The 112,697-nt window shown below is 61.6% G+C and carries 102 protein-coding genes, 1 tRNA gene and 1 pseudogene (2 of these 104 running past the window's edge); 63 read left to right on the forward strand and 41 right to left on the reverse strand.

The genetic code is table 11. From position 1 onward, the window contains the following. The 3 genes from rsxB to metG form a co-directional block, all read right to left on the reverse strand. Positions 1-192: the start of an electron transport complex subunit RsxB gene (gene rsxB, locus Q8O96_RS07380; RefSeq protein WP_305948610.1), read on the reverse strand. Its footprint begins 1,014 nt before the window's first position; 192 of the gene's 1,206 nt are visible here — the first part of the coding sequence; it begins with the start codon at positions 190-192; the stop codon falls past the left edge of the window. Next, the gene (locus Q8O96_RS07385) at positions 189-770 is read right to left on the reverse strand and encodes an Rnf-Nqr domain containing protein (protein ID WP_305948611.1); all 582 of its coding nucleotides are present in this window, start codon (positions 768-770) and stop codon (positions 189-191) included. Before Q8O96_RS07385 ends, rsxB begins: the two co-directional genes overlap by 4 nt. 128 nt (positions 771-898) lie before the next feature. After that, positions 899-2,950 (reverse strand): methionine--tRNA ligase, encoded by a 2,052-nt coding sequence (metG, locus tag Q8O96_RS07390; protein WP_305948612.1) that lies wholly within the window; start codon positions 2,948-2,950, stop codon positions 899-901. 162 nt (positions 2,951-3,112) lie between these two features. Here metG and apbC point away from each other — a divergent pair, with 162 nt between their 5' ends. Continuing rightward, positions 3,113-4,207: an iron-sulfur cluster carrier protein ApbC gene (gene apbC, locus Q8O96_RS07395; RefSeq protein ID WP_305948613.1), complete on the forward strand. Its 1,095-nt coding sequence runs from the start codon at positions 3,113-3,115 to the stop codon at positions 4,205-4,207. Between the two features lie 75 nt (positions 4,208-4,282). Here the strand turns inward: apbC and Q8O96_RS07400 are convergent, their stop codons facing one another. After that, the gene (locus tag Q8O96_RS07400) at positions 4,283-5,041 is read right to left on the reverse strand and encodes an SDR family oxidoreductase (RefSeq protein WP_102860494.1); all 759 of its coding nucleotides are present in this window, start codon (positions 5,039-5,041) and stop codon (positions 4,283-4,285) included. 165 nt (positions 5,042-5,206) lie between these two features. On the opposite strand from Q8O96_RS07400, the gene Q8O96_RS07405 reads away from it, so the two are divergent. The 9 genes from Q8O96_RS07405 to Q8O96_RS07445 all read left to right on the forward strand — a co-directional run bounded on the left by Q8O96_RS07405 (position 5,207) and on the right by Q8O96_RS07445 (position 13,021). Further along, positions 5,207-5,938: a HugZ family protein gene (locus Q8O96_RS07405; protein WP_102860495.1), complete on the forward strand. Its 732-nt coding sequence runs from the start codon at positions 5,207-5,209 to the stop codon at positions 5,936-5,938. Positions 5,939-6,004: 66 nt separating this feature from the next. Next, on the forward strand, positions 6,005-6,481 hold the full coding sequence (locus Q8O96_RS07410) for an FxsA family protein (protein WP_011063094.1): 477 nt from the start codon (positions 6,005-6,007) through the stop codon (positions 6,479-6,481). A 250-nt stretch (positions 6,482-6,731) separates the two neighbouring features. Continuing rightward, positions 6,732-7,025: a co-chaperone GroES gene (locus tag Q8O96_RS07415; RefSeq protein WP_011063093.1), complete on the forward strand. Its 294-nt coding sequence runs from the start codon at positions 6,732-6,734 to the stop codon at positions 7,023-7,025. 49 nt (positions 7,026-7,074) lie between these two features. Then, a complete protein-coding gene (gene groL / locus Q8O96_RS07420; RefSeq protein ID WP_047288866.1) occupies positions 7,075-8,718 on the forward strand; it encodes a chaperonin GroEL in 1,644 nt (547 codons plus the stop codon). Positions 8,719-9,246: 528 nt separating this feature from the next. Beyond that, positions 9,247-9,930, forward strand: a complete 684-nt coding sequence (colR, locus tag Q8O96_RS07425) for a two-component system response regulator ColR (protein ID WP_102860496.1) — start codon at positions 9,247-9,249, stop codon at positions 9,928-9,930. Then, positions 9,920-11,200 (forward strand): HAMP domain-containing sensor histidine kinase, encoded by a 1,281-nt coding sequence (locus Q8O96_RS07430; RefSeq protein ID WP_115580782.1) that lies wholly within the window; start codon positions 9,920-9,922, stop codon positions 11,198-11,200. The genes colR and Q8O96_RS07430 overlap by 11 nt, the downstream gene beginning before the upstream one ends. A 198-nt stretch (positions 11,201-11,398) precedes the next feature. Next, complete coding sequence (locus tag Q8O96_RS07435; RefSeq protein WP_102860994.1) at positions 11,399-12,079, forward strand: class I SAM-dependent methyltransferase; 681 nt, start codon at positions 11,399-11,401, stop codon at positions 12,077-12,079. A 4-nt stretch (positions 12,080-12,083) separates the two neighbouring features. Further along, positions 12,084-12,794, forward strand: a complete 711-nt coding sequence (locus Q8O96_RS07440; protein WP_102860498.1) for a lipopolysaccharide kinase InaA family protein — start codon at positions 12,084-12,086, stop codon at positions 12,792-12,794. A 2-nt stretch (positions 12,795-12,796) separates the two neighbouring features. After that, positions 12,797-13,021, forward strand: a complete 225-nt coding sequence (locus tag Q8O96_RS07445) for a hypothetical protein (protein WP_102860499.1) — start codon at positions 12,797-12,799, stop codon at positions 13,019-13,021. 58 nt (positions 13,022-13,079) lie between these two features. Here Q8O96_RS07445 and Q8O96_RS07450 read toward each other — a convergent pair whose 3' ends face one another. The 10 genes from Q8O96_RS07450 to Q8O96_RS07495 all read right to left on the reverse strand — a co-directional run bounded on the left by Q8O96_RS07450 (position 13,080) and on the right by Q8O96_RS07495 (position 26,859). Next, positions 13,080-16,103: a multidrug efflux RND transporter permease subunit gene (locus Q8O96_RS07450; RefSeq protein WP_305948614.1), complete on the reverse strand. Its 3,024-nt coding sequence runs from the start codon at positions 16,101-16,103 to the stop codon at positions 13,080-13,082. Between the two features lie 13 nt (positions 16,104-16,116). Next, the gene (locus tag Q8O96_RS07455; protein WP_305948615.1) at positions 16,117-17,268 is read right to left on the reverse strand and encodes an efflux RND transporter periplasmic adaptor subunit; all 1,152 of its coding nucleotides are present in this window, start codon (positions 17,266-17,268) and stop codon (positions 16,117-16,119) included. Positions 17,269-17,392: 124 nt separating this feature from the next. Next, entirely contained in the window at positions 17,393-18,490 is a 1,098-nt protein-coding gene (locus Q8O96_RS07460) for a DUF1513 domain-containing protein (protein WP_102860995.1), read from the reverse strand. Between the two features lie 2 nt (positions 18,491-18,492). Further along, a complete protein-coding gene (locus tag Q8O96_RS07465) occupies positions 18,493-19,557 on the reverse strand; it encodes an imelysin family protein (protein WP_102860502.1) in 1,065 nt (354 codons plus the stop codon). Positions 19,558-19,601: 44 nt separating this feature from the next. Further along, positions 19,602-21,026: a di-heme oxidoredictase family protein gene (locus Q8O96_RS07470; RefSeq protein WP_102860503.1), complete on the reverse strand. Its 1,425-nt coding sequence runs from the start codon at positions 21,024-21,026 to the stop codon at positions 19,602-19,604. A gap of 189 nt (positions 21,027-21,215) precedes the next feature. After that, positions 21,216-22,556: an imelysin family protein gene (locus tag Q8O96_RS07475; protein WP_102860504.1), complete on the reverse strand. Its 1,341-nt coding sequence runs from the start codon at positions 22,554-22,556 to the stop codon at positions 21,216-21,218. A gap of 165 nt (positions 22,557-22,721) precedes the next feature. Continuing rightward, positions 22,722-24,773 carry a bifunctional diguanylate cyclase/phosphodiesterase gene (locus Q8O96_RS07480; RefSeq protein WP_102860505.1) on the reverse strand — a complete coding sequence of 684 codons (2,052 nt, stop codon included), beginning with the start codon at positions 24,771-24,773 and terminating at the stop codon, positions 22,722-22,724. A gap of 303 nt (positions 24,774-25,076) precedes the next feature. After that, positions 25,077-25,673 carry a superoxide dismutase gene (locus tag Q8O96_RS07485; RefSeq protein ID WP_011063080.1) on the reverse strand — a complete coding sequence of 199 codons (597 nt, stop codon included), beginning with the start codon at positions 25,671-25,673 and terminating at the stop codon, positions 25,077-25,079. A 176-nt stretch (positions 25,674-25,849) separates the two neighbouring features. Then, positions 25,850-26,452 carry a LysE/ArgO family amino acid transporter gene (locus Q8O96_RS07490; RefSeq protein WP_102860506.1) on the reverse strand — a complete coding sequence of 201 codons (603 nt, stop codon included), beginning with the start codon at positions 26,450-26,452 and terminating at the stop codon, positions 25,850-25,852. Between the two features lie 2 nt (positions 26,453-26,454). Further along, a complete protein-coding gene (locus Q8O96_RS07495) occupies positions 26,455-26,859 on the reverse strand; it encodes an ACT domain-containing protein (RefSeq protein WP_102860507.1) in 405 nt (134 codons plus the stop codon). 110 nt (positions 26,860-26,969) lie between these two features. Here Q8O96_RS07495 and Q8O96_RS07500 point away from each other — a divergent pair, with 110 nt between their 5' ends. The 4 genes from Q8O96_RS07500 (at position 26,970) to Q8O96_RS07515 (ending at position 30,872) form a co-directional block, all read left to right on the forward strand. Further along, a complete protein-coding gene (locus Q8O96_RS07500) occupies positions 26,970-27,869 on the forward strand; it encodes a LysR family transcriptional regulator ArgP (protein ID WP_110594895.1) in 900 nt (299 codons plus the stop codon). Positions 27,870-27,966: 97 nt separating this feature from the next. Next, positions 27,967-28,959 carry an NAD(P)-dependent oxidoreductase gene (locus Q8O96_RS07505; RefSeq protein ID WP_102860509.1) on the forward strand — a complete coding sequence of 331 codons (993 nt, stop codon included), beginning with the start codon at positions 27,967-27,969 and terminating at the stop codon, positions 28,957-28,959. Positions 28,960-29,065: 106 nt separating this feature from the next. After that, on the forward strand, positions 29,066-29,902 hold the full coding sequence (locus Q8O96_RS07510) for an ATPase (protein ID WP_305948616.1): 837 nt from the start codon (positions 29,066-29,068) through the stop codon (positions 29,900-29,902). 121 nt (positions 29,903-30,023) lie between these two features. Beyond that, positions 30,024-30,872 carry a cache domain-containing protein gene (locus Q8O96_RS07515; RefSeq protein ID WP_305948617.1) on the forward strand — a complete coding sequence of 283 codons (849 nt, stop codon included), beginning with the start codon at positions 30,024-30,026 and terminating at the stop codon, positions 30,870-30,872. A 32-nt stretch (positions 30,873-30,904) separates the two neighbouring features. Here Q8O96_RS07515 and Q8O96_RS07520 read toward each other — a convergent pair whose 3' ends face one another. Continuing rightward, entirely contained in the window at positions 30,905-32,422 is a 1,518-nt protein-coding gene (locus Q8O96_RS07520; protein ID WP_305948618.1) for an MDR family MFS transporter, read from the reverse strand. Positions 32,423-32,824: 402 nt separating this feature from the next. On the opposite strand from Q8O96_RS07520, the gene Q8O96_RS07525 reads away from it, so the two are divergent. Then, the gene (locus Q8O96_RS07525) at positions 32,825-33,739 is read left to right on the forward strand and encodes a helix-turn-helix domain-containing protein (RefSeq protein WP_115580775.1); all 915 of its coding nucleotides are present in this window, start codon (positions 32,825-32,827) and stop codon (positions 33,737-33,739) included. On the opposite strand, the gene Q8O96_RS07530 is transcribed toward Q8O96_RS07525, so the two are convergent. Both Q8O96_RS07530 and Q8O96_RS07535 read right to left on the reverse strand, forming a co-directional pair. Beyond that, positions 33,732-33,908: a hypothetical protein gene (locus Q8O96_RS07530; protein ID WP_162884084.1), complete on the reverse strand. Its 177-nt coding sequence runs from the start codon at positions 33,906-33,908 to the stop codon at positions 33,732-33,734. The genes Q8O96_RS07525 and Q8O96_RS07530 overlap by 8 nt on opposite strands. A gap of 125 nt (positions 33,909-34,033) precedes the next feature. Beyond that, the gene (locus Q8O96_RS07535; RefSeq protein ID WP_102860515.1) at positions 34,034-34,939 is read right to left on the reverse strand and encodes a LysR family transcriptional regulator; all 906 of its coding nucleotides are present in this window, start codon (positions 34,937-34,939) and stop codon (positions 34,034-34,036) included. Between the two features lie 114 nt (positions 34,940-35,053). Between Q8O96_RS07535 and Q8O96_RS07540 the strand changes: the two genes are divergently transcribed. Both Q8O96_RS07540 and Q8O96_RS07545 read left to right on the forward strand, forming a co-directional pair. Continuing rightward, a complete protein-coding gene (locus tag Q8O96_RS07540) occupies positions 35,054-35,938 on the forward strand; it encodes an MBL fold metallo-hydrolase (RefSeq protein ID WP_102880719.1) in 885 nt (294 codons plus the stop codon). Positions 35,939-36,007: 69 nt separating this feature from the next. Further along, the gene (locus Q8O96_RS07545; RefSeq protein ID WP_305948619.1) at positions 36,008-36,622 is read left to right on the forward strand and encodes an NAD(P)-dependent oxidoreductase; all 615 of its coding nucleotides are present in this window, start codon (positions 36,008-36,010) and stop codon (positions 36,620-36,622) included. 116 nt (positions 36,623-36,738) lie between these two features. On the opposite strand, the gene Q8O96_RS07550 is transcribed toward Q8O96_RS07545, so the two are convergent. After that, positions 36,739-37,620 (reverse strand): LysR substrate-binding domain-containing protein, encoded by an 882-nt coding sequence (locus Q8O96_RS07550; RefSeq protein ID WP_102860996.1) that lies wholly within the window; start codon positions 37,618-37,620, stop codon positions 36,739-36,741. Positions 37,621-37,773: 153 nt separating this feature from the next. Here Q8O96_RS07550 and Q8O96_RS07555 point away from each other — a divergent pair, with 153 nt between their 5' ends. Together Q8O96_RS07555 and Q8O96_RS07560 are read left to right on the forward strand one after the other, a co-directional pair. Then, the gene (locus tag Q8O96_RS07555) at positions 37,774-39,411 is read left to right on the forward strand and encodes a 5-guanidino-2-oxopentanoate decarboxylase (RefSeq protein WP_305948620.1); all 1,638 of its coding nucleotides are present in this window, start codon (positions 37,774-37,776) and stop codon (positions 39,409-39,411) included. Continuing rightward, positions 39,408-40,856, forward strand: coding sequence for an aldehyde dehydrogenase family protein (locus tag Q8O96_RS07560; protein ID WP_305948621.1), 1,449 nt, complete (start codon positions 39,408-39,410; stop codon positions 40,854-40,856). The genes Q8O96_RS07555 and Q8O96_RS07560 overlap by 4 nt, the downstream gene beginning before the upstream one ends. A 25-nt stretch (positions 40,857-40,881) precedes the next feature. On the opposite strand, the gene Q8O96_RS07565 is transcribed toward Q8O96_RS07560, so the two are convergent. Beyond that, complete coding sequence (locus tag Q8O96_RS07565) at positions 40,882-41,811, reverse strand: AraC family transcriptional regulator (protein WP_102860520.1); 930 nt, start codon at positions 41,809-41,811, stop codon at positions 40,882-40,884. Between the two features lie 328 nt (positions 41,812-42,139). Here Q8O96_RS07565 and Q8O96_RS07570 point away from each other — a divergent pair, with 328 nt between their 5' ends. Together Q8O96_RS07570 and Q8O96_RS07575 are read left to right on the forward strand one after the other, a co-directional pair. Beyond that, the gene (locus Q8O96_RS07570; RefSeq protein WP_060844457.1) at positions 42,140-42,505 is read left to right on the forward strand and encodes a putative quinol monooxygenase; all 366 of its coding nucleotides are present in this window, start codon (positions 42,140-42,142) and stop codon (positions 42,503-42,505) included. A 9-nt stretch (positions 42,506-42,514) separates the two neighbouring features. After that, entirely contained in the window at positions 42,515-42,787 is a 273-nt protein-coding gene (locus Q8O96_RS07575) for a hypothetical protein (RefSeq protein ID WP_060840761.1), read from the forward strand. Positions 42,788-42,796: 9 nt separating this feature from the next. Here the strand turns inward: Q8O96_RS07575 and Q8O96_RS07580 are convergent, their stop codons facing one another. Continuing rightward, on the reverse strand, positions 42,797-43,426 hold the full coding sequence (locus Q8O96_RS07580) for a flavin reductase family protein (protein ID WP_115580773.1): 630 nt from the start codon (positions 43,424-43,426) through the stop codon (positions 42,797-42,799). Between the two features lie 165 nt (positions 43,427-43,591). Then, a complete protein-coding gene (locus Q8O96_RS07585; RefSeq protein ID WP_305948622.1) occupies positions 43,592-43,927 on the reverse strand; it encodes a heme utilization protein in 336 nt (111 codons plus the stop codon). A 385-nt stretch (positions 43,928-44,312) separates the two neighbouring features. Between Q8O96_RS07585 and Q8O96_RS07590 the strand changes: the two genes are divergently transcribed. Then, entirely contained in the window at positions 44,313-45,068 is a 756-nt protein-coding gene (locus Q8O96_RS07590) for a hypothetical protein (RefSeq protein WP_305948623.1), read from the forward strand. A gap of 96 nt (positions 45,069-45,164) precedes the next feature. Here Q8O96_RS07590 and Q8O96_RS07595 read toward each other — a convergent pair whose 3' ends face one another. The 4 genes from Q8O96_RS07595 to Q8O96_RS07610 form a co-directional block, all read right to left on the reverse strand. Continuing rightward, positions 45,165-46,487 carry an MFS transporter gene (locus Q8O96_RS07595; RefSeq protein ID WP_047305837.1) on the reverse strand — a complete coding sequence of 441 codons (1,323 nt, stop codon included), beginning with the start codon at positions 46,485-46,487 and terminating at the stop codon, positions 45,165-45,167. Positions 46,488-46,773: 286 nt separating this feature from the next. Then, positions 46,774-48,108 (reverse strand): sigma-54 dependent transcriptional regulator, encoded by a 1,335-nt coding sequence (locus tag Q8O96_RS07600; protein WP_110651394.1) that lies wholly within the window; start codon positions 48,106-48,108, stop codon positions 46,774-46,776. Next, entirely contained in the window at positions 48,102-49,868 is a 1,767-nt protein-coding gene (locus tag Q8O96_RS07605) for an ATP-binding protein (RefSeq protein WP_102860525.1), read from the reverse strand. Before Q8O96_RS07605 ends, Q8O96_RS07600 begins: the two co-directional genes overlap by 7 nt. Positions 49,869-50,021: 153 nt before the next feature. Next, positions 50,022-51,545, reverse strand: a complete 1,524-nt coding sequence (locus Q8O96_RS07610) for a fumarate hydratase (RefSeq protein ID WP_305948624.1) — start codon at positions 51,543-51,545, stop codon at positions 50,022-50,024. Positions 51,546-51,882: 337 nt separating this feature from the next. Between Q8O96_RS07610 and Q8O96_RS07615 the strand changes: the two genes are divergently transcribed. The 3 genes from Q8O96_RS07615 to Q8O96_RS07625 are packed head-to-tail and all read left to right on the forward strand — an operon-like array spanning position 51,883 to position 54,698. Further along, positions 51,883-52,989 carry a diguanylate cyclase gene (locus Q8O96_RS07615; protein WP_102860527.1) on the forward strand — a complete coding sequence of 369 codons (1,107 nt, stop codon included), beginning with the start codon at positions 51,883-51,885 and terminating at the stop codon, positions 52,987-52,989. Next, positions 52,982-53,920, forward strand: coding sequence for an iron-sulfur-binding ferredoxin reductase (locus Q8O96_RS07620; RefSeq protein WP_305948625.1), 939 nt, complete (start codon positions 52,982-52,984; stop codon positions 53,918-53,920). The genes Q8O96_RS07615 and Q8O96_RS07620 overlap by 8 nt, the downstream gene beginning before the upstream one ends. Positions 53,921-53,948: 28 nt before the next feature. Continuing rightward, a complete protein-coding gene (locus Q8O96_RS07625) occupies positions 53,949-54,698 on the forward strand; it encodes an enoyl-CoA hydratase-related protein (protein WP_305948626.1) in 750 nt (249 codons plus the stop codon). A gap of 83 nt (positions 54,699-54,781) precedes the next feature. Here Q8O96_RS07625 and pyk read toward each other — a convergent pair whose 3' ends face one another. After that, positions 54,782-56,233, reverse strand: coding sequence for a pyruvate kinase (gene pyk / locus Q8O96_RS07630; protein WP_016963242.1), 1,452 nt, complete (start codon positions 56,231-56,233; stop codon positions 54,782-54,784). A gap of 157 nt (positions 56,234-56,390) precedes the next feature. On the opposite strand from pyk, the gene Q8O96_RS07635 reads away from it, so the two are divergent. Beyond that, the gene (locus tag Q8O96_RS07635) at positions 56,391-56,765 is read left to right on the forward strand and encodes a hypothetical protein (RefSeq protein WP_102860530.1); all 375 of its coding nucleotides are present in this window, start codon (positions 56,391-56,393) and stop codon (positions 56,763-56,765) included. A 219-nt stretch (positions 56,766-56,984) separates the two neighbouring features. Further along, positions 56,985-57,344: a PilZ domain-containing protein gene (locus tag Q8O96_RS07640; RefSeq protein ID WP_102860531.1), complete on the forward strand. Its 360-nt coding sequence runs from the start codon at positions 56,985-56,987 to the stop codon at positions 57,342-57,344. Positions 57,345-57,360: 16 nt separating this feature from the next. Here the strand turns inward: Q8O96_RS07640 and Q8O96_RS07645 are convergent, their stop codons facing one another. Genes Q8O96_RS07645 through Q8O96_RS07670 form a run of 6 tightly spaced genes read right to left on the reverse strand, consistent with a single transcriptional unit; the run spans position 57,361 to position 64,127 of the window. After that, positions 57,361-58,692: a DUF58 domain-containing protein gene (locus Q8O96_RS07645; RefSeq protein WP_102860532.1), complete on the reverse strand. Its 1,332-nt coding sequence runs from the start codon at positions 58,690-58,692 to the stop codon at positions 57,361-57,363. A 13-nt stretch (positions 58,693-58,705) separates the two neighbouring features. Then, the gene (locus Q8O96_RS07650) at positions 58,706-59,731 is read right to left on the reverse strand and encodes a MoxR family ATPase (protein ID WP_102860533.1); all 1,026 of its coding nucleotides are present in this window, start codon (positions 59,729-59,731) and stop codon (positions 58,706-58,708) included. Next, entirely contained in the window at positions 59,728-60,891 is a 1,164-nt protein-coding gene (locus tag Q8O96_RS07655; protein ID WP_305948627.1) for a DUF4350 domain-containing protein, read from the reverse strand. The genes Q8O96_RS07650 and Q8O96_RS07655 overlap by 4 nt, the downstream gene beginning before the upstream one ends. Next, a complete protein-coding gene (locus tag Q8O96_RS07660; RefSeq protein WP_305948628.1) occupies positions 60,888-62,438 on the reverse strand; it encodes a DUF4129 domain-containing protein in 1,551 nt (516 codons plus the stop codon). The genes Q8O96_RS07655 and Q8O96_RS07660 overlap by 4 nt, the downstream gene beginning before the upstream one ends. Continuing rightward, positions 62,425-63,405 (reverse strand): stage II sporulation protein M, encoded by a 981-nt coding sequence (locus Q8O96_RS07665; protein ID WP_102860536.1) that lies wholly within the window; start codon positions 63,403-63,405, stop codon positions 62,425-62,427. Before Q8O96_RS07665 ends, Q8O96_RS07660 begins: the two co-directional genes overlap by 14 nt. Further along, complete coding sequence (locus tag Q8O96_RS07670; protein ID WP_305948629.1) at positions 63,402-64,127, reverse strand: RDD family protein; 726 nt, start codon at positions 64,125-64,127, stop codon at positions 63,402-63,404. Before Q8O96_RS07670 ends, Q8O96_RS07665 begins: the two co-directional genes overlap by 4 nt. 185 nt (positions 64,128-64,312) lie before the next feature. On the opposite strand from Q8O96_RS07670, the gene sbcB reads away from it, so the two are divergent. Beyond that, on the forward strand, positions 64,313-65,740 hold the full coding sequence (gene sbcB / locus Q8O96_RS07675) for an exodeoxyribonuclease I (RefSeq protein WP_305948630.1): 1,428 nt from the start codon (positions 64,313-64,315) through the stop codon (positions 65,738-65,740). Positions 65,741-65,844: 104 nt separating this feature from the next. Here the strand turns inward: sbcB and mvaT are convergent, their stop codons facing one another. Beyond that, positions 65,845-66,219, reverse strand: coding sequence for a histone-like nucleoid-structuring protein MvaT (mvaT, locus tag Q8O96_RS07680; RefSeq protein WP_102860539.1), 375 nt, complete (start codon positions 66,217-66,219; stop codon positions 65,845-65,847). A 346-nt stretch (positions 66,220-66,565) separates the two neighbouring features. On the opposite strand from mvaT, the gene purU reads away from it, so the two are divergent. Both purU and Q8O96_RS07690 read left to right on the forward strand, forming a co-directional pair. Further along, complete coding sequence (gene purU, locus Q8O96_RS07685) at positions 66,566-67,414, forward strand: formyltetrahydrofolate deformylase (protein ID WP_102860540.1); 849 nt, start codon at positions 66,566-66,568, stop codon at positions 67,412-67,414. 68 nt (positions 67,415-67,482) lie between these two features. Beyond that, the gene (locus Q8O96_RS07690) at positions 67,483-67,653 is read left to right on the forward strand and encodes a hypothetical protein (RefSeq protein ID WP_207166443.1); all 171 of its coding nucleotides are present in this window, start codon (positions 67,483-67,485) and stop codon (positions 67,651-67,653) included. 95 nt (positions 67,654-67,748) lie between these two features. Here the strand turns inward: Q8O96_RS07690 and Q8O96_RS31200 are convergent, their stop codons facing one another. Together Q8O96_RS31200 and Q8O96_RS31205 are read right to left on the reverse strand one after the other, a co-directional pair. Beyond that, complete coding sequence (locus tag Q8O96_RS31200) at positions 67,749-68,513, reverse strand: methyl-accepting chemotaxis protein (RefSeq protein ID WP_371826169.1); 765 nt, start codon at positions 68,511-68,513, stop codon at positions 67,749-67,751. Positions 68,514-68,606: 93 nt separating this feature from the next. Then, positions 68,607-69,638: pseudogene (locus Q8O96_RS31205) on the reverse strand (cache domain-containing protein); the annotation flags it as partial. Positions 69,639-69,832: 194 nt separating this feature from the next. Between Q8O96_RS31205 and Q8O96_RS07700 the strand changes: the two are divergent. Then, a complete protein-coding gene (locus Q8O96_RS07700) occupies positions 69,833-71,320 on the forward strand; it encodes a helicase HerA-like domain-containing protein (RefSeq protein ID WP_102860542.1) in 1,488 nt (495 codons plus the stop codon). A gap of 15 nt (positions 71,321-71,335) precedes the next feature. On the opposite strand, the gene Q8O96_RS07705 is transcribed toward Q8O96_RS07700, so the two are convergent. Next, entirely contained in the window at positions 71,336-71,791 is a 456-nt protein-coding gene (locus tag Q8O96_RS07705) for a DUF721 domain-containing protein (RefSeq protein WP_102860543.1), read from the reverse strand. 322 nt (positions 71,792-72,113) lie between these two features. Here Q8O96_RS07705 and secA point away from each other — a divergent pair, with 322 nt between their 5' ends. The 3 genes from secA to Q8O96_RS07720 all read left to right on the forward strand — a co-directional run bounded on the left by secA (position 72,114) and on the right by Q8O96_RS07720 (position 77,256). Beyond that, entirely contained in the window at positions 72,114-74,855 is a 2,742-nt protein-coding gene (gene secA / locus Q8O96_RS07710; RefSeq protein WP_102860544.1) for a preprotein translocase subunit SecA, read from the forward strand. Between the two features lie 120 nt (positions 74,856-74,975). Further along, positions 74,976-76,193 carry a bifunctional glutamate N-acetyltransferase/amino-acid acetyltransferase ArgJ gene (gene argJ / locus Q8O96_RS07715; protein WP_305948631.1) on the forward strand — a complete coding sequence of 406 codons (1,218 nt, stop codon included), beginning with the start codon at positions 74,976-74,978 and terminating at the stop codon, positions 76,191-76,193. Positions 76,194-76,311: 118 nt separating this feature from the next. Further along, entirely contained in the window at positions 76,312-77,256 is a 945-nt protein-coding gene (locus tag Q8O96_RS07720) for a Nudix family hydrolase (protein ID WP_102860546.1), read from the forward strand. A gap of 110 nt (positions 77,257-77,366) precedes the next feature. Here Q8O96_RS07720 and Q8O96_RS07725 read toward each other — a convergent pair whose 3' ends face one another. From Q8O96_RS07725 to Q8O96_RS07735, 3 genes are read right to left on the reverse strand one after another with little or no spacing between them, the layout of a single operon-like run. After that, positions 77,367-77,948, reverse strand: a complete 582-nt coding sequence (locus Q8O96_RS07725) for a cob(I)yrinic acid a,c-diamide adenosyltransferase (RefSeq protein ID WP_250329545.1) — start codon at positions 77,946-77,948, stop codon at positions 77,367-77,369. 2 nt (positions 77,949-77,950) lie between these two features. Beyond that, positions 77,951-79,987 (reverse strand): ATP-binding protein, encoded by a 2,037-nt coding sequence (locus tag Q8O96_RS07730; RefSeq protein WP_102860548.1) that lies wholly within the window; start codon positions 79,985-79,987, stop codon positions 77,951-77,953. A 45-nt stretch (positions 79,988-80,032) separates the two neighbouring features. After that, positions 80,033-80,950: a putative 2-dehydropantoate 2-reductase gene (locus tag Q8O96_RS07735; protein WP_102860549.1), complete on the reverse strand. Its 918-nt coding sequence runs from the start codon at positions 80,948-80,950 to the stop codon at positions 80,033-80,035. A gap of 143 nt (positions 80,951-81,093) precedes the next feature. Between Q8O96_RS07735 and Q8O96_RS07740 the strand changes: the two genes are divergently transcribed. Together Q8O96_RS07740 and Q8O96_RS07745 are read left to right on the forward strand one after the other, a co-directional pair. Next, the gene (locus tag Q8O96_RS07740; protein WP_102860550.1) at positions 81,094-81,579 is read left to right on the forward strand and encodes a YajQ family cyclic di-GMP-binding protein; all 486 of its coding nucleotides are present in this window, start codon (positions 81,094-81,096) and stop codon (positions 81,577-81,579) included. A gap of 136 nt (positions 81,580-81,715) precedes the next feature. Further along, positions 81,716-82,555, forward strand: coding sequence for a mechanosensitive ion channel family protein (locus Q8O96_RS07745; RefSeq protein ID WP_102860551.1), 840 nt, complete (start codon positions 81,716-81,718; stop codon positions 82,553-82,555). A 278-nt stretch (positions 82,556-82,833) separates the two neighbouring features. Here Q8O96_RS07745 and Q8O96_RS07750 read toward each other — a convergent pair whose 3' ends face one another. After that, a complete protein-coding gene (locus Q8O96_RS07750) occupies positions 82,834-84,174 on the reverse strand; it encodes an OprD family porin (protein ID WP_102860552.1) in 1,341 nt (446 codons plus the stop codon). 930 nt (positions 84,175-85,104) lie between these two features. Between Q8O96_RS07750 and Q8O96_RS07755 the strand changes: the two genes are divergently transcribed. Beyond that, positions 85,105-85,530: an HIT domain-containing protein gene (locus Q8O96_RS07755; RefSeq protein WP_102860553.1), complete on the forward strand. Its 426-nt coding sequence runs from the start codon at positions 85,105-85,107 to the stop codon at positions 85,528-85,530. Positions 85,531-85,533: 3 nt separating this feature from the next. Then, positions 85,534-85,740 carry a SlyX family protein gene (locus Q8O96_RS07760; protein ID WP_102860554.1) on the forward strand — a complete coding sequence of 69 codons (207 nt, stop codon included), beginning with the start codon at positions 85,534-85,536 and terminating at the stop codon, positions 85,738-85,740. A 66-nt stretch (positions 85,741-85,806) separates the two neighbouring features. Here Q8O96_RS07760 and Q8O96_RS07765 read toward each other — a convergent pair whose 3' ends face one another. After that, positions 85,807-86,412 (reverse strand): cold-shock protein, encoded by a 606-nt coding sequence (locus Q8O96_RS07765; RefSeq protein WP_102860555.1) that lies wholly within the window; start codon positions 86,410-86,412, stop codon positions 85,807-85,809. Positions 86,413-86,876: 464 nt separating this feature from the next. Between Q8O96_RS07765 and Q8O96_RS07770 the strand changes: the two genes are divergently transcribed. From Q8O96_RS07770 to Q8O96_RS07890, 25 genes are all read left to right on the forward strand, one after another. Continuing rightward, positions 86,877-87,350 (forward strand): Dps family protein, encoded by a 474-nt coding sequence (locus Q8O96_RS07770; protein WP_011063023.1) that lies wholly within the window; start codon positions 86,877-86,879, stop codon positions 87,348-87,350. Between the two features lie 188 nt (positions 87,351-87,538). After that, a complete protein-coding gene (locus Q8O96_RS07775; protein WP_010457489.1) occupies positions 87,539-87,760 on the forward strand; it encodes an FmdB family zinc ribbon protein in 222 nt (73 codons plus the stop codon). A 95-nt stretch (positions 87,761-87,855) separates the two neighbouring features. After that, positions 87,856-89,631 carry an aspartate--tRNA ligase gene (aspS, locus tag Q8O96_RS07780; protein ID WP_011063022.1) on the forward strand — a complete coding sequence of 592 codons (1,776 nt, stop codon included), beginning with the start codon at positions 87,856-87,858 and terminating at the stop codon, positions 89,629-89,631. A 112-nt stretch (positions 89,632-89,743) separates the two neighbouring features. After that, positions 89,744-90,490, forward strand: a complete 747-nt coding sequence (locus tag Q8O96_RS07785; protein ID WP_102860556.1) for a YebC/PmpR family DNA-binding transcriptional regulator — start codon at positions 89,744-89,746, stop codon at positions 90,488-90,490. 129 nt (positions 90,491-90,619) lie between these two features. Further along, positions 90,620-91,144 (forward strand): crossover junction endodeoxyribonuclease RuvC, encoded by a 525-nt coding sequence (gene ruvC, locus Q8O96_RS07790; protein WP_016963215.1) that lies wholly within the window; start codon positions 90,620-90,622, stop codon positions 91,142-91,144. A 114-nt stretch (positions 91,145-91,258) separates the two neighbouring features. Further along, entirely contained in the window at positions 91,259-91,867 is a 609-nt protein-coding gene (gene ruvA / locus Q8O96_RS07795) for a Holliday junction branch migration protein RuvA (RefSeq protein WP_123726120.1), read from the forward strand. Beyond that, the gene (ruvB, locus tag Q8O96_RS07800; protein WP_011063018.1) at positions 91,868-92,926 is read left to right on the forward strand and encodes a Holliday junction branch migration DNA helicase RuvB; all 1,059 of its coding nucleotides are present in this window, start codon (positions 91,868-91,870) and stop codon (positions 92,924-92,926) included. It begins immediately after the preceding gene. A gap of 138 nt (positions 92,927-93,064) precedes the next feature. Next, complete coding sequence (ybgC, locus tag Q8O96_RS07805) at positions 93,065-93,532, forward strand: tol-pal system-associated acyl-CoA thioesterase (protein WP_102860558.1); 468 nt, start codon at positions 93,065-93,067, stop codon at positions 93,530-93,532. Then, positions 93,522-94,217: a protein TolQ gene (gene tolQ / locus Q8O96_RS07810; RefSeq protein WP_011063016.1), complete on the forward strand. Its 696-nt coding sequence runs from the start codon at positions 93,522-93,524 to the stop codon at positions 94,215-94,217. The genes ybgC and tolQ overlap by 11 nt, the downstream gene beginning before the upstream one ends. A 13-nt stretch (positions 94,218-94,230) precedes the next feature. After that, positions 94,231-94,683: a protein TolR gene (tolR, locus tag Q8O96_RS07815; RefSeq protein WP_011063015.1), complete on the forward strand. Its 453-nt coding sequence runs from the start codon at positions 94,231-94,233 to the stop codon at positions 94,681-94,683. Beyond that, positions 94,683-95,744 carry a cell envelope integrity protein TolA gene (gene tolA / locus Q8O96_RS07820; RefSeq protein ID WP_102860559.1) on the forward strand — a complete coding sequence of 354 codons (1,062 nt, stop codon included), beginning with the start codon at positions 94,683-94,685 and terminating at the stop codon, positions 95,742-95,744. The genes tolR and tolA overlap by 1 nt, the downstream gene beginning before the upstream one ends. A 17-nt stretch (positions 95,745-95,761) precedes the next feature. Then, positions 95,762-97,042 carry a Tol-Pal system beta propeller repeat protein TolB gene (gene tolB / locus Q8O96_RS07825; RefSeq protein ID WP_170001676.1) on the forward strand — a complete coding sequence of 427 codons (1,281 nt, stop codon included), beginning with the start codon at positions 95,762-95,764 and terminating at the stop codon, positions 97,040-97,042. Between the two features lie 53 nt (positions 97,043-97,095). Continuing rightward, entirely contained in the window at positions 97,096-97,593 is a 498-nt protein-coding gene (gene pal / locus Q8O96_RS07830) for a peptidoglycan-associated lipoprotein Pal (protein ID WP_003227510.1), read from the forward strand. Between the two features lie 6 nt (positions 97,594-97,599). Further along, complete coding sequence (ybgF, locus tag Q8O96_RS07835) at positions 97,600-98,421, forward strand: tol-pal system protein YbgF (RefSeq protein ID WP_207166439.1); 822 nt, start codon at positions 97,600-97,602, stop codon at positions 98,419-98,421. 167 nt (positions 98,422-98,588) lie between these two features. After that, positions 98,589-99,236 (forward strand): 7-carboxy-7-deazaguanine synthase QueE, encoded by a 648-nt coding sequence (queE, locus tag Q8O96_RS07840; protein WP_102860562.1) that lies wholly within the window; start codon positions 98,589-98,591, stop codon positions 99,234-99,236. Position 99,237: 1 nt separating this feature from the next. Continuing rightward, a complete protein-coding gene (gene queC / locus Q8O96_RS07845) occupies positions 99,238-99,939 on the forward strand; it encodes a 7-cyano-7-deazaguanine synthase QueC (RefSeq protein ID WP_102860563.1) in 702 nt (233 codons plus the stop codon). Between the two features lie 63 nt (positions 99,940-100,002). Next, positions 100,003-100,078: transfer RNA gene (locus Q8O96_RS07850), tRNA-Lys, on the forward strand. Positions 100,079-100,528: 450 nt separating this feature from the next. Further along, on the forward strand, positions 100,529-101,767 hold the full coding sequence (locus tag Q8O96_RS07855) for an aspartate aminotransferase family protein (protein ID WP_115580761.1): 1,239 nt from the start codon (positions 100,529-100,531) through the stop codon (positions 101,765-101,767). A 21-nt stretch (positions 101,768-101,788) separates the two neighbouring features. Then, positions 101,789-104,689: an AMP-binding protein gene (locus Q8O96_RS07860; protein WP_305948632.1), complete on the forward strand. Its 2,901-nt coding sequence runs from the start codon at positions 101,789-101,791 to the stop codon at positions 104,687-104,689. Then, entirely contained in the window at positions 104,670-105,605 is a 936-nt protein-coding gene (locus Q8O96_RS07865) for a DMT family transporter (protein WP_207166436.1), read from the forward strand. The genes Q8O96_RS07860 and Q8O96_RS07865 overlap by 20 nt, the downstream gene beginning before the upstream one ends. Next, positions 105,606-106,073 carry a GNAT family N-acetyltransferase gene (locus Q8O96_RS07870; RefSeq protein ID WP_102860567.1) on the forward strand — a complete coding sequence of 156 codons (468 nt, stop codon included), beginning with the start codon at positions 105,606-105,608 and terminating at the stop codon, positions 106,071-106,073. A gap of 113 nt (positions 106,074-106,186) precedes the next feature. After that, positions 106,187-107,395 carry a Coenzyme F420 hydrogenase/dehydrogenase, beta subunit C-terminal domain gene (locus Q8O96_RS07875; protein WP_243433818.1) on the forward strand — a complete coding sequence of 403 codons (1,209 nt, stop codon included), beginning with the start codon at positions 106,187-106,189 and terminating at the stop codon, positions 107,393-107,395. After that, positions 107,392-108,735 carry a 3-phosphoshikimate 1-carboxyvinyltransferase gene (locus tag Q8O96_RS07880; RefSeq protein WP_102860569.1) on the forward strand — a complete coding sequence of 448 codons (1,344 nt, stop codon included), beginning with the start codon at positions 107,392-107,394 and terminating at the stop codon, positions 108,733-108,735. The genes Q8O96_RS07875 and Q8O96_RS07880 overlap by 4 nt, the downstream gene beginning before the upstream one ends. Continuing rightward, positions 108,735-109,745, forward strand: a complete 1,011-nt coding sequence (locus Q8O96_RS07885) for a zinc-binding alcohol dehydrogenase (protein WP_305948633.1) — start codon at positions 108,735-108,737, stop codon at positions 109,743-109,745. Before Q8O96_RS07880 ends, Q8O96_RS07885 begins: the two co-directional genes overlap by 1 nt. Positions 109,746-109,749: 4 nt before the next feature. Continuing rightward, positions 109,750-112,697 carry the 5' portion of an AMP-binding protein gene (locus Q8O96_RS07890; protein ID WP_305948634.1) on the forward strand. 121 nt of this gene lie beyond the right edge of the window, so 2,948 of the gene's 3,069 nt are visible here — the first part of the coding sequence; its start codon is at positions 109,750-109,752; its stop codon lies beyond the right edge, outside the window.

The raw sequence follows: 112,697 nt of genomic DNA on the forward strand, positions 1-112,697 counted from the left end.
GCGATCCAGCTCCAGCACCGGTAGTTGCAGGAGTTGCGCCAGGCCGGCGATGGTTTCCTCGCCGCCGGGTGGACACTTGTTGATGGCCTCGCCGTTGGCGATGCCCTGGGCGTAGGGTTTGCATCCGGGGTGGCCGCACTTGCCGCACTGGGTCTGGGGCAGGAGGGCATCGATGCGTTGAATCAGACTCATGTTTTGATCAGTCCGTTGAAGCCGAAAAACGCTACTGCCAGCAGGCCGGCGCTGATCAGGTCGATCGGCATGCCGCGCCAGGGCAGGGGAATATCGTTGTTGGAGATACGCTGGCGCAGATCGCTGAACAGGCTCAGTACCAGCCAGAAGCCCAGTCCGGCCCCCAGGCTCATGGCGCTGAGGGTCGCCAGCCCGAGGTTTTCCCCAGTGGCGATCAGCAGCAGGCCGAGCGCACTGGCATTGCCCAGCAGTAGCGGCCAAAGGCCGTCGAATGGAACATTGGGCAAGGCCCGGGATAGCAACCGCAATAGCGGTTTGATCAGCAGCACGCTCAGGGGCAGCCAGAGAAACAACTGCAAGGATTCCAGCCCCCAAGGCAGCAGCGCACCACGATAAAGGACATGGCCGAGCACGCAGCTGACCAGCATCAGGACCGTGGTCGCCAGGCCCAGCGCGTGAATCCGCTGCCGAGTGCTATCGGCTGGGGCCTGCAGCAGCGGATCGACGCCCAGCGGCCACTGCAACACGAAGTTGTTGATCAGGGCGGTGCTGACAAGGGCGAGGAGGAAGTGGGTCATGGTTGGGCCGGTACGGGCAGGCGGTCTCTCAAGAGTAGGCAAACTCCGGCGCGGGCGCAGGGCCGCCAGATATGCAAATCCCCCCGTTGCGCCGGGCACAACGGGGGGACGGGGTCCAGCCTGCAGCCTTACTTGATCCGCTGGCCCGGCTTGGCGCCGCTGTCCGGGCTCAGCAGGTAGATCTCTTCACCGCCAGGGCCGGCGGCCATCACCATGCCCTCGGAGATGCCGAACTTCATTTTCCGCGGCTTGAGGTTGGCGATCATCATGGTCAGGCGACCATCGAGCTTGGACGGATCCGGGTAGGCGCTCTTGATTCCGGAGAACACGTTGCGCTGCTCATCACCGATATCCAGGGTCAGGCGCAGCAGCTTGTCGGCACCTTCCACGGCTTCGGCCTTGACGATCAAGGCGACGCGCAGGTCGATGGCGGCGAAGGTGTCGAAGTCGATTTCCGGCGACAGCGGATCCTTGGCCAGTTCGCCGTTGCCTGCTGGCGCGGCTGCGCCGGTGTCGGTCTGGCTGGCGGTCAGGTCTTCTTTCGAGGCGTCGGTCATGGCTTGTACTTTTACCGGGTCGATCCGCGTCATCAGCGGCTTGAATTCGTTGAGTTGATGGTTGGCCAGCAGGTGCAGGTGATCGTTCCAGGTCAGCGGTGCAACGTTGAGGAACGCCTCGGCATCGGCGGCCAGCAGCGGCAGCACCGGCTTGAGGAAAATCACCAGCTGGCGGAACAGGTTGATACCGGTAGCGCAGATGGCCTGCACCTCGGCTTGCTTGCCTTCCTGCTTGTTCAGCGACCATGGGGCCTTGTCGGCGATCCAGGCGTTGGCGCGGTCGGCCAGGGCCATGATTTCGCGCATGGCACGGGCAAAGTCGCGGGCTTCATAGGCGTCGGCGATGCTTGGCGCGGCAGCCAGGAAGGCCTCGGTCAGCTCGGGAGCGGCATTGCTGTCGACCATCAGCCCGGCATTGCCCTTGTGGATGAAGCCGGCGCAACGGCTGGCGATGTTCACCACCTTGCCCACCAGGTCGGAGTTGACCTTCTGTACGAAGTCTTCGAGGTTCAGGTCCAGGTCGTCTACGCCACGGCCCAGCTTGGAGGCGTAGTAGTAGCGCAAGTATTCCGGCGACAGGTGCTCCAGGTAGGTGCGGGCCTTGATGAAGGTGCCCCGGGACTTGGACATCTTCTGGCCATTGACCGTCAGGTAGCCGTGGACGTTGATGCCGCTCGGCTTGCGGTAGCCGGCGCCTTCGAGCATGGCGGGCCAGAACAGGGCGTGGAAGTTGACGATGTCCTTGCCGATGAAGTGGTACAGCTCGGCGGTGGAGTCCTTGCCCCAGAACGCGTCGAAATCCAGCTCAGGACGACGGGCGCAGAGGTTCTTGAAGCTGGCCATGTAGCCGATTGGCGCGTCCAGCCACACGTAGAAGTACTTGCCCGGCTCGTCCGGGATCTCGAAGCCGAAGTACGGCGCGTCGCGGGAGATGTCCCACTGCTGCAGGCCGGCATCCAGCCATTCGGCGATCTTGTTGGCCACGGCGTCTTGCAGGGTGCCGCTGCGGGTCCAGCTTTGCAGCATCTGCTGGAAGTCCGGCAGCTTGAAGAAGAAGTGCTGGGAATCCTTGAGCACCGGGGTGGCGCCGGAGATCGCCGACTTTGGATCTTTAAGGTCGGTCGGGGCGTAGGTGGCGCCGCATTTTTCGCAGTTGTCGCCGTACTGGTCCTCAGTGCCGCACTTCGGGCAGGTGCCCTTGATGAAACGGTCGGCCAGGAACATTTTCTTTTCCGGGTCGAAATACTGCGTGATGGAGCGCGTGGCGATGTGCCCGGCCTCCCGCAGCTTGAGGTAGATCTGGCTCGACAGCTCACGGTTTTCCTCGGCGTGGGTCGAGTGGAAGTTGTCGAAGTCCACCAGGAAGTCGGCAAAGTCGGCGCTGTGTTCGGCCTGGACGTTGGCGATCAGTTGCTCCGGGGTGATGCCTTCCTTTTCCGCGCGCAGCATGATGGCCGAGCCGTGTGCGTCGTCGGCGCAAACATAGATGCATTGGTTGCCGCGATGCTTCTGGAAGCGCACCCACATGTCGGTCTGGATGTACTCAAGCATGTGGCCAAGGTGGATGGAACCATTGGCATAGGGCAGGGCGCTGGTGACGAGGATCTTGCGTGGCTCGGACATGGGGCTCGGCTACTTGATGAAACGGAGGTCGGCCACTATAAAGCGCCGGCGCGGATTTTTCACCCTTCCGGGTACATTGTGCACAGCAAGCTTTCTCGCCACGAAGGAGTCGGCGGCGTAGGATAGCCGCCTGATTTTCCAGTCTTGTTATCGGAGTTGCCCATGAGCGCCGTCAATCGCGCAGCGGTGGAAGCCGTCCTTCGCCAATACACCGACCCTTACCTGAACCAGGACCCGGTCAGCGCCGGCTGCGTGCGCGACATCGACGTCCAGGGCGACCGGGTCACGGTCCGCATGGAACTGGGTTATGCCGCCGGCCTGTTCAAGAGCGGCTGGGCGCAGATGCTGCAACTGGCCATCGAGGGCCTGGACGGTGTGAGCTCGGCCAAGGTCGAGATCACCAGCGTGATCGCCGCGCACAAGGCCCAGGCGCAGATCCCGTGCCTGGCCAACGTCAAGAACGTGGTGGCGGTGGCGTCCGGCAAGGGCGGCGTGGGCAAGTCCACCACCGCGGCCAACCTGGCCCTGGCCCTGGCCCGGGAAGGCGCCAAGGTGGGGATTCTCGACGCTGATATCTATGGTCCGAGCCAGGGCATCATGTTCGGCATTGCCGAAGGCACCCGGCCGAAGATCAAGGACCAGAAGTGGTTCGTGCCCATCGAGTCCCATGGGGTCGAGGTCATGTCCATGGCTTTCCTCACCGACGACAACACGCCGATGGTCTGGCGCGGCCCGATGGTCTCCGGCGCCTTGCTGCAACTGGTGACCCAGACCGACTGGGGCAATCTCGATTACCTGGTGATCGACATGCCGCCGGGCACTGGCGATATCCAACTGACCCTGGCGCAGAAAGTCCCGGTGGCCGGTGCCGTGATCGTCACCACGCCGCAGGACCTGGCGTTGCTGGATGCGCGCAAGGGCGTGGAGATGTTCCGCAAGGTCAACATCCCGGTGCTGGGCGTGGTGGAGAACATGGCGGTGCACATCTGCTCGAACTGTGGCCATGCCGAGCATCTGTTTGGCGAAGGCGGTGGCGAGAAGCTGGCCAGTCAGTACGATGTTGAACTGCTGGCTTCGTTGCCGTTGTCGATGCTGATCCGCGAACAGGCCGATGGTGGCAAGCCGACGGTGATCGCCGAGCCTGAAAGCCAGATCGCCATGGTCTATCAGGAACTGGCGCGGCATGTCGGCGCGCGCATCGTGTTGCAGGAAGCCGTGGCGCCGGCGATGCCCAGCATCACTGTCAGCGATGACTGAATCGCCGCGCTTATAGGTGCCGGCACCCCCCAAGAAAAAGCCCGATGTGCAAACATCGGGCTTTTTCTTGGGGGCTCAGACTCGCAGGCCGCCGTCCATTTCCAGGATGCGTCCGGTGTAATAGTCGTTCTCGAAGATGTACGCCGCCGAGTGGGCGATCTCTTCCGGCTTGCCCATGCGTTTGAGGGGAATCCCCGAGGTCATCTTCTCGAGGGCTTCAGGCTTCATGCCCAAGGTCATCTCGGTTTCGATAAAGCCCGGGGCAATACCGGCCACGCGGATGCCATAGCGCGCCAGTTCCTTGGCCCAGGTCACGGTGGCCGCCGCGACCCCGGCCTTGGCCGCGGAATAGTTGGTCTGGCCGATATTGCCAGCGCGCGAGATTGACGAGATGTTGATGATCGCGCCGCTGTTGTTCAGCTCGATCATTTTCGCCGCCACTTCACGGGTGCAGAGGAATACCCCGGTCAGGTTGACGTCGATCACTGCCTGCCACTGGGCCAGGCTCATCTTGGTCATTTCGCCGTCCTTGACCTTGACCAGCAGGCCGTCGCGCAGGATCCCGGCATTGTTGATCAGGCCGTGGATGGCGCCGAAGTCCTCGGCGACCTGGGCCACCATATGGTTGACCTGTTCTTCATTGGCGACGTTGCACAGATAGGCTCGGGCTTCTACGCCATGGGCCTTGCAGGCCGCGACCGCCTGGTCGAGTTTTTCCTGGTTCAGGTCCACCAGGGCCAGCCGTGCGCCCTTGGCGGCGAAATACTCGGCCATGGAGCGGCCCAGACCTTGGCAACCGCCGGTGATAATGATTACTTTGTCAGTGAGTTGCATTCGCATGTCCCGCTAGCAGGTCTTGAGGGGTGGTCCTTTTGGGGGAACCTCGGCTGGCTGCCGGACCTGGCCTGGCTGCAGAAGAGAATTGCCCCGTTGGCGTAGCTGGAACAATGCTCCAGGCGCCCGTCCGTTTTCGACGGATTCTAAAGAAGGAGTCATAAAGTGAGCGTTGAAGCTGCCAAGAATGCACGAGAATTGCTGCTCAAGGAATACCGCGGCGTGTTGTCGACGCACTCCAAGGCCATGCCGGGTTTTCCCTTTGGGTCCGTAGTGCCTTATTGCCTGGATGCCGAGGGGCGACCGCTGATTCTTATCAGCCGCATTGCCCAGCACACCCACAATCTGCAGAAGGATTCCAAGTGTTCGCTGCTGGTGGGCGAGCGCGATGCCGACGACGTGCAAGCAGTGGGGCGCCTGACCTACCTGGCCGAAGCCGAGAAGCTTGAGGACCAGGACGCCATCGAGGCCGCCGCCGAGCGCTACTACCGCTACTTCCCGGAATCCCAGAACTACCATAAGGCCCATGACTTCGATTTCTGGGTGCTCAAGCCCGTGCGTCACCGCTATATCGGCGGTTTCGGCGCCATTCACTGGGTGGATCAAGTGGCCCTGGCCAACCCGTTCGCCGGCAAGGCCGAGCTGAGCATGGTGGAACATATGAACAGCGACCACGCCAAAGCTATTGCCCACTATGTGGAGTTGGCCGGACTGCCGCACAGCGAGCCCGCGCAACTGGCCGGAATCGACAGTGAAGGCATGCACCTGCGCATTGGCCAGGCTCTTTACTGGCTGCCATTTCCAAGCCTTTGCAATACGCCGACACAAGTGCGCGAAGCCCTGGTTTTTCTGGCCCACGCCGATCAATGGCCGAAAAATCCGGCACCGGGTGCTTGAATTCACGAATTGGCGACGTCATTTACGGTCTACTGGAAGGCATTCTTCCGCAGAGGAAACCATTTGATGCGCCCTTTTCTGTTGCTCTTTTTACTGTTCCCGGTGCTGGAGCTGTTCGTCTTCGTCAAGGTCAGCGCGGCCATCGGGTTTTTCCCGGCACTGCTGCTGATCATTCTCGGTTCGATGCTCGGTGTGCTGGTGTTGCGCGTGGCCGGTCTGGCCACGGCATTGCGTGCTCGTGAAAGCCTCAATCGCGGCGAGCTGCCGGCTCAGCAGATGCTCGAAGGGCTGATGCTGGCCCTGGGTGGCGGCCTGCTGATCCTGCCGGGGTTCATCAGCGATGTATTCGGCCTGCTGATGCTGCTCCCTATCAGTCGTCGTCTGCTGGCCAATAAAATGCGCCAGCGTGCCGAGGAGCAGGCCCTGCGCCAACGCGCCTTTGCCGATGACATGCGTGCGGCCCGTGGCGGCCCGGCGCCGCAACAGCCGTTGGGCCGTGAGCCCAATGTCATTGAAGGTGAGTTCGAGCACCGAGATTCTTGATAACTGGCCTCAAACACACGGCACCTTCGGGTGCCGTGTTCGTTTTAACCCGGGTGATGTAAAAAATTTCATCAGCCAGCCCTTGTAATAACCTTATGCGCCCTTATGTAACGGTCACCGCAAGGTTTCTGGTGCTGACACCAGACAGACTTCCGCGGCTCGCTCGCGAGCCGCACCCGGCAAAGCCGGATTTGCTAACCCGCCGGTATCGACACCGGCCGTTGAAAACCACAATTAGGAGAGATCGACAATGAAGCTTCGTCCTCTGCATGACCGCGTCGTCATCCGTCGCAGCGAAGAAGAATCGAAAACTGCTGGCGGCATCGTTCTGCCTGGTTCGGCTGCTGAAAAACCTAACCGTGGCGAAATCGTCGCTGTAGGTACCGGCCGTGTGCTGGACAACGGTGAAGTACGTGCGCTGGCCGTGAAAGTGGGTGACAAAGTGGTGTTTGGCCCGTACTCCGGCAGCAACACCGTGAAAGTCGATGGCGAAGATCTGCTGGTAATGGCTGAGAACGAGATTCTCGCCGTTATCGAAGGCTGATTTCCCACGTATTTCCCCGCTACTACACAGTATTTAAGGAATATCGATCATGGCTGCTAAAGAAGTTAAATTCGGCGATTCCGCCCGCAAGAAAATGCTCACTGGTGTCAACGTTCTGGCTGACGCAGTAAAAGCGACCCTGGGCCCGAAAGGCCGTAACGTGATCATCGAGAAGAGCTTCGGCGCTCCGACCATCACCAAGGACGGCGTTTCCGTAGCCAAAGAAATCGAGCTGAAAGATCGCTTCGAAAACATGGGCGCGCAGCTGGTCAAAGACGTTGCCTCCCGTGCCAACGATGACGCTGGCGACGGCACCACCACCGCCACCGTTCTGGCTCAGTCGATTGTCAACGAAGGCCTGAAAGCCGTCGCTGCCGGCATGAACCCGATGGACCTGAAGCGCGGTATCGACAAGGCCACCATCGCCATCGTCAAAGAGCTGAAAGGTCTGTCCAAGCCATGCGCTGACTCCAAAGCCATCGCTCAGGTCGGCACCATCTCCGCCAACTCCGACAACTCCATCGGCGACATCATTGCCGAAGCCATGGAAAAAGTCGGTAAAGAAGGCGTGATCACCGTTGAAGAAGGCTCGGGCCTGGAAAACGAACTGTCGGTTGTAGAAGGCATGCAGTTCGACCGTGGCTACCTGTCCCCTTACTTCATCAACAAGCCGGACACCATGGTCGCCGAACTCGACGGCCCGCTGATCCTGCTGGTGGACAAGAAGATCTCCAACATCCGCGAAATGCTGCCAGTGCTGGAAGCCGTTGCCAAAGCCGGCCGCCCACTGCTGATCGTGGCTGAAGACGTTGAAGGCGAAGCCCTGGCGACTCTGGTTGTGAACAACATGCGTGGCATCGTCAAAGTCGCTGCCGTCAAGGCACCGGGCTTCGGCGACCGTCGCAAGGCCATGCTGCAGGACATCGCCGTTCTGACCGGCGGTACCGTGATCTCCGAAGAGATCGGCCTGAGCCTGGAAAGCACCACCCTGGAGCACCTGGGTAACGCCAAGCGCGTGATCCTGTCCAAAGAAAACACCACCATCATCGACGGTGCTGGCGTTGAAGCGGACATCCAGGCTCGTGTGACCCAGATCCGTCAACAAGTGGCCGACACTTCGTCCGACTACGACCGTGAAAAACTGCAAGAGCGTCTGGCCAAGCTGTCCGGCGGCGTTGCAGTGATCAAGGTTGGCGCTGGCTCCGAAGTTGAAATGAAAGAGAAGAAAGCCCGCGTTGAAGACGCCCTGCACGCGACCCGTGCAGCCGTCGAAGAAGGCGTGGTACCTGGCGGTGGCGTAGCCCTGATCCGTGCTCTGCAAGGCATCAAGGACCTCAAAGGCGACAACGCCGATCAGGACGTGGGTATCGCTGTTCTGCGTCGCGCTATCGAAGCCCCACTGCGTCAGATCGTTGCCAACTCCGGCGACGAGCCAAGCGTGGTGGTGGACAAGGTCAAGCAGGGCGCTGGTAACTTCGGTTACAACGCTGCCACCAGCGAATACGGCGACATGATCGAAATGGGCATCCTGGACCCAACCAAGGTGACCCGTTCCGCGCTGCAAGCTGCATCGTCCATCGGCGGTCTGATCCTGACCACCGAAGCCGCTGTTGCTGAAATCGTGGAAGACAAGCCGGCCGCTGGCGGTATGCCAGACATGGGCGGCATGGGTGGCATGGGCGGCATGATGTAAGCCAGCCTTACCCCTGCACTGAAAAAGCCCCGCCGGTGAAAACCGGCGGGGCTTTTTTGCGCCTGAAATTGAGGGGCGCCTGTCGGTGCCGCCTCTGGCATGGACTGAGAATGGCCAGGCCCTTGCTGTCGAACAGTCCCAGGTGTTGGTGGTTGCCCACCAGGATCGCAGTGGCCGTGGGGTGTCTTGCAACAGCTCCAGGACGCTCGATTCGTCGTTCAGGTTCAACAACCCAACAGCGCTGGCACGGCGAACATCCATTGAGTTCTGGCCAATGAAACGCATTGGCTCTTTCTGCTCGGCGGGCAAGCCAGGAAGTGCTGTTCCTGTCTGTTTCTGGTCGGCAAACGGTCGGCAGTCTGGGCTTGCCCCTGTAGTCAGGTTGTGAGCCAGCGGTGAAAAATTTGTTAAGCCATTGAAGGGGGCAAAAGTGCCCCAGGATCGGTCAGACAAGGCTGGCGGCGAGTCGGACTTGGCCTTAAGCTGCGCGAGCCAAGACGGCCCTAACTGTGTGCGGAGAGAGTGCCGATGCGAATTCTACTGGTCGAAGACAACCGCGATATTCTCGCCAACCTGGCGGATTACTTGGGACTCAAGGGCTATACCGTGGACTGCGCCCAGGATGGTCTGTCGGGGTTGCACCTGGCTGCCACCGAGCATTACGACCTGATCGTGCTCGACATCATGCTGCCAGGGATCGACGGCTACACCCTGTGCAAGCGCCTGCGCGAAGATGCCCGGCGCGATACCCCAGTGATCATGCTCACGGCCCGCGACCAGTTGGATGACCGGCTTCAGGGCTTCAAGTCCGGGGCCGACGACTATCTGCTCAAGCCATTTGCCCTGTCCGAACTGGCCGCGAGGATCGAGGCGGTGATGCGCCGTGCCCAGGGCGGTGGTCGTCGAGCGCTGCAGGTCGGTGACCTCAGTTATGACCTCGATACCCTGGAAGTCACCCGCGAAGGGCGTCTGCTCAAGCTCAACCCGGTGGGCCTCAAGCTGCTGGCAGTGTTGATGCAGAAGAGCCCCCATGTGTTGCGCCGGGAAATCCTCGAAGAGGCCCTGTGGGGCGATGACTGTCCGGACAGTGACAGCCTGCGCAGCCATGTCCACCAACTGCGCCAGGTGATCGACAAGCCGTTCGCCAAGCCGTTGCTGCACACCGTGCACGGTGTCGGCTATCGGTTGGCCGAGGGCCGTGATGGAGTTTAAGCAGAGCCTTGCCCAGCGCATCATCATCGCCTTTGCCTTGATGAGCGCACTGGTGGCGGGGGCTTTCGCCATGGGCATCGTGGCGACCGTGCATCTGGTGGAGGAGAAACTCATCTCCGCCGGCCTTGGCGGCGATCTGCAACGCCTGTTGCTGATGGATAACGTTGCCGACTGGAATCACCGCCCCGAGCCCGACCAGCTGTTCTACTACAGTGGCGGGCGCGGCGACTTCGAGTTGCCCAAGGACCTGAGGCATCTGGACCCGGGCTTCCATGAAGTGTTTCGCGAGCAGCTGTCCTATCACGCCATGGTTGAAGTGGTGGATGGCCGGCGTTATGTGCTGCTGCAGGATCAGAGTGATTTTGAAGAGCGCGAGCGGGTGCTGTTCGCGGTGGTGCTGGTGGGCTTTGTCCTCAGCCTGGCGCTGGCGGTGTTCCTGGGTTGGGTCTTGGCGCGTAGGGTGATGGCACCGGTGGTTCGTCTGGCTCGCCAGGTCCGTCACCGCGATCAATTGCTGGGCCTGGCCCCGCCCCTGGCGCCGGATTATGCGGCGGATGAGGTGGGCGAGTTGGCGATCGCCTTCGATGCGACGCTGGGACGTCTGCGCCAGGCTTTGAGCCGTGAGCGCCTGTTCACCAGTGATGTCAGCCATGAACTGCGCACGCCGCTGATGGTCCTGGCCACGTCCTGCGAGCTGCTTCTGGAAAACCCTGGGCTTGATCCCCGTGGACGATCCCAGGTCGAACGTATTGCCCGGGCCTGCGAAGAAATGCGTGAGCTGGTGCAGACGTTCCTGATGCTGGCCCGGGCCCAGCGGGAAGATGCCAGTATGTCGCCGCAGCTGACGTTGACCCAGGTGGCCAATGACCTGATCGGAGTGTGGCGCGAATCCATCGAAGCCAAGGGTATCGAGCTGATCTTCGAGCCGGGGCAACCGGGTGAAACTCGCTACAACGCCACCTTCCTGCATGCGGTGATGGGCAACCTGTTGCGCAATGCCTTGCACTACACCGAACAGGGATTCATTCGCTTGAGCCTGGTGGCGGATGGATTTGTCGTCGAGGACAGCGGCGTGGGCATTCCCGAGGAAAAGCGCGAGGCGATGTTCCAGCCCTTTGTCCGTGGCGATGAAAAGCGCGGTGAGGGCCTGGGGCTGGGCTTGTCCCTGGTCCAGCGCATCTGCGAGAACCAGGGCTGGAGCGTCACTCTCAGTACCATGACCCCCAATGGCTGTCGTTTTCACGTTCAGCTCCCCCCTTCCAAGGCTTGAATACTCTTGCCATGCCCTGTTTTGCAGGGCCACTCGCTTGTCGATTTTTCTTCTGAAGTGGCCCCAGGCCATTGCCTGCTGCCTGTAAAACTCTGAAATATTTCATCGTTGGACGGTACGAAGTTTTCACAAGGGGATGACCTGTCGCTGACACGTCGCTGCCTAAGGTGGCGTCATCAGTTGCAGGAGACTTTGATGATGGCGACACCGATCAAGCTGGAATTTTCCGACAAGTACGATGCCCAACATGCGCAGCAATACCTGCTCAAGCACCAGCAAGGACTGGCGCGACAGTTGTCCCACAAGCGTGATGAACAATTGGCTCGCGCTGCGCTGGCCCTGGCGGGAGAGCCGGGCCTGGTGCTGGACCTGCCCTGTGGCGCGGGCCGTTTCTGGCCGCTGCTGACCGAAAAGGCCAATCGAGTCATTGTTGGCGCTGACAATTCAGCGGCTATGCTCAGCACCGCTACGGTGGCGCAACCGGCCGACGTGGTGAAACGGGTACGAGCCTTGCAGACGTCAGCGTTTGCCATCGATTTACCGGACAACGCTGTGGACTGCATTTTTTCCATGCGGTTGCTGCACCACATCGGCGAGGTCGAGCATCGGATGGCGCTGCTACGGGAGTTTCAGCGGGTCACCCGTGACAGCGTGATTATCTCGCTATGGGTCGATGGCAATTTCAAGGCCTGGAAGCGCAAGCGTATGGAGCGCAAGCGGCTGTCCGAAGGTGGGCAGGAGGGTTACCAGAATCGTTTCGTGTTACCGGCGGCTACGGTCGAAGAAGAGTTCAGGCAAGCCGGTTTTCGTGTCCAGGAGCATCTGGACTTCTTTCCGCTCTACGCCATGTGGCGAGTCTACGTATTACGCAAGAGGTAAGAGGATGGCTGTTGAATGTGCTTCGGAAATGGATGCCGTGCCCACAGATTGCTTCGAATACTTCTGGGACCAACAAGGTGAATGGGTCGAGCAACCCAATAAGCGTCGAGGCGGTGAGAGCGGCGTGCAGCGCCTGATCAGCGGCGGTCGTCTGCTCTATGCCAAGCGACAGATCGGGCATATTCATCGCAGTTTTCTGCATCCTTTTGGTCGTCCGACCGTCCTGCGTGAGCGTGATGCCCTGCAAAGCCTGCGTTCGCTGGATATAGAGGTGCCAGAACTGGTGTTCTGCGGCGCCCGGCGCGGCCCCGAGCACCAGTGGCAGGCCCTGCTGGTGACCGCTGCGCTCGACGGCTTCGTGGAAATCGATAACTGGTATGCCGCAGGTGAGCGTGAACGCCACGGCGAAGTTTTGCACGAACGAGTGTTGCAGACACTGGCGCAGACGCTGGCGCGCATGCACAAGGGCCGTTGGCAGCATGGCTGCCTGTATTCCAAACATGTTTTCGTGCGAGTAGATGGCGAGGGCGAGCAGGCCCAGGTGAGGATTGCATTGCTGGATTTCGAGAAGTGCCGCCAGCGCCTGAGCAGCCGCCGGGCCGCGGCCCACGACCTCAAGCAACTGCGCCGCCATTCGTCGTGGAATGACACCGACTGGCAAAAGCTCTACTACCTTTATAGAACGGTGTTTGGCAGCCCCATCAAAGGTTTATAGCTATGAAGCTAGAAATTGCACGAGGTTTGTTCCTGGCAGGAGCCTTGGCAGTTGCTTCCTTGGCCATGGTTGTCTGGGAGCAGCCGCGAACGCAGGTTCTCAGCGCCGCTCAGGGTGAACATTGCCCATTGCCACGGGTGGCCAAGAGCTCGGTGGCGGTCAAGCCGGATCATGAACTGCTGCTGTTCATGTTCGGCATGAGCCAGGCGTTGAAACCCCAGAGTTGAAGACCTGAAACTGCCACCTGAAGGCCTCGCATTGCGAGGCCTTTTGTTTGTCCCCGGCTCAGGCGTCAGGCTTGGCCAGCAGGGTGTAGATGCAGGGGAGGACGAAGAGGGTGAACAGGGTGCCGATGGACATGCCTGTGGCAATCACCGTGCCGATATCGAAGCGGCTGACTGCTCCGGCACCGCTGGCCAGGATCAGTGGCACCATGCCGAACACCATCGCCGCTGTGGTCATCAGCACTGGGCGCAGGCGAATGGACGCGGCTTGCTCCACCGCCTGTCGGGCGCTGAGTCCCTGGTCCCGGCGCAGTTGGTTGGCGAATTCGACGATCAGGATCCCATGCTTGCTGATCAGGCCGATCAGCGTCACCAGGCCGACCTGGGTGTAGATGTTCATGCTCGACCAGCCGAGAAACAGCGGGATCAGGGCGCCGCAGATCGATAGCGGCACGGTCACCAGAATCACCACCGGGTCGCGGAAGCTTTCGAACTGCGCCGCCAGTACCAGGAAAATGATCGCCAGGGCCAGGCCGAAGGTGACCCAGAGCGCGCTGCCTTCCTGGACGTACTGGCGGGCAGCGCTGGCATAGTCGAACGCATAGCCGGCGGGGGCCTCCTGCGTGGCGATCTGGCGCATGGTGTCGATGGCTTCGCCCATGCTGACCACGGGCACACCGGAAATGGTCGCGGCATTGAGTTGCTGGAACTGGTTCAACTGCCGAGGGCGGGCGCGGTCGCTGACTTTGATCAGGGTCGACAGCGGCAAGGCCTCCCCCTTGCTGTTCTTCACGTAGTAGTTGTTCAGCCAGTCAGGGTTGTCCCGATAGGCGCGCTCCACTTGGGCGATCACTTTATAGCTGCGGCCGTCGATGGTGAAACGGTTGATTTCCGCCTCGCCGAGCAAGGTCGCCAGCGTACCCCCCAGGTCCTGCATGGTAACGCCCATCTGCGCCGCCTTGGCCCGATCGATGTCGACCACTACCTCGGGCTTGTCGAAGGCCAGGTCAATGTCGACAAAGGCGAACTTCCCCGACTCCATGGCGCGTTTCTTTACCCGGTTGGCCACCTCCAACAGGGACTCGTAATCGTTGGGGGTGTTGATCACGAAGGCAAAGGGCAGGCCCTCGCCGGTGCCGGGCAAGGCTGGCAGGTTGAAACCGAAGACTTGCAGGCCGGCAATGCCTGCCAGTTTCTCCTGGACCTGAGGCAGGATTTGCATCTGGGTCTGTTGGCGCTGGTTCCAGGGCTTGAGCAGGAAGCCGCCGATCCCTGACTGCACTCCGTTGAAACCGTTGATCTGGAATGAGGAGTAGTACTCGGGGAACTCCTTGAAGATCGCCAGGAACTCATCGGTGTAGGCATTGAGGTACTCCAGGTTGGCCGGTTGCGGCGCCGTGGCCAGCATGAAAACAATGCCCTGGTCTTCGTCCGGTGCCAGCTCCGCCTTGGTGAACTTGAGCAGCAGGGGAATCAGGCACAGCACGATCAGTGCGAACACCAGTACGACGGGGCGGGTATCAAGGGTGCTGTGGAGCAGGCGCTGGTAGCGCTGCTTCAGGCTGTCGAAAATCCGGTCCAGGCGATGGGACAGGCCGCTGGGGTTTTCCTCGCGGCGCAGCAACAGTGCACACATCATCGGTGACAGGGTCAGGGCGACGATCCCGGAAATCACCACGGCCCCGGCCAGCGTCAGGGCGAACTCCTTGAACAGGGCCCCGGTGAGTCCCTGGAGAAAACCAATGGGGGCGTAAACCGCCGCCAGAGTGATGGTCATCGATACCACCGGCATGGCGATTTCCCGCGCTCCTTCGATGGCCGCGTCCAGGGGGGACTTGCCCTCTTCGATGTGCCGATGGATGTTCTCCACCACCACGATGGCGTCGTCCACCACCAGGCCAATGGCCAGGACCATGGCCAGCAAGGTCAGCAGGTTGATCGAGTAGCCCATCAACTGCATGAAGAACATCACGCCGATCATCGACAGTGGAATGGTCACCACCGGGATCACCACCGAACGCAAGGCGCCAAGAAACAGGAACACCACCACAATCACGATCAATACTGCCTCGAACAGGGTCTTGAGCACCTCGTCGATGGAGGCCTGGATAAACAGCGTGGCGTCATAGGCAATGTCTAACTTGAGGGTCGGGGGTAGTTGCGCTTCCAGTTCCGGGAGCAGCTTGCGCACCTCCTTGATCACGTCCAGAGGGTTGGCTCCGGGGGTGGCCTTGATGCCGATGTAGACCGAAGGGACGCCGCCGAAGGAGCTGATGGCGTTGTAGTTTTCCGCCCCCATTTCCACCCGCGCCACATCCTTGAGCAGGACCCGGCTGTCGCCATCGGTTTTCAACGGGATAGCGGCGAACGCCTCGGCGGATTTCAGTTCGGTGTTGGCATTGATACTGGTGACGACGTACTCGCCCTTGACCTCGCCGGCGGCGGACAGAAAATTGTATTGGCGCACGGCATTGCTCACGTCGCTGGCCGCCAGGCCATAGGCCGCCAGCTTCACCGGGTCCAGCCACAGGCGCATGGCAAACACCTGGTTACCGAGGATCTCCGCCTCGGCCATGCCCGGCAGGGTCGCCAGCTTGGGTTGGATCACGCGCGACAGGTAGTCGGTGATCTGTGGGTTGTTCAGTTGCGGGCTGGAGAAGCTGATGTACATCAGCACCGAGGCGTCGGCTGCTTCTTTGCTCAACACCGGGTCTTCGGCTTGCTGGGGCAGCTTGTTCTTGACCTCGTTGGCCTTGGCCAGCAGTTCGGTGAACAGGCGGTCGCTGTTAGAGCCGATCCGGGCGTAGATCGAGATCACCGAGAAGTTCTGCCGGCTCACCGAGGTCATGTAGTCGATGCCTTCGGCGCTAGCCAGGCTCTGCTGCATGGGTTGGGTGATATAGCCCTGGATGGTTTCGGCATTGGCCCCGGGGTAGGCGGTGGTCACCGTGATCAGGGCGTTCTCCATCTGCGGGTACTGGCGCAAGGGCAGCTTGCTCCAGGCCTGGAACCCCAACAGCACAATCAGCAGGCTGACCACGGTCGCGAGCACCGGGCGGCGAATGAACGGATCGGTAAAGGCCATGGGGATTCCTTGATCAGTCGGCGCGGGGCTGGCTGTTCGGCTGTTCCGGTTGCAGCTTGTCCGGAGTGATGCTGATGTCGGCGCCGTTATCCAGTTTGATCTGACCGGCACTGACCACCTGTTCGCCCTTTTTCACGCCCTTGTTGATCATCACCAGGCCGCCGCGATGCTCGCCCGTGTCGACGAAGCGCCGCTCGGCGACCAGCAGCGGCTGGCCCTTGGGGTCTTTCTCCAGGCTGCCGTCGGCGGCTTTCTTTTGCGTTACCACATACACCGAGTTGCCGTAGAGGGTGTAGGTGAGGGTGCTTTCCGGCACCACGACCTTGAGCTGCGGATCGGGGAGCAATACTTGCAGGTCGGCGAACATGCCTGGCAGCAAGCGGCCTCCGGGGTTGGCCAGGGTGGCGCGTACCAGCACGTTGCGGGTGCTGTTCTCGACCTTGGGGTTGATGGCGCTGATGCTGCCGGGGAACGACTCTCTGGGGAACGCCGCAACGCTGAGTTCCACGGTCTGTCCCAGGCGGATCTTGGGCACCGATTGTTCCGGGATGTAGAAGTCCACGTACAGGCTGCTCAGGTCCTGCAGGGTGGCGATCACCGTACCGCTGGCCAGGAAGTCGCCGATATCCACCTGGCGGATGCCGATTGTGCCGGCAAAGGGGGCGAGAATGCGTTTCTTGGCCAGGGAGGCCTTGAGCTGGTTGACCGTGGCCTTGTTTTTTTGCAGCTGTGCCGAGAGTCGGTCGTACTCGCCCTTGGAAATCGCCTGGCTGCCCACCAGTTGGCTGCCGCGTCCGAAATCCAGCTGGGCCAGGCCGAGGTCGGCCTGGGCGGTTTCCAGCAGGGCGCTTTCCACCGCGCTGTCCAGGGTCAGCAACGGCTGGCCGGCCTTGACCTGCTGCCCGGATTCGAACTGCAGGTCCTTGACCGTACCGGCGACTTCCAGGCTGAGGTTGACCCCTTGCAGGGCCTTGAGGCTGCCGACACTGGGCAGCCGGCTTTGCCAGGGGCGCTCGTCGGCGGTAATCACCGCCACGCTGATGGGCGGCTTGGGGGCCGAGTAGACCTGGACCATCTTGTAGATCGAAAACGCCTTGTAGCCGGCCAGCAACAGCACGACCAACAGGACCACACCCAGCATGATCAGCATGCGGCGACGCAGCATATTCCGCTTCCTTGGAAAGCCCGGTAAACAAGCCCGGTAGACATTACTCCGAGTCGCGTGCGGGTTCCAGATGAGCGTCCTGTCGTTCAGCGAAGCTCCCGGCGCCAAGGCCGGGGAGGTTTTTTCAGATCAGATGCAGATGGTTGTCCCAGAGCCCTGCGGGCAGATCCAGCGGCTTTGCCACAATCTGTGTCTGACGACAGTCGTAGAAGCGGCAACGGCCTTGTCCCGACGTCACCACGAAACCGTCGGCCACGGCGCCGACCCCGGCACAGTCTGGCAGGGGCGCATCGACCCGCACTGCGCCGCTGTCCAGGTCCCAGATGAAGAAACGGTTGCCCCGGGGGGCGGTCAGGGCCACCAGGCGCAGGTCGCTGTGCACCGCGACGCTGGCGGTGTAGTGCCCCATGGCTTGCAGCTGCTGTTCGGGCACCGGGAAGGCCGCGAAGGGCTGGCCCGGACGCTTGATTGCCAGGAGTTCCGAGGGCTCGTGGGCGGCGCCCATGAACTGCTGGCCGGTGACGATGGTGCCGTCGCTGGCGATGCCCATGTGGCGCACGCTGTTCATCTGCTGGGCCAGGGTTTCCTTGCTCAACAGGGTGCCGTCGCGCTGCATCAGCACCAGGCTGGGCTCCATGGCATCGAGGTTCATCTCCACCCGGCTCTCGGCTTCAGTGCGGATGCCGCCATTGGCTACCACCAGGGTTTCACCGTCGGGCATCCACGACACCTGGTGCGGGCCGATACCGTGGGTGGACAGCTCAGCGCTGTGCACCAGACGCTCGCCTTCGAAGCGATACACCCCGAGCAGGCCGCGGCCGGGGTCCCGGGTGTCGTTCTCGGTGGCGTACAACCACTGGCCATCCTTGTGGATCACCGCGTGACCGTAGAAGTGCCGGTCAGGTTGTGAGGTCACGGTCTGCAGCAGCGCGCCGTTGCGCAGGTCGATCAGGTAACTCTCGGTGCCCGGGCGCCGGGCCACGAACAGGGCGATCGGCAACTGCGGGTGATTGATGATGTCATGGCAACGCTGGCCGACCTGGGTGGCAAACACCTGTTTACCGTCCAGCTGATAACCGACGGCGTAATGCTTGCCGTCACCATCGTCCCTGGCCGAAAGCAGCAAGGGCTGTTTGCCCTTTTGCTTGAACAGCGTCCAGCCGCCCAAGGTCACCGCACTGAGCAGCAGGCTGCCCAGAACCAAAGCCTGACGTCGCAGCATCATCAGTCACCGTCGTTGGCGTTGAAGCCCAGTTGGATACCCAGCGCCTTGGCCAGTTCGCCTTCGTGCAGGCGGTGGACCACGTTGAGGCTGTCGTACAGATCATTGAGCTGCTGGCGCCCGGCGTCGTCACCGAGCATTTCGGTCAGCGAGCGCTGGGTGCTGGCGAAGAGTTTCAGCGAGGCGGCGTATGCAGCGTCGATCTTGTCGGCCAGGGGCTTCTGATCGGCTGGCAACAGGCCGCGCAGGCCCTTGTTGTCGACTCCGGCCCAGACCGTCTGAGCAGCGCTGAGGCTGGCCTCAAGGCCTTGCAGGGACGACTGGCTGCGCCAGGCGTCGGCCTGGAACGGCTGAGGAATGCCCTTGGTCTGGCGGCCCATCGGCGTGCCGAGCTTCTTCTTCAGGGTATCCAGGGCAGTGACCTGGACCCGCAGCAAATCAGCGATGGCTTCATGGGAGTCGGCGTAGCGCTGGTTGGGGAACTTGCTCATCTGGGCGAGCATGCCGTCGTTGGTATTCCAGCCCGCCAGGATTTCTTCCGCCAGTTGTTTCTGACGTTCACCGATGGCGGTCAACAGTGGGCAGTAGCGAGCTTTCTGTGCGCTGTCGGCCATGTCGATCTTGCTGTCGAACAGGATGTACTCGTAAGCCGACAGTCCTTGCACCACCACACTGGACTTGGCCAGGGCCGCGGCATCGATCTGCGCATTGGCGCTGACCAGTTGTTCGACCTGGCGGCCTACCAGGTTTTTCTTGTCCGGCCAGAACTGCACTTGCCAGGCGCGGTTGCCCTCGGCCAGCGGGCCGATCAGCAGCGGTTGCAGCTCGGCCCAGGCCTTTTGTGCGTGGAGGAAGTCGGCACGGGCAGTGTCCAGGCTTTCCTTGCCTTCGCAGAAGGCCAGGGCGCTGATGGCCAGTTGGCGGTCAGCGTCGACCCAACGGCTGTAGGTCGGCAGGATCACCTGCTTGGCGATAGCGGCCGAGGTCACGGCTTGTGGGTCCTGGGGCGAGCAGGCGCCCAGGGCGAGTGCGGCAAGGCTGGTGAACAGCAGTTTGGGGCGGAACATGTTCGGGCTCCCTTTGTTGTGGAGAAAGCAGATGAGACGAATGTTTATAGCGAATTCAAAAAGGCCAGCAGCGCGGCACGCTGCTCGGCATTGAAGGCGAGAACCTGTTGCTTCGCGCCCTCGGCTTCGCCGCCATGCCACAGCACCGCCTCCATCAGGTTGCGGGCGCGGCCGTCATGCAGGAACTGGGTGTGGCCACTGACGGTTTCCGTCAGGCCGATGCCCCACAGGGGCGCAGTGCGCCAGTCGCGGCCACTGGCCTTGAACTCAGTGCGGTGGTCCGCCAGGCCCTCCCCCATGTCGTGCAGCAGCAGGTCGCTGTAGGGGCGTATCACCTGATTGGCCAATTCGGGTTCGGCGGCGTTGGCCGCAGTGGTGAAGCTTGGGGTGTGGCAAGACTGGCAGCCGGCCTGGAAGAACAGGTTCTTGCCGGCCAGGACCTGGGGCGAATCGACATCGCGGCGCGCCGGTACCGCCAGGTTGCGAGTGTAGAACAGCACCAGGCGCAGGATGTTGTCGCTGACCTCCGGCTCACCGTCCGGACCATTGCCGTTGGGGGCCTGCTTGCAGGCGGTTTGCGCGTCGGTGCAGTCATCGAAGGGCCTCAGGCGGGTGGTCAGGCCCATATCACCAGAGAACGCGTGAACATTTTGTTGATTGAGGTTGGGTTGGCCGGCTTTCCAGCCAAAACGCCCGAGTACGGTCTTTTGCTGGGCGTCATCCCAGACCCAGTTGGGTCGTCCGGCAATGGCCTTATTGCCGGAAGCGGGCCGAGCGTTGGCCAGGATTGCCGCTTCGGGAATGGCCTCCAGCAACCCCAGGCCGATCATCGGCGGCGCCACTCGGGCGGAGAACTGCGTCTCGGGGTGCATTGGGCCGTAGCCCAGGTCCGTGATCTGCAGCCTGGGTTTGCGCAACTCCACCTGGGTGCCGTCCTTGAACCGTACGGGCAGCGGATCGTATTCGACCCGTACCCGGCCTTCGGGGGCGACTCCGGGAATCGCCATGTCTTGCAACTGGCCGCCATACACCGGTTCCGGCACCACGCCGACCTGCTCAATGACCTTGGCGTAGGCCGGGGTATCCGGAATCGACAGGCGCACCAGCATCGACACCGCGTTCAGCGCATCCGGCGCGGGCGGATGGCCGCGGCCGTCCTTGACGTGGCAGTTCTGGCAGGCATTGGTGTTGAACAGCGGGCCGAGGCCGTCACGGGCGGTGGTGGTGGAAGGGGCGATCACCCAGGGGTTGCGGAAAAAACTGTTGCCGACGCTGAAGTCCAGGCGTCGGGTCGGTGGCAGGTTGGCCGATGGCAGGGAGAAGGCATTGCGATCGGCCTTGTTGACCGTGGTCGCGCCGCCGGCCCGGGCTTCCCCTGGTTCGGCCTGGGTAAAGCGCGGAGCGTCATCGCAGGCACTCAGGCTCAAGGCCATGAGTAGAGCGGACCAGCGAAGCAGCGACGGGGGCATCGGACATCCTGCAAGACGAGCAAAACAAGGGCGCAAAGTCTAACAGGGCCGCCTGGATTGAATAAGAGGAATTATCGTTTGGTTTGATTCAGGACAAGCTTGCCGGGAAGCGTCCAGGCGCCTGAAACGGAGCGCCATGGGCACAAAAAAGGCGACCCGCAGGTCGCCTTTTGGCTGAAGCCGCGCTGATCAGAACTCGTGATCGGCGTTGTCCGGGTTCAGGTCGCTGATGCCCAGCTTGCCCGCAGCCTGTTCGATCGAGCCGGTCTGCTTGACCAGGGCGGCGATGGCGTCGCGCACGATCTGGTTGCCGGATTCGTTGCCCGCCGCGATCAGTTGGTCGTAGTGCTCACCCTTGTTGGCGTGGTCGACCATGACTTGGATCTTGGCTTCGGTGGCGGCCAGGTCGGCTTTCAGGGCGGCGTCGGCTGCCGGGTCGGCCTTGGCCACCAGGGACGACAGACTGGCGCCGGTCATCTTGCTGCCGTCGACACGGGTGTACTCGCCCAGATAGACGTTGCGGATGCCCTTGGCATCGTAGAAGTGCGAGTTGTGGGTGTTGTCGCTGAAGCAATCCTGCTCATCTTCAGGGGAGTTGGCTTCCAGGGATACCTTCATCCGCTCGCCCGCCAGTTCGCCCAGGGAAAGGCTGCCCATGCCGAACAGCATCTTGCGCAGGCCGGTCTCGGCCGGTTCGGCTTCCAGGGTGGCGCGGTAGTTGTCGGCCACATCCGGCTTCCAGTTGCCGACCATTTCTTCCAGGTCGTTGACCAGCAGTTGGGTCACGGCCTTCAGGTAGGCGCGACGACGCTCGTTGTGGCCGCCGGTGGCACCGGCACCTTCCAGGTAGTCGGAAGCAGGGCGGGCGCCGGCGCCAGGGCCGGTGCCGTTCAGGTCCTGGCCCCAGAGCAGGAATTCGATGGCGTGGTAGCCAGTGGCGACGTTGGCCTCGGCACCACCCAGCTCGTTCAGGCTGGCGAGGGTTTCCGGGGTGATGTCTTTCACGTCGACCTTGTCTTCGCCGACCTGGATCTGGGTGTTGGCGATGATGTTGGCGGTGGCGCCCGGGTTGCCCAGTGCGTGCTCGTAGCTCTTGTCGACGTAGTCGATCAGGCCTTCGTCCAATGGCCAGGCGTTCACCTGACCTTCCCAGTCATCGATGATGGTGTTGCCGAAGCGGAACACTTCGCTCTGCAGGTAAGGCACGCGAGCGGCAACCCAGGCAGCCTTGGCGGCTTTCAGGGTTTCGTCGTTGGGCTTGGCGAGGAAGGCATCGATGGCGGTTTGCAGGGTTTTCGCGGTGGATTCGGAGTCGCTGTAAACGGCGAATACCATGTCGGCGTAATGCGCGACTACAGCCTTGGCCGCGGCTTCGTCGACCTTGCCGGCAGCGTCAGTGGCTGGGGTGGCAGTGCTGGCGGCCGGGGTCGGCGCTTGAGCGGCGGCCTTGTCGTCTTTGCCTTCGCCGCAGCCGGCGAGGGAAATAGCGATGGCCAACAGACTGGCGGTAGCCAGAGGCATACGAATCATGGCGAACATCCTGCTTCGAGAGGGGGAGTGGACGGCGCTGGGGGGGCGCGCAAAACTGCAACATAATGCGAAAGATTTGCATTATGTGTAAAGGGTCGCGCTTGTAAATATTTCTTATTCAGAAGGGGACTGCGCCAGGTCAAGCCGGCCAGTGCTCTGTTTAGGTCAGAGGATCACCGCGTTGCTGCGCTGCGCCTGTTTCAGGTAGGCGCTCAACTCCCGCGCCGGCAGGGGTTTGCTGTAGTGATAGCCCTGACCTTCATGGCAGCCTTCGGAGATGATGTAAGCCTCCTGTTCGGCCGTTTCCACGCCCTCGGCGATCACCTGCATGCCCAGGCTTTTACCCAGCTGGATGATGGCGCGCACGATGGTCGCATCGTCGTCGTCATCCAGCAGATCCTGGACGAAGCTCTTGTCGATCTTGATCTTGTCCAGGGGCAGGCTTTTCAGGTAACTCAGGGACGAATAACCAGTGCCGAAATCGTCGATGGCGATCAGCGCTCCGGAGCGTCGCAGGCTCAGCAGATGCTGGGCGGCGGTGCTGATGTCTTCCATCAGGCCGGTTTCGGTGACTTCCAGTTCCAGGCTGCGCGGTGGCAGGCGGTAGATCTGCAGCAGGTTGTTGACCACCCGTGGCAGTTCGGCGTGGTGCAGTTGCACCGTGGACAGGTTGACCGCCATACGCAGGTCGCTGAAGCCCATGTCGTGCCATTCGCGCAGTTGACGGCAGGCCTGATCCAGGACCCATTCGCCGATGGCGATGATGGTGCCATTCTGCTCCGCCAGGGGAATGAACAGGTCCGGCGGCACCAGGCCGTGTTCCGGGTGTTGCCAGCGAATCAGCGCCTCGACTCCCACCACCCGGTGGTCGCGATAGCTGATCTGTGGCTGATAGACGAGGAAGAACTGCTCCCGGGTCAGGCCTTCACGCAGGTCCTTCTCCAACTCCCGGCGCCGACGCATTTCGCTGTCGACGCTGGCGATATAGAACTGATAGCGATTGCGTGACCGGCTCTTGGCCAGTGTCATGGTCTGTTCGGCTTTTTGCAGGAGTTTTTCCGTGCTGTCGCCGTCTTCCGGGAACAGGGTGATGCCGATGGTGGCGCGCAGGCGGATTTCCTGATGATCGAGGGCGAAGGTGGCCTCCAGGTCGTCGAGGATGCTTTGTGCCAGTTCTGCGGCTTCATAGGGTTGTTCGATATCGGCCTGGACCAGGGCGAACTGATCGCCACCCAGGCGAGCCAGGGCGCCGAGGCGGCCACTGTGGCCACGCAGGCGATCGGCCAGGGCCAGCAGCAGTTGGTCGCCGGTCTGGTAGCTGAACTGTTCGTTGATGCCCTTGAAGTCATCCAGGCCGACACACAGTACTGCCACCCGGCGTTGCAGGCGTCCGGCGTCCACCAGGATCTTGTCCAGTTGCTGCTGCAGTTGCTGACGGTTCGGCAGGCCGGTCAGGAAGTCGTACTGGGCCATGCGCAGCAGGCTGTTTTCCGCTTCGTGGCGCAAGTGGGTGTTGCGCTCGATGGAGGCCAGCAACTGGTTGGCGGTGATGATCCAGATTCCCAGTTCGTTTTTTTCGTGCCCCTTGAGCAGTGGCAGCTGGTGTTCGCTGGGGCGGTCGGGATTGATGGTAGTCAGGTGCTCGATGATTCGTGACAGCGGTTTGGTCAGCAACCAGTGATAGACCAGGTACAGCACCAGGGCCATGGCCAGGGCGCGCAGGACGCCGGAGATGAAGATGATCACCGAGTTGATGATGAAGCCCTGGCCGTAGGTCGCGGTGTCGAGGGTGATGCTCAGGTCGCCGTAATACTCGCTGTAGGGGCCGCGGCCCACCAACTGGGTGGTGAAGGTGCGTTCCTGGCCAAGAATCAGATCGGTGAGCCAGCGACTGGAAGAATGCTGCAGCTCGCGGGACTTTTCCGCGAGCATGGTTTCATTGGGGTGGCCAATGGAGGCCATGCGCACCGCATCATCCTGGAACAGGCCTTCAATGACTTGCATGCCCATTTCCCGGTCCAGGCTGTAGACCGCCTGTGTCGATGGGTCGCGAAACATGTCGAGAATGCGCTGGGCGTCGTTAGCTACCGCCTGCCGAGTCTTGTAGGCATCGAAGACGATCTGGGCACAGCTCAGGACTACGCCCACTATGAGTGCCGACAGCAGCACAACCCGGAGCAACTTCACCGACAAGCTGTTTTTGAGTTCCAGCTTCAAAGGGCTATTCCTTGTTCCGTGCGCGTAGCGTCAAGTTGCCATGAGTATTGGCAATCCCGTGTTGGCCGTCAAAGTGACATTAAGGCCGAGAACAGGACGTCTGCGGGCCAGGCCCGGGTGATCAGATTCAGGATTGCTATTGCTGTGGATAGTGTGTCGGTAGCGACGCCTTGCAACTTGAGGGGCGGCGTTGATTTTTACATCAGATGAATCTTAGCGTCTCGGCTGGGCGGGACAAGATGCCGGCTTTGTCAGAGGCAAAAAAAACCCGGCCAGGCCGGGTTTTTTGCACTGCAAACGGACTTAAGCGACGAAGTTCTTGCCTTCGAACTGCTCAGCCACGAATTTCCAGTTGACCAGGTTCCAGAACGCTTCGACGTATTTAGGACGAACGTTGCGGTAGTCGATGTAGTAGGCGTGTTCCCAGACGTCGCAGGTCAGCAGCGGAGTGTCGCCGCTGGTCAGCGGGTTGCCGGCGCCGATGGTGCTGGCCAGGGCCAGGGAACCGTCAGCCTTCTTCACCAGCCAGCCCCAGCCGGAACCGAAGGTGCCAACGGAAGTCTTGGTGAATTCTTCTTTGAACTTGTCGAACGAACCGAAGGCTGCGTTGATGGCCTCGGCCAGAGCTCCAGTAGGTTGGCCGCCGGCGTTTGGCGCCAGGCAGTTCCAGTAGAAAGTGTGGTTCCAGACCTGGGCTGCGTTGTTGAAGATGCCGCCCGAAGAGGTTTTGACGATCTCTTCCAGAGTCTTGCCTTCGAACTCGGTGCCTGGCACCAGGTTGTTCAGGTTCACGACGTAGGTGTTGTGGTGCTTGTCGTGGTGGTATTCCAGGGTTTCCTTGGAAATGTGCGGCTGCAGGGCGTCGTGTGCATAGGGCAGCGGCGGCAATTCGAAAGCCATGATGATTCTCCTAATCAGGTCAGTTGCGGTGAGCGCAAGGCCGATCACGGGCGGCCAGACAAGCGCCGGGGAGTTTGTACTCTTTGCGGCGCAGGGTTCGGATCATAGCACCGGGGGTGCGGCTTAACCACGCAACAACTGTGTGGGATAGAGGTTCCAGAGCCTTTTGGAATAAGTCACGCAGCGCTGATCAGCTGGAACGCCACGCTGAACATCATCACCGCCACCAGCAGGTCGAGCATCCTCCAGGTACTGGGGCGAGCCAGCCACGGAGCCAGCCAGGCGGCGCCCAGGGCCAGGGTGAAGAACCACAGCAACGAAGCGCTGGCGGCCCCCACCACGTAAGCGCCGGGCTCGGTTTGTTGCGCCCCCAGTGAACCGATCAGCAGCACGGTATCCAGGTAGACGTGGGGGTTGAGCAGGGTGACCGCCAGGGCACTGAGCATGACAGCCCGCAGCGAACGCACGGTCTGGCCTTCGCCCTGTTGCAGGCTTTGTTTCGAGCAGGCCCGGCGCAGGGCCTGGGCGCCGTACCAGATCAGGAACGCCGCGCCGCCCCAGCGCGCCACGGCCAGCAGCATCGGGCTCTGGGTCAGGATGGTGGCCAGGCCGAACACCCCGGCCGCCACCAACAGGGCATCGCAGGTCACGCACAGTGCCGCCACCGGCAAGTGGTGTTCACGGCGCAGGCTCTGAGCCAGGACGAAGGCGTTTTGCGTGCCGATGGCCATGATCAGGCCGGCGGCCACCAAGAGACCGTTTACATAGCTTTGCCACATGACTACTGCTCCTCGCCGGCGGCCAGTTTTTGCAGAACCTGCATGGCTCGCCGGGCATCCGCCTGACCGACAAACAGGTGGTCGTGGTAGTAGCCGGCGATCACGTTGCAACTGATTCCGGCCTGGCCCAGGGCGCCAGCGAAGGCCGCTGTCAGGCCCACGGCTTCAAGGGCCGAATGCACGTTGAGGGTGATCCAGGCCGCCACGTAATCGAAGGCCAGACCCAGGCGCTCGGCCTGTTGGCGCGGGAGGATAACCGTCAGTCCCTCGCGTTCGCGAAAGCTGCCCAGCACTTCGCAGTCCTGCAGCAGGCTGGGGTCAGTGAGGGAACAGAACACGTACTCGCCGTCGTTGAGCTGTGGGCTCATGCTGCGTAGCAGGGTAGCGAGGGAGGTTTCACCAGCCATGAACAAAATCCTTGAGCGAAGAAGCATTACAGAGGCTTTACGCTGGCTATTTTCTCGCTCCAGGCGGTATAAGAAAAACCAATAGTGCTGATCACTCATTAGGAAAAATGATGTTCGACTACAAGTTGCTCTCTGCCCTGGCCGCGGTGATCGAACAGGCAGGATTCGAACGGGCGGCCCAGGTGCTGGGATTGTCGCAGTCGGCCATTTCCCAGCGCATCAAGCTACTGGAGGCCCGGGTCGGGCAGCCGGTGCTGGTGCGGGTGACGCCACCTTCGCCCACGGAAATCGGGCGCCGCCTGCTCAACCATGTGCAGCAGGTACGCCTTCTGGAGCGGGACCTGCAAAGCCTGGTGCCGGCCCTGGACGAAGAAGGCTTGCCGGAGCGCCTGCGTATTGCCCTCAACGCCGACAGCCTGGCCACCTGGTGGGCTGAAGCGGTGGCTGACTTTTGCGCTGAACATCACTTGCTCCTGGACCTGGTGGTGGAGGACCAGACGGTGGGCCTCAAGCGCATGCGTGCCGGCGAAGTGGCGGCTTGTGTCTGCGCCAGCGAGCGTCCGGTGGCCGGGGCCCGCAGCCTGCTGCTGGGGGCCATGCGTTACCGCGCCCTGGCCAGCCCGGCGTTCATCGCCCGGCATTTTCCCCAGGGCGTGCGCGCCGAGCAGTTGGCTCGGACCCCGGCGTTGGTGTTCGGCCCCGACGATTTCCTGCAGCATCGCTATTTGGCGTCCCTGGGGGTCGATGGCGGTTTCGAACATCATTTGTGCCCATCTTCCGAGGGCTTCATCCGTCTTGCCGAAGCTGGGCTGGGCTGGGGGCTGGTGCCCGAACTGCAGGTTCGCGAGCAACTGCAGCGAGGCTTGCTGGTGGAGCTTTTACCGGATAAACCCATCGATGTGCCGCTGTACTGGCATCATTGGCGCAACGGCGGACAATTGCTGGGCTTGTTGACCGAGCACCTGGCACGTTTATCCGCACAATGGCTGGTGCCTTGGGAGCAGCCATAAGCGTCAAGCGACAAGCTGCCAGTGCACAGCTTGCGCTTCGACTTTCAATGCGCGGCTTGTAGTTCGTAGCTCGTCACTGCTTTGTTTAGGAATATTCATGAAAATTCTGGTTACCGGCGCAAGCGGCTTCATCGGCGGGCGCTTTGCTCGTTTTGCCCTTGAGCAGGGCCTGGAGGTCCGGGTCAACGGCCGTCGCGCCGAAGCGGTGGATCATCTGGTGCGCCGTGGCGCCGAGTTCGTCCAGGGCGATTTGAACGATGCGGGCCTGGTGCGCGAACTCTGTCGCGATGTCGATACCGTGGTGCATTGCGCCGGTGCGGTGGGCTTGTGGGGGCGTTATCAGGATTTCCATCAGGGCAACGTGCTGGTCACTGAGAATGTGGTCGAAGCCTGCCTCAAGCAACGGGTCCGGCGCCTGGTGCATCTGTCCTCGCCGTCGATCTATTTCGATGGCCGTGATCACCTGGGGCTGACCGAAGAGCAAGTGCCCAAGCGTTTCAAGCACCCCTACGCAGCCACCAAGTACCTGGCCGAGCAGAAGGTTTTCGGTGCCCAGGAGTTCGGGCTGGAGGTCATTGCGTTGCGGCCGCGTTTTGTCACCGGTGCCGGCGACATGAGTATCTTCCCGCGGTTGTTGAAGATGCAGCGCAAAGGTCGCCTGGCCATCATCGGCAACGGCCTGAACAAGGTCGACTTCACCAGTGTGCACAACCTCAACGAGGCCCTGTTCAGCAGCCTGCACGCCAGTGGCTCGGCCCTGGGCAAGGTCTACAACATTAGCAACGGTGCGCCGGTGCCGCTGTGGGACGTGGTCAACTATGTGATGCGCCAGATGCAGGTGCCGCAAGTCACCCGCTATCGCTCTTTTGGCCTGGCCTATAGCGTGGCGGCGCTCAACGAGGGGCTCTGCAAGCTCTGGCCCGGCCGTCCTGAACCGACCTTGTCGCGCTTGGGGATGCAGGTCATGAACAAGGACTTCACCCTGGATATCAGCCGGGCCCGGCATTACCTCGGCTATGAGCCCAAGGTCAGCTTGTGGGCCGCTCTGGATGAGTTCTGCAGTTGGTGGAAGGCTCAGGACATAAGCTGAAATCAAAGACTGAACCCGGTTTGCCCGGGCCGGTCCATTGGCCGGGTGAATTAGCGGTTTATACTCGCCGCATTCAGCCATCACCGCGGTTCACAAAGGTTGCCCCATGCGTAACGATGCACACGATGACTTCGATGACGTTCCAAGTCTGCGCGCCGATCCCCTCGATGACGATGTCTTTCCTACCACCAGCGCTGCCCGTGAGCGCACCACCGTGCATTCGCGCAGCGCTCCGGTGGCCAAGGTCAAGGGGCCCAGTACCGGACCATTGTGGGCATTGGTGGGGGCGTTGTTCTTTGCCTTCATCGGTCTTGCCTGGTGGAGCTTCCAGCAGATTTCGCTGATGGAGCAGCAACTGGTGGCGACCCAGGAAAGCTTCGCCAGGATCAGTGAAGAGGCCGCTGGCCGTCTGCAGGACATCTCCGGCAAGGTAGTGGCCAGCCAGACCAATGTCACCACTGACAGCGAAGCCTTGAAGCTGCAGATCAAACAGTTGGAAAGCCGGCTGCAGGATCAGAGCCGACAACAGCAGGGCGTGGCCGGGCAGGCGACTGACCTGGACAAGCGCCTGGCGCAGATGACAGCCCAGACTGCCGAGCAGCAGGCGGCCAACGTGCAGTTGCAGGCCCAGGTGAAAGCCTTGAGCGCTGAACTGGCGAGCCTCAAAGGCGTCCAGGCGGACGCCGGCAAGCTCGATAGCCAGCTCAAGAGCTTGAATGCCGACCTTGCCGCATTGAAAAAACAGGGCAACCCGAGCGCTGCCATCGAGCGACTGGAGCAGGAGCTGGTGGTACTCAAGAGTGGGCAGGACAATCGTCCCGCTGCCCAGAGCGGAGCCAGCACCGCCGAGTTCGATGCGTTCCGTGGCCAGGTCACCCGCAACATCAATACCCTGCAAAGCCAGATCCAGAACCTGCAGCAGCAGATCAATACCCGTCCTTGAGTGGTCAGGCCCTCCCCGCGCACGGCGTGGGAGGGCTGTTCGGCCAAAGTGTGCTGAATGTTCACCCATATTGTGCAGCCGTCTACGCTCTTCAAACGTCATCAGGAACGAGGAGCGAGCGATGAGGCTGTTGCAGAAAAATACCTGGCTGGGATGGTTGTTATTGCTGTGCATGGGTTCGTTGCATGCGGCGGTACCGGCGGCCGATGACGGTGTGGCGGCCCGGGCGCTGCTGGAAAAAGCCCTGCGCTATTACCACGACCAGGGTGACAAGGCGTTTGCGGCCTTCAGCCGCCAGGGTGAGTTTGTCGACCGTGATCGTTATGTGTTCGTGGTGGACACCCGGGGCGTGATGCTGGCCAGCGGCGGTCCTTCGTCGGCATTGATTGGCCGAGATGTTTCCGAAGTCCTGGGGCCGGATCTGCGCAAGGCGTTCAAGGACGCCCTGAAGATTCCCGAGGCCAATGGCATCCAGCAAGCCGAATACCGCTGGCAGAACTGGGCCGACGGCAAGATCGAACGCAAGCATGTGTACTTCCAGCGTATCGGCGAACGCATCCTGGCGGTGGGGTATTACCTGCCTCGGGCCTCGGCCGAGCAGGCCAAGGCGCTGCTGGATCGAGCGGCCTCGGCCTTGGGCGGCGATCAGCCGGGTACGCTCAAAGCCATCAATGACTTGCGTGGCGGGTTTCTCGAAGACGATCTGTATGTGTTCGTGGTGGACCTCGACAGCCACCGCTATCTGGCCCATGGCACCAACCTGCGCCTGCTCAATACCGATTTTGGCAAGATCAAGGACCCAGAGGGCAAGCCGGTTGGGGAGCCGATCCTGGCGCTCATGGCAGGCCAGGATCAGGGGGAATACGAGTACCGCTGGAAGAACCCGGTGACGGGCAAGGTCGAGGACAAGCATGCCTACTTGCGCAAGGTCGGAAAGCTGCTGGTTGCCGTGGGGTACTACAGCCCTTGAATCCTGAGCGCTGGCCCCTGCCAGCATCAGGATCAATGCGCCTTGTCTTCACGGCCCCGTAACAGGCGATTGGGCATGGCAATCGCCGCCGCCAGCCCCAGCAGGGAAACCGCGGCACTGACCAGCAGCAGGTGCTGGAAGGTCAGCAGCAACTCGTTGCGCAATGCGTCGCGCGCGGGGCCAGGCGCGGCGTTCAGGCCTTGCAGCAAGGCATTGCCGGAATGCCCCTCGCTCATCAGCCCTGTGCCACTCAGATGCGCCAGGCTGGAATCCTGCAACAAGGCCAGCAGCAAGGCCGACATCAGCGCCACCCCCACCGCGCCGCCCAGGGCGCGAAACAGGTTGGTGGTGCTGGTGGCGACACCGATATCCCGTTGCTCCACCGAGTTCTGGGTGCCCACCAGGGAGGTAGGGAACTGCATGCCGCCGGCGATCCCGCAGAGCAACATGAACAGGCTGCTCAGCAGGACCTCCTGGGGCGGCACCAGGGCTATGCCGAGAATCGACACCGGCATCAATAGCGCGCCGCCCAGGATCATCGGCTTGTAGCGTCCGGTCACCGAGGTCAGGCGTCCGGCGCAATAAGCGCCCATGGGCAGGCCCATGGCCAAGGGCAGCAGGTGCAGGGCGGCACTGTCAGCCCCGGCCCCGGTGATGCTTTGGAAACGCAAGGGCATCAGCACGATCAGCGAGATGGCCTGGAAACTGGTGAAGAAAATCGTGCACCAGCACAGCAGCGCATTGCGATTGGCAAACAGGTGCATCGGCAGCAGGGGCTCCCGGGCCCGACGCTCATGCCAGACGAACAGGGCCAGGACGATGCAGCCGATAGCCAGCAGGTCGAGCACTTCGGCGCTGCGCCAGGAGTGGCCCTGGCCCACTTGGGTGATGCCCAGCAGCAGGGCGCTCAGGCCGATGATCAGCAACACAGTGCCGAGGTAGTCGATGATCGGCTTGCGCTGGGGCACCGGCAGCCCTACCAGGGTGCGGTGTGCCACCCACCAGGCACCCAGTCCCAGGGGCAGGTTGACCAGGAATACCCAGCGCCACGACAGAAACTCGGTCATGTAGCCGCCCAGCACCGGGCCGGCGACACTGGCCACCGCGTACATGCTGCTGAAGTAGCCCTGATAGCGGCCGCGCTCCCTGGGCGGGACTATGTCGCCGATGATGGCCTGGCTCACCGAGATCATGCCGCCGGCGCCGATGCCCTGAAAGATCCGCGCCAGCACCAGTTGTTCCATGTTCTGCGCCAGGCCGCAGAACAGCGAGGCCAGGGTGAACAATCCCATGCCGAACAGCATCAGCCGACGCCGGCCATACAGATCGCCGAGCTTGCCGTAGATCGGCACTGCCACGGTCATCGCCACCATGTAGCCGGAGATGACCCAGGCCAGCAGGCTGACATCCTTGAACTGAGCGGAAATGGCCGGCATGGAGACCGCGACGATGGTCTGGTCCAGGGCGCCGAGAAAGATCGCCAGCATCAGGGCGATCAGCACGCTGCGGATGGCCGGTTTGGGCGGGCCAGGCTGTTGGAGGTGAGTCACGAAAAAACCTGCAGGCAGTGATTGATCCGTAGCGGCAAGGCTGGCGGGAATGGGCGTCAGTGTACTCGATAGGGTGCTATCGGATAGCGCTACAAGGAAGAGCACGGCGTTTTTTCATGAAGGTTTTCAAGGGGGGAGGTTGTGCCAAAGCGCCTTGGATTCACCGCTCTCGAAAAGCTTTGTGGCACTTGGTGTTGATGTGTAATGGGACGCATTCTGTATAGTGTGCGCTCGGTGCCGGCTCCCTGAATCCTGGCTGTACGAGTGTTTATTTGTGTTGCCGGTGCTTGCGTTTTTCCTGGCTGAACCCGTCAATGGGTCGATGAAATCTGGCGGTTACCTGAGCTTTTTTTCAGCGGTGCAATTCTCCCCCCCTGTTACTCTGAGGCCTGGACTGTAGTGATGAACAAGCCTGCCCTTGCTGCCATTCCCGTGTTCAAACTCTATGGCGAAAGCCTGGAGTGGCCCACCCCGGATTTGCTCCATTGCGAGTCCATCAGTCAACGCAGCCGTGAGCACCAGTGGGAAATAAAACCCCATCGGCATGCCGACCTCGGCCAATTGCTGTTTGTCTTCCGAGGGCAGGCCGAACTGGAGGTCGAAGGCCTGCGGACTTTGTTGAACGAACCGATGATCCAGGTGTTGCCGCCGTTATCGGTCCATGGCTTTCGATTTTCCGAGGATGTCGAAGGTTATGTCGTGACTCTGGCGGCGCCGCTGTTGAGCCATTTGCAAGCTCAGTTGGGGCGTTCGGAAAATACCCTGGCCACGTCTTGCAGCTACCCGGCCCGGGAGGATGCGCAGTACCTGAACGGTTTGTTCAGTGCCTTGCAGAATGAGTATCAAGGGCAGCAGCCGGCTCGGGAAATGCTCATGCACGCCCTGGTGAGCATGATTGTGGTCTGGATTGGTCGTCAGGCACTGCAGCGCAGCAGTTCCAGTCAGCGTCCCCAGCGGGCCCGGGAATATTTCAACGGTTTTATCCAGTTGGTGGAGGCCCACTACCGCGAGCATGTGAAGGTCGAGGACCTGGCTCACAAGCTGGGCATCTCCGTATCGCACCTCAACGGCACCTGCCGCGAGCTGGCCGGGCAACCGGCGCTGCAGATCATGCACGAGCGTCAACTGCTGGAGGCCAAGCGCCTGCTGACCTACACCGGGATGACCATCTACGAGATTTCCGATGACCTGGGCTTTTCCGATCCCACCAATTTCACCCGGCTGTTCCGACGCCGCGAGGGGATTTCGCCCAAGGTGTTCCGCGACCGGCTCAAGGCCGATCAGGCGGGGGAGCCTGGGGCGTTGCCGCTCACCTGAGGGCGTTCAAGGTGGCGTTGTGGGGAATGCAGCGTTCCAGGTTGCAACTGGCGTAGTTGCGCTGTTGCATGCGGGCCTGCTCGACGCGATAAGCGGCGGTACCGTATAGCGCCAGTGTCATGGTGCAGGTCATGAAGATGGCCAGGTACCTTCTTGTCTTGACGTTCATGGCAACGACCTCTGAACCAATACCCCGTGTTTTCAGGGGCACTGATATCAGCATAGGTCAGTTGCGGGGGCTTGCCAGGCCGCTGCCCAGCCTGTTTGGCGAGGTATTGAACCGCTGGATCGTGCCTACAGCCCCACATCCCAGAGCGGTTCCTGGGGAAACCTGAGCACCAGGAAATCCAGCATGCTGCGCAAGGTCGCCGGCATGTGCTTGCGCGAGGCGTAGACCGCATACATGTTCATCGTGCGGGGTTCGGCATGGGGCAGCAGGCGCACCAGTTCTCCCCGCTTGATGTACTCCCCGGCCTGGTAGCTGGGCAGCATGGCGATGCCGGCGCCGGCCACTGTGGTGCGCAGCAGGGTACTGGCTTCGTTGGCGCTGATATTGCCCTGTACCGGTACTGACACCTGCTCGCCGTCTTGTTCGAAATGCCACAAGCTTTTGCCGAAGTAGGAGTGGGTCAGGCAGTTGTGCTGGCTCAAGTCCTCCACCCGTTGTGGCGCCGGGTGCTCCTGGAGGTAGATCGGTGAGGCGCAGATCACCGAGCGACAGACGGTCAGGCGTCGGGCGATCAGGTTCGGGTCCAGGTCGTTGCTGGTGCGGATCGCCAAATCGATACGCTCATCCACCAGGTTCACCGTGCGATCGAGCATCTGCAGATCGATGCTCACACCGGGGTAACGCTTGACGTAGTCGGCCATCGCCTCCGCCAGTTGTGACTGGCCGAAGGAGGTGCTGACGCTGATGCGCAGCAGCCCGCGGGGCGCATCGTCAGGCTCGCCCACCGCAGCCTGCATATCGTTGGACAGCTCCAGCATCTGCCGACAGCGGGGCAGGATCTCGCCGCCGGCCGCGGTCAGGCTGAGCTTGCGCGTGGTGCGGTGCATCAACCGGGCACCGACCCAATCCTCCAACTCCGCCAGATAACGTGAAACCACCGGCCGTGAAAGGTCCAGGTGGTCGGCGGCGGCCGACTGGCTGCCCAGGTCCACAACGGTGACAAAGACCCGCATTGCTTGGAGACGATCCATGATTTGCCCGCTTTCAGAAACAAACTATGTTCAAGCATCGCATTTTTTGTAACGAGTCTGGCAACTAAGCTTTGTCCACTTCCAACCAAGCCAACAGATGCTGGAGCTGCCCTCATGATCGGATTCACCTCTCTTAAACGCCTGCTGCTGGCCACCGCCACCCTGGGTTTTGCCGCCCATGCCGCAGCCGCCGAGCCCAGCCTGAAGCTGGATGTCTACAACCCGGGGGCCAATGCCATCTTCCCGGTGACCTCGGTACTGGTCAGCGGCAAGAAGGACGCGATCCTGGTGGATGCCCAGTTCGGCAAATCCCAGGCCCAGCAACTGGTGGAAAAGATTCGTGCCAGTGGCAAGCACTTGACCACCATCTACATCAGCCACGGTGATCCGGACTACTACTTCGGCCTCGACACCCTGACCAAGGCTTTCCCTGATGCCAAGGTTGTTGCCTCACAACCCACAGTGGATCACATCAAGGCCACGGTGGATGGCAAGCTGGCGTTCTGGGGCCCGAAAATGGGCGCTGACGTTCCGGCCAAGACCATCGTGCCCGGCGTACTCAAGGGCCACAGCCTGACCCTGGAAGGGCAGAAGCTCGAAGTCATCGGCCTGGACGGCAAGCAACCGGATCGCAGCTTTGTCTGGATTCCGTCGATCAAGGCGGTGGTCGGTGGCGTGGTGGTCGCGGAAAACATCCACGTATGGATGGCCGATACCCAGACCCCGCAGTCTCACCAGGACTGGCTGAGCACCCTGAAGACCATTGAGGGCCTGAACCCCAAGACCGTGATTCCCGGGCACTTCCTCGGCGACAGCGCACGCTCCCTGGCCCCGGTGCACTTCACTGCGGACTACATCAAGGCCTTCGATGAAGAGACGGCCAAGGCCAAGGACTCCGCTGCGCTGATCGCGGCCATGAAAAAGCGTTACCCGGACCTGGGCGAAGACAGTTCCCTGGAACTGAGCGCCAAGGTCGCCAAGGGCGAAATGAAGTGGTGAAACCGGTTTGACCCGCTCCCTTCGGGGAGTGGACGCCTCTGTACTCTCTTAGCCAACTGGAGACATGTCATGAGCAAAATCGCAATCATTGGTGCCACCGGCCGTGCCGGTAGCCAACTGTTGGAAGAGGCCCTGCGTCGCGGTCACGGCGTCACCGCCATCGCCCGCAACACGGCGAAGATCGGCCAGCGTGCCGGCGTACTCACCCGCGCAGTGGATGTGGCCGACAGTGCTGCATTGCAGGCGGCGGTAGCCGGCCACGACGTGGTGATCAGTGCCGCGCATTTCTCCACCATCCCGGCCAATGCCATCATCGACCCGGTGAAAAAGGCCGGGGTCAAGCGTCTGCTGGTGGTGGGCGGTGCCGGTTCGCTGCTGCTGCCCGGTGGCGGCAAGGTCATCGACAGCCCCGGTTTCCCGGAGGAGTACAAGGCCGAGGCCAGCGCCGGTGGCGTGTACCTGGATACCTTGCGCAAGGAGCAGGATCTGGACTGGACGTTCCTCTCGCCATCGGCGGAGTTCGTTGAGGGTGAGCGCACCGGGCAGTTCCGCCTGGGCCAGGACGATCTGCTGGTCAATGCCCAGGGGCGCAGTTGGATCAGCTTCGCCGACTACGCCATCGCCATGCTCGATGAAGTGGAGAAGCCGGCCCACCGCCGCCAGCGCTTCACCGTCGGTTACTGATTAGCGGCCGATTGCCCCGGTAGCCGCCTGCCGTTGGCGGCTATCGGGGAGTTCCGATCAGTGTTGAAGGCCCTCGCGGGCCTTTTTGCTGTCTGCCGGCATCAGGGTTTTCTCATTCAGCGCTGTTTGGCCTGTTCCACCAGCCAGTCCAGCAGTTCCTGCAAGGCCGCCGCAGGCCCTGGGTGCTCCGGGTAGACCAGATAGTACGCCTGGCCCGTCGGGATCTTCAGTTCAAAAGGCATGACCAGCCGTCCGGCACTCAGGTCGTCGCCAATCAACGCCCAGTCGCCAATCGCCACGCCCGTTCCCTGGGACGCCACGGACATCGCCAGGTCCAGGGTCTCGAAATGCTGACCCTTGCCCAGGGTATTGAGTGGCGTGCCGGCGGCTTTCAACCAACTTTGCCAGTCCCGTTGATCGTGGGAGGGATGCAGCAGCAAGTGCTGTTGCAGGTCCGCCGGGTTCTTGAGGGGCACCGGGCCCTCCAGCAGCGGTCGCGAGCAGACCGGTGTCAGTTGTTCATTGAACAGGTGACGCGAACCCAGGGTCGGGGACGGCGGGGCTCCGTACATGACGGCGGCATCGAAGGGTTCGCGGCTGAAATCCACGCCGTGCTGAATGGTAGTGGTCAGTTGCACCGGTACATCCGGGCGCTCCCTCTGCCACTGCAGCAGCCGGGGCAGCAGCCAGCGCATCACACAGGTCGGAGCCTTGAGGCGCAGGTTGCGGCTCTGCCCACCGATGTCATCCACCGCGCCATTGATCAGTTCGAATACCTGCTGCACCCGCGGCAACCATTGCGCCCCTTCGTTAGTGAGGCTCAAGCCCCGGGCATGGCGCTGGAACAACGGATAACCCAGATGGCTTTCCAGGCCGGCAATTTGTCGGCTCACCGCTCCTTGGGTGATGTGCAACTGCTCGGCAGCGCGCGTGAAATTGCAGCACTGGGCGGTGACCAGAAAGGTGTGCAGCGCGGGCAGGGGAGGCAAGCGTTTCATGGGCAGCCAAGGCATGACGTGAGGACATGGCTAGTATGACTTTTTATCCATTGTTGCGGCTACAGCCTCACCGTTCCAATAGCCCTCCCGGCGTCTGCTGAGTTTTTCAGTCGGCAGTCAGTCGGGTTTTCCACCAATAAGAAGGGCGATGAGATGGCGACGTGCGGCGAAGTACTGGTCAAGTTACTTGAAGGTTATGGGGTTGAGCAGGTGTTCGGCATTCCCGGGGTGCATACCGTCGAGTTGTATCGCGGTCTGGCCCGCTCGCCCATCCAGCATGTCACCCCGCGCCATGAGCAAGGCGCCGGTTTCATGGCCGACGGCTACGCCCGCACCAGCGGCAAGCCCGGCGTGTGTTTCATCATCACCGGCCCCGGCATGACCAACATCACCACCGCCATGGGCCAGGCTTATGCGGACTCGATTCCCATGCTGGTGATCTCCAGCGTGCAGACCCGCAGCCAGCTGGGTGGCGGGCGCGGCAAGCTCCATGAGTTGCCGAACCAGAGTGCGCTGGCCAGCGGCGTGGCGGCGTTTTCCCATACCCTGATGAGCGCCGATGAATTGCCAGTGGTGCTGGCCCGGGCTTTCGCCCTGTTCCAGGCTGGACGTCCACGTCCGGTGCATATCGAGATTCCTCTCGATGTACTGGTTCAGGATGCCGATCATCTGCTGGCCAGCGAGCCGGTAACCGTTGCCCGTGCCGGTGCCGCCCCGGACGCTGTCGCCCGGATGAGTCAGCTGCTGGCGACGGCCAAGCGCCCGCTGATCCTGGCCGGTGGCGGCGCCATTGATGCGGCCGCTCCCCTGACCCGTCTGGCGGAACTGCTGCAGGCTCCGGTGGCCCTGACGATCAACGCCAAGGGCATGTTGCCGTCGGCCCACCCGCTGCTGATTGGCTCCACCCAGTCATTGGTGGCAACCCGTGCCCTGGTGGCCGAGGCCGATGTGGTGCTGGCCATCGGCACCGAACTGGCGGAAACCGATTACGACGTGACCTTTGCCGGTGGCTTTGAAATTCCCGGGGCCTTGCTGCGGATCGATATCGATGCCGATCAAACGGTGCGCAACTACCCACCGAAAGTGGCACTGGTGGCCGATGCCGGGAACGCAGCCCAAGCCCTGCTGGCAGAGCTGTCCCGGCACACCTTGAGCGAGCGCAGCAGCGACTGGGGCCAGGCCCGCGCCGCGGCCTTGCGCAGCGAACTCGAGAACCTGTGGGACACGCCGACCCGGGCCCAGACCCTGTTCCTGGAAACCGTGGTCCAGGAGTTGCCGGAGATCGTCCTGGTGGGCGATTCCACTCAGCCGGTGTACAGCGGCAACCTGACGTTCAATCCTGAGCAGTCGCGGCGCTGGTTCAACTCATCCACCGGCTACGGCACCCTGGGTTATGCCTTGCCGGCCGCCATCGGCGCCTGGCTCGGGGGCGCTTCCCAGTCCAGCTCGCGGCGGCCGGTGGCTTGCCTGATCGGCGACGGTGGCTTGCAGTTCACCCTGGCGGAACTGGCCTGCGCCGTGGAAGCACGCACGCCGATCATCGTCCTGCTGTGGAACAACCAGGGTTATGAAGAGATCAAGAAATACATGGTCAATCGGGCCATCGAGCCAGTAGGCGTCGACATCTACACCCCGGATTTCATTGCCGTGGCCAAGGGCCTCGGGTGCGCAGCCGAGCGCATCGACAGTGTCGAACAATTGCGTGCGGCCCTGCGCATGGCCGTTGATCGCCAGGGACCGACCTTGATTGAAGTTGATCAGAATCGCTGGACTCAAGGAGCACAGGCATGAGTTCGCCGCACCTGTTGAACGGTGTGTACATCGACGGCCAATGGTCGGCAGGCAGTGAGCACCTGCAGGTGATCAACCCGTCCACCGAGGCGCCCTTGGCCTGGGTGGCGGGCGCCGGACCGCAAGCCGTGGATCAGGCGCTGCAAGCCGCTACGGCGGGGCTTGCCCGCTGGGCACAAAGCAGTGGCGTCGAACGTGCCGCCGTGCTGCGCAAGATCGCTGCCGGTGTGGCCGAACGCCGGGAGCGGCTGATGCACCTGCAGTCGAGCAACAACGGCAAGCCGCAGTTCGAGGCGGCGATGGATGTGGACGATGTCATTGCCACCTTTGAGTATTACGCCGGGCTGGCCGAGGAGCTGGACGCGACCCAGGATGCGAATGTGCCGCTGCCCAGTGAGGGTTTCAGCGCGCGCCTGCGTCGTGAGCCCTGTGGCGTGGTCGGGCTGATCGTGCCGTGGAATTTCCCCATGGTCACCACGGCCTGGAAGTTGGCGCCAGCCCTGGCCGCCGGTTGCAGCGTGGTGCTCAAACCCTCGGAAGTCACCCCGCTGCCGGAGCTGGAGCTGGCGGCGATCATCGCCGAAAGCGGCTTGCCCAACGGGGTGTTCAACCTGGTCTGCGGGACGGGCCTGGCGGTCGGTGCGCCTTTGGCGGCGGACCCGCGAGTGGCGAAGATTTCCTTCACCGGCAGTAATGCGGTGGGCGTCCAGGTCATGCAGCGGGCGGCGGAAACCGTCAAGGGCGTGAGCCTGGAACTGGGGGGCAAGTCATCCTTGCTGGTGCTGGCGGATGCCGACCTTGACCTGGCGGTGGAGCTGGCCTGTGGCGGTGGCTTCTTCAATGCCGGGCAGATGTGCTCCGCCACCAGCCGGGTACTGGTCGCCGACGAGCTGGCCGATGAATTCCTCTTGCGGCTCAAGGCCCGGGCTGAAGGCATTCGGGTGGCCGACCCGTTCGACCCTGAGGTGGCCATGGGCGCCCTGGTGAACCAGGCGCAATACCACAGAGTGCTTGCGCACATCGATCGTGGTCTGAATGTCGGTGCCAAGCTGGTGTGTGGCGGCGGCCGCCCGGCCGGGCTGCAGCAGGGCTTTTTCATCCAGCCCACGGTGTTCACCGAGGTGCCGCTGGACAGTGCCCTGTGGCGTGACGAAATCTTTGGCCCGGTGCTCTGTGTGCGCAGTTTCAGCAGCGAGCAAGAGGCGATCGAACTGGCCAATGACAGCGAGTTCGGCCTGGTGGCCAGTGTGGTGGGGGCGGACGTGGACAATGCCGAGCGGGTGGCCAATGCCCTGCAGGCCGGCCTGGTGTGGATCAATGCACCCCAGGTGATCTTTCCCCAGACTGCCTGGGGCGGCTACAAGCAGAGCAGCATCGGCCGCGAGCTGGGCCCCTGGGGCTTGCAAGCCTTCCAGGAGCTCAAACACGTAATCCGCGCGCTGTAGCCGCCGGCTTGCCGGTGACCCCGGGTTACCCGCCAACCCGCAGGCGCGCCATGTCCCGCAAGGGCGGCGCGCCAAACAGTCGGCTGTACTCACGGCTGAACTGAGACGGGCTTTCATAGCCGACTCGATACCCCGCCGCCGAAGCTTCCAGACCTTCGGCCAGCATCAAGCGCCGGGCTTCCTGCAGACGCAGCTGTTTCTGGTACTGCAAGGGACTCATGGCGGTCATCGCCTTGAAGCGGTGGTGCAGGGTCGACACGCTCAGGTTCACTTCCCGGGCCAGGTCATCGATGCGCAACGGCTGCACGAAATTGCCGTTGAGCCACTTGATGGCCTGGTTGACCCGGTGCCCCTGGCTGTTGGCGGTGGCGATCTCGTACAGACGGTGGCCCTGGGGGCTGCGCAGCAGGCGATAGAGAATTTCCCGACGCACCAGCGGCGCGAGCATGGCGATGTCTTTCGGGGTGTCCAGCAGGCGGGTCAGGCGCAGCACGGCGTCCAGCATCGCCGGGTCCAGGCGCTCTACGTACAGGCCCCGTCCAGTGGGCCGGGCAGGCACCCCCAGCGGTCCGGCATCGGCGATCAGTGCATTGATTTCCCCGGGGTCGATGTCCAGGCGCAGGGCCAGGATCGGCTCTTGCGGCGAAACGATTGCCACCTTGCCGCTCAGTGGCACGGAAACCGACACCACCAGGTAATTCAGCGGGTCGTAGTTGTAGCTTTCATCGGCCAGGCGCACTTCCTTGCGGCCCTGGGCCATGATGCACAGCGCCGGTTGCGCCAGCACCGAGCCGAAGTGATGGGAGGTGCTGTGACGCGAGACGAACAGCGAGTCGATGGCGGTGGCGTAGCTGCCGTCTTCGGTGGTGTTGCGCGCGATGATCGCGGCCAGTTCCACGCGCTGGCGTTCCATCTCCGGAGCCAGGGGCGGCGGCAGGGTATCCAGTGATGACATGGGGCGCCTCGGGGTGTTTGCAGTCGGCACAGCTTAAGTTTGTGCAAGAGTCGCGGGTAGGCGAATCCTGCGTAAAACTTGCCTGATCCTGCTGCTTGCGCGCGGGATAGACAAGAGGCGCCGACGCCCGGGCGCGTCACTTGCTTGAAACGCCGCTGTAACGCTTTTGCCCCATGCCGCCGCCCAAGCGATGGAGAAAGCGGCTGGTCGCAGGATTGGGCAAATCAACGGCAGAAATCGACTAACGCGCGAAAGGGCCCGCCCCGTATCGTTGATCCTGTCGCAGCCCGTCCCCGGCTGCCTCGACAACACCCTGGGAGGGTTCCACATGTCCACGCATATTCCCGTCAGTCACATGGCCTTTGTCCGAGCCCGGGCAGGGCGTTCCAAGGAACTGGGTGCGCGCTTGAGCAGCCTGATCGAACCGTCGCGCCAGGCCAGCGGTTGCCTGCACTTCGCCCTGCAGCATTCGCAGTGCGATGCCGACCTGTGGCTGGTGTCCGGTTTCTGGAGCAGCCAGCAGGCGATGACCGCCTATTTCAGCTCGCCGGCCATGGCGATCTTTGCCGAGCTGGTGCAGGACCTGGTGGTCAACAGCCTGGATTTTCATACCTTCAGTACGGTGTCGGCGCTGCAAGCCCATGGCGAATACCCCCAACTGCAGCGTGCACCGCTGCACAAGCTGGCCAGTTGAAGGTTTAGAATGGCCGACTTTTCATTGGCCAGGACTTGCAACATGGCACGCAAAGAGTTTGCACATTACGAAGCCGTTTCCGCGGTGGTTCCGGGGGAGGGCGGATACAGCGCCGCCATCGCCGTCAAAGCCCTCGGAGCATCGGGCGCCCCGCGCTTTCACAAAGTCCTGGATGAGCAGAGGTTCAAGACTGCCCATGACGCCGACCAGGCTGCCGCACAACAACTCGAACAACTGGCCGACGTCGATCAGGACGGCGAATTGAGCTGGAAAGCCGACTGATTCGCCGCGCTACTTGACCGCCCCCGGGCGGTGCATCTTGAACAACGCTTCCGGCCCCAGTTGGAAGTAATCCGCCGGTCCGCCGCCGCGCAGAATCGGTTCTGCCGCGGCGGTGTCGTAGATCCCGTCCTTGAGCAGCCACTTGGCGATATGCACGGCGACCACCTCGCCGAGGATCAGCCAGCTCGGCACCCGCTCTTTGTCCGCCCGCTGCAATTGAATGATCTGGGTGACCTTGCACTCGAAGGACACCGGGCTCTCGGCGACCCGCGGCACACTGATGACCTTCGACGCCACGGGCGTCAGGCCGGCCAGGGCGAACTCGTCGACCTCGGGCGCAACCGCGGCGCAGCTCTGGTTCATCTGCTCGGCCAGTGGCCGGGTGGCCAGGTTCCAGGCGAATTCTCCGGTGGCCTCGATGTTGTTCAGGCTGTCTTTGCGCCCGACGCTGGAGAACCCAATGATCGGCGGAATGTAGTTGAAGGCATTGAAGAAGCTGTAAGGCGCCAGGTTCAGCCGGCCTTGTGCATCCTGGGAAGAGATCCAGCCGATGGGACGCGGGCCGACGATGGCATTGAACGGGTCATGGGGCAGACCGTGGCCCAGGGCGGGTTGGTAGAAGTGGATATCGTCGGACATGGCTCAAGGTTCCTGCTGTGGGGCGAGTGAAGGGCGCCATAGTGCAGTGCGCACGGCTCGAATTCCAGCGTTCCAAACCCCGGTTTAGGCCGCTGACGGGGGATGTTGGCGGAGCACAAAAGACTAAGCCCGGCCGAAGCCGGGCTGTGATGTCAGGTGAGTCGATCAGCTGATGGTGGCGGAACCGGTGCGATCGTAGCCGTCGGCCGCGAAGGTGGCGGAACCGGTGCGATCGTAGCCGTCTTCAGCGAGGGTGGCGGAACCGGTGCGATCGTAGCCATCGGCGGCGAAGGTGGCGGAACCGGTGCGATCGTAGCCGTCTTCAGCGAGGGTGGCGGAACCGGTGCGATCGTAGCCGTCGGCGGCGAAGGTGGCGGAACCGGTGCGGTCGTAGCCGTCGGCGGCGAGGGTGGCGGAACCGGTGCGGTCGTAACCGTCGGCAGCGAAGGTATTGGCAGCCAGTACCGACAGGGTCAGGGCGAGGATCAGTTTGGTTTTCATGGCGGTGTCTCCGGGTTCGTTGAGGTGTTTGCGTTGGGCTTGATGTGAATCCTACTCCGATAAAGTTGATTAAAAAGCGCAAATAAATGCTTATTAAAATCGAATTTATCGATGTGTATAGGGGTGTCACTCACCGCCGATCAGCGCATTCAGGCCTCATTACAGATACGCACCAAGTCGCAACTTGGATTCAGTAGCAGCCTAAGGAGCCGGCATTAACTGACCGTTAATGGCTCAGTCCATGGGGCAGGAAAGGATTAAAAAACCATCAACGGTTTTTTCATTCGGCCCCGACCTATTTTTCACCCCCGAGCCTTCAGCCTTCGCGCAGGCCTGCAACCCACGACAGGCCATTTTGAATGCGACCCTTGGAGCTCCTTGATCAATGAACAAACTTCCCCAGATCACCCTGGCCTTCTGGGTCATGAAAATCTGCGCGACAACCTTGGGGGAAACCGCCGGTGATCTGCTGTCGATGACCCTCAATGTCGGTTACGCCATCAGCTCGATGATCCTGATCAGCGTGTTCCTGCTGACCCTGGTCACCCAGCTGTGGTCCAAGACCTACAACCCGGTGCTGTACTGGATTGTGATTCTCTCCACCAGTACCGCCGGCACCACCCTGTCGGACTTCATGGACCGCACCCTGGGCCTGGGCTATGCCAGTGGCTCGCTGATCCTGATCGGGATGCTGCTGGCGATCTTCGCCGCCTGGCGCCTGAGTGGCGACTCGCTGAACGTCAACAGGATCCAGACCTTTCGCGGCGAGCTGTTCTATTGGATGGCGATCCTGTTTTCCAACACCCTGGGCACCGCCCTGGGCGATTACCTGGCGGACGATTCGGGGCTGGGTTTTGCCGGCGGCGCGTTGCTGATCGGCTCGACCATTGCCGTGGTGGTCCTGCTCAAGTACCTCACCCGGCTCTCGTCGGTGCTGCTGTTCTGGGTGGCCTTCGTGCTGACTCGGCCGTTCGGCGCCACCCTGGGCGATTTCCTCACCAAGCCCCATGAAAAGGGCGGGCTGGATTTCGGCACCATCGGCTCGTCGGCGGTACTGGCGGGGATTCTGCTGGTGATGATTGTCGGCGCGGCCTGGGCCCAGAACCGCTACGCGCGCCAGGGCGCCGCCGAACTCTCCTGAGCCACACCCACTTTCTGTAGGCGCCGGCTGGCCGGCGAACGCCTCCCCACAGATCGCGAAAAAGCGCCCGGGCCTTGCACCCGGGCGCTGTGGTTTTCAGTCGGTCTCGATCCGCGAATGCTTGCGGGTGTCCTTCATGGTCGCGTAGACCAGCAACGAACAGGCAATACAGGCGGTGACGTACCAGTAGTAGCCGGTTTCCATGCCGATGCTCTTGAACCACAGGGCGATGTATTCCGCAGTGCCGCCGAAGATCGATACGGTCAGCGCGTAGGGCAGGCCCACGCCCAGGGCACGGATTTCAGTGGGGAACAGCTCGGCCTTCACCACCGCGTTGATTGAGGTGTAGCCACTGACGATGATCAGTGCCGCCATGATCAGGAAGAACGCGCCCCACCAGGTCTGGATGGTGTGCAGGGTGGTGAGGATCGGCACGGTGAACAGGGTGCCGAGGATGCCGAAGGCGATCAGGATCGGCCGCCGGCCCACCTTGTCCGAGAGTGCACCGATCACCGGCTGCAGGCACATGAACAGGAACAGCGTGGCGGCAGAAATGGTGGTGGAGTCGGAAATGCTCATGCCGACGGTGTTCACCAGGTATTTCTGCATGTAGGTGGTGTAGGTGTAGAAGGCCAGGGTGCCGCCCATGGTCAGGCCGACCACGGTCATCAGTTCCTTGGGATGACGCATCAGGGTGCGCATCAGGCTTTCTTTGGGCTTCTCTTTCTTCTTGGTGAAGGACTCGGTTTCTTCCATGCCGCGACGCAGGTACAGGGCCACGACCGCACACAGGGCGCCGATGCCGAACGGAATCCGCCAGCCCCAGGATTGCAGCTCCTCGGTGGTCAGAATGTTCTGCAGCACGATCAGTACTCCCAGGGCGATGAGCTGACCGGAGATCAGGGTCACGTACTGGAAGCTGGAGAAGAAGCCGCGACGTTCCTTGGTCGCCATCTCGCTGAGGTAGGTGGCCGAGGTGCCGTATTCACCACCCACCGACAGGCCCTGCATCAGGCGCGCCAGCACCAGCAGGATGGGGGCGCCGACGCCGATGGTTTCGTAACCCGGGGTCAGGGCGATGATCAGCGAGCCGAAGCACATCAGCAGCACCGAAGCCATCAGCGCGGCTTTACGGCCTTTGCGGTCGGCGTACAGGCCCATCAGCCAGCCACCGATCGGGCGCATCAGGAAGCCCACGGCGAAGATCGCAGCGGTGTTCAGCAGTTGCGCGGTGGTGTCGCCCTTGGGGAAGAAGACTTTGGCGAAGTACAGCGAGAATGCCGCGTAGACGTACCAGTCGTACCACTCGACCATGTTGCCCACGGAACCGCTGAAGATCGACTTCAGGCGGCTGGCGGTGGTCTTTTCGGTGGCGGATGCAGCCGCCGACCCGGCAGGCAGGGTATTAGAGATATCCATGACGGACCCTTCTATTCATTGTTTTTGTGGAGCGCGCGCAAGCGCAGCCTGCTGGGGCTGTAGCAGGACCTGTGCCAAGGACAAGAGGCCCGGGCTAGAAGGGTTTGATCGGTGGTGATGAGCGGAAATCCGCCTATGGGTGCCTGTGGGGTAGGCGGGAAATTGCCGAAAGGTGCGCGGCACCTGGGAGGCGTGTTCGGGCGGCTTGCCGTTTGCGGGTATGGGTGGGGCTACACCTGGCTTGAGGGCCTGTTCGCCGGCAAGCCGGCTTCTACAGGGACGAGGGTTATGGGTCTTTGAGGAACATTTCCCGGGTCAGGCCGTGACGCTGCATTTTTTCATTCAGGGTCCGGCGCGGCAGTTGCAGTTCGTTGAGCACGGCCTTGATCTCGCCCTTGTGGCGAGTCAGGGCAGCGCGCAGGCACTGGGCTTCGAAGGCTTCTTGCTGCGCGGCCAGGGATTGGCCGGCTTCGAGGACTTCGGCCTCCGGCTCCCCGAGGCCCAGCACCTGACGCTCGGCGGCGTTGGCCAGTTCGCGCACGTTGCCCGGCCAGTCGTGACTGAGCAGGCGGCTCAACTGGGCGCCACTCAAGGGCGCGACGCTGCGCCCCAGGCGCTCGGCGGCGGCCTGGGCGAAGTGTTCGTAGAGCTGTGGAATATCCTCGCGGCGCTCACGCAGTGGCGGCAGGCGCAGTTCGGCCACGGTCAGGCGATAGGCCAGGTCTTCGCGAAAGCGTCCGGCCCGGGCCTCCTCCAGCAGGTCGGGCTTGGTGGCGGCGATCACCCGCAGGTCGACCTTGATGCTCTGGTTGGAGCCCAGGCGTTCCAGTTTCTGCTCCTGCAGCACCCGCAGCAGCTTGACCTGCTGGGCCAGGGGCATGCTTTCGATCTCGTCGAGAAACAGCGTGCCGCCATGGGCGTACTCCAGCTTGCCGATGCGCTTGCCCTGGGCGCCGGTGAAGGCGCCGCTTTCATGGCCGAACAACTCGGCCTCGAACAACTGCTCGGGTATCGCTGCGCAGTTCAGGGCGACAAAGGGCTTGCCGGCCCGGGGACCGAAGTCGTGCAGGCAGCGGGCGATCAATTCCTTGCCGCTGCCGGTTTCACCTCGGATCAGCACATTCACGGGCAAGGCGGCCAGATCCAGTACCTGGCGGCGCAGGGTCTGCAGGGCCCGGGACATGCCGAGCAGGGTGGCGTCGAGCTTGGCCCGGCTGTCAGCCTGCTGGTGCAGGCGACGGTTTTCCAGGACCAGGCGGCGTTTGTCCAGGGCCCGGCGCAGGCTGCTGAGCAGGGTGTCGGGGCTGAAGGGTTTTTCCAGGAAGTCATAGGCACCGTCGCGCATGGCCTCGACCGCCATGGGCACGTCACCGTGACCGGTCAGCAGGATGATCGGCAGGTCGGGGTCCAGGCGCTGGACCTGGGCCAGCAGCTCCAGGCCACTGATACCGGGCATGCGCACATCGCTGAGGATCACCCCGGGGAAGTTCTTCGGCAGTTGCGCCAGGCAATCCTCGGCGCGACTGAAGAGCTGGACCTCGAACCCCGACAGGCTCAGCCATTGTTCGACGGCGGTACGGATGCTGGCCTCGTCATCCACCACGATTACCGAGTTCAGCATTGGATGTGCGCTTCCAGATCGATGGGCAGGCTGAGGGTGAACACCGCGCCCTGATTCTGGTTGGCGGCGCTCAAGCGTCCCCCCAGTTCATGGACGATGGCGTAGGACACGGCCAGCCCCAGGCCCAGGCCATCACCCACCGGCTTGGTGGTGAAGAACGGGTCGAACACGCTCAGCAGGTGCTCTTCGGCGATCCCGCCGCCGTTGTCGGCGACCCGCAGTTGCCACAATTGGTCCTCGGCCTCGAGGCTGATCTGCAGGTGCTTTTCAGGCTTGTTGTGCATGGCGTCGAGGGCATTGCGCAGCAGGTTGATCAGCACCTGCTCCAGGCGGATGGCATCACCGCGAACCCAGGCCGGGCGGGTCAGGTGCAGCTCGATCTGGATGTCTTCGGCACGCAGCCGGGTTTCCAGCAGCTGCAGCGACTGGTCCACCACCGCGGCCAGATCCAGGCGTTCGCGCAGGCCGCTGGGGCTCTTGCGGGCGAAGGTCTTGAGGTGGCTGGTAAGGGCGGCCATGCGGGTCAGCATGTCGTCCAATGGTCGCAGGGCTTTGTAAGCCTCATCCACCCGGCCGTGATCCAGCAGCAGCCGCAGCGTGGCAAGCTGCATGCGCTGGGCGGTCAGGGGTTGGTTGATTTCATGGGCCAGGGCCGCGGACATCTGCCCCAGGGCGGCCAGCTTGGCCGATTGCACCAGGCCTTCCTGGGCGGTGCGCAGATCCCGAGTGCGTTCCTGGACCAACTGTTCCAGCTCTTCACGGTTGCGCTGGCGGATTTTCCCCAAGCGCCAGCGTTGGCTGAGGAACAGCAACAGGAACACCAGGGTCAGCCAGGCACCGGCGGCCGCCAGCCCGGCATTGCGGCTTTCCTCGAAAGCGCTGGCCGGCTTGCGCAGCAGGTGCAGGGTCCAGCCTTCGGCGGTCAGCGGCAGGGATTCCCAGAGATAGTTGGCCACGCCCTCGGGGCCTTCGACCTGGACCAGTCTGCTGTTGTCGTCGAATGTTTGCAGGGTCGTATGTTGCAGCGCCGTCAGCGGTTGCTTGTCGTACTGGCGGGTCAGCTTGATCTCCGCCAGGTCGTTTGCGGACAGCGGTTGCAGCTGCCGGTAACGCCAGCCGGGCTGGTTGGCGATAAAGATGATGCCTCGGGCGTCGCTCACCAGCAGGGTGTCGTTGCCCTGGCTCCATTCATGCTCCAGTTCGGGGAACTCCAGCTTGACCACCATGGCCCCGAGGAAGTCCTCGTTGTCGGCCTTGACCGCGCTGGAGAGGAAATACCCCGGAATGCCGCTGGTGACGCCCACGGCGTAGAAACGCCCGCTGCCCTGGCTGCGGGTCTGCTTGAAGTAGGGGCGAAAACCATAGTTGTGGCCGACATAGCTGCTGGGCAGTCGCCAGTTGCTGGCCGCCACGGCCAGGCCTTCATGGTTCAGCAGTTCCAGGGTCGAGGAGCGGGCGGCGCCGTTGATCTTTTCCAGTTTGCGGTTCAGTGCATCCTGGGTGTCTGCCGTCACCGGGCCCTGAAGTGCCGAACGCAGTTCCGGGTCCAGGGCCAGCACCGCTGGCAGGGCGCGATAGCGTTCGATCAGGGTGTGCAGCGAGTTGGCGTACAGCCCCAGCTGTTCATTGGCTCGGGCGGCATCCTCCACCAGCGTCTGGCGTTCGGCGTGGCGCATGGCCAGGCCGGCGCTGATGACGGTGCCAGCGAGAATAACCAGGATATAGAACGTCAAGCGGATAGGGCGAGAGATCTGGGCCATGAGTCGGGGCAGGCTGCAATGGGGGCGGGAACGATAGCATGAGCGACGGGTGGAACGTTGATCGCCGACAGTGTCGCGAAAGGGCGCGGCATAAAAAAAGCGACGGGCTGTTGTCTCAACAGCACCGCCGCTTTGGCCAAACGTTAGAAGGGCTTACTGCACTTCTATCGCCAGGCTGTCACTGATCTTTTTCTGCCAGATGGCGGGACCGGTGATGTGGACCGACTCGCCCTTGCTGTCGACGGCGACAGTCACTGGCATGTCCTTGACCTCGAACTCGTAGATCGCTTCCATGCCCAGTTCGGCGAAGGCCAGGACCTTGGACTTCTTGATCGCCTGGGCCACCAGGTAGGCGGCGCCGCCGACGGCCATCAGGTACACGGCCTTGTTGTCCTTGATCGCGTCGATGGCGGTCGGGCCACGCTCGGACTTGCCGATCATGCCCAGCAGGCCGGTCTGCTCGAGGATCTGCCGGGTGAACTTGTCCATCCGCGTGGCAGTGGTCGGGCCGGCCGGGCCCACCACTTCGTCGCCCACCGGATCAACCGGGCCGACGTAGTAGATGAAGCGACCCTTGAGGTCTACCGGCAGGGTTTCACCCTTGTTCAGCATCTCCACCATGCGCTTGTGCGCCGCGTCGCGGCCGGTGAGCATCTTGCCGTTGAGCAGCACGGTCTCGCCCGGCTTCCAGCTTTGCACGTCTTCCGGGGTCAGGGTGTCGAGGTTGACCCGACGTGCCGACGGACCGGCTTCCCAGACGATTTCCGGGTAGGCGTCCAGAGGTGGCGCTTCCAGTGCGGCCGGGCCGGAACCGTCGAGCACGAAGTGCGCGTGACGGGTGGCGGCGCAGTTGGGGATCATGCACACCGGCAGGGAGGCGGCGTGGGTCGGGTAGTCCATGATCTTCACGTCGAGCACCGTGGTCAGGCCACCCAGGCCCTGGGCGCCGATGCCCAGCTGGTTGACCTTCTCGAACAGCTCCAGGCGCATTTCTTCGATGCGGTTGGACGGGCCGCGAGCCTTGAGCTCGTGGATGTCGATGGACTCCATCAACACTTCCTTGGCCATCACCGCAGCCTTCTCGGCGGTGCCGCCGATGCCGATGCCCAGCATGCCCGGTGGGCACCAGCCGGCACCCATGGTCGGTACGGTCTTGAGGACCCAGTCGACGATGGAGTCGGACGGGTTGAGCATGGCCATCTTCGATTTGTTCTCGGAGCCGCCGCCCTTGGCCGCCACGTCCACTTCCACGGTGTTGCCGGGAACGATGGAGTAGTGGATCACCGCCGGGGTGTTGTCCTTGGTGTTTTTCCGAGCGCCTGCCGGGTCGGCCAGGATGGAAGCGCGTAGGACGTTTTCCGGCAGGTTGTAGGCGCGACGCACGCCTTCGTTGATCATGTCGTCCAGGCTCATGGTGGCGCCGTCCCAGCGCACGTCCATGCCCACGCGAACGAACACGGTGACGATCCCGGTGTCCTGGCAGATCGGCCGGTGGCCGGTGGCGCACATGCGCGAGTTGATCAGGATCTGTGCCATGGAGTCACGAGCGGCCGGCGATTCCTCGCGCAGGTAGGCCTCGTGCATCGCCTGGATGAAGTCCACGGGGTGGTAGTAGGAAATGAACTGCAGGGCGTCGGCAACGCTCTGAATCAGGTCGTCTTGCTTGATCACGGTCATGAGTCGCGCTCCTCTAAAAGACGGGAACATTTAATAAGGTGGCTGCAGCAGGGTGTATCGGTCGGTTGCAGACACCTTCTAAGGCACGCCGGACAGACAACTGGCGCGACGCTAAAAAGGCGCGGCAGTATACCGCGCCTGGGGGCCCGGCACACCCGCCAGCCGGGCAAACGAAAGTCGCCCATCGGGTGGGCACTGTTCTTGCGTGAATCAGCGGCAAAACCGCAGAACACGGCTTAAAATTTGGATAGTCATTTGCCGGGCGCAGCACTAAAGTTGCAACTGGCCTGCAGGGTAGGAAACTCTTTAAGCCTCCTTTCTCACGGTGAGTCAACGATTGACCCATAAAGCCATCCAGAGCTTGTTATTCAAGCGCTTCACCATTGCTGCGGGCACCTACGGACTGATCCTGCTGCTGTTCTGGCTGGCGGTTCTCGCGGGGCACTATCGCGCCTCCACCAGCAGTGCGCTGTTGGCCTCGGGGTTGGTGTTGGCCACTCAGGGCCTGCTGTGCTGGGTGTTCATCAGCGGGCGCAACCTGCGCTTTGCCGATCCCAGCCTGACTGAAGTCCAAGTGGTCCTGGGCATTGCCTGGCAGACTTGGCTGATCGCCCACCTGGATCAGGCCCGGGGCGCTTTCCTGGTGTTCTATATCCTGCCGCTGCTGTTCGGCCTGTTTCATTTATCCCGTCGGGCCTACCTGCGTTGCGCGGCGCTGATCTTCTTCTGTTTTGCCGGGGTCAACCTGTGGGACGGCTATCGCTTTGTCCTCAAGGATCCCCAGCTGGCGGCGCTGCAACTCTGTGTGCTGCTGGTGATGCTGGTGTGGATGTGCCTGTACGCTGCCTATGTCCAGGCGTCGCGTTCGCGCATGCGGCAACGGCGTTTTGCCTTGCAGGCCCATCAGGACACCCTGCGGGGGATGATGCGGCAACTGGAAGATCTGGTGGCTACCGATGAGTTGACCGGGCTGTTCAATCGCCGACACTTCCTGCGTATCGCCAGCCGTGAGTTGCAGGCCATGGACCAGGAACAGATGCATGGGCTGGCGCTGATCGACCTGGATCATTTCAAGCGCATCAACGATCTTCACGGCCATGCGGCAGGCGATCAGGTGCTGCAGGCGTTCGCCGCGGTGGCCACGGCCTGCCTGCGGGACGGTGATGTACTGGCCCGCTACGGCGGTGAGGAGTTTGTGGTGCTACTGCCCGACTGTGATGCCGAGCGCCTGACCTCTTGTTGCGAGCGTCTGCGCCTGGCCTTCATGGAGGTGCAATTGGTGGGCCTGAATGTGCGTGACCTGAGCCTGTCTGCAGGGATGACCCTGCTGCAGGCCGGCGATGACCTGGACAATGCCCTGCAACGCGCCGATCAGGCGCTGTACCGGGCCAAGCGCGACGGCCGCAATCGTTGTTCCGCCGCCTGGGAAAACCTCGATGCCTGAATTGACCGTGGGCAGCCGGCGCTGGACGGTGGCACCGGCAAGCAACCTGCTGGATGCCTTGAATCAGGCCGGTGTGGCGGTGCCCTACAGTTGTCGCGCCGGCAGTTGTCATGCCTGCCTGGTGCATTGCGTCCAGGGCCTGCCCAACGACAGTCGGCCGGATGCCCTGAGCGATGAACAGCGCCGCCGTGGCTGGCGCCTGGCCTGCCAGTGCCAGGTGGTGGAGGACCTGCAGGTCGAGACGTTCGATCCGTTGCGCGATGGCCGGCCGGCCCAAGTGGTCGGGCTCGACTGGCTATCGCCCACAGTCCTGCGCTTGCGTCTGCAGCCTGAGCGGCCATTGCGTTATCGCGCCGGCCAGCACCTGGTGCTGTGGACCACCAGCCAGATCGCCCGGCCGTATTCCCTGGCCAGTCTGCCGGAAGAGGACCGCTTCCTGGAGTTTCATCTGGACTGCCGGCATCCGGGACAATTCAGCGACGCAGCACGCCAGTTGCAACTGGGCGACCCGATCCGCCTGGGCGAGTTGCGCGGCGGCGCCTTGCACTACGATCCGGACTGGCAGCAGCGACCGCTCTGGCTGCTGGCCTCGGGAACCGGCCTGGCACCCTTGTTCGGGGTGTTGCGCGAAGCCCTGCGTCAGGATCACCAAGGCCCTATCCGCATCATTCACCTGGCCCATGACGCCACCGAACATTACCTGGCCAAACCCTTGGCAGCCCTGGTAGCGAACCGTCCCCAGCTGAGTGTGGAGCTGTGGCAGGGCGCGCAGCTGGCGACGGCCCTGGCGCAACTGCGACTTGTTTCCCGGCAAACCCAGGCCTTACTCTGCGGGCACCCCGACAGTGTCGAGGCCTTTGCCCGACGCCTGTACCTGGCGGGGCTGCCGCGCAATCAACTGCTGGCCGATGTGTTCCTGCCCCGTGGTTGAGCGCTGATTTTTCCAGAGCGAGATCTTCATGACCGATGCCATCGAGCTGCAACGCGAGGGCGGGCTGCTGACCCTGCGCCTGAACCGCCCCGACAAGAAAAACGCCCTGACCCGTGCCATGTACAGTCGTCTGGCGCAAGCCCTGGCCGAGGCGGACGCCGATCCGCAAATCAATGCCCTGCTGATCTGCGGCAGCAGTGAATGCTTTACCGCCGGCAACGACATCGCCGACTTCCTGCAACAGCCGCCCAGGGACCTCGACAGCCCGGTGTTCCAGTTCATGCGCAACCTGCTCGATTGCCGCAAGCCGGTGGTGGCTGCGGTGGCCGGCGCGGCCGTGGGCATTGGCACCACCTTGTTGCTGCATTGCGATCTGGTCTATGTCAGCCGTGATGCACGGTTGCGCATGCCGTTCGTCAACCTCGGGCTGTGCCCGGAATTTGGCTCGAGCCTGATCCTGCCGCGCTTGCTGGGACAGGCCAAGGCCGCTGAGTTGTTGCTGCTCGGCGAAGGCTTCAGTGGTGAACAGGCGGCGGCCTGGGGCATTGCCACTGCGGCCCTGGGAGATGGCGCGGCAGCCCTGGCCAAAGCCAGGGAGGCGGCATTGCGTTTCAGCCAACTGGCGCCGGAGGCGGTGCAAGTGAGCAAGCGCCTGATGAAGGCTCCCTATCGTGAGCAACTGCGCCAGGTAATAGAAGAAGAGGGCACGCAGTTCACTCAGCGCCTGCGTTCACCAGAAGCCATCGCCGCCTTGTCGGGTTTTTTCGCCAAAGGCTGACACCTGTCGCTACAGGGAAGGACGGACACAAAAAAGCCCCGGGGTTTCCACCTCCGGGGCTTTTGCGTTCAGCGAGCCAGGGCTCAGACCATCGGGTCGCCAACGTGCAGGATCTTCATGCCATTGGTGCCGCCGGTGGTGTGGTAGCTGTCGCCCTTGGTGAGAATCACCCAGTCGCCTTTCTCTACTACGCCGCGCTTGAGCAACTCGTCGATCGCAGCCTGGCTGACTTGCTCAGGCGGCAGGGAAGCCGGGTCGAACGGGATGGTGTAGACGCCGCGGAACATGGCTGCACGCGCCTGGGTTTCACGGTGCGGGGAGTAGGCATAGATCGGCACCGAGGAACGGATGCGCGACATGATCAACGGGGTGTAGCCGCTTTCGGTCAGGGCGATGATCGCCTTGACGCCAGGGAAGTGGTTGGCGGTGTACATAGCGGCCAGGGCGATGCTCTGGTCGCAGCTTTCGAACACCTTGCCCATTCGGTGGCTGGAGGTCTTGCTGGTGGGGTGCTTTTCCGCACCGACACAGATCCGCGCCATGGCCTGGACCGCTTCCAGCGGGTAGGCACCGGCGGCGCTTTCTGCCGAGAGCATGACCGCGTCGGTGTAGTCGAGCACGGCGTTGGCCACGTCGGACACTTCGGCACGGGTCGGCATCGGGTTCTGGATCATCGACTCCATCATCTGGGTCGCGACGATCACTGCCTTGTTGTGGCGGCGCGCGTGAAGAATGATTTTCTTCTGGATGCCCACCAGCTCGGCGTCGCCGATTTCCACACCCAGGTCGCCACGGGCCACCATCACGGCGTCACTGGCGTTGATCAGGCCATCGAGGGTTTCGTCGTCGGCCACGGCTTCGGCGCGTTCGATCTTGGCCACCAGCCAGGCCGTACCACCGGATTCGTCACGCAGTTTGCGCGCGTATTCCATATCGGCGGCGTCGCGAGGGAAGGACACGGCCAGGTAGTCGACCTGCATTTCGGCCGCCAGCTTGATGTCGGCCTTGTCTTTCTCGGTCAGGGCCGGAGCGGTCAGGCCGCCGCCACGACGGTTGATGCCTTTGTGGTCGGACAGCGGGCCGCCCACGGTCACCACGCAATGCAGCTCGGTGGCGGTGGCGGTTTCCACGCGCATCACCACGCGGCCATCGTCCAGCAGCAGTTCGTCATTGACGCCGCAGTCCTTGACCAGGTCCGGGTAGTCGATGCCGACAATGTCCTGGTTGCCTTCGGTCAGCGGGTGCACGGTGGAGAAGGTGAACTTGTCACCGATCTTCAGTTCGATACGCTTGTTGGCGAATTTGGCGATGCGGATTTTCGGGCCTTGCAGGTCGCCGAGGATGGCCACGAAGCGGCCGTGCTTGGCGGCCAGGTCGCGGACCAGTTGGGCGCGAGCCTTGTGCTCGTCCGGAGTGCCGTGGGAAAAGTTCAGACGGGCAACATCCAGGCCCGCGAGAATCAACTGTTCGAGAACTTCCGGCGAGTTACTGGCCGGGCCAAGGGTGGCAACGATTTTGGTACGACGAACGGACATGCACGGACTCCTGAGTTCAAGCGCAACGAGAGGCTACTATGCTCCGAAGTTGTAGTCATTGTTCGTTTGCACTACTTATTGCTTTGTTTGTTTACCGCAACAACCTTGAAGATTTTTGCCGATGAGTCGATACACTGCACAAGACAGGAGATACCCCATGCGATTCGTACTCATTGCTATCTTGGCCGTCAGTGTTGTCGGCTGCACCCGCTGGTCCATGAACCATCATTTGAATAACGCCTACCGCGCTTATGACCGCGGCAACTGCGAGAGCGTGATGCTCGAGTTGAGCCAGGTCGACCGCAACAGCCGTGCGCGGCCTTACATCCAGCCGGAAGTGTCGATGCTGCGCGGGCAATGCCTGGAGCGGCAGAAGTTGTTCGTCGATGCGGCGCAGACTTATCAGTTCATCATTACCCAGTACCCCAGCAGCGAGTATGCCTACCGTGCCCGTGCGCGCCTGGACACCTTGCAGCAACTGGGGCATTACCCGGCAAACGGTGCAGCACAAGTTCGCCGTACAGCGTTGTAAGCGATACCGGTCAGGGGCAGTGTAATTGCCCCTCGCGCTTGAGCTAACATTTGTACAGGTTGTTCGAACACTGCACGGTTCCTGCCTGGCGCAGTGGCGTTGAAATCCTTGTGAAGATTTTCCTCGCACCTCGAATCCGGGAGAACGAGCCGCTACTCAAGGCCCGTTCCGAAGCACTAGTGCGGTCATGCTTAATGACCTTTCATAGCGATACCCAGCATGTTCACGGAACCTCGGATCGAGCGGCATCAACTGCCGTCCTACTTGAAAGTCTTCAACCGGTTTACCGACAAGCCTGTCGGTTACCTGGGCAATATTTCCGCTGACGGGCTGATGTTGATCAGCCAGTTGCCGATGCTGATCGGTGCCGAGTTCGAGCTGCGGGTGAAAGTCCCCGGCAGTGATGGACAGACGCAGTTCATCGATTTCAGCGCCTGTTGCCTGTGGTGCCATGAGGACCTGACCCCTCACCAGTACGACAGCGGTTTCAGCCTGCTGCGGGCGACCGCCGAATTCGCTGAACTGGAGCAGGCCTTGCGGCACTACTTCAGCTTCCATCCGTTGCAGACATCGGCCTGAATGTCGCGGTAGCCCGCTACAGGCTGCCGGCTTTCTTCCAGCTCAGATACCGGCTGACCAGCTCCGCCCCCAGCTCGCCTGGACGGGCGTCGAGCAGGGCGATGCCGTGGGCGCTCAGGCGTTCATGCAGTTCGGCCCGGCTATTGAGGTAGTTCACGGCGGCACTGTAGATCAGCGCCTCGGGCAAGGTCTGCACTGGGCTTTGGCGCAACTGATCGAGCACTTCCTCGCGCAGGCTGGCCACCAGTACCCGGTGCTGGCGGCTGATGCGTTTGACCGCAGTCAGCAACTCCTGGTCGTCTTCATCCCGCAGGTTGGTGACCAGTACCACCAGCGCCCGACGCTTCTGCCGCGCCAGCAATTCACTGGCTGCAGCCTGGTAGTCGGCTGGACGCTGGCTGGTGTCCAGGTCGTAGACGCCGTTGAGCAGCACACTCAGTTGGGCCGAGCCCTTGACTGGCGCAAGGTAGCGCGAGCGTTCTCCGGCAAAACTGTAGAGGCCCACGGCATCCCCCTGGCGCAGCGCGACATAGCTGAGCAGCAGGCAAGCGTTGAGGGCATGGTCGAAGTGCGCCAGCTCGCCGTCCTGGCTGCGCATGCGGCGTCCGCAGTCGAGCATGAAGATGATCTGCTGGTCGCGTTCGTCCTGATACTCCCGGGCGATGGGCGTGCGCTGGCGGGCGGTGGCTTTCCAGTCGATCTGCCGCAGGCTGTCGCCTTCGCGAAACTCCCGCAGTTGATTGAACTCCAGGCCCAGCCCGCGGCGTTGCAACTGGCGCACCCCGAGTTGGCTGAGCCAGTTGTCCACTGCCAGCAACTGCGCGCCATAGAGGCGGGCGAAGTCCGGGTAGACCCGGGAGCTGTCGTGGACCTTCAACCGTCGTCTGGCGCTCCACAGACCCAAGGGGCTGGGCAGGCTGACTTCACACTGGTGGAAGTTGAAATGCCCTCGTTGCAGCGGTCGCACGCTATACCCCACTCGGCTGACCTGGCCCGGCTCCAGGCTCACTGATTGTGGCAGGTGCTCAAAGCTCAAGCCCTGGGGCGGATGGTCGAACAGTTGCACCTCAAGCGCTTGCCGATAAGGGTGGCGGATCTCCAGTTGCACTTCGCTCCAGCGTCCCAGGGGCAGGCTGCCGGGCAACTGACGCTGTATCTCGGGCGACGCCAGGCGCGACAAGCGCAGGGCATCCAGCAGCGCCAGCAGCAACAGCGCCAGCAACAGGCCCCAGGCGATCGAGTCCAGGCGCGGCAGCGCCTCGATACCCAGGGCTCGCACCGCTCCCAGGAGGATGTACAGGCCGGTCAGGGTGCCCAGCCAGATCAGCAACAGACGAGTCGGCTTCATCAGTGTGGGCGGCTCATAGGCGCGGTGCCGGAATCTGCTCGAGCATCTGCTTGAGCACCTGTTCCACCGACAGCCCTTCGATATCCAGCTCCGGAGCGACCCGTACCCGATGCCGTAGCACGGCCAGGGCGCAGCCCTTGATGTCATCCGGGATCACGAATTCGCCGCCCCGCAGCAGGGCCCGGGCCCGGGCTCCGCGCACCAGGGCAATGGAGGCACGCGGGCCAGCGCCCAGCGTCAGTCCCGGCCAGCTGCGGGTGGCCCGGGCCAGGCGCACGGCATAGTCGAGCACCTGTTCGTCCAGGGGCAGTTCACTGGCGATGCGCTGCAGGGCCAGCACGTCCTTGGCCTGGAGCACGGTACGCAGGGGCTGTACATCAAGCATGTCGGCGCGGGTCGAGCGAGCCACCTGGCGAACCATGTTCAGTTCCTCCTCGGCGTCCGGGTAGTCCATCCGCAACTTGAGCATGAAACGGTCCAGTTCGGCTTCTGGCAGCGGGTAGGTGCCTTCCTGCTCGATGGGGTTCTGGGTCGCCAGGACCATGAATGGCTGGGCGATGGGCAGGGCGCGGCCTTCCAGGGTCACTTGGCGTTCCTGCATGGCTTCCAGCAGCGCGGCCTGGGTCTTGGCTGGGGCGCGGTTGATTTCGTCCGCCAACAGCAGATTGGTGAACAGCGGACCCTTGCGCAGTTTGAACTGTTCGGTCTGCAGGTCGTACACCGCGTGGCCGGTGACATCGCTGGGCATCAGGTCCGGGGTGAACTGGATTCGTGCAAACTCTCCGCCAAAGCAGCGGGCCAGGGCCCGTACCAGCAGCGTCTTGCCCAGACCAGGGACGCCTTCGAGCAACACGTGGCCACCGGCGATCAGCGCCGTCAGCACATCATCGATCACGGCCTCCTGGCCGATCACCACCTTCTGCAGTTCCTGGCGCACCGCCTGCGCCAGCTGGCTGGCCCGCTGGCGCTGCTGGGCCGCATGGACCTGGGGCTGAGGCGCCTCGGAGGAGTCAAGGGATTCGACGGGTTGTTCGCTCATAGGGCATTCCTGAGAGTTTGCAGGTGGGCGACCTGGTGGCTGAAATCAGCACCGGAAAGGCGCTGCCCGGACACCGGTTGCAGGGCTTGGCGCACAGCATCGACAGGCTGCTGGCTGAGCAGGGCGAGCACGTCCCACTGGGCTTCGGGTTCCAGTTGTTCGAAACCCGGATGGCGACGTCGTGCCCGGCGCCGGATATCCAGTTGCAAGGCCTGCAGCAGTGGGCCCTGGCCGCCATGGCGCAGGATGAAGTCGGCACTGGCGCGCAGGTGCTCCCGCAGTTGACGCCGGGCCTTGGGCGGCGGTGCCAGCAACGGCCCCTGGCGGCTACCGGCCTGCCACAGCCACAGGCCGATCAACAGGGCCAGGGCTACCAACGCTTGGGGAAAATAGCGCCAGAGCAATTGCCACAGGCTCGGGTGGTCAGTGTTGAACAGCAGGGTCACGGCCGTATCGGTATTGAGGTACCACAGCAGCCAGGCGTTGTCGTACAGGCCGATGGCCGGGGTTTTCCAGATGTCGGCGTCGGTCAGCACGGTGACCGAGCCCTGGCCGTAGTCGAGCTGGATCATGTGGGTGGCCACGCCGCTGTTGGCCCAGGACTGGGCCAGGCTGTCCGGGTCGTCCAGGTGGAAGGCGGTGTCGAAGCCGATGTAGGCCGGGGCCTGTTCGTCTTCCAGATAGACTTTGGTCAGCGTTGGAAAGGCGTCGTTGGCTTCCTGTTCCGGCGGCTCCTCGAGGTCTTCACTGAGCTGTTGATGGATCTGCACCCGATCCAGCAGCAAGTCACCGCTTTGCTGAGTGTCATCGTCCCACAGGGCTTCGGCGACAAAGATCAGTCGGCCACCGGCACGGGCCCAATCCAGCACCTGGTCGGCCTGGCGCGGGCTCATGTTGGAGCGCTCCCCCAGCAACAGCAGGCTGTTGCCGGCGGGCTTCAAGGTGGCCAGTACCTCCAGGCCGTTGGCGTGATCGACCTTGAGGCCGCGTTCGCGCATAAACAGCTCGGCGGCCAGGTAGGGATTGGCGCGGGCTTCGGGCGACGGGCCGTGATCGACGAGTTCCTGATAGGGCGTGGCGTGGCGGTACAGGTAGTAGCCGGCGGCTCCCAGTACCAGGATCAGCAACAGGGCCAGGCTGCCCCATAGATAGCGCTTCATGCTGGAGCTCCTGGGCCGAACAGACTGCGCCAGGCGTCGCACAGTTGCGGCTGCAGATCGGCGCCGGGAATCCGGTGACCGTAGGCCATGTTCTGCCAATGCTCCGTCAGTTCGCGGCTGAAGGCCTCCAGGGGCGGTTGTTGCAAGGCCTTGATCCGCTCCAGTACCTGGCCTTCGGTATCGGCCACGCTCAGGGGCAGATGAAAGTCTTCCAGCAGGCGACTGAGCAGTGCCCTGTAAAGCAGGCCCAGGGCCTCCCGGGGCTGGCTGGACCAGAGTTCCTCGGCGCGGGCGGCCACATCGGCAGGCAAGGTTTCGCTGCTGACATCCAGGCCGAACAGTTGCTGTGGGATCGCGGCGGGGCGTTTCTTGCGCGTTAGCGGACGGCGGCTGACAAAGGCTCGCAGCCAATCGCGGTAGCGCCAGATCAGCCAGCCCAGGGCCCCTAGCAGCAAGGCCCAGAGGAGGATTTCCAGGCCCTTGGCGAGGCTGCCGAAACTGTTGTTGTCGAGGTTCTCAAGCAGGCTCTTGAGCCAGCCCGGCGGCTTGCCCTTGGCGTCTTTCTTCTGTGCCTGCTCTTCGCCGAAGCGGTAGCGGGTGACCGACTCCTGGTTCTTGAACGGCGGCTTTTCCAGGATGCCCTGGATGCTGTCCTTCGAGGCTTTGCTGGTCAGCGGTTGCTGCAGCAGTCGTGGCGCTTCGGGGCCGGCCACGGAAGTGCTGGGGGTGGCTGCCCAGATCGATGCGCCCGGCATCGCCAGCATCAGGCCGGTCACCAGCAGCAGCGCCGTGACGCCCGCCAGACGCTGGCGCAGGCGGCGGAAAACCAGTTCGATGTCCCAGGCCTCGAGCTCGGTGCGGCGGTTGAGGTACAGGCTGAAGCCACAGGCCACGTAGATGGGCTCCCAGATCACCAGGACCAGAGCGTAGAAGGCGTTGGTCAGGTGTTCCAGCCAGAACCAGTCCTGCTGGGCGGCGATGACCAGGCTCTGCCAGTTCCAGTCCAGTTCGATCTGTTGTGGCAGCAGCAGGTAGAACAGCACCATCAACCCGATCCACAAGGCGCCTTCCAGGTGCATGCCGATCAGGGTCAACCAGCGTGCGGCCCCGGCATTGCGCTGCAGCAGGACCGCCAGGCGTTGTTGCCGGGCATCGCCACTCAGGCCTTCAAGTTGCACCACCGGCATGACAAAGCTGCGGCTCATGCTGAAGCGGCGCCAGGTCAGGCTGGCCAGCAATTGTGGCTTGAGCAGGCGTGGCCACTGCCTCAACGCCTCTGCCAGGCTTGGGGTTTCACCGAACAGGGCTTTGGAGAGGATGAACAGTGGCAGGCGTTCGAAGGCCGGTTTCAGCCACCAGAACAACAGCACTGCCAAGGATGGGGATTGCCACAGCAGCAGGCTCAGCAGGGCAAACACCGGCAGGCTGACGATGGCCCAACTGGTCATCAGCAGGCGCCGGTGACGCTGGCTCAGCAGTATCCCCAGGTCCATGGCTTCCCAGGGGTTGCGTGGGCGGATCGTCACGCTGGCGTCACTCAGGCGCATGGGATTCACGTCCGGCCAGGGTCAGGTACGCCACCACCAGGCTCCACAGGGCGGCGCCGACGCTGTATTTGATCCAGGGCGCAGGCCAGGTCATGGAGGACCAGTAGGCTTCGATAAAGGCCGCGATCAGCAGGAATACGATGACCCCGTAGACCAATTGCACGCTTATCCGCGCTGCCTGCAACAGGGCTTCGCCGCGGCTCAGGCGACCGGGGGCGATCAGGGCCCAGCCCAGTTTCAACCCGGCCGCACCGGACAGGGCAATGGCGCTCAGCTCGAAGGCGCCATGGCCGATGACGAAGGGCCAGAAGGTCTGGCCGAAGCCGATCTGGGTCAGGTGGCCAGCGATGGCGCCGATCATCAGGCCGTTGAAAAACAGGAAGAACACACTACCCAGGCCAAACAGCAGGCCGCTGGCGAAGGTCTGAAAGGCGATGCCGATGTTGTGCATGATGTAGTAGCCGAACATCACCCAGTCCTGGCTAGAGGCGCGTTCGGCGACCCGCCCCAGGCGTCCGTCGGTGGGCTCGTACATGCTCTGCATTTCCGACACCTGCTCCGGGCTCACCAGGCTATAGACCAGTTCGGGGTAGAGGTACACCAACAGGCCGATACCCAGCAGGCTGCCGAAGAACAGCAGGCTGGCGATCAGCACCAGGCGCCACTCCTGGCGCACCAGACGCGGAAAACCGGCCAGTATGAAGCCCAGGACGTTGGCGCTGATGGCGGTGCGCTGTCGGTACAACTGCTGATGGCCGCGCAATGCCAACTGCTGCAATGGATCGATCAGGTAACTGCTGTAACCGCGCTCCTGGGCCAGGGCCAGGTGCTGGCACAGGCGGCGGTAGTCCTGGATGAAGTTCTGGCAGTCCTCGGCTTTGACCCGGCGTCGCTCCAACTGGTCCAGCAGATGCTCGAACTGTTGCCATTGCGCCTGATGACGGTTCTCAAAAAGGCTTTGTTTCATGTCGTTCCCAGAAAACCGCGGGCGATGCCGTTGAGTTCGGCAGTGGCCTGGGCGGTGGGTACATGCAGCGGTTGCGCGAGGATCGCCGCCAGTTCCCGGGTGCGCTCGGCCGACAGTTGATTCTGACGTTCGGCAAACTCGAGAATCGCCCGTTGTTCGTTCAGGCTCAGGGCAAAAGGCGCGGAGCGGGGGACGGCAGGTGGCAGTTCCGGTCGCTTGACCGACTGCTCGCGATAGATCACCAGGGTGCCGGCGGCTAGGTCGCCCAGGCGCTTGAAGGTCGGATGCTGCAGGCAACTGATCGCGCCAAGGAAGTAGCCGAACGGCAACATGTCGGCAAAGCGCAGCAGGTTGCGGGTCAGGGAGGCGCTCCAGCCAATGGGGGTGCCATCGTCCTGAACCACTCGCAGTCCCATTATTTGCTTGCCGGGAGAGCGGCCCTGGTTCAGCACCTCGAACAGCACCATGTACCACCAGCTGATCAGGAAAAGCAGGATCGAACCGAGACCGATGCCGATTTCGCCGAAAAAGCCCAGCACAATGAACAGCAGGCCCAACACCAGCCCGCGGATGCCCAGATCGAGGGCAAACGCCAGGGTGCGGACCAGCAATCCCGCCGGTCGCAGCGGCAGATCGATGCCCTCGGGGGTTTCGACCTGATACCGCGTATCCAGTGGCGGGTGCAGCGATGCGTTCCTTGGCGTTGCTGTCGTCTCAAACATGGGCAACTTAGGGGCTTGGCCTGGTAGAGAAAAATCCAGCGCAGATGCTAGCAGTGTCCGAGGGGCAAACGACATCATTAACTGCGAATTCAACGTGGCGCTCTGTGTGCCGCCGCTTCGCGCGGCTGGCCCTGGGGATGCTTGAACGCCTAGACTGCGGCGGTCTTTCAGTTCAGGAACAGGCCGTGACTTCCCTCTTTTGGTACGACTACGAAACCACCGGCATCAATCCTCGCAGCGATCGTCCGTTGCAAGTGGCCGGTATTCGCACCGATCTGGCGCTCAATGAGATCGACGAACCGGTCAACCTCTACTGCCAGCCCAGCGACGATATCCTGCCGCACCCGGTGGCCTGCATGATCACCGGCATCACCCCGAGCCGGCTGGCGGCGCAGGGTTTGAGCGAGGCGGATTTCATGACCCGGGTGCACGGGCAACTGGCGCGCCCTGGGACTTGCGGCGTTGGCTACAACACCTTGCGTTTCGACGATGAAGTGACCCGCTACAGCCTGTACCGCAATTTCTTCGATCCCTATGCCCGTGAATGGCAGGGTGGCAACAGCCGCTGGGACCTGATCGATGTGGTGCGTACGGCCTACGCTCTGCGTCCCGAGGGGATCGTCTGGCCGCAGGAGCAGGGGCAGGTGACCCTCAAGCTGGAACGCCTGACCGCTGCCAATGGTATCGATCACGGCCAGGCCCACGATGCACTGTCCGATGTCCGCGCCACCATTGCCTTGGCGCGTCTGATTCGCGACAAGCAACCCAAGCTCTATGACTGGCTGTTTCAACTGCGCAGCAAGCAGCGGGTGATGGATCAGATCCGCTTGCTGCAGCCTCTGGTGCATATTTCCGGGCGTTTCTCTGCGGCCCGGCACTACATCGGGGTGGTGCTGCCCCTGGCCTGGCACCCACGCAACCGCAATGCACTGATCGTTTGTGATCTGCATCTGGATCCGCAGGGGCTGCTGGATCTGGATGCCGAAACCTTGCATCAGCGTTTATATACGCGGCGCGAAGATCTTCTGGACGGTGAGCTGCCAGTGCCGTTGAAACTCATCCATATCAATCGCTGCCCGGTAGTGGCGCCCTTGAATGTCTTGCGTGTGGAGGATCAACAACGGCTGCACTTGGACATGGAGCAGTACCAGCGCCGTGGCGTGCTTTTGACTGAGGCCCAGGAAGTTTGGCGGGATAAACTTTCGGTGATTTATGGTCCTGATGAGTTCGCGGCCAGCGAGGACCCGGAGCAACAGTTGTACGACGGCTTTATTGGTGATCGCGATCGGCGTTTGTGTGAGCAAGTGCGTGAGGCTGATCCGTTGCATTTGGCCCAGCAACAGTGGCCATTTGATGATGAGCGCTTGCCTGAATTGCTCTTTCGCTACCGTGCCCGCAACTTTCCAGAGACATTGGATAAAACTGAGCAAGAGCGTTGGCGCGGGTTCTGTCAGCAGCGTTTGCTTGACCCGAAACTCGGCGCGCCCAATACCCTGGAAAGTTTTGCTCAGGGACTTGAGCAATCGTTGTTAAGTGCTGATCCGAAGCAGCGCCAGGTGCTGGATGAGTGGCGTGAGCATGTTCGGGCCCTGGCTGGGCGCCTGGCTCTTTGAAGGATGGCTCCGGCTCTGGAACAGGTTGCCTGGGCATAAAAAAACGCCAGCGGGCTGGCGTTTTTTAATCGGACTGCAGGAGCCCGGGCGCTCACTGGCAAGGCTTAGCCCAGCAGGGTTGCCCAGCCTTCAACCACATCGCCGCCCCACTTGGCTTTCCACTCTTTCAGAGTTTTGTGGTTGCCACCTTTGGTTTCGATGACTTCACCGTTGTGCGGGTTTTTGTACTGTTTAACTTTACGAGCACGCTTGGTGCCGGTGGTTTTTACTGCGGCGCGTGGTGCTTTAACTTTCGAGTCCGGATCCAGCAGGGCGATGATGTCGCGCAGGGACTTGGAGTACTCGCCCATCAGGCTGCGCAGTTTGCCTTCGAATTCCAGTTCGGTTTTCAGTTTGTCGTCTTGGGACAGGTTTTTCAAACGTGCTTGCAGTTCTTTAATGGCTTCTTCTGTAGCACGGTATTCGTTGATCAGGGACATGTGGACTACCTTATTGAGCGCTGAGTGGCTGGGTGACAATGTCGCAATAATAGTCAGAGAGTATGTGCAAGTAAACATAATACCGCTGTTTTATTTGTCTCTCTTAGTGTGTTTAGACGTAAAAATCATTTCGGTATTTAATAGGTCGAAGGGTTCAACTGCGCTATTCACAAACTAGTTGTGCGCTATTGGCAAGTGTCGGTATCTGTCGTTGCAGTGGCTGTGGATTAGGCTTTTCAAGCGGCGATTGCCAATCTAATCAAGGCCCGGCGCGCAATGGATACTGCAGTTTTTTCGCGCAGTGGCTAGAATGGCGACCTTTGCGAAGTTCTGGAGTTTCCCCCTCATGCGCACCTTTCGGTTGGTGATTTCTTGCCCTGACCGCGTTGGCATCGTTGCCAAAGTCAGTAACTTTCTGGCCTCCCATAACGGTTGGATCACCGAAGCGAGCCATCACTCGGACAACCTCAGTGGCTGGTTCTTCATGCGCCACGAGATTCGTGCCGATTCCCTGCCTTTTGGCCTGGAGGCTTTTCGCGAGGCATTCGCGCCGATCGCCGAAGAGTTCTCGATGGACTGGCGAATCACTGATACCGCCGAGAAAAAGCGTGTGGTGCTCATGGCCAGTCGCGAGTCCCATTGCCTGGCCGACTTGTTGCACCGCTGGCACAGCGATGAGCTGGACTGTGAGATCGTCTGTGTGATCTCCAACCACGATGACCTGCGCAGCATGGTCGAGTGGCACGGTATTCCTTATCACCACGTACCGGTCAATCCCCAGGACAAGGAGCCGGCTTTCGCCGAGGTCTCGCGTCTGGTCAAACAGCACGACGCCGAAGTGGTGGTGCTGGCGCGCTACATGCAGATCCTGCCGCCGGCGTTGTGCAGCGAATATGCGCACAAGGTGATCAACATCCACCACAGCTTCCTGCCGTCCTTCGTCGGTGCCAAGCCTTACCACCAGGCTTCCCTGCGTGGGGTGAAGCTGATTGGCGCCACCTGCCACTACGTCACCGAAGAACTGGACGCCGGTCCTATCATCGAGCAGGACGTGGTACGGGTCAGCCACAGCGACAGCATCGAGGACATGGTGCGTTTCGGTCGTGATGTGGAGAAGATGGTCCTGGCCCGCGGCCTGCGCTACCACCTGGAAGACCGTGTGCTGGTGCACGGCAACAAGACCGTGGTGTTCTGATTGAAAAAAAACCAGGAGCGGGGGTTCAATATCCCGCTCCTGGTTCTGTAAATCACGAGGTCAGCCCGATGACCGATCCACTGGATAAAGCCACTTCCCAGGCCCCCGCCACCCTCGGCGAGGGGTGCTTGAGCCGCTATGACCCCGATGAACTTGATGCCGATGACGGCACCGAGTTTCCGGGGGCCGCCCAACTGTGGGAAGAGTTGCAGCAGGAGCCAGCGCCGCAGCCGCAGTGAGTGGTTCGCCGGCAAGCCGGCTTCTATTTAAAGCTTGGCAATCGGCTCCCCGCGTAGGAGCCGACTCGCCGGTGAAAGGGCCCTGAGGCCCGTCATCAAATCCTGAAACTGCCTACCAGATGCTTCAAGCGCGCTGCTTGCTGTTCCAGATCGGAGCAGGCCCGCAGTGTCGCCTGGAGGTTTTCCACGCCTTCCTGGTTCAGCGTATTGATTTCGGTGATGTCCATGTTGATGGACTCCACCACCGAAGTCTGTTCTTCGGTGGCGGTGGCCACCGACTGGTTCATGCCGTCGATTTCACCAATGCGCTGGGTCACGCTGTTCAGGCGTTCTCCTGCCTGGTTGGCGATCTCCACGCTGTCCTGGCTGTGGCGCTGGCTGTTGCTCATGGTGCTCACCGACTCGCGGGCGCCCACTTGCAGTTCCTCGATCATGGTCTGTACCTGTTGCGCCGACTCTTGAGTGCGGTGCGCCAGGTTGCGCACTTCGTCGGCAACCACGGCAAATCCGCGGCCGGCCTCACCTGCACGGGCGGCTTCAATGGCGGCGTTGAGTGCCAGCAAGTTGGTCTGTTGGGAAATGCTGGTGATGACTTCGAGAATCTGCCCGATGTTCACGGTCTTGCTGTTCAGGGTCTCGATGTTGCTGCTGGAGGCGCTGATCATGTCCGACAGCTGGTTCATCGCCTGGATGCTGCGATCCACCACCTGCTGGCCGTCTTCAGCCAGGTTGCGGGCGTCGCTGGCCTGCTGCGAGGCCTGGGCGGCGTTACGGGCGATTTCCTGGGCCGCGGCCCCCAGTTGATTGATGGCAGCGGCGACACTGTTGGTGCGACTGGCCTGCTCATCGGAGTTGAGCATCGATGAGTTGGAGGCGCTGACCACCCGCAGGGCTACTTCGTTGACATGTTCGGTGGCCGAGGAGACTTCGCGGATCGAACCGTGGATACGTTCGACAAAACGGTTGAAGGCGGTACCGAGGATGCCGAATTCGTCCTGGTTGTGGATGTTCAGGCGGCGGGTCAGGTCGCCTTCGCCATCGGCAATGTCTTGCATGGCGCGGGTCATTACATGCAGGGGCTGCATGAGCAGGCGAATCAGCAGGCCCAGCAGGGCGATGGTCAGGGCCACGGCGGTCAGGGTGGCGATCAGGGCCGAGGTACGGAATTCGCTGAGCATGGCGAAGGCCTTGTCCTTGTCCACCGACAGGCCGATGTACCAGTTCACCGAAGACAGGCCCTTGATCGGGGTGAAGGTGACGATGCGGGTTTTGCCGTCGACGCTGACCTCACTGAGCTCGCTGCTGATGCGCGGGGTGTCCTGGGGATAGACGTCCTTGAGATTCTTCATCACCAGGTTCTTGTCCGGGTGCACCAGGATCTTGCCGTCGGCGCTGATCAGGAAGGCGTAGCCCATGCCGTCGAAGTCCAGGGCGTTGATGCTGTCGGCAATCACCTGCAGGCTGAGGTCGCCGCCCACTACACCAACACGCTGGCCGGCCTTGATCACGCTGTCGACAATGGAAATCACCAGTTGGCCGGAGGCCAGGTCGATGTAGGGTTCGGTCAGGGCCGAGCCATTGGTGCTCTCCGCACTCTTGTACCAAGGGCGTGCGCGAGGGTCGTAGCCGTCGGGCATCTTGCTGTTGGGGCGGATGATAAAGGTGCCATCCTTGTTACCCAGGTAAGCCCCCATGAAGGTTGAGCTCACGGACTTCTGTTCCAGCAGATTGCTGACATTGGTCGGGTCGGGGTTGAGCGCTACCGATTGCGAGATGTTCTCGATCAGCAAGGCGCGACCGGCGAGCCAGGTCTGAATATTTTTTGCCGTAACGTCGCCCATTTCCTGAAGATAGTTGTCCAGATCATCACGAATGGCGTTGCGTTGCAGGTAATCGTTGTAGAGCGTGAATAGCGCAAATGCAGCTATGACGATCAGCGAGGCGGCAAGCAGGATCTTGTGGCTGAAGCGCAGATTTTTGTTCATGGCTTGGTGTGTCCGCTAAGGTCTTTGAGTCCAGGGCATCGGGTTGGAAAAGCGCGCAGAATGGGCGGTGTTATAAGTAAGCTGATATCTCCATCTATCCCAAAGGAATTACCTGACCTTTATTTCAGATACTTCTGATCCATCATTTCTTCATATCGACCGTGTAAGGCCAAAGCTTAACCAGGGGTGACAAAATGCCTGATTTATCGCAACTCGTTATCGGTGCCGACCTTGGTGGTCAGCCGATCGCTCAGGCCATGCGCCTGGCCAACCGCCATGGCCTGGTGGCGGGCGCCACCGGCACTGGCAAGACCGTGACCTTGCAACGCCTGGCCGAGGCCTTCAGTGACGCCGGGGTGGCGGTGTTCGCTGCGGATATCAAAGGCGATTTGTGCGGGCTGGGAGCGGCGGGCAATCCACAGGGCAAGATTGCCGAACGGATCGCCGGTATGCCGTGGCTTGAGCATAAGCCTCAGGCGTATCCGGTAACGCTGTGGGATATCCAGGGGCAGTCCGGTCATCCCTTGCGCACCACCTTGAGCGAAATGGGCCCATTGTTGCTGGGCAGCCTGCTTGAACTCACCGACAGCCAGCAGTCTGCGCTGTATGCCGCGTTCAAGGTGGCGGACCGTGAAGGGCTTTTGTTGCTGGATTTGAAGGATCTCAAGGCGCTGCTCAATCACCTCAAGGACAACCCTCAACTGCTGGGAGATGACGCGGCGCTGATGACCACAGGTTCCAGTCAGGCGCTGTTACGGCGCTTGGCGACCCTGGAGCAGCAAGGGGCGGAAGCTCTGTTCGGCGAGCCTGCGTTGCAACTGGAAGACATTCTGCAACCGGCGGCCGATGGCCGTGGGCGGATTCATCTGCTCGATGCCAGCCGTCTGGTGCACGAGGCACCGAAAGTCTATGCGACCTTCCTTTTATGGCTGCTGGCTGAGTTGTTCGAGCAACTGCCGGAACGCGGTGATGCGGACAAGCCTGTGCTGGCCCTGTTTTTCGACGAGGCCCACTTGCTGTTCGCGGGCACTCCCAAGGCTTTGCAGGATCGACTGGAACAGGTGGTGCGACTGATTCGTTCCAAGGGGGTGGGGGTTTATTTCGTAACCCAATCGCCAGGGGATCTGCCGGACGATGTGCTGGCTCAACTGGGCCTGCGTATTCAGCATGGCTTGCGGGCGTTCACCGCCAAGGAGCAGAAGTCGTTGCGGGCTGTGGCCGATGGTTTCCGTCCGAACCCGGACTTTGATGCACTGGCGGTGCTCACTGAGCTGGGTATCGGCGAGGCGCTGGTGGGTACTCTGCAAGACAAGGGCACGCCGGAGATGGTCCAGCGCGTGTTGGTGGCGCCTCCGCAATCGCGAGTCGGACCTTTGACCGAGGCTGAGCGCAAGGCCCTGATCGCCAGTTCGCCGTTACAGGGGCGTTATGACAAGCCTATCGATCGTGAGTCTGCCTATGAGGTGTTGATGGGGCGCAAGGACCTGGCGCCTGAAGCGCAGGCGACACCCGACAAGCCTGGCGCTGAAGAACCGAGCCTGGCTGATCGGGCGGGTGAGTTCCTCGGCACGGCGGCCGGGCAGGCGTTGAAGTCAGCCATGCGTCAGGCGGCCAATCAGTTGGGCCGGCAATTGGTCAGGGGGCTGATGGGGTCGTTGCTGGGTGGCAGCAAGCGCCGCTGAAGCCTGGCGTCTGGGTCAGCCCCGTGGTTTGGCGTGGCTGGCCAGGCGCTCCAGGGCGGCACGCAGATTGGGATCAGTGATGCCTTCGGCTGTGGCCTGGATGGTTTCGGCGGCGTTGTTCGACAGATCCATGGTGTGCCCCACTGCGCCCTGTTGAACCGTGGGTGGCTGGACCTTGAACAGGATGCGCGTGAGGTTGCTGAACTCGTTGAACTCCTGCAATTGGCGCTGCAGGCGTTTTTGCTGATAGCGCAGGCGCGTAGCCCAGTGGCCATCGGTGACGATCAGCAGCAAGCTGCCTTCTCGCCAGGAGGCGACGTGGCAATGTTCGCGAGCAGCCGGTTGCAACTGGCTCTCCAGCAGGCGCTGCAGATGCGCCAGGCGCTGGGCGTGGCCGAGTATGGCTTTGAGTGGCTTGGCTTCGCGAAGAAGAACGGCAGGCGCGCGTGCCGTAAGGGGGCGAAATGCCATGATCAGAAACCTGAAGTTACAGAGGCGCCATGGTAGCAGAAAGCGCCCGGGGCACCGCTCTCATTGCTTTTTCGTACTTTGACTACTTTCTGGCGCTTTGCTGATCGTAATCATTAAGTTCTGTGGTCAATGGGCTTGAAGTTCGGCAAAAAGCCCTTATTTTAGGTGAGCCCCGTCACAGCGCTGTGCCAGCATCGTGGAATAACGCCACTTTCCTCACCATCGTTTCCGGGTAGAATGCTCGTTCGCATGCGGCCATGAGGGCTGCTCGGGCGACTCACGGGGCCGCCCTCCAACCCTATGTGTGGAAGATCCTGCCGATATGTTTGCGCCTTTGTTAAAGAAACTTTTTGGAAGCAAGAACGAGCGTGAAGTCAAACGCATGCTCAAGACGGTACAAATCGTCAATGCCTTCGAAGAGCAAATGGTGGCCCTTTCGGACGATCAATTGCGTGCCAAGACTGCCGAGTTCAAGGCCCGTATCGCCAAGGGTGAAACCCTCGACAAACTGCTTCCCGAAGCCTTTGCGGTCGCCCGTGAAGCCGGTAAGCGCGTTATGGGCATGCGTCACTTCGATGTGCAGTTGATCGGTGGCATGACCTTGCATGAAGGCAAGATCGCCGAGATGCGTACCGGTGAAGGCAAGACCCTGGTGGCAACCCTGGGCGTCTACCTCAACGCACTGTCCGGCAAAGGCGTGCACGTAGTGACGGTGAACGACTACCTGGCTCGCCGTGACGCCAACTGGATGCGTCCGCTTTATGAATTCCTCGGCCTGACTGTTGGCGTGGTCACGCCGTTCCAGCCGCCGGAAGAGAAGCGCGCCGCCTACGCCGCCGACATCACCTACGGCACCAACAACGAATTCGGTTTCGACTACTTGCGCGACAACATGGCTTTCAGCATGGAAGACAAGTTCCAGCGCGAGCTCAATTTTGCCGTGATCGACGAAGTCGACTCGATCCTTATCGACGAAGCCCGTACCCCGTTGATCATCTCCGGTCAGGCTGAAGACAGTTCCCGCCTGTACACCGAGATCAACAAGCTGATCCCGCGTCTCGAGCAGCACATCGAGGAAGTGGAAGGCCAGGTCACCAAGGCTGGTCACTTTACTGTCGACGAGAAGACCCGTCAGGTCGAACTCAACGAAGCCGGTCACCAGTTCATCGAAGAAATGCTGACCCAGGTCGGCCTGCTGGCGGAAGGCGAAAGCCTGTACTCGGCGCACAACCTGGGCTTGTTGACTCACGTCTATGCCGGCCTGCGTGCCCACAAGCTGTTCAATCGCAACGTCGAATACATCGTCCAGGATGGCCAAGTGGTCCTGGTGGACGAGCACACCGGCCGGACCATGCCGGGGCGTCGCCTGTCCGAAGGCCTGCACCAGGCCATCGAAGCCAAGGAAAACCTCAACATCCAGGCCGAGAGCCAGACCCTGGCCTCGACCACTTTCCAGAACTACTTCCGTCTGTACACCAAGCTGTCCGGCATGACCGGCACCGCCGACACCGAAGCCTTCGAGTTCCATCAGATCTACGGCCTGCAGGTGATGGTGATTCCGCCGAACAAGCCGCTGGCTCGTAAGGACTACAACGACCTGGTGTTCCTGACCGCGGACGAGAAATACGCCGCGATCATCAATGACATCAAGGAGTGCATGGCCCAGGGCCGTCCGGTGCTGGTGGGTACTGCGACCATCGAAACTTCCGAGCACATGTCCAACCTGCTCAACAAGGAAGGCATCGAGCACAAGGTCCTGAACGCCAAGTTCCACGAGAAGGAAGCGGAAATCATCGCCCAGGCCGGTCGCCCGGGGGCCTTGACCATCGCCACCAACATGGCCGGTCGTGGTACCGACATCCTGCTGGGTGGTAACTGGGAAGTGGAGGTCGCCTCTCTGGAGAACCCGACGCCTGAGCAGATCGCCCAGATCAAGGCCGATTGGCAGAAGCGTCACCAGCAAGTGCTGGAGTCCGGTGGCCTGCAGGTAATCGCTTCCGAGCGTCACGAGTCGCGCCGTATCGACAACCAGCTGCGTGGTCGTGCCGGTCGTCAGGGTGACGCCGGTTCCAGCCGTTTCTACCTGTCCCTGGAAGACAGCCTGATGCGTATCTTTGCCTCTGACCGGGTGAAGAACTTCATGAAAGCGTTGGGCATGCAATCCGGCGAGGCGATCGAGCACCGCATGGTGACCAACGCCATCGAGAAGGCTCAGCGCAAGGTGGAAGGCCGCAACTTCGACATCCGTAAGCAATTGCTGGAGTTCGACGACGTCAACAACGAACAGCGTAAAGTGATCTATCACATGCGCAATACCTTGTTGGCTGCAGACAACATTGGCGAAACCATCGCCGATTTCCGCCAGGACGTGCTCAACGCCACCGTCAGCGCGCATATTCCGCCGCAATCGCTGCCCGAGCAGTGGGACGTGGCCGGTCTGGAAGAGTCGATCCAGAGCGGTTTCGGTGTAAGCCTGCCGATCCAGCAGTGGCTCGACGAAGACGATCACCTGTACGAAGAAACCCTGCGCGAGAAGCTGCTCAACGAGTTGATCGCCGCGTACAACGAGAAAGAAGACCAGGCCGGTGCCGAAGCGCTGCGTTCTTTCGAGAAGCAGATCGTACTGCGGGTACTGGATGACTTGTGGAAAGACCACCTGTCCACCATGGACCACCTGCGCCACGGTATTCACCTGCGCGGTTATGCGCAGAAGAACCCGAAGCAGGAGTACAAGCGCGAGTCCTTCACCCTGTTCTCCGAGTTGCTGGATTCCATCAAGCGCGACTCGATCCGCGTCCTGTCCCATGTGCAGGTTCGTCGCGAAGATCCGGCAGAGGAAGAGGCACGCCTGCGTCAGGAAGCCGAGGCACTGGCTCAGCGCCTGCAGTTCGAACACGCCGAGGCTCCGGGTCTGGATCAGCCGCAAGCGCAGGAAGAAGGGGTTGATGTCGATGTCGCCCTGGCTACCGCGCCGGTGCGCAACGAACAGAAACTGGGACGCAACGAACTGTGCTACTGCGGTTCGGGCAAGAAGTACAAACACTGTCACGGCCAGATCAACTAAGATCCTCGCCAGACACTGAAACACCCGCGCCGTGACGGCATCCGCCGTCGCGGCGTTTTTCCATTTGCAACACCGTCTTTTGAGACGACGGTGCAGACACCTGATAAGAGGAGCGCATTCATGGCTGTTGGTCTTGGTCCTTTGCCTACGTTGCACCCGGTTGCCGGTTTTGAGCTCGGTATCGCTTCGGCCGGCATCAAGCGCCCCGGGCGCAAGGATGTGGTGGTCATGCGCTGTGCCGAAGGCTCCACCGTAGCCGGTGTGTTCACGCTCAACGCGTTCTGCGCCGCGCCGGTGATTCTGGCCAAGCAGCGTGTGCAGGGGGCGGTGCGTTATCTGCTGACCAACACCGGTAATGCCAACGCCGGTACCGGCGAGCCGGGCCTGGCTGCTGCCTCCCGCACTTGCGCCAAGCTGGCGGAGCTGGCCGGCGTCGATGCCAGCGCTGTGCTGCCGTACTCCACTGGGGTGATTGGCGAACCGCTGCCGGTAGAGAAAATCGAGGGGGCTCTGCAAGCCGCACTGGATGACCTGTCCGTGGACAACTGGGCGGCTGCGGCCACCGGGATCATGACCACTGACACCTTGCCCAAGGGCGCCAGCCGCCAGTTCCAGCACGATGGCGTGACCATCACCGTGACAGGTATCAGCAAGGGGGCGGGGATGATCCGTCCGAACATGGCCACCATGCTCGGCTACATCGCCACCGATGCCAAAGTCTCCCGGGAAGTGCTGCAGAACCTGTTGCTCGACGGTGCCAACAAGTCTTTCAATCGCATCACCATCGACGGCGATACCTCCACCAACGATTGCTGCATGCTGATCGCTACCGGTCAGGCCAAGCTGCCGGAAATCACTAAGGCCGAGGGCCCGCTGTTCGCTGCCCTGAAGCAGGCGGTGTTCGAGGTGTGCATGGAGGTGGCCCAGGCCATCGTCCGTGATGGCGAAGGTGCAACCAAGTTCGTCACCGTTGAAGTCAACGGCGGTGGCACTCACCAGGAATGCCTGGACGTGGGCTACACCGTGGCTCACTCGCCGCTGATCAAGACCGCCCTGTTCGCCTCCGATCCGAACTGGGGCCGCATTCTCGCCGCCGTCGGCCGTGCTGGCGTAGCGGATCTGGATGTCAGCAAGATCGATGTGTTCCTCGGTGAAGTCTGCATTGCCAGCCGTGGTGCGCGTGCTGCCAGCTACACCGAGGCCCAGGGCGCGGCCGTGATGCAGCAGGAAGAAATCACCATTCGCATCGAATTGGGGCGTGGTGCGTGCAGCGAAACCATCTGGACCACTGATCTGTCTCACGAGTACGTGAAGATCAACGCGGAATACCGCACTTAAGCACCTCTCCGGCAACGCTGCTCCAGCCACTGTGGGAGCCGGCTTGCCGGCGAAGCGCGCATCTCAACGCCTGGTCCGTGAGGGCCAGGCCCAATGCCTGATCAGAGGAAACAGTGCGGTGAAACGAGTACATGTGGCTGCGGCCGTCATCCGGGATGCCAGCGGCAAGATCCTGATTGCCCGGCGTGCCGATACTCAGCATCAAGGTGGCCTGTGGGAGTTTCCCGGAGGCAAGGTCGAGGCTGGCGAAGCGGTACAAACCGCGCTGGCCCGCGAGCTGCAGGAAGAGTTGGGTATCGTCGTACAGACGGCGCGCCCACTGATCAAGGTGCAGCACGATTACCCGGATAAACAGGTGTTGCTGGATGTCTGGGAGGTTTCGGCATTCAGCGGCGAGCCTCACGGCGCCGAAGGCCAGCCCTTGGCCTGGGTCAGCCCTCGTGAGCTGGCCGATTATGAGTTCCCCGCGGCCAATCAGCCGATTGTCGCTGCAGCGCGTTTACCCGCTCACTACCTGATTACCCCAGAAGGCCTGGAAACTCCGACCTTGCTGCGAGGCATGCAGAAGGCCATTGCCCAGGGCAGCAAGCTGATTCAGTTGCGCGCCCCTGGTGGCTACGATCCGCAGTACCGCGATCTGGCGGTGGACGCAGTGGGCCTGTGTGCGGGCAAGGCGCAGTTGATGCTCAAGGGGCCTTTCGAGTGGCTGGGGGATTTTCCCTCCGCCGGCTGGCACATTACTGCGGCGCAATTGCGCAAGTACGCCAGCGCGGGGCGGCCTTTTGGCAAGGATCGCTGGTTGGCCGCCTCCTGCCATAACGCCGAGGAGCTGTCCCTGGCGCAGCAGATGGATGTGGATTTCGTGACCTTGTCCCCGGTGCAGCCGACCCAGACTCACCCCGATGCCCAACCCCTGGGCTGGGAGCAGGCGCAGCAGTTGCTCAGTGGTTTCAACAGGCCTGCCTATCTGCTGGGAGGCGTGGGGCCTGCCGAGTGCCGGCAAGCCTGGGAAGCCGGTGCTCAAGGTGTTGCCGGTATCCGTGCCTTCTGGCCCCAGGACTGAAGGCACCCTCTGTGGCAGTGCTGGCTAGCGGCTGTCTATGGAATTGGCTTGCCAGCGCATCGTCGGTCGTTGCCCTAGGCCCGTGGTCCTGATCGCCGGCAAGCCTGCTCCTACGCGGAGGGTTTGGCGGCGGCCTGCCAGAGGATTTCGGCGATGCCCTGGCGCTTGGCAATCAGGCGCGCCGCGACAAACAGCAAGTCCGACAGGCGATTGATGTAGGCCAGTCCCACTCCCTGCAAGGGTTCCACGGCATTCAGGTGTTGGCAGCGACGCTCGGCGCTGCGAGCCAGGCTGCGGCAAACATGGGCCTGGGCGATCAGTGACGAACCACCGGGGAGGATGAAGTTCTCCAGGGGGCCCAGCTCTTCATTCCAGATATCGATGGCCGCCTCAAGACGTTCCACCTCGGCCTCATTGAGGGCTTGATACACCGGCATTGCCAGTTCGCCCCCCAGATCGAACAGCCGGTGCTGACAGGGGGCCAATACCTCGATGATTTCCTTGAAGCCCTGGCAGGTATCAATCTGCTCTTCCAGGCCGGCCAGGAGCAGTCCCAACTGGCTGTTCAAGGTGTCGACTTCACCGATGGCTTCCACTCGAGGATGATCCTTGGCAACCCGGCGGCCGTCTCCGAGTCCGGTTTCGCCTTTGTCGCCGGTGCGGGTGTAAATCTTCGACAAGCGAAAACCCATGCTTAATTCTCCAGTGGTAGGGGTTCTTGAATCTGGGGCTGGCTGCTGGCCAGGGGCAGGCGCAAGGTAAAGCAGGTGCCTTGGCCCCGGGTCGATTGCACTTCCATTTGCCCCTTGTGGTTGTTGGTGATGATGAAGTACGACACCGACAGTCCGAGTCCGGTGCCCTGGCCGATCTCCTTGGTGGTGAAGAAGGGCTCGAAGGTGCGTTTGCGCACGCTTTCGCTCATGCCGACACCGTTGTCTTCCACCTGGATTTCCGCCCAGGGCGGATTCAGCTTGGTGCGCAGGATGATACGACCGGGTTCGCTGTCGTCCTCACGCTGGTGAATGGCCTGGGCGGCGTTCTTCAGCAGGTTGAGCAACACTTGCTCCAGCTCGTTGGCGGTGCCGGGCACGGGCCCCAGGTTCGGGTCGAACTGACGGATAATCGCCTGCCCCTTGAAGTCGAAGCCTATGGCCAGGTCAAAGTCATTGCTGGCGATTTCCACAGCCTGATCAATCAGTGCCGGCAGATCGCAGGGGGCCATCTGGCGATTGCTGCGCCGGCTGAAACTGAGCATGTGGGTGACGATCTTGGCGGCGCGGGCCCCGGCTTGTTGAATACCATCGAGCAACTGCGGCACTTCGCGGCTTTCCAGATAGTGGTTGACGGTTTGCAGTTCGACGCCGATCTGCTGCGCGTGTTCCAGGTTTTTGGGCAGATCGGGAGACAGCCGGCGACGAATGTTCTGCACGTTGTGCAGGATCGCTCCCAAAGGGTTGTTGATCTCGTGGGCCATGCCGGCCGCAAGACCACCCACCGACAGCATCTTCTCTGATTGCACCATCATTTCTTCCAGGGACAGGCGCTGGGTGATGTCGTCGATCCGAATCACCACGCCGCGACCGGCACCGCCCATCAGTGGGTAGAAGGTCAGGGCGTAGTGCTTGGCTTCCTCATCCTTGAACCAGGTCACCCGCTCGACCTTGGTGACGGTGTGCTGCTCGACGGTTTCCTTGAGTTGCGGCAGGAACGGCTTGAGGGGTTCGAAGGCGAGGAAGATCGGCTGGTTCAGGGCTTCGTCCAGGCGAGTGCCGGACAGGGCACTGGCTTCCTGGTTCCATTGGGTGACGTATAACTGCTCATCCAGGGCGATCAGCGCCGAGGGCATGGAGTCGATGATGCTGTTGAGATAGTTCTGGAAGCCGGTGAGTTTCTTCTCGATCTTGCTGCGCACCTGGACTTCCAGTTCCAGCTTGCGGTTGGTATGGCGGGTTTCCTCCGCCAGCCCCTGGGCTTGATCGTAGGCGGCCTGGGAGTCGTCCCGGGCACGTTTGAGCTGTTGTTCCCGGGCTTCGATGCGCGACAGCATGGTGTTGAAGGCTTCCGCCAGGCTGCCGATTTCATCGTGGTTGCCTCGGGAGGCGCGCAGAGAGTAGTTCTCTTCGCGAGTCACCTGGCGCGAAAGCACCTCGAGCTGGTGAATGGGCTGGGTGATCAGGCGCTTGATCTGCCGGGCGATGATCAGCCACAGCAACACGCTGAAAATCAGGATCCCCAGGCTTGCGGTGAGGGTGCCGGTGTAGAACGCCATCGGCAGTTCGCTGGTGGCCACCAGCAGCAGATGGCCAGGCGCCTGGCCCGGGCGGGGCAGGGCAATCACTTGGTTGCTGCGAAATTCGGTCAGTTGCCAGGCTTCGATGTGCCGGTAACGTTCGGGCAGCTTGAGGTGTTCACCGTGTTGCAGTTGGGCCAGGCGCATGCCCTTGCCGTCATAGAGAGCGGCCGCCCGCAGGGGGGTATAGCTGTCCAGCTCGCTGAGCAGCTTTTGCGCGTCCTCGGGAGAGTTCAGGGCCTGTGCCGCCAGGGCCGGGTTGGACACCAGCCGACCTATGGTCTGTAGCGCCTGGGGCGCCATGCTTTCCTGGGATATCCAGTAAGCGGCGCTGATAAAGGTCAGGTTGGCGACCAGCAGCACGGTGGTCAGCAGGACAAGCAGGGCAGCCAGGAGCTTTTGGCCCACGGGCAGGTTTTCAAGACGCTGGCGCAATGGCATCGGCTGTATCGCTGGAAATGAGCAAGTGGGCAGCGTAGCCGCTGCTCAGTCGCTGGGCAATCCGAGTAAACGCAGGTGACTCACCAGACGTTGCTGCAACTGTTGCAGATGAGGCAGTTGCAAGCGGTGACGGGCGGCGGCCTGGCAGGCGTAGCCCAGTAAGTAGCTGATTTCGGTCCGCCGTTGACTGGCCACATCCTGATGCATCGAGGAGTAGTTGGCAGCGGTGGCCTGGATGACCCGCTCCACCTCCTGCTGCAGGTTCTGCGCCGCAGTAGGTTGGCCGCAGCATTGCAGCAACTCGCTCAGCTCGGCGCACAAGGTTGCCACTTCGCATTGGTGTTGCTGCAGGCCGCCGTTGCGACAGTCGTGCAGCACCGTCAAAGGATTGATCGCACAATTGAGCGCCAGCTTGCGCCAGAGTCGGGTCAGTATCTGGGTGCTCCATTCGTGGGGGATGCCACTGCTGCTCAACTCATCCAGCCAGATCGGCGGGGTAGGGTGGCCTGAGTCGCCCAGCCAGGTGTAGCCATGGCCGGCGAAGACTACTCGCCAGTCACCGTCGCGAAATGCGCCTTCGGTGCTGGAGGCGGCAATGCAGCGCGCTTGGGGCACTCTGGCGGCCACTGCGTCCTGGCTGCCCAGGCCATTTTGCAGCAGGATCAATTCGGCTCCCTGGGCCAGGCGGGGGGCGATGCTTGCTACCGCGGCTTCGGCGTCGTAGGCCTTGCACGCCAGCAGCAGGCGATGGATGGGGGCGGTGCTATCGCAGGTTTCCCCGGGTATGGCCTGCAAGCTGCTTTGGCCCTGCTCCACCAGGGTCAGGCCGCCTGCCGCCTGATAGGCCTGCAGGCGTGACTGATCGCGCAGGATCAGGCGCACGGGCAAGCCGGCGCGGGCCAGGCGGGTGGCCCACAAGGTGCCGAGGCTGCCGGCGCCGAGAACATGCCAGGTCGTGGACATCAAGTTTTCGCTCTGTTTCGCAGCCCCGCAAAGGGCGCGCGGTGAAGGAGTGGAAAGACCCGTTATAATGAGCGCGGATTTTAACCGCAAGCCGGGCGTGTTCGATGTTTTGAACAGCGCCCCTTTTTATTTGGAGAGATTACATGCCGTCGTTTGACGTGGTATCCGAACTGGACAAGCACGAAGTCACCAACGCGGTGGAAAACGCCGTCAAGGAACTGGATCGCCGTTATGACCTCAAGGGCAAGGGCAGCTTCGAGTTCAAGGACAAGGAACTGACTGTCAACCTGACCGCCGAAGCTGAATTCCAGCTTGAGGCCATGATCGAGATCCTCAAGCTGGCCCTGGTCAAGCGCAAGATCGACGTGCAGTGCCTGGAGGTCAAGGACGCTTTTGCCTCGGGCAAGGTGATGAAGCAGGAAGCCGTATTAAAGGAAGGCATCGATAAAGAGCTGGCGAAGAAGATCGTCGCCCATATCAAGGATGCCAAGCTGAAAGTGCAGGCGGCGATTCAAGGCGAGCAGGTACGGGTTACCGGCAAGAAGCGCGACGACCTGCAAGAGGCCATCGCTGCTCTGCGTGCCAAGGAATTCGGCATGCCGCTGCAGTTCAACAACTTCCGCGACTGACCCACTTCTCCGGGAACCTCTAGAGCTTTTTGGCGTCCGAGGCCGGAGCTATGGCAGAAACGATTGAGCTCCAGGTGAGCCGGTCGTTCTGCCGGTCAGTCATGCACGCCGCAACCCCGGGAATCTGGAGAGATAGATGGATTTGAACGCTGAAGTAGACAACCTGGTCCGGGCTTCCCAAGCCTGGATTCCCATGATCATGGAATACGGCAGCCGGGTGCTGCTGGCGGTCATCACTCTGGCCATCGGCTGGTGGCTGATCAACAAACTGACTCATAAAGTGGGCAAGCTGCTGGCGCTGCGCAATGCCGACCTGGCGTTGCAGGGTTTTATCAGCAGCTTGGCCAACATCATTCTCAAAGTGCTGCTGATCGTCAGCGTGGCCTCGATGATTGGTGTCGAAACCACCTCTTTCGTCGCCGCGATCGGTGCTGCCGGTCTGGCCATCGGCCTGGCCTTGCAAGGCAGCCTGGCGAACTTCGCCGGCGGGGTGCTGATCCTGCTGTTCCGCCCATTTCGTATTGGCGACTTCATTGAAGCCCAGGGCATCAGCGGTAGCGTGGACAGCATTCAGATCTTCCACACCGTGTTGCGTACCGGTGACAACAAGACGGTGATCGTGCCTAACGGCAACCTGTCCAACGGCATTATTACCAACTACAACCGTCAGCCGACCCGCAAGGTAGTGTTCGACGTGGGTGTGGACTACGACGCGGATCTGCAGAAAGCCCGCGAGGTGCTGCTGGAGTTGGCGAAAGACGAACGTGTGCTGGCCGATCCTGCACCGGTAGCTGTGGTGTCCACTCTTGGAGACAGCGCGATTACCCTGTCGCTGCGGGTTTGGGTCAAGACTGAGGACTACTGGGACGTAATGTTCCAGTTCAATGAACTGTCCCGTGATCGCTTGAAGGCAGCTGGAATCGATATTCCCTTCCCGCAGCGAGTGATTCGTGTGGTTCAGGAAGCCGCTGTGTAGTAAGTCAGTTTCAAAAGTTGGCCGTACAGTCAACTAATGCTGTTCAAGACAAGGGGCTATCGGCCCCTTGTTGGTTTCAGGGGGCGGCCATTGATAGCTATCAAGTTGTAACCAGTATCAGCGAACATCAACTATTGATGTCTGTTTTCTTAGTTAGCTTGCTATTAAGTTTGCTGTTCGTCGTCAGTGCTTTTGCAAGCATAAAAAACCGCCGCCCTGATTCAGGACGGCGGTCTTTATTTTAACTGCGTGTTAGCGTATTCAGCTGAGCACTGAAATTACAAGATGCTCAGTGGGTACTCAACGATCAGGCGCAGGTCGTTCAGGTTGTCGTAGTTAGTCGCGCGGTAGTCGCTGTTGGTGCCACGATAGATCGCGTTACGCAGACGGAAGGACAGGTCCTTGGCCGGGCCTTCCTGAAGTACGTACTTGGCTTCTACGTCCCATTCGTGCTCTTTACCATCGCTGGAGTCAGCAACGGTAACGTTGCTGCCACGAATGTAGCGGGTCATGAAGCTCAGGCCTGGTACACCAAAGGAGGCCATGTTCAGGTCGTAGCGCGCCTGCCAGGATTTCTCATCTTCACCAACGAAGTCGGAGATCTGCACGGAGTTGGCTACGTAAACGGTACCGCCACCGTCGACGCCGTAGTTGTAGCCGGTTTTACCAGCGGACTGCTGGAAGGCCAGGGTGAACTTGTGGGCTTCGATGCTATAGGCGGCTGCCAGGCTCCAGACGCGGTTGTCCAGGTCGCCGGCCAGCTTCTTGCCGTCGTCCTTGCTGCGGTAGCCGTTGAAGTCGAAGTTCAGCGACTGTTTGTCGCTCAGCGGCAGGGTGTAGTTGACGTTGACGTACTGCTTCTTCCAGTAGTCTTCAACGTCGGAGGCGTGCACGGCGAAAATGAAGTTCTCAAGACCCGAGTAGGTGAAACCAGCGATGTTCGCTGCGCTCAGCCCTGGGTTTTGCTTGCCTGTGACACGGCTGCGACCGTTGATGCTGTCACGGCCCATGCCAGTTTGCGCGCTTAGAGCGGTGAAGCGACCGGCGCTCAGTTCCAGACCTTTGATCTCGTTGCTGGTGATCAGGGTACCGGTGGCGACTTCAGGCAGCAGGCGGCCGTCGTCGGTGGTGAAGACTGGGCTGGATACGAACTGGTTGCCGTATTTCAGAACGGTGTCGGAGATGCGGAATTTCGCTGCTGCGCCCAGTTTGGACTGGGTGTTTTCCGGTTCGCCGGAACCATTGGTGGCGAACAGACCGTTACCGGCACGACCTGCGCCGCCGTCGAGTTTCACGCTGCCCATGGCCATGGCATCGACACCAACACCGACGGTGCCTTGGGTGAAGCCGGATTGATAGTTGAGCAACTCGCTGATGCCGGTGTCTTGACGGTAGCCGCTGGTTTTATCGTCGGTGCCAGTGGTGTAAGTACCGTTACCACGACGTACGTTGCCCACGCCGTCTTTATAGTCACGGTTCATGTACATCGCACGGGTTTTCGCGGTCAGGGTGCTGTCTTCGATAAAGCCCTTTGCGTCGTCCTGGGAGGACGCGATTGCGAACTGCGAGGTGCCTGCTGATACAGCCAGGGCGATCATGCTCCACTTCATCACGCGCATCGTGATTTGCTCCTTTGGTTTTAGAAGAGTACTGCCGTCCCACCTGTTTTATTATCTGGGCGGCTCTTTCTTTTTGTGTCGGCGCAAACTTATATCACGCTGACAATGTTGGCGATACTTGCCTATCTATCCTTTCAGCTTCTTTACGACCCTGTCGCAAATTGCTCGATTGGTGTCGCAATTCTGCAGCCAGTCTGTATCCGGACCAACAACTTATGCAGTGTTCTTCGAAGCAATATCACGAGGAATTGAGCCCCCCATGTACACACTCTACAAAGCACCGCGGGGCAACCCTGCCACTATTATTATGAGTCTGTGACGGGCCACTTCGGGTGGTCCGCCGCAGACAATGTCGGGTTGAATGCAACAAGCGTGCACAAACCGATTTTGCCCCGTATTTTTTCTGCTGGGCGGCATGCTGACCTGTAAAAACCGCATAAAATCGCTCTTCCAAGCGTCTTTTTGTTTGGCTTGACGCCATGCTCTTCCTGGTGCAGGGCTGTGCAATAAGTTGCACAGCGTGCCAAAACGTTACCGCCGCACACTGCAAAGTGAGTAGACGGCGGATGCTTGAGGATTCCAGCGTAGACCGTCTGTACGATTCTGGTGCAAAACTTTTGCAACGCTGTGCACGGTTCATACAGTCATGGGCAAGTAGGGTGAGGAACATCAATGGCTTGGCCAGTCACTTTTCGGGTGTTTCCTGTGCCTTGTACGCAAATGGTGCGAAGCGCCGGAAAGTGTCCTGCTGTGGGGCGTGGCTCTTGCATTGAGGTGGCTCCTTGCCAAGTGGTGCGGGGGCGCTATCCGGGCTCAGGCTCATTGATCATGAAGCCCGATGCATTCGCAGGTATGCTGCGCGTCTGTCGCCTGGCCAGTGCCGTTGATGCTGAAAACCAGGCTGGAATGAGTTGAGCGGGAGTAAGCGCGGTGTTCACTTTAGATTCACGGCTGCAACAAGACACATTGCCCATCGGGGATTTCCCCCTCTGCCGGTTGTTGCTGTCCAATGATGCAAACTATCCCTGGTTCATCCTGGTACCACGTCGGGAAGATATCAGTGAGTTGTTTCAGCTGGATGTCACCGACCAGCAGCAACTGTGGCGGGAAACCACGGCTCTGGCTGAAGTGCTCAAGGACGCCTTCGACGCCGACAAGATGAATGTGGCGACCCTGGGTAATGTGGTCAGCCAGTTGCATATGCATGTGATCGTGCGTAAGCGTGATGATGCCGCCTGGCCCGCGCCGGTTTGGGGCAAGCATCCGGCCAAGCCTTATAGTGCGCAGCAGGTTGAGGCGATCCGTGATCGGTTGCGGGTGGTGTTGGCCGATGATTTCCAGTTTCTGGAGGACTGAGCTATGAGTCTGGAAGAACGTGTAACCGATCTGGAGAGCCGTCTGGCGTTCCAGGATGACACCATTCAAGCCTTGAACGATGTGCTGGTATCGCAACAGAAGGTTGTGGAACGCCTGCAGTTGCAGATGAGTGCCTTGCTCAAGCGTCAGGAAGAAATGGTCGGGCAGTTCGAATCTTTCGAGGAGGAGGCGCCGCCGCCACATTATTGAGGGAGAGCAGGTGTCTTTGATGCATAAAAAAACCGCGCCTTGGCGCGGTTTTTTTGTGGGCGTGGATCAGCGGCGTGGCAATGCGGCGATGACATCTTCGGCTTGCAGGCCCTTGTCGCGGTTCATCACCGAAAACTCTACGCGCTGGCCTTCTACCAGGACACGGTGGCCTTCTCCGCGAATGGCGCGAAAGTGCACGAAGATATCGTCCCCGGAGTCCCGGGAGATAAAGCCGAAACCCTTGGAGGTGTTGAACCACTTCACGGTGCCGGTATCGCGATTGCTCATGTCGTAAGTAGGCGCGGTGGAGGCCGCCGGTGAGGACTTGTAAAAGCTGATGGCCAGATGCAGGGCCACGGCGAGCACAGCGATCAACAAACTGGCCAGGACTGCCGGTTGGCCGCCAATGACAGGCATGGGTGCCAGCAGGGTGAGGGTTTGCAGGACCACAACCAGCACCAGCAGGGCACTGACCAGGTTCTGCAGATGATGGCGCGAGCCTTTGTTCCAGTAAGGGATAACTGGAGCGAGGATCAGGTTGAGCAGGCCGAAAAGGGCCAGGTAAATAGCATCGGGTTGTTGCAGGTAGGGAATTGCGTCGGATCTAAGGCTCGGAATCAAGGACAGCAGCAGAGCTGCAATGCCTGTCAGCAGGTGGACTATTTTCAACATTTTGATTAACTCACGTTAAGAAGGAAGCACAAGGAAGAGCTGATTACGCACGGTTCGCTTCTGAACAAATAGGTGAGGCGGTGGTTACGTACGCGGTGTCAGCCTATGCGCGCTGGCCAAAGAAATAGGCAACAGCGACACGGGCTCTATTTAACAGCAAAGCCCAGGCCTTCTCAAATCAGCAGCGGCACGTTGGCGGGGGGCGCAAATGCCGTGGCTCAGGCGGTGGGTTCGCAGTATTGGGCAAAGGCCTGTTCTAGACGGATGGCAGAGGGTTTGCCAAGGAACGTCGGTTTTTCCCTGCTGTCGAAATTGGCTCGAACTCAAGGCTTAAACGCCTTGGCTGGGCCGCGAGACAATCCACCGCAGGCTGATCGACGATCCTGGTCGGCGAGCGAGCAGTACTCTTGCTAGAGTGGTCCGGCAGCTGATTGGGTGAACCCATCCCGTTAACGGAGAGAAACATGGCAATTGATATCGGTATCAGCGAAGAAGATCGTAAATCCATCGTCGACGGCCTTTCCCGTCTGCTTTCGGATACCTACGTGTTGTACCTGAAAACCCATAACTTCCATTGGAACGTCACCGGTCCACAGTTTCGTACTCTGCACCTGATGTTCGAGGAGCAATACAACGAACTGGCCCTGGCCGTCGACCTGATTGCCGAACGTATCCGTGCCTTGGGCTTCCCGGCTCCGGGTGCCTATTCCATTTATGCCCGACTGTCCTCGATCAAGGAGGAGGAGGGCGTGCCGGCGGCTGAAGAAATGATCAAGCAGCTGGTGGCCGGTCAGGAAGCGGTAACCCGCACCGCCCGCGGCATCTTTCCGTTGCTGGACAAGGTCAGCGATGAACCGACAGCGGATCTGCTGACCCAACGTATGCAGGTGCATGAAAAAACCGCATGGATGCTGCGTTCTCTGCTGGAAAATCGTTAAGCCTGTAATCGCGAATGGCGCCCCGGGCGTCATTCGCGCCTTTTCACAGCGTCCGCTATCTATATGGTCATACGGCTGCACAGGGCCGATTTAATGGATATAATCCCGCTCTTTGCTAAGTAGCCCGAGCTTTGGCGTGGGCTCTGGCTGTAGTTCAAGCAGTAATCTGGATCGCCGAGACGCCCCCCATGCCCATGTACGACTACCAATGCGCTTCCTGTGGTCATCAGTTGGAAGCCATTCAAAAGATCAGCGCCGCGCCGCTGGTCGACTGCCCTGCCTGCCAGGCGCCTGAGCTGAAAAAGATGCTGTCCATGCCTGGTTTCCGCCTCAGCGGTACCGGCTGGTATGAAACCGACTTCAAGACCGGCTCCAAGAAGAATCTGGCCGGTGGCGACAAAGCTGACTAAGTTGAACGACACGCGCGAGTTCTTGCACTATCCGGCACCTTGAGGTGCGCAAGGCCTCCATCGAATTTCGAATTACGAGAAGTGAAACCACTACCATGATGCGCAGCCATTATTGCGGCCAACTGAACGAAAGCCTGGAAGGTCAGGAAGTAACCCTTTGCGGATGGGTCCACCGTCGCCGTGACCATGGCGGAGTGATTTTCCTCGATATCCGTGATCGTGAAGGTCTGGCCCAGGTGGTGTTCGACCCGGACCGCGCTGAAACCTTCGCCGCCGCCGACCGCGTGCGCAGTGAATACGTAGTCAAGATCACCGGCAAGGTGCGTCTGCGCCCGGCCGGTGCCGGCAACGCCAACATGGCTTCGGGCATGATCGAAGTCCTGGGCTACGAGCTGGAAGTGCTGAACGAAGCGGAAACCCCGCCGTTCCCGCTCAACGAATACTCCGACGTGGGTGAAGAAACCCGTCTGCGCTATCGCTTTATCGACCTGCGCCGTCCGGAAATGGCCGAGAAGCTGCGTCTGCGTTCGCGCATGACCACCAGCATCCGTCGCTACCTGGACGAGAACGGTTTCCTCGACGTGGAAACCCCGATCCTGACTCGCGCCACTCCGGAAGGCGCCCGCGACTATCTGGTGCCGAGCCGTACCCACGCCGGCAGCTTCTTCGCCCTGCCGCAATCGCCACAGCTGTTCAAACAGTTGCTGATGGTGGCCGGCTTCGACCGCTACTACCAGATCGCCAAGTGCTTCCGTGACGAAGACCTGCGTGCCGACCGTCAGCCTGAGTTCACTCAGATCGACATCGAGACCAGCTTCCTCGACGAAAAAGACATCATGGGCCTGACCGAAGGCATGATCCGCAACCTGTTCAAGGAAGTGCTGGGTCTGGAGTTCGGCGAATTCCCGCACATGACCTTTGAAGAAGCCATGCGTCGCTACGGTTCCGACAAGCCGGACCTGCGCAACCCGCTGGAACTGGTGGACGTTGCCGACCAGCTCAAGGAAGTGGAATTCAAGGTCTTCAGCGGCCCGGCCAACGATCCGAAATGCCGTATCGCCGCCCTGCGCGTTCCTGGCGGGGCGAGCATGCCGCGCAAGCAGATCGATGATTACACCAAGTTTGTCGGCATCTACGGTGCCAAGGGCCTGGCGTACATCAAGGTCAACGAGCGCGCCAAGGGTGTTGAAGGCCTGCAATCGCCGATCGTGAAAAACATTCCGGAAGCCAACCTGAACGTGATCCTGGATCGCGTGGGTGCGGTCGACGGCGATATCGTGTTCTTTGGTGCCGACAAGGCCAAGATCGTCAGCGAAGCCCTGGGCGCCCTGCGCATCAAGCTCGGTCACGACCTGAACCTGCTGACCTGCGAATGGGCTCCGATGTGGGTAGTCGACTTCCCGATGTTCGAAGAGAACGACGACGGTAGCTTCACCGCCTTGCACCACCCGTTCACCGCACCGAAATGCTCGCCTGAAGAGCTGGAAGCCAACCCGGCTACCGCTCTGTCGCGCGCTTACGACATGGTTCTGAACGGCACCGAGCTGGGTGGCGGTTCGATCCGTATCCACCGCAAGGAAATGCAGCAAGCGGTGTTCCGCCTGCTGGGTATCAGCGAAGCCGAGCAGGAAGAGAAGTTCGGCTTCCTGCTGGACGCCCTCAAATACGGCGCGCCGCCGCACGGTGGCCTGGCCTTCGGTCTGGACCGTCTGGTGATGCTGATGACCGGCGCCCAGTCGATCCGTGAAGTGATCGCCTTCCCGAAAACCCAGAGCGCGGCCTGCGTCATGACTCAGGCACCGGGTCTGGTGGATGCCAAGGCTCTGCGCGAGCTGCACATCCGTCTGCGTGAACAGCCTAAGGCTGAATAAGCCGGCCCGATAAGGCGCACCTTCGGGTGCGCTTTTTCTATGGGTCGAGTTTTTGTTGCCCGTACCCGCCAAGTGGCACGGGCGATGTTTCAAAGAGAATTTGGAGCAAGTTATGGCAGGTCATTCCAAGTGGGCGAACATCAAGCACCGCAAAGAGCGTCAGGATGCCAAGAGAGGCAAGATCTTCACCAAGTGGATTCGTGAGCTGACTGTTGCCGCCCGCCAGGGCGGTGGCGATCCGAACTCCAATCCACGCCTGCGCCTGGCCCTGGACAAGGCCCTGGGCGCCAACATGAGTCGCGACATCATCGATCGTGCCATCGCCCGTGGCACCGGCGCTGCCGGCAGCGACGACGTGGTCGAGCTGACTTATGAAGGTTACGGCCCCAACGGCGTGGCGGTGATGGTCGAATGCATGACCGACAACCGCAACCGTACAGCGGCTGCTGTTCGTCATGCCTTCAGCAAGTGCGGCGGCAATCTGGGCACCGACGGTTCGGTGGCCTATCTGTTCGAGCGCAAGGGGCAGATCACCTTCGCCGAAGGTGTCGATGAAGACGCGCTGATGGAAGCGGCGATGGAAGCCGATGCCGACGACGTGGTCACCAACGAAGACGGTTCCATCGACGTGTTCACCTCGTTCGCCGGTTTCTATGGCGTGCGCAATGCCCTGGAAGCGGCAGGTTTCACTGCTGCGGACGCAGAAATCGTCATGCTGCCCACCACCAGTGCCGAACTGGATCTGGAAGGCGCGGAAAAGGTTCTCAAGCTGATCGACATGCTGGAAGACCTGGATGACGTGCAGAACGTCTATTCCAACGCCGATATTCCTGAGTCGGTTGCCGAGCAGCTCGGCTGATTCAACTGCACTAACCTTGAGGCCGGATGTGCGAAGCCGCGAGTGTTACGTGGCGGGGTGCCTCCGGCTTCTGCCTTTTCGCTGTTCCGGTCGTGGCCGGCAAGCCTCTTTATTCAAGCAGCAGGCGTTATGACTCTTATTCTTGGCATCGACCCCGGTTCGCGCATTACCGGCTATGGCGTGGTTCGAGACACGGGGCGCGGCTGTGTGTACGTGGCCTCCGGTTGCATCCGTACCGGCGCCGGCGAATTGCCCGAACGGCTGCAGATCGTCTATCGCGGTGTTCGTGAGGTCATCCAGACCTACGGTCCGGTGACCATGGGGATCGAGAAGGTGTTCATGGCGCGCAATGCCGACTCGGCGCTGAAGCTCGGTCAGGCACGTGGCGCGGCGATTGTCGCCGGCGCCGAAGAAGGACTGGAGATTGCCGAGTACACCGCCACCCAGGTCAAGCAGGCCGTGGCCGGTACCGGTGGCGCCAATAAGGAACAGGTGCAAATGATGGTCATGCACCTGCTCAAATTGACCACCAAGCCGCAGATCGATGCCTCGGACGCCCTGGCCATCGCCATCTGTCACGCCCACACCCGTTCCAGTCTGCTGCCTCATGGGCTGGGAACGGCACGCAGTCGTGGCGGTCGCTTGCGTCTCTGATAGCATCAGCGCAGTCATTTTAGGAGTGGAGCGTTGCGCGGCCGAGTCCCCGGCCCGCACGCTTGCTCTGTGAGTCGCCAGCTGCGGGCTGGCCATCGCCTAAGGATCTGAAACGTGATTGGACGCTTGCGCGGCACTCTGGCTGAGAAACAGCCGCCGCACCTGATTCTTGATGTAAATGGGCTGGGGTATGAAGTCGAAGTGCCGATGACCACCCTGTATCGCCTGCCGTCGGTCGGCGAACCCCTGACCTTGCACACCCATTTGGTCGTCCGCGAGGATGCGCAGTTACTCTACGGCTTCGCCAGCAAGCGCGAGCGAGACTTTTTCCGCGAGTTGATCCGTCTCAACGGTGTGGGCCCGAAACTGGCCCTGGCCTTGATGTCCAGCCTTGAGGTGGATGAGCTGGTGCGTTGCGTGCAGGCCCAGGACACCTCGGCCTTGACCAAGGTGCCCGGGGTCGGCAAGAAAACCGCCGAGCGCTTGCTGGTGGAGCTCAAGGACCGCTTCAAAGCCTGGGAAGCCGTACCGAGCATGTTTGCCCTGGTGCCGAACCAGCCGGATGCGCCGGTGCCGGTGGCCAGCGCCGAGTCGGATGCGGTCAGTGCGCTGATCTCCCTGGGCTACAAGCCGCAGGAAGCCAGCAAGGCGGTTTCCGCGATCAAAGACAAAGGCTTGAGCAGTGAAGACATGATCCGCCGAGCCCTGAAGGGAATGATTTAAGTGATTGAAGCTGACCGTCTGATCGCCGCCACGGGCCCCCGTGAGCGCGAGGAAATCCAGGACCGGGCGATTCGTCCAGTCAGTCTGGCCGACTATATTGGCCAGCCTAGCGTGCGCGAGCAGATGGAGCTGTTCATCCAGGCGGCCCGCGGGCGCAACGAGTCTTTGGATCACACCTTGATCTTCGGCCCTCCGGGGTTGGGCAAGACCACCCTGGCCAACATCATTGCCGAGGAAATGGGGGTATCGATCAAGAGCACTTCCGGCCCGGTGCTGGAGCGCCCCGGTGATCTGGCGGCGCTGCTGACCAATCTTGAACCCCATGACGTACTGTTTATCGACGAGATTCATCGGCTGTCGCCGATCGTCGAGGAAGTGCTGTACCCGGCCATGGAGGACTTCCAGCTCGACATCATGATCGGCGAAGGCCCTGCGGCGCGCTCGATCAAACTGGACCTGCCGCCGTTCACTCTGGTGGGGGCGACCACGCGTGCGGGGATGCTGACCAACCCGTTGCGCGATCGTTTCGGTATCGTCCAGCGCCTGGAGTTCTACAGCACGGCGGATCTGGCGACCATTGTCAGTCGTTCCGCCGGCATTCTCGGCTTGCCGTTGGACCCGGAGGGCGCCTTCGAGGTGGCTCGGCGTGCCCGGGGTACTCCGCGGATCGCCAATCGGCTATTGCGCCGGGTGCGGGATTTTGCCGAAGTGCGAGCCAAGGGCCATATCACCAAGCCGATCGCTGATCTGGCACTGAACCTGCTGGACGTTGATGAGCGTGGCTTCGACCACCAGGACCGGCGTCTACTGCTGACCATGATCGAGAAGTTCGACGGTGGCCCGGTAGGGGTCGACAGCCTGGCTGCGGCCATCAGCGAAGAGCGTCATACCATCGAGGATGTGCTGGAACCGTACCTGATCCAGCAGGGCTACATCATGCGTACCCCTCGTGGTCGTGTGGTGACCCGGCATGCGTACCTGCACTTCGGTCTAAACATTCCGTCACGAATGGGGGACATGCCCGTGGTAGACGAATTCCTCGATGCCGTGGACGATTAGTAACCCGCGCCTTGTCGATTTATTCGGGGTTTGTGCTGTCCTAGGGACTGGCGTCGTTAAAACTTCACGAAAAGTCGTTCAAGAATGAAAAAACAGTTGCCTGGCCGGATTGGCAACCTGAGGAGTAAGCACTAGAGTATGCGCGCGCAAAACGGGCTTGAGCCGTTCGCACATCGTTGTCGCGTTTATTACGAGGACACCGATGCTGGCGGCATCGTGTATTACGTTAATTACCTTAAGTTTATGGAGCGGGCTCGAACCGAGCGGCTACGACACTTGGGCTTTGCCCAATCGCAGCTGGCAGGGGAGAACCTGTTATTCGTCGTGCATTCCAGCGAAGCGCGTTATCACGCGCCGGCGCGACTGGACGACGAGCTTCTGGTCAGTGCCCAAGTCACCGAATTGAACCGGGTCAGCCTGCGCTTCACTCAGCAGGTCAGGCGATCCACGGATAATGCGCTGCTCTGTGAAGGGCAGTTTTTGGTGGCCTGTGTGCGCGCCGACACTTTCAAACCCCGCGCCATTCCAGACGCTCTGCGTACGGCCTTTGCCGACGAGAGCAGCGCGGGTACACACTCAGAGCAGGAGATAAAGCGTGGAAGCTAACGTCGTCGACCATTCCTCCATGTGGAGCCTGGTCAGCAATGCCAGCGTTGTAGTGCAGTTGGTAATGCTGACCCTGGTTGCCGCATCGGTGACTTCATGGATCATGATCTTTCAGCGCAGCAACCTGCTGCGCGCCGGTCGACGTGCCCTGGAGAGCTTCGAAGAGCGCTTCTGGTCCGGTATCGACCTGTCCAAGCTGTACCGTCAGGCGGGCAGCAACCCTGACCCGGATTCGGGCGTAGAGCAGATCTTCCGTGCCGGTTTCAAGGAGTTCTCCCGTCTGCGCCAGCAACCAGGCGTCGATCCTGAAGCGGTCATGGAAGGCGTGGCCCGCGCCATGCGTGTAGCGATTTCCCGCGAAGAAGAAAAGCTCGAACAGAGCCTGCCGTTCCTCGCCACCGTCGGTTCGGTCAGCCCGTACATCGGTCTGTTCGGTACTGTCTGGGGGATCATGAACTCCTTCCGCGGCCTGGCTCAGGCACAGCAAGCGACCCTGGCCACTGTGGCCCCGGGTATCGCCGAAGCCCTGATCGCTACGGCCATCGGCCTGTTCGCGGCCATCCCGGCGGTGATCGCCTACAACCGTTTCGCCGCTCGTGGCGAGACGCTGATCAGCCGCTACTACACCTTCGCCGACGAGTTCCAGGCGATCCTGCACCGTAAAGTGCACACCAGCGAAGAGTGAGCAGGTAAACCCAATGGCCCGAGTTCGCCACAAACGCAAGCCGGTTGCCGAGATGAACGTGGTGCCCTACATCGACGTGATGTTGGTACTGCTGGTTATCTTCATGGTGACCGCGCCGATGCTCAACCAGGGCGTGAAAGTTGATCTGCCCAAGGTTTCCAGTGAAGCCTTGCCCCAGGACAACAACACCCAGGTACTGACCATTTCGATCAAGGCTGACAAGACCTACTACTGGAACCTTGGCAGTGAAGTCGACACCGAAAAGCAACAGGACAAGGCGATGACCTTGCCGCAGATGACCGACGCGGTGACCAAGATCATCCGTGCCGGCAACGAAGGCGGCAAACACACCCAGGTGTTCATTCGCGGTGATAAATCCGTCGACTACGGCGCCGTGATGGGTGCCATGGGCGGCCTGCAGAAAGCCGGAGTCGGTAACGTTGGCTTGATTACCGAGGCGCCCTGATGCACCAACAGCGAGAGCCGTCCGCCTCGGAAAGCTACTTCTGGCCTAGTGTCTGGGCAATCGCCCTGCACGTGCTGGTGTTTGGCATGCTGTTCGTCAGCTTCGCCATGACCCCGGAATTGCCCCCGGCCAAGCCGATCGTCCAGGCGACCCTGTATCAGCTGAAATCCAAGAGCCCGGCGACCACCCAGACCAATCAAAAAATTGCGGGTGAGGCGAAGAAATCCGCCGCGCGTCAGACCGAAGCCGAGCAGTTGGAGCAGAAGAAGGTCGAGCAGGAAGAGATCAAGGCTGCGGAACAAAAGAAAGAAGAGGCTGCTCAAAAGGCCGCGGAAGCGAAAAAGGCCGATGAAGCCAAGAAAGCTGACGAGGCGAAGAAGGCTGATGAAGCCAAGAAAGCTGCGGAAGCCAAGAAGGCTGAAGAGAAGCAATTGGCTGATGTAGCCAAGAAGAAAGCCGAAGAAGAAGCCAAGAAAGCCGCGGAAGAAGAGGCCAAGAAAAAGGCCGCTGAAGAAGCGAAGAAGAAAATCGTCGAAGACGCGAAGAAGAAAGCCGCGGAAGACGCGAAGAAGAAAGCTGAAGCTGACGAGGCGAAGAAAAAGATCGCTGAGGATGCGAAGAAAAAAGCTGCTGCCGACGCCGCGAAGAAAAAGGCCCAGGAAGCAGCGCGCAAATCTGCCGAAGAGAAAAAGGCTCAGGCCCTGGCAGACTTGCTATCCGATACGCCGGAGCGTGAAGCCACGAAGTCGGATGAGGTGGGGGACAGTGTCGCGGGCAGTTTCGATGACCTGATTCGTATCCGTGCAGCGGAAGGCTGGGCTCGTCCTCCTTCGGCGCGCAAGGGCATGACGGTGGAACTGCGGATCGGCATGTTGCCTGATGGCACGGTGACTACGGTTAGCGTGATCAAGTCCAGTGGTGATGGTCCGTTCGACGCTTCGGCGGTGGCGGCAGTCAAGAATATTGGGCGTTTGACAGAAATGCAGGGTTTGAGTCCGAAGGACTTCGCTCCCTATCGTTCATTCAAGATGACATTCACACCTGAGGATCTAGCCTTGTGAGAAACCTTCTTCGAGGAATGCTTGTCGTTATTTGCTGTATGGCAGGGATAGCGGCAGCGGATGAAAAAAACATTCTGGTCACCAGCGGCAGTGATCGGGCCACTCCGATCGCGGTAGTGCCGTTTGGCTGGCAGGGCGGTAGCGTGCTGCCGGACGACATGGCGCAGATCATCGGTGACGACCTGCGCAACTCGGGTTACTACGCACCTATCCCCAAGCAGAACATGATCAGCCTGCCGACCCAGGCCAGCGAAGTCATCTTCCGTGACTGGAAAGCCCTGGGCGCGCAGTACGTGATGGTCGGCAGCATTGTTCCAGCGGGTGGTCGCCTGCAGGTGCAATACGCACTGTTCAACGTCGCCACCGAGCAGCAAGTGCTGACCGGTAGCGTGTCGGGCAGCGTCGATCAGTTGCGTGACATGTCGCACTACATTTCCGATCAGTCCTTTGAAAAGCTCACCGGCATCAAGGGCGCGTTCTCGACGCGCCTGCTGTATGTGACGGCTGAGCGCTTTTCGGTGAACAACACCCGTTACACCCTGCAGCGTTCGGACTACGACGGTGCGCGGGCCGTGACTCTGTTGCAGTCCCGCGAGCCGATTCTGTCGCCGCGTTTTGCTCCGGATGGCAAGCGCATTGCGTACGTGTCCTTCGAGCAGAAGCGTCCGCGCATCTTCGTCCAGCACATCGATACCGGGCGTCGTGAGCAGATCACCAACTTCGAAGGCTTGAACGGTGCACCTGCCTGGTCGCCTGATGGCAGCCGCCTGGCATTCGTGCTGTCCAAGGATGGCAACCCGGATATCTATGTGATGAACATGGCATCCCGGCAAATCAGCCGTGTCACCAGTGGCCCGGGCATCAATACCGAGCCGTTCTGGGGCAAGGATGGTTCCACCATCTATTTCACATCCGACCGTGGCGGCAAGCCGCAGGTCTATAAAAGCAATATCAACGGTGGTGGCGCCGAGCGTGTGACCTTTATTGGTAACTACAACGCCAACCCGAAACTTTCTGCTGACGAAAAGACCCTGGTAATGATTCACCGCCAGGATGGTTTCACCAACTTCCGGGTGGCGGCTCAGGATTTGCAGCGCGGTAGCGTAAAAATCCTTACAGACACCAACCTTGATGAGTCAGCTACTGTTGCGCCCAACGGCACCATGGTAATCTACGCCACCCGCCAGCAGGGCCGGGGAGTCTTGATGCTCGTGTCCATTAATGGACGTGTGAGGCTCCCGCTTCCTACCGCTCAAGGCGAAGTCAGAGAACCGTCCTGGTCCCCTTACCTGAACTGACGCGGCGCTACAATGTTTCACTTAACACACTGGGGTTCATTAGGAGTTTCACGATGGAAATGTTGAAGTTTGGTAAGTTTGCTGCGCTGGCTCTGGCCATGGCTGTGGCTGTAGGTTGCTCCTCCAAAGGTGGCGACAACGCCGGCGAAGGCGCTGTTGATCCAAACGCTGGTTACGGCGCTAACACTGGTGCTGTTGATGGCTCCCTGAGCGAAGAAGCTGCTCTGCGCGCAATCACCACCTTCTACTTCGAATACGACAGCTCGGACCTGAAGCCAGAAGCCATGCGCGCTCTGGACGTTCACGCCAAAGACCTGAAAGCAAACGGCGCTCGCGTTGTTCTGGAAGGCAACACCGACGAACGTGGTACTCGTGAGTACAACATGGCTCTGGGCGAGCGTCGTGCGAAAGCCGTTCAGCGCTACCTGGTTCTGCAGGGCGTTTCCCCTGCACAGCTTGAGCTGGTTTCCTACGGTAAAGAGCGTCCAGTTGCTACTGGCCACGACGAGCAGTCCTGGGCTCAAAACCGTCGCGTCGAACTGCGTAAGTAATTCGTCATGCGAACGTGCCGTCGTGCTGTAACTATTTTGGCTCTCAGTCTCACGCCGCTTGTGGCGTGGTCTGCGGTTCCTGTGGTCGATAACAACTCCGGCTATAACAATAGCGGGAGCAGTTATCCGCCAGCGGGTTATGGCACGAACGGCGCCTATGCCGGGGGAGGGGTTTCGACCCCTGTCTCGGCACAGGGCGAGCTGTTCCAGCAACTGCAGCAAATGCAGGAGCAGATTGCACGGCAGCAAGGTGTGATCGAAGTTCTGCAAAATGATGTAGCGCGCATGAAGCAAGAAAGCCTGGAGCGATACCAGGATCTTGATCGGCGCATAGGAAGCGGTGTTGCACCTGCCGCGACTCCTGAGAATTCTTCTGCCGGTGGCGATAGCAATGCCGCCGGTGCCGCCGGCGCTGCTGCCCAGGCACCAGCTGCCAGCAGCGAACCCGGTGATCCGGCCAAGGAAAAGCTCTATTACGATGCTGCCTTCGACCTGATCAAAGCCAAGGATTTCGACAAGGCGAGCCAAGCTTTCTCGGCATTCCTGCGCAAGTACCCCAACAGTCAGTACGCCGGCAATGCCCAGTACTGGCTGGGTGAAGTGAACCTGGCCAAGGGCGATCTGCAAGGCGCAGGTCAGGCGTTCGCCAAGGTTTCCCAGCTGTATCCCAAGCACGCCAAGGTGCCGGACTCGCTGTACAAGCTGGCTGATGTAGAGCGCCGCCTGGGTCATACCGACCGGGTCAAAGGCATTCTGCAGCAGGTGGTAGCCCAGTATCCGGGCACTTCTGCCGCTCAGTTGGCACAACGGGATCTGCAACGCATGTAAATGCGTTGGCGGCCGTTACAAGAAACCCGCGCTTGCCGCGGGTTTTTTCGTTAGAATCCATGCCCTTTTTTCTGAAACACGCTTCCTGGGATCTGCGCGATGGCGGGGTTCCTTGAAGTGCCTGACGGAGGCGGACAGCCTGTTTAGCTGTTACGCCCGTGGCGACTATGCAAGACACATTGAGAATCACCGAAGTTTTCTACTCGTTGCAGGGGGAAACTCGGACTGCCGGGCTGCCCACGGTTTTTGTGCGCCTGACCGGTTGTCCGTTGCGTTGCCAATACTGCGACAGTGCCTACGCCTTCAGCGGCGGCACCCTGCGTACTCTCGACAGCCTGCTGGAGCAGGTTGCCGATTTCCGTCCGCGTTACGTCTGCGTCACCGGCGGCGAGCCGTTGGCCCAACCCAATGCCATTCCCTTGCTCAAGCAGCTGTGCGATGCCGGTTATGAAGTGTCGCTGGAAACCAGCGGCGCCCTGGATATCTCGGCTGTGGATCAGCGCGTCAGTCGGATCCTTGATCTGAAGACGCCGGGCTCCAAGGAAGCTCATCGCAATCGCTACGAGAACATCGAGCTGCTGACCGCCAACGATCAGGTCAAGTTTGTCATCTGTTCCCGCGAGGACTATGACTGGGCCGTGTCCAAGCTGATCCAGTACGGCCTTGAGCGACGTGCCGGCGAAGTGCTGTTTTCGCCGAGCCATCACGACCTGAATGCACGGGACCTGGCGGACTGGATCGTCGCTGACAACCTGCCGGTACGCCTGCAATTGCAGCTGCACAAATACCTTTGGAATGATGAGCCGGGGCGCTGACATGACTGAGCAAGCACAGAACCAAACCTTGACCGAAAAGCGTGCAGTGATCCTGCTCTCCGGTGGCCTGGACTCGGCCACCGTGGTGGCCATGGCCCGCGCCGAAGGCTACCGCTGCTACACCATGAGTTTCGATTACGGCCAGCGCCATCGTGCCGAGTTGCACGCTGCCGAGCGCGTGGCGCGGGATCTGGGCGTGGTGGAGCACAAGGTGATTGGCCTGAACCTCAACGGTATTGGCGGCTCGGCACTGACTGACAGTTCCATTGATGTGCCGGAAACTCCCGGTGAAGGTATTCCGGTGACTTATGTGCCGGCACGTAACACTGTATTCCTGTCCCTGGCCCTGGGCTGGGCGGAAGTCCTGGAGGCGCGGGATATCTTCATTGGCGTCAACGCCGTGGATTACTCCGGCTACCCGGATTGCCGTCCCGAGTTCGTCGAAGCGTTCGAGCGCATGGCCAATCTGGCGACCAAGGCCGGTGTCGAAGGGCAGGGCTTCCGTATCCAGGCGCCTCTGCAAAACCTCAGCAAGGCCGAGATCATCAAGGCCGGGGTGCGCCTGGGAGTGGATTACGGGCTGACGGTTTCCTGCTACCAGGCGGACGACAGGGGGCATGCGTGCGGTAAATGTGATAGCTGCCGTCTGCGTGCGGAGGGCTTCAATGCAGCCGGTATCAGCGATCCAACACCTTATTTTTGATTTTTTTCACATAGGGTGTTGAATTCCCGTTAGAAATCAGTATTATACGCGCCACCACACAGCGGGTCGTTAGCTCAGTTGGTAGAGCAGTTGGCTTTTAACCAATTGGTCGTAGGTTCGAATCCCACACGACCCACCATATTTGGCGGTTTAGAAAATCCGGAAGGCCCACGCAAGTGAGGATTTCCGGGTTTTTTTTTGCCTTGCAAAAACGTCCCTGCCGCGCTGCGATGGTTCAACTCACCAGCTCCCCCTACGACTCAAAGACCCGTGTTTCTATAAAGACTGGCCTTTTGCCGGTAGCCCGACTCCTCCCTAAAAACCTTGATAAATTCAGGGGCTTTATCTGAATTCCCACTTTTTTTCAGTGGTTATCGCTTTAAATTCGAAATAAGTGCGGGTCTCGTTGACAGTGCAAATGCCTCCCGCGTAAATCTTGCCGCCATTGCCGACAGGGGTTGCGTCCCTGGCAAGGAGAACACGTACCAGGGTCGGTAACTTCGCAACCAGCAGGGCTTTGCCCTGCCTGCACGAATCTGCCCCTGAGTATGTGCGTGAGTCACAAGCCCGGCTTACTCAAGGTGACAGGATGTTCACAGAAGCGGTTGCAATATCCGTTAAGCGCAGCGCCCCCTCCAGCCCTTCCGTTGTTCGTGGCAAGGGATGCTTTCTTTACGATGAGCAGGGCAAATCCTTTCTCGACATGTCCGGTGGCAGCGGCGCCGCCAACCTGGGTTATCAGCGCGATGACCTGGTCGAGGCCCTCAAGCGTCAATCCGAACTGCTGATTCATACCGGCTGGAATATCGACAACCCGCAGCGCCATGAAGTGGTGGCCAAGCTGGAGGGCCTGGTGCCCTACGCGCAAGCTTCGGTGTTTGCCGCGGTCACCGGTGCCGAGGCGATCGAGGTAGCGCTGAAAATCGCCCGCGCCGCGACCGGACGCCCGGGTGTGATGTATTTCCACAATTCCTTCCATGGCAAGACCCAGGGCGCCTTGTCGGTGACCTCCAACCGCGGTTTTCGCAAGCACCTGGCCGGTAGCGACAGCCTGCAACTGACCGCCCTGGCCCTGGATTATGACGCCGACCAGGACCCGGCCCGAGCCGCCTTGTGGCGCGAGCAACTGGCCGAGGATCTGCGCCAGGCGCAGCAGGCCAATCGCTTGCCGGCAGCGCTGATCATCGAACCGATCCAGGCGGCGGAAGGCATGTACCCGGTGCCCCTGGCGTTGCTCGAAGCGATTGTCGAACTGGGCAAGACCTTCGGCGTGATCACCATCTTCGATGAGATCTACACCGGTTTCGGTCGCACCGGGACCCCATTTTTCAGCAACCCGCAGCTACTGCCGGACTTGCTGGTCCTGGGCAAGGCCCTGGGCAACGGCCTGCCGATTTCTGCAGTGGTGGGCCGCCCGGAGTTGGTGGACTGCCTGGGGTATGCCGAGCATTCCTCCACCTTCACCCTGATGCCTCTGGCCTGCGCCGTGGCCTCCAAGGTGCTGGACATCTATCACCAGGAACAACCCTGGGAGTGGGCGGCGAGCAACGGCGCCTATCTGCGCCAGGCCCTCGAGGAACAGGGGGCGCAGGATGCGCGGGTGGTCAATGTGCGCGGTCGCGGTCTGATGCTCGCCTTCGATTTCGAGGGCCAGGGTCAGGGCGGTGATGTACTGGCCCTGCGCAACCGCCTGCTGGAGCACGGCGTGATCGTGCGCACCGGCGGACGCAATCCGGCGACGGTCAAGCTGACCCCGCCACTGAGCATCTCCCGGCAGGAAATCCAGGCATTCATGCAGACGCTGCAGGGCGTTTGCCGCTCCCTCTAATAACAACAAGGCAGGGATATCATGTTGCAGGCTTTTGCTCGCATGGCGGGTACCGATGTTGCAGGAATCATTGATGTCCAGGGCAGCCTTGGTTTTGCCGAGCTAGACCGGTTGCGCGAGGCCGTCAGTGCCGAATTGGAAGGGTTGCAGCAGCCGGTGGTGGCGTTGTATGCCAGCCATGGCCGGGCCATGTATGCGGCGCTGATCGCGGCCCTGTCCAGCGCCCGGCGCGTGGTGTTCATTGACCCGGCGAGCAACCTGGACGAACTGGCGCCGGTGCTTGAGCGCCTGGGCGTGAACCTGGTCCTCAATGGCACGACGCGGCCCGGCGCGCAACTGAGCGCCTCCTTGCCGGTGCTCGACCTGCTGCAGCTGCAGCCCCGGCCCGTAGCCCCTGGCCGTGCATACCCGCTGCGCTGCCAGGAGTACGTGATCTTCACCAGCGGCTCCACCGGTGAGCCCAAGGCCATAGTGCAGCGCATCGAGGCCCTGGGTCGGCACATCGACAACTACATCGGCTATGTCGGTATCGGCCCTGGGCAGCGTGTTCTGCAACTGGCTTCCGCTGGTTGGGATGCCGGCCTGATGGACATCTTTGCCAGCCTGAAGACCGGCTCCACCCTGTGCAGCCTCAATCCCCGGGAACATGACTTCGCCGCCGTCGAGGCAATGATCGCCGAGCACGACATCGACGTGCTGCACATGACCGTGCCCTACCTGCGAGCCTTCTACAGCGACGCCAGCGCCACTTACGCCCGGCCCAAGCGGTTGGTGATCGGTGGCGAGATCATCCACCCCTCGGACATCCAGCGTTTCAACCAGGCCTTTGCGCCAGGTTCGCAATTGTTCAACGCCTACGGACCGACCGAGTGCACCACCGCGCTCTACGCCAGGATCGATCAGGGGCAGCCCCTGCAGGACCCGACCTGGGCCCTGGATCGTCCGGTGGAGGGTGTAACCCTGGAGATTGCCCAGGAGCCGGGGCAGCCCTATGGCGAGGGCGTGGGTGAATTGCTGCTCTATTCCTCCCTGATTGCCCGGCGCCTGGACCCGGCCAGCGGGCTGATCGTCGAGCTGACCCAGCCCAGCCCCACGGACCCGCAGCGCCCGTGCTACGCCACCGGCGATCTGGCGTGCCGCCTGCCTGATGGCGCCATTCGCCTGCTGGGGCGCAAGGACTCCATCGTCAAGGTCAACGGGCAGAAGGTCAGCCTGGTTCAGGTGGAGTCGGAGCTCAAGGCCCTGGCCCAGGTGCAGGAAGCCTGTGTGATCGCCCATCAGGCGGGGGATAACGTGGCCCTGGTGGCCTTTGTTATTGCCCGCGACGCCAGCCTCGACGAAGACCTGCTGCGTCAGGCCGCCAGGGCCGCGCTACCGGCGCACAGGGTGCCGGCGCGGTTCATGCTGGTGGAGCGTTTCGCCCTGAACCGCAATAACAAGATCGACCGGCAGGCGCTCGCGCAACTGGCCGCCAGTGCCATGGCACCAACGTCAACAGAGGCCGCATCGGAGCCTTTGTGGCAGGCCATCGGCCAGGTGCTCGGCGGGCAGAGTGCGGACCCGGCCAGGAGTTTTATCGACAATGGCGGTGATTCGCTGCGGGCCTTGCAGGTGGTCGCCACGCTGAAGAGAAAAGGTCTGGTGCTGGACCTGGAAGAGCTGCTGTCGGATCAGGCGCTGGGGCAGTTGCAGCTTCAACCGGCGAAGGCCAAGGCCCGTCCCGGGGTTTCCCGAGCACAGGCCATCGGCTTGCCCAATCGACGTTTTCTGCTCAGCCGCGGGATCAGCGACCTGGACCACTGGAACCAGGCCCTGGTGCTGGATATCGCCGCGGGCGAGGAGCCAGGGCGGGTCAGCCAGGCGTTGCGGGCGATATTCAGCCATCACTTCATCGAGCACGGCGTGCAGGACCTCGGCTTGCTGCCCGCCACGACGGACCTGCAACAGGCCGTGGCCCAGACCTGCGCGACCATCTCCCTGAGTCAGGGGCAGCACTTGTGTTTCAGTCAGCAACAGGACGCCGATGGCCACCACCTGATCATTGCCGGGCATCAGTTCCAGGTCGATCGGTACTCCTGGATGCTATTGGTTTCCGAGCTGGACGAATGCTTGGTACGGGGCCTGGAGTGCATGCAGCGCTGGGCTCGGCCAACGGCTTTCGAGGAGTGGCAGCAGACCTACCAGCGTGAGCATGCCGCTGCTACCCATGAGGCGTTCTGGGAGGCGCTGCCGTGGAGCCGCTGCGGGCCGTTGACGGCGCAGCAGCCCGAGTTTCCCCGGCGCGAGGCCTTTGGGCGGGTAGAACTGTCTTTGGGCCCGGTCCGCGACCTGCCGCAGTGGGCCCAGGGCGTTGCCGAGACCAGCCAGCTGTTGCTGGCGGCGATCCTTCGCGTCATGAGCCAGGGCGACGACAACCCGTTCCAGAAAGTCCATGTGCTGGATCACGGCCGGGCCCTGGACAAGAGTGGCGCCGAGCTCAACAGCGTGTTCGGTTGGCTGACGGTGATCTATCCCCTGGTGTTGCAGATCACCAGCCTGGACCTGCAGGCGATTGCTGGCGCAATCAAGGCCAGCCAACAGGCCAGCCAGGGGATCGCCCACAGTTTCGGCAACCGCTATTTCGCCACGCCCGAGGCCGAGCGGCTCAAGGGTCTGTTCGATTGTGGCTACAGCTACAACTTCCTTGGCGCCGTGGAGAACGAACCCGGGGCCCGGGTCGGCGTGCATCCCTTGAGCCTGCAGTTGATGCAGGGCAGCCCCAGCCATCACCTGGAGTTCACCGGCTACCTGGCTGCGGGCGAGCTGTTGCTGAAAATCGATTACGACCCGCAGGTCTTCGGCGCCGAGCGCCTGGAGTCGTTGCTGAGCGGGATCGTCACTGCCTTGAACGAGAGACACCTCCATGAACGCCATGCTCGATAACAACAAGAAACCTCGTTCACTGGTTGCCGTGCTGATGTTTCTCGGTTGCCTGCTGATCTGGTCCACCAACTGGATCGCCATCTCCCTGCAGGTGGAGCGCAGCGACGTCGGCTCGTCGCTGATGCTGCGCTTCCTGATCGCCTATGGCGTGCTGTGGTTGTGGCAACGGCTGTTCGCCGGCCCCCGGCAACCGGTGGCACGCAAGGCCTACCTGCTGATGGCCACGGTGGGTGCGGTGTACTTCTATGCCGGCATTGGCCTGGCCTACCTGGCCACTGCCTACCTGGGCGCTGCGCAGATGGCCTGCCTCAGCGCCTTCGTGATTTTCTTCATCATCGGTCTCAAACGGGTGTTCCTGCATGTGCCGGTTGCCTTGCACAACCTGCTCGGCGCAGGGGTGTGCATTGCCGGGCTGGGGGTGTTCATGCTTGGCGATCCGGGACGGCCGCTGTCGCTGGCTGGGGTGGCTCTGGGGCTGACGTCCTTTCTGGCGGTGGCCATCGCCTCGGTGCTTTCCGAACATATCCAGAAGACCTTCCAGCTCGGCACCTTGCACATCAACAAGGTCGCGTCCGGCTGGGCTTGCGCCCTGTACGCCATCAGCCTGCTGCTCAGCGGCCACAGGCTGCAGCTGCCCGCAACCCTGGTCGACCTCGGCATCCTGCTGTACCTGGGGGTGGTGTGCTCGGCATTGGTGTTCGTGCTGTTCATCGACCTGATCAAGCGCATGGGCGCCGAGAACGCCGGCTACGTCGGCGTGCTGTACCCGATCGGTGCCAGCTACCTGTCGGCGTGGCTGGGGGAGACGCCCCTGAGCCTGCACCTGATGCTCGGCAGTGCCCTGGTGATGTTGGGCAGCCTGATCAACTTCAAGTTTCGCTACCACCCCGCCCCCAAGAAAGTGGAGTTCAGCTGAATGAGCAATGTACGGATACGCCAGGCAACCACGGACGATCTGATCGGTATTTTCGAGGCCCACCGCAACTCGGTAGAGCGCCTGTGCACCTCTGAATACAGCGATCAGCAGATCCGCATGTGGCTCGATGGGCGCTCGCCGGAAACCTACCGCGAAGCCGTGGAAAAGGGCTTGTTGTGGCTGGCCGAGGGCGAGCAGATCGAAGGTTTCGTCGAGCTCGACGGCAACGAGATCAGCAAGTTGTTCATGCGTGGCGACGGTGCCAGGCGCGGTATCGGCAGCCGCTTGCTGGAGGTGGCGCTCGCTCGACTGCGGGCCAGCGGTGCCCGCTCCGCTTACCTGGAGGCGACTCTGACGGCCGAAGGCTTCTATGCCCATCACGGCTTCCAGAAGATCGGCGAAGGTACTTTCAGCCGGGGCAACAGCCCGGTCTCCATCGAAATCATCAAGATGGAACGCCCGCTTTGAGCTGACCGTCAGCGGCCCCTTCAGCACTGCAGGTTCTGCCCGCCCCTGATTCGCAGGGGCGCGGCCGGCTGCACCCGGAAAACGGCACACGAGGCTTGTCCAAGATGACAGGGATGTTATTGAAACTAACGGTGCTCGATCAGAATCTGTGTGCCGGTTGCGGCGCTTGTGCCCTGGTGTGTCCAGAGCAGGTGATCAGCTTCGACCCGGATCGGGTGGTGCCCTTGCTGGAGGGCATCGGCGACAGTTGTGGAACTTGCACCGAGTGCCTGGCGGTGTGTCCGGGGTTGCAGCCGGATACCGATCGCGCCGAGCTGGAGTTGTTCGGTCGTACCCGCCGCGCCGATGAGCGCTGGCTGGGAATCAGTCGCCACGCCATCGGCGCGCGCTCCACCGATCCGCAGATTGTCCGGCGCTCGGCCAGCGGCGGCACCGCCACCACCTTGTTGCTGACTGCTCGGGACCACTTCGGCGTGGACCTGACCCTGACCATGGGCCGTCACCCCGAGCAGGGCTGGCGCAGTGCCCCGCAGCTGGGCAGCGCCGCACAGGCGATCATCAACAATGCCCAGTCCACCTACCAGTTGGCGCCTTACCTGAATGCCCTGCGTGAAGTTTACGAACAGCAGCCCAAGGCACGCATCGCCCTGGTGGGGCTGGCTTGCCACGTGCAGGCGATCCGCAAGTTGCAGCGTCGGGACACGGCCATCGGCCACTGGGCCCGCAGCCAGATCGTTTGCGTGATCGAGACCGCCTGTTCCTCCAACACCTTGCCGGCCGGCACCCGCAGCATCATCAGCGAAGTGCTGGGGCAGGACCCGCAACAGGTCCGCGGCATCAAGTACCGCGAAGGCGATTACCCCGGGCGCCTGCAAGTCACCCTGCTGGACAGCCAGACCTTCGGCATCGATTTCTGGGAAATCCTCGGCAAGCTCAAGGACAACAAGACCTTTCGCTGCCTCAGTTGCGGTGACTGGATGAGCGGGCTGGCCGACGTCAGCGTCTGTGACGGCGACCCGAATATTTTTGAAGCCAGTCTCAACGGCTCCCAGGAGCAGAAACACGGCCGTGCGCTGATCCGTACCGAAAGGGGCCAGGCCCTGGTGGACAGTGCGATCGCCCACGGCCGGCTGGAAAGCTGGGGCGTCGACCTGAGTGGCTTCAACCTCGGCCTTGAACGCAAGAAGAATCGCCGGCGCTTCTACGAAACCCAGCCGCTGGTGCTGCCCGCCGGCCCCGGTGTGGGCGACTCCTTCGACGACGAAGCGCTGGTGGACGACGCCGAACTGATCAACCCCGCCAAGTACAGGAGTACCCCATGATCGATTATCCGGACCGGCCCATCGATTTCACCCTGGACCGTGAACAGCAGGTCTGGGCCAACATCGACGACTACTTGCCGTCGGACAAGTCCATCAGCCACCGGATGATCCTGTTCGCTGCACTGGCTCGGCACCCGGTGCGCCTGCGGGACCTGAACCGGGGCAAGGCGGTGACCCTGTTGCTCGATGCCCTGCAGCAACTGGGCCTTGAGGTCACGCCGGGGCAAGCGCCACAGAGCCTGGAGATCAGCGGTGAGTTCGCCCAGGCAACCCATGATCGGCGGGTCGACCTGGGGCCCTCCAGCGCTGCGGCGCGGCTGTTGATCGGGATGCTGGTGGGGCTCAATGTGCCGTGCATCGTCGACGGCGACGAGACCCTGCGCAATCGTCCCTTCGACTGGATCGTCGAGCCCTTGAACCAGATGGGTGCCCACCTGGAGTACCTGGGCCGGCCGGGAGCGCTGCCAATCCGCATTCATCAGGCGTCGTTCCAGGGCGGTGCGGCGCAGATCCGGATTGGCAGCGCCCAGGCCATCAGCACCTTGCTGTTTGCCGGGGTCGCGGCACGCAAGCCGATGTCGATCCGTTACCCGGTGGTGGCCCGGGATCACACCCAGCGCATCATCAACAGTTTTGGCGACTGGCTGCAGGACGAGCAGCTGCAGATCCACTATCAGCCCCGTGATTGTGCAATCCCCACCGAGATCAGCGTGCCCCGCGACCCATCGGCCATTGCCTATCCCGCGGCGTTGTTCCTGCTGTGCAACCGCCACCAGGAGCAGCAGTGCCTGAGCTTCGACAACCTGTGCCTGAACCCGACGCGCCTGGGCTTCTTCAACTGGCTGCTGGCCTGCGGCTTCAACCTGACGCTGGAAGTGGACAGCATTCGCCATGGCGAGCCGGTGGGGCGTCTGCTACTGCGCGGTGGTGGCCGACCCAGGGCCCACGACTTGCGCGACAAGCATCAGTTCCACGCGATGATCGATGAGGTGCCGCTGGCCCTGGCCATCAGCTGCGTGCTGCCGGGAAGTGCGACCTTCAGTGACCTTTACGAACTGACCTTCAAGGAGTCGGACCGGATCGCCGCCACCCGCAGCATGCTCAACGCCCTGGGCCTGGACTATCGGGTCGAGGGCTACGACGTGCAGGTGTCGGGCGGGCAGACACCGCGAGTGCAGGGGGCGATCCCGACCTTCGGCGATCATCGCCTGTCGATGACTGCCCATGTGCTACTGCTGGCCCACGGGCTCAAGGCCACCATCCTCGAAGGGCATTGCTACCAGACTTCCTTTCCAGGGTTCGCCCAATGCCTGGATCGCCTGACCGGACGGGAGGCCTGATGCGCGCCGATTGCTACACACTCACCGCCTGTGGCGCCAATGGCGTGATCGCCCTTGAGGCGCCGCTCGCCGCACTGGCGGCCACCGAAGTGCGGGTGGCGGTGGACTATTCCATGGTCAGTCCGGGGACCGAGCGCCACTACCTGCAGCAGGTTCGCGAGACGGGCGAGCAGTTGCCACTGGGCTATTGCGCGGTCGGGGTGGTTCACGCAGTGGGGGCCAAGGTTGCAGGCTTGCAACCGGGGGACCGGGTGGTGGCCATGGGCTGGAAGATCGCCACCCATTCCAACTGGATCCAGGTGCCGCAGCGCCTGGTGTGCAAGGTGCCGCCGTCACTGACTCAGGACCAGGCGATTCTCGCCACCCTGGGCGCCACGGCCGTGCATGCGGTGGACCGTGCGCAATTGCAGGCGGGGGAACAGATCCTGGTGGTGGGCATGGGCCTGGTGGGCAAGATGCTCGGCCTGGTGGCGGCCTGTCATGACGCGCAGATCTGGGTGGCCGACCTGAACCCGGCCGCCATCGATCCGGGCCTGCCGGTGCGGGTGCTCGACCTGCTGGCCGAGCCTGGGGCGATGGCCGGGCGCTTCACCCGGATCTTCCTGTGCATCGACGGCGATATCAGCGCCCTGTTCCCGCGCTTGCTGGCGCTGCTCGATCCGCAGGGCAACGGGCAAACCCGTTCGCGGCTGGTGAATGTCGGGCGAGTCAGCCTGACCCTGGAGCTCTCGCCGCAAATGGGCAACATCGACATCGTCAACGTTTCCCGCTGCGGTAACGGTTATCGCGACGACGCCTACCATCATGGCCTCAAGAATGTGCAGTGTCCGGCGGGGGAGGCCAGTGTGGAGCGCAACATCGCGCGCTGCCTCGACTACCTGGTGGCCGGCAAGGCCTGGTTGGAGCACTTGCAACGTGTCGAGATGAATCTGGACAAGGCGTTGCAGACCTACAACTCAGAGGCGTTCTTCGCCCCTGGAATCAACCTGATCAAGCACAGGGACGATTAACGGCATGGGCCATCTATCTATTGCTTCGCGCCTGGATGAAGTCTTCGCTCGCCACGCCACGGACACCGCACTGAGCTGCAACGGCGCACGGCTCAGTTACCGAGAGCTGGAGCAGCGCTCGGCCGCTGTGGCGGCGCGGCTGCTGGGCCTCGGCCTGTCGCCGGGCAGCACCCTGGGCCTGGAAGTGGAGCGTTCGATCGAGCAACTGGTGCTGCTGGTGGGCATGGTCCGGGCAGGCCTGTCGTACTGCTATCTGGACCGCAGCAATCCGCCCCAGTGGAACCAATCGGTCTGTGAGCGCAGCGGTGTGCATTGGCGCATCACTCAGGAGGCTGCCGGTGGCCCCGGGTATCTGGCACTGGGGCCATTGCTGGCGCCGCCGGACGAGCGGCCGTGCTGGCCACAGCTAACCGGTGCCGAGCCGGTGTACGTGAACTTTTCCAGCGGCACTACCGGCGCACCGAAGATCATTCCCTGCACCCATCGCGGGGTGTTGGGCTTTTGCGACCGCCCGCGACACTTTCCGTTGCAGCCGGGTTTTCGCATGCTCTATGCCTCGAACCTGACCTTCGATGCCTCGCAGTTCGAGATCTGGACTGCGCTGCTCAATGGCGGCGAGCTGCATATTCATGTCCCCGGTCCGCTGACCCTCGGGCACCTGCGGCGTTACATCCATGACGCCGGGGTCGACAGCCTGTGGCTGACCTCGACCCTGTTCAACACCTTCATCGACATCGATCGCGACTGGCTGCGGGGTGTCCAGCGGCTGATGGTCGGCGGTGAGGTGCTGTCCGCGGGGCATATCCAGCAGGCCTATGCCGCCGCCGACGGGCTGACGCTGTACAACGGTTATGGCCCCACGGAAAACACCATGGGCACCTGTGTCTATGCCATTCCCCGGGACTTTGACAGCACCCGGGAGATTCCCATCGGCCATGGCGTGGACGATGCTGTCTTGCTGCTGGTGCGGGCCGACGGGCAGGAATGCGATGTGGATGAGCCCGGTGAATTGCTGATTGCCGGAGATGGGCTGTCCCCCGGTTATCTTGGGGACGCGGCGCTGACCCGGGAGCGCTTCATCGAACGGCCGTGGCAGGGCCAGACGCTGCGTTGCTACCGCAGCGGTGATCTGGTTTCCCGCGATGGCCAGGGGCTGTATCACTTTCACGGCCGCAGCGATGACCAGATCAAGTTGCGTGGCCAGCGCCTGTCGTTGACTGAGGTGGCTGCGGCCTTCAAGCGTTATCCGGGAATGCTCGACTGTACGGTGCTGCTGGATGATCTGGGGAGCGAGGCGCAGTTGCTGCTGGTGTACCTGCAAGCCCCCGGTGTCGAGCCTGGTGCGCTGGCCGAGTATGGTCGGCAACGCCTGCCGCCGTTCATGCTGCCGCAGCGCTTTGTCGGGCTTGAACGCTTTCCCCTGAGGGCGTCCGGCAAGCTGGATATCGCTGAACTGAAGCAGCGCCTGTGCGGCGAGCATCGGCCCCGGGACGTGGACGATTCGGCAGCGGGGCGTTTTCTCGCGCGCTTTGGCGTGTTGGCTCATGACCGTCAGCGCAGTTTCTTCGACAACGGAGGCAACTCACTGGGGGCAATCAAGCTGGTGGATACGGTGAACCGGCACCTGGGCCGGGAGGGCCTGGGCCTGGAGCAGTTCTACCGCATGAGCAGCCTGCAGCAGTTGCTGGACTGGCTGCAGGCGCAGCCCATTTTGGCGTCGTTGCTGGAAAGGGGCACCGAGCAGTACTACGTCACGCCACTGCAGCAGGAGTCGCTGTCCGAAGCCCATGCAGGGTTTTCGATCAACAGCCACCTGGGGCGTTTTGCCGTGCTCCGCGCCACCTCCGCCAGCCAGGCCCGGGAGGTGTTGCGCAACGTTCCCGAGCCGTTGCAGGCGGCTGGCGACAGTCGCTGGATCGGCCTGAACAAGAGCCAGCTGTCGATGGTGTATGCCGAGCTGTTGCACAAGGACCTGCGGGCCAACAACGTGCTCTATCTGTTCCGGCCCGAGCAGTTGCCGGCCGCCGGGCTGGACCTGGCGACGCTGGCCCAGGGGCTGAAGCAGCGTTATCCGCTAGCGGGCTGTCGAGTGGCCCGGGTCGAGGGCGAGTACTGTTTCGACCTGGCTCCCGAGCCGCCGGCGCGCCTGTGGCTAGACGCCGTGGCGGAGTTCCCCAGCCAGGAGGCCTGCGTGGAACACTTCCTCCAGCGGCCGCTGTCGTTGTTCGAACAAGACCTGTGCAGCCTGTTCAAGGTGCGCATCGACGGCGTCCTGCACCTGGGGCTGTGGCTGCATCACATTCTCGGCAACCACGTAGGACAACTGAGCCTGCTGCGCAGCGTTGAGCAGTTGGCGCAGGACCCGCAGTTGACAGCGGAGGGGGCGGATTTTTCCTTTATCGGCAACAACCTGATGCAGGTCGAGGACTATGAACGCCTGGCAGATGGCGGCACCGAGGCCTGGGAGCAGGAGGCCGAGGAGTACGCGCCGCTGGCCGATGTCGCGGCGCCGGCGGCCACCGCCCAGCCGGTACAGATGCGGGCGCGGTTAGCCATGGACCCGTTGAAGCTGGCCTCGCCGCAACGTCTGTTCCACCTGTTGCAGGCGTTTCGCCAGGGCTGTGCCGGGGGATTGGGGATCGAAGCGCCTATCGTCAATCTGCTGTTCGCCTGGGCCGAGCAGGCGGTGATCAGCGGTTTCTCCACTTACACCGTGCCGGTGCCGCTGACACCGGAGCGATTTGCCCAGGGTTGCGAGCCGCAAGCCACCATGGACTACCTGAATGCCAAGCTGGCCCGAGCGGCGCTCGGCTATGAGGAGATACTCGCCGCGCTGGGCTTGTATGGCTTTGCCCCGGCGTTCCTGTGCAACTTCGTCGAGCTGCCGGCCAGTGATGCACAGTGGCTGCACACCCGGATCGCCAACCCGGTCACGGAGTGGCCCAAGACCCT

Source organism: Pseudomonas sp. LPH60 (genome assembly GCF_030718165.1).
Taxonomy (GTDB): Bacteria; Pseudomonadota; Gammaproteobacteria; order Pseudomonadales; family Pseudomonadaceae; genus Aquipseudomonas; species Aquipseudomonas danubii.

What these genes read in the sequence shown, in the direction of transcription:
- Q8O96_RS07385 (WP_305948611.1), bottom strand. Translation starts at nt 770, where the DNA reads ATGACCCACTTCCTCCTCGCCCTTGTCAGCACCGCCCTGATCAACAAC.
- metG (WP_305948612.1), bottom strand. Translation starts at nt 2,950, where the DNA reads ATGTCCGAGCCACGCAAGATCCTCGTCACCAGCGCCCTGCCCTATGCC.
- apbC (WP_305948613.1), top strand. Translation starts at nt 3,113, where the DNA reads ATGAGCGCCGTCAATCGCGCAGCGGTGGAAGCCGTCCTTCGCCAATAC.
- Q8O96_RS07400 (WP_102860494.1), bottom strand. Translation starts at nt 5,041, where the DNA reads ATGCAACTCACTGACAAAGTAATCATTATCACCGGCGGTTGCCAAGGT.
- Q8O96_RS07410 (WP_011063094.1), top strand. Translation starts at nt 6,005, where the DNA reads ATGCGCCCTTTTCTGTTGCTCTTTTTACTGTTCCCGGTGCTGGAGCTG.
- Q8O96_RS07415 (WP_011063093.1), top strand. Translation starts at nt 6,732, where the DNA reads ATGAAGCTTCGTCCTCTGCATGACCGCGTCGTCATCCGTCGCAGCGAA.
- groL (WP_047288866.1), top strand. Translation starts at nt 7,075, where the DNA reads ATGGCTGCTAAAGAAGTTAAATTCGGCGATTCCGCCCGCAAGAAAATG.
- colR (WP_102860496.1), top strand. Translation starts at nt 9,247, where the DNA reads ATGCGAATTCTACTGGTCGAAGACAACCGCGATATTCTCGCCAACCTG.
- Q8O96_RS07430 (WP_115580782.1), top strand. Translation starts at nt 9,920, where the DNA reads ATGGAGTTTAAGCAGAGCCTTGCCCAGCGCATCATCATCGCCTTTGCC.
- Q8O96_RS07435 (WP_102860994.1), top strand. Translation starts at nt 11,399, where the DNA reads ATGGCGACACCGATCAAGCTGGAATTTTCCGACAAGTACGATGCCCAA.
- Q8O96_RS07440 (WP_102860498.1), top strand. Translation starts at nt 12,084, where the DNA reads ATGGCTGTTGAATGTGCTTCGGAAATGGATGCCGTGCCCACAGATTGC.
- Q8O96_RS07445 (WP_102860499.1), top strand. Translation starts at nt 12,797, where the DNA reads ATGAAGCTAGAAATTGCACGAGGTTTGTTCCTGGCAGGAGCCTTGGCA.
- Q8O96_RS07450 (WP_305948614.1), bottom strand. Translation starts at nt 16,103, where the DNA reads ATGGCCTTTACCGATCCGTTCATTCGCCGCCCGGTGCTCGCGACCGTG.
- Q8O96_RS07455 (WP_305948615.1), bottom strand. Translation starts at nt 17,268, where the DNA reads ATGCTGCGTCGCCGCATGCTGATCATGCTGGGTGTGGTCCTGTTGGTC.
- Q8O96_RS07460 (WP_102860995.1), bottom strand. Translation starts at nt 18,490, where the DNA reads ATGCTGCGACGTCAGGCTTTGGTTCTGGGCAGCCTGCTGCTCAGTGCG.
- Q8O96_RS07465 (WP_102860502.1), bottom strand. Translation starts at nt 19,557, where the DNA reads ATGTTCCGCCCCAAACTGCTGTTCACCAGCCTTGCCGCACTCGCCCTG.
- Q8O96_RS07470 (WP_102860503.1), bottom strand. Translation starts at nt 21,026, where the DNA reads ATGCCCCCGTCGCTGCTTCGCTGGTCCGCTCTACTCATGGCCTTGAGC.
- Q8O96_RS07475 (WP_102860504.1), bottom strand. Translation starts at nt 22,556, where the DNA reads ATGATTCGTATGCCTCTGGCTACCGCCAGTCTGTTGGCCATCGCTATT.
- Q8O96_RS07485 (WP_011063080.1), bottom strand. Translation starts at nt 25,673, where the DNA reads ATGGCTTTCGAATTGCCGCCGCTGCCCTATGCACACGACGCCCTGCAG.
- Q8O96_RS07490 (WP_102860506.1), bottom strand. Translation starts at nt 26,452, where the DNA reads ATGTGGCAAAGCTATGTAAACGGTCTCTTGGTGGCCGCCGGCCTGATC.
- Q8O96_RS07495 (WP_102860507.1), bottom strand. Translation starts at nt 26,859, where the DNA reads ATGGCTGGTGAAACCTCCCTCGCTACCCTGCTACGCAGCATGAGCCCA.
- Q8O96_RS07500 (WP_110594895.1), top strand. Translation starts at nt 26,970, where the DNA reads ATGTTCGACTACAAGTTGCTCTCTGCCCTGGCCGCGGTGATCGAACAG.
- Q8O96_RS07505 (WP_102860509.1), top strand. Translation starts at nt 27,967, where the DNA reads ATGAAAATTCTGGTTACCGGCGCAAGCGGCTTCATCGGCGGGCGCTTT.
- Q8O96_RS07510 (WP_305948616.1), top strand. Translation starts at nt 29,066, where the DNA reads ATGCGTAACGATGCACACGATGACTTCGATGACGTTCCAAGTCTGCGC.
- Q8O96_RS07515 (WP_305948617.1), top strand. Translation starts at nt 30,024, where the DNA reads ATGAGGCTGTTGCAGAAAAATACCTGGCTGGGATGGTTGTTATTGCTG.
- Q8O96_RS07525 (WP_115580775.1), top strand. Translation starts at nt 32,825, where the DNA reads ATGAACAAGCCTGCCCTTGCTGCCATTCCCGTGTTCAAACTCTATGGC.
- Q8O96_RS07530 (WP_162884084.1), bottom strand. Translation starts at nt 33,908, where the DNA reads ATGAACGTCAAGACAAGAAGGTACCTGGCCATCTTCATGACCTGCACC.
- Q8O96_RS07535 (WP_102860515.1), bottom strand. Translation starts at nt 34,939, where the DNA reads ATGGATCGTCTCCAAGCAATGCGGGTCTTTGTCACCGTTGTGGACCTG.
- Q8O96_RS07540 (WP_102880719.1), top strand. Translation starts at nt 35,054, where the DNA reads ATGATCGGATTCACCTCTCTTAAACGCCTGCTGCTGGCCACCGCCACC.
- Q8O96_RS07545 (WP_305948619.1), top strand. Translation starts at nt 36,008, where the DNA reads ATGAGCAAAATCGCAATCATTGGTGCCACCGGCCGTGCCGGTAGCCAA.
- Q8O96_RS07550 (WP_102860996.1), bottom strand. Translation starts at nt 37,620, where the DNA reads ATGAAACGCTTGCCTCCCCTGCCCGCGCTGCACACCTTTCTGGTCACC.
- Q8O96_RS07555 (WP_305948620.1), top strand. Translation starts at nt 37,774, where the DNA reads ATGGCGACGTGCGGCGAAGTACTGGTCAAGTTACTTGAAGGTTATGGG.
- Q8O96_RS07560 (WP_305948621.1), top strand. Translation starts at nt 39,408, where the DNA reads ATGAGTTCGCCGCACCTGTTGAACGGTGTGTACATCGACGGCCAATGG.
- Q8O96_RS07565 (WP_102860520.1), bottom strand. Translation starts at nt 41,811, where the DNA reads ATGTCATCACTGGATACCCTGCCGCCGCCCCTGGCTCCGGAGATGGAA.
- Q8O96_RS07570 (WP_060844457.1), top strand. Translation starts at nt 42,140, where the DNA reads ATGTCCACGCATATTCCCGTCAGTCACATGGCCTTTGTCCGAGCCCGG.
- Q8O96_RS07575 (WP_060840761.1), top strand. Translation starts at nt 42,515, where the DNA reads ATGGCCGACTTTTCATTGGCCAGGACTTGCAACATGGCACGCAAAGAG.
- Q8O96_RS07580 (WP_115580773.1), bottom strand. Translation starts at nt 43,426, where the DNA reads ATGTCCGACGATATCCACTTCTACCAACCCGCCCTGGGCCACGGTCTG.
- Q8O96_RS07585 (WP_305948622.1), bottom strand. Translation starts at nt 43,927, where the DNA reads ATGAAAACCAAACTGATCCTCGCCCTGACCCTGTCGGTACTGGCTGCC.
- Q8O96_RS07590 (WP_305948623.1), top strand. Translation starts at nt 44,313, where the DNA reads ATGAACAAACTTCCCCAGATCACCCTGGCCTTCTGGGTCATGAAAATC.
- Q8O96_RS07595 (WP_047305837.1), bottom strand. Translation starts at nt 46,487, where the DNA reads ATGGATATCTCTAATACCCTGCCTGCCGGGTCGGCGGCTGCATCCGCC.
- Q8O96_RS07600 (WP_110651394.1), bottom strand. Translation starts at nt 48,108, where the DNA reads ATGCTGAACTCGGTAATCGTGGTGGATGACGAGGCCAGCATCCGTACC.
- Q8O96_RS07605 (WP_102860525.1), bottom strand. Translation starts at nt 49,868, where the DNA reads ATGGCCCAGATCTCTCGCCCTATCCGCTTGACGTTCTATATCCTGGTT.
- Q8O96_RS07610 (WP_305948624.1), bottom strand. Translation starts at nt 51,545, where the DNA reads ATGACCGTGATCAAGCAAGACGACCTGATTCAGAGCGTTGCCGACGCC.
- Q8O96_RS07620 (WP_305948625.1), top strand. Translation starts at nt 52,982, where the DNA reads ATGCCTGAATTGACCGTGGGCAGCCGGCGCTGGACGGTGGCACCGGCA.
- Q8O96_RS07625 (WP_305948626.1), top strand. Translation starts at nt 53,949, where the DNA reads ATGACCGATGCCATCGAGCTGCAACGCGAGGGCGGGCTGCTGACCCTG.
- pyk (WP_016963242.1), bottom strand. Translation starts at nt 56,233, where the DNA reads ATGTCCGTTCGTCGTACCAAAATCGTTGCCACCCTTGGCCCGGCCAGT.
- Q8O96_RS07635 (WP_102860530.1), top strand. Translation starts at nt 56,391, where the DNA reads ATGCGATTCGTACTCATTGCTATCTTGGCCGTCAGTGTTGTCGGCTGC.
- Q8O96_RS07640 (WP_102860531.1), top strand. Translation starts at nt 56,985, where the DNA reads ATGTTCACGGAACCTCGGATCGAGCGGCATCAACTGCCGTCCTACTTG.
- Q8O96_RS07645 (WP_102860532.1), bottom strand. Translation starts at nt 58,692, where the DNA reads ATGAAGCCGACTCGTCTGTTGCTGATCTGGCTGGGCACCCTGACCGGC.
- Q8O96_RS07650 (WP_102860533.1), bottom strand. Translation starts at nt 59,731, where the DNA reads ATGAGCGAACAACCCGTCGAATCCCTTGACTCCTCCGAGGCGCCTCAG.
- Q8O96_RS07655 (WP_305948627.1), bottom strand. Translation starts at nt 60,891, where the DNA reads ATGAAGCGCTATCTATGGGGCAGCCTGGCCCTGTTGCTGATCCTGGTA.
- Q8O96_RS07660 (WP_305948628.1), bottom strand. Translation starts at nt 62,438, where the DNA reads ATGCGCCTGAGTGACGCCAGCGTGACGATCCGCCCACGCAACCCCTGG.
- Q8O96_RS07665 (WP_102860536.1), bottom strand. Translation starts at nt 63,405, where the DNA reads ATGAAACAAAGCCTTTTTGAGAACCGTCATCAGGCGCAATGGCAACAG.
- Q8O96_RS07670 (WP_305948629.1), bottom strand. Translation starts at nt 64,127, where the DNA reads ATGTTTGAGACGACAGCAACGCCAAGGAACGCATCGCTGCACCCGCCA.
- mvaT (WP_102860539.1), bottom strand. Translation starts at nt 66,219, where the DNA reads ATGTCCCTGATCAACGAATACCGTGCTACAGAAGAAGCCATTAAAGAA.
- purU (WP_102860540.1), top strand. Translation starts at nt 66,566, where the DNA reads ATGCGCACCTTTCGGTTGGTGATTTCTTGCCCTGACCGCGTTGGCATC.
- Q8O96_RS07690 (WP_207166443.1), top strand. Translation starts at nt 67,483, where the DNA reads ATGACCGATCCACTGGATAAAGCCACTTCCCAGGCCCCCGCCACCCTC.
- Q8O96_RS31200 (WP_371826169.1), bottom strand. Translation starts at nt 68,513, where the DNA reads ATGCTCAACTCCGATGAGCAGGCCAGTCGCACCAACAGTGTCGCCGCT.
- Q8O96_RS07700 (WP_102860542.1), top strand. Translation starts at nt 69,833, where the DNA reads ATGCCTGATTTATCGCAACTCGTTATCGGTGCCGACCTTGGTGGTCAG.
- Q8O96_RS07705 (WP_102860543.1), bottom strand. Translation starts at nt 71,791, where the DNA reads ATGGCATTTCGCCCCCTTACGGCACGCGCGCCTGCCGTTCTTCTTCGC.
- secA (WP_102860544.1), top strand. Translation starts at nt 72,114, where the DNA reads ATGTTTGCGCCTTTGTTAAAGAAACTTTTTGGAAGCAAGAACGAGCGT.
- argJ (WP_305948631.1), top strand. Translation starts at nt 74,976, where the DNA reads ATGGCTGTTGGTCTTGGTCCTTTGCCTACGTTGCACCCGGTTGCCGGT.
- Q8O96_RS07725 (WP_250329545.1), bottom strand. Translation starts at nt 77,948, where the DNA reads ATGGGTTTTCGCTTGTCGAAGATTTACACCCGCACCGGCGACAAAGGC.
- Q8O96_RS07730 (WP_102860548.1), bottom strand. Translation starts at nt 79,987, where the DNA reads ATGCCATTGCGCCAGCGTCTTGAAAACCTGCCCGTGGGCCAAAAGCTC.
- Q8O96_RS07735 (WP_102860549.1), bottom strand. Translation starts at nt 80,950, where the DNA reads ATGTCCACGACCTGGCATGTTCTCGGCGCCGGCAGCCTCGGCACCTTG.
- Q8O96_RS07740 (WP_102860550.1), top strand. Translation starts at nt 81,094, where the DNA reads ATGCCGTCGTTTGACGTGGTATCCGAACTGGACAAGCACGAAGTCACC.
- Q8O96_RS07745 (WP_102860551.1), top strand. Translation starts at nt 81,716, where the DNA reads ATGGATTTGAACGCTGAAGTAGACAACCTGGTCCGGGCTTCCCAAGCC.
- Q8O96_RS07750 (WP_102860552.1), bottom strand. Translation starts at nt 84,174, where the DNA reads ATGCGCGTGATGAAGTGGAGCATGATCGCCCTGGCTGTATCAGCAGGC.
- Q8O96_RS07760 (WP_102860554.1), top strand. Translation starts at nt 85,534, where the DNA reads ATGAGTCTGGAAGAACGTGTAACCGATCTGGAGAGCCGTCTGGCGTTC.
- Q8O96_RS07765 (WP_102860555.1), bottom strand. Translation starts at nt 86,412, where the DNA reads ATGTTGAAAATAGTCCACCTGCTGACAGGCATTGCAGCTCTGCTGCTG.
- Q8O96_RS07770 (WP_011063023.1), top strand. Translation starts at nt 86,877, where the DNA reads ATGGCAATTGATATCGGTATCAGCGAAGAAGATCGTAAATCCATCGTC.
- Q8O96_RS07775 (WP_010457489.1), top strand. Translation starts at nt 87,539, where the DNA reads ATGCCCATGTACGACTACCAATGCGCTTCCTGTGGTCATCAGTTGGAA.
- aspS (WP_011063022.1), top strand. Translation starts at nt 87,856, where the DNA reads ATGATGCGCAGCCATTATTGCGGCCAACTGAACGAAAGCCTGGAAGGT.
- Q8O96_RS07785 (WP_102860556.1), top strand. Translation starts at nt 89,744, where the DNA reads ATGGCAGGTCATTCCAAGTGGGCGAACATCAAGCACCGCAAAGAGCGT.
- ruvC (WP_016963215.1), top strand. Translation starts at nt 90,620, where the DNA reads ATGACTCTTATTCTTGGCATCGACCCCGGTTCGCGCATTACCGGCTAT.
- ybgC (WP_102860558.1), top strand. Translation starts at nt 93,065, where the DNA reads ATGCGCGCGCAAAACGGGCTTGAGCCGTTCGCACATCGTTGTCGCGTT.
- tolR (WP_011063015.1), top strand. Translation starts at nt 94,231, where the DNA reads ATGGCCCGAGTTCGCCACAAACGCAAGCCGGTTGCCGAGATGAACGTG.
- tolA (WP_102860559.1), top strand. Translation starts at nt 94,683, where the DNA reads ATGCACCAACAGCGAGAGCCGTCCGCCTCGGAAAGCTACTTCTGGCCT.
- tolB (WP_170001676.1), top strand. Translation starts at nt 95,762, where the DNA reads ATGCTTGTCGTTATTTGCTGTATGGCAGGGATAGCGGCAGCGGATGAA.
- pal (WP_003227510.1), top strand. Translation starts at nt 97,096, where the DNA reads ATGGAAATGTTGAAGTTTGGTAAGTTTGCTGCGCTGGCTCTGGCCATG.
- ybgF (WP_207166439.1), top strand. Translation starts at nt 97,600, where the DNA reads ATGCGAACGTGCCGTCGTGCTGTAACTATTTTGGCTCTCAGTCTCACG.
- queE (WP_102860562.1), top strand. Translation starts at nt 98,589, where the DNA reads ATGCAAGACACATTGAGAATCACCGAAGTTTTCTACTCGTTGCAGGGG.
- queC (WP_102860563.1), top strand. Translation starts at nt 99,238, where the DNA reads ATGACTGAGCAAGCACAGAACCAAACCTTGACCGAAAAGCGTGCAGTG.
- Q8O96_RS07855 (WP_115580761.1), top strand. Translation starts at nt 100,529, where the DNA reads ATGTTCACAGAAGCGGTTGCAATATCCGTTAAGCGCAGCGCCCCCTCC.
- Q8O96_RS07860 (WP_305948632.1), top strand. Translation starts at nt 101,789, where the DNA reads ATGTTGCAGGCTTTTGCTCGCATGGCGGGTACCGATGTTGCAGGAATC.
- Q8O96_RS07865 (WP_207166436.1), top strand. Translation starts at nt 104,670, where the DNA reads ATGAACGCCATGCTCGATAACAACAAGAAACCTCGTTCACTGGTTGCC.
- Q8O96_RS07870 (WP_102860567.1), top strand. Translation starts at nt 105,606, where the DNA reads ATGAGCAATGTACGGATACGCCAGGCAACCACGGACGATCTGATCGGT.
- Q8O96_RS07875 (WP_243433818.1), top strand. Translation starts at nt 106,187, where the DNA reads ATGTTATTGAAACTAACGGTGCTCGATCAGAATCTGTGTGCCGGTTGC.
- Q8O96_RS07880 (WP_102860569.1), top strand. Translation starts at nt 107,392, where the DNA reads ATGATCGATTATCCGGACCGGCCCATCGATTTCACCCTGGACCGTGAA.
- Q8O96_RS07885 (WP_305948633.1), top strand. Translation starts at nt 108,735, where the DNA reads ATGCGCGCCGATTGCTACACACTCACCGCCTGTGGCGCCAATGGCGTG.